This window comes from Clostridioides sp. GD02367, assembly GCF_045900275.1.
Taxonomy (GTDB): Bacteria; Bacillota; Clostridia; order Peptostreptococcales; family Peptostreptococcaceae; genus Clostridioides; species Clostridioides difficile_A.
The window spans coordinates 1-115,343 of record NZ_JBJODK010000010.1; the positions used below are offsets into that span (position 1 = coordinate 1).

100 protein-coding genes, 1 pseudogene, 4 riboswitches and 1 other annotated feature (1 of these 106 running past the window's edge) are annotated in these 115,343 nt (G+C 29.1%); of the genes and pseudogenes, 85 read left to right on the forward strand and 16 right to left on the reverse strand.

What is annotated here, in order from left to right; translation table 11 throughout:
• Positions 1-19: 19 nt before the first annotated feature.
• The gene (locus Q3223_RS13435) at positions 20-1,297 is read right to left on the reverse strand and encodes an HAD-IC family P-type ATPase (RefSeq protein ID WP_223153349.1); all 1,278 of its coding nucleotides are present in this window, start codon (positions 1,295-1,297) and stop codon (positions 20-22) included.
• A 345-nt stretch (positions 1,298-1,642) separates the two neighbouring features.
• Positions 1,643-1,801: riboswitch (M-box (ykoK) riboswitch) on the reverse strand.
• A gap of 529 nt (positions 1,802-2,330) precedes the next feature.
• On the opposite strand from Q3223_RS13435, the gene Q3223_RS13440 reads away from it, so the two are divergent.
• From Q3223_RS13440 to Q3223_RS13450, 3 genes are all read left to right on the forward strand, one after another.
• Complete coding sequence (locus Q3223_RS13440) at positions 2,331-5,201, forward strand: EAL domain-containing protein (RefSeq protein ID WP_219673694.1); 2,871 nt, start codon at positions 2,331-2,333, stop codon at positions 5,199-5,201.
• Positions 5,202-5,568: 367 nt separating this feature from the next.
• Entirely contained in the window at positions 5,569-6,015 is a 447-nt protein-coding gene (locus Q3223_RS13445) for an Lrp/AsnC family transcriptional regulator (protein ID WP_407812103.1), read from the forward strand.
• A gap of 72 nt (positions 6,016-6,087) precedes the next feature.
• Positions 6,088-6,672, forward strand: coding sequence for a DJ-1/PfpI family protein (locus Q3223_RS13450; protein ID WP_407812091.1), 585 nt, complete (start codon positions 6,088-6,090; stop codon positions 6,670-6,672).
• Positions 6,673-6,676: 4 nt separating this feature from the next.
• On the opposite strand, the gene Q3223_RS13455 is transcribed toward Q3223_RS13450, so the two are convergent.
• On the reverse strand, positions 6,677-7,000 hold the full coding sequence (locus Q3223_RS13455; RefSeq protein ID WP_054271770.1) for a helix-turn-helix domain-containing protein: 324 nt from the start codon (positions 6,998-7,000) through the stop codon (positions 6,677-6,679).
• Between the two features lie 152 nt (positions 7,001-7,152).
• Between Q3223_RS13455 and Q3223_RS13460 the strand changes: the two genes are divergently transcribed.
• The 3 genes from Q3223_RS13460 to clpP (Q3223_RS13470) all read left to right on the forward strand — a co-directional run bounded on the left by Q3223_RS13460 (position 7,153) and on the right by clpP (Q3223_RS13470) (position 8,995).
• Positions 7,153-7,671 (forward strand): nitroreductase family protein, encoded by a 519-nt coding sequence (locus Q3223_RS13460; RefSeq protein WP_407812093.1) that lies wholly within the window; start codon positions 7,153-7,155, stop codon positions 7,669-7,671.
• A gap of 254 nt (positions 7,672-7,925) precedes the next feature.
• Positions 7,926-8,414, forward strand: a complete 489-nt coding sequence (locus Q3223_RS13465; RefSeq protein WP_223153356.1) for an AraC family transcriptional regulator — start codon at positions 7,926-7,928, stop codon at positions 8,412-8,414.
• Positions 8,411-8,995 carry an ATP-dependent Clp endopeptidase proteolytic subunit ClpP gene (clpP, locus tag Q3223_RS13470; RefSeq protein ID WP_054271767.1) on the forward strand — a complete coding sequence of 195 codons (585 nt, stop codon included), beginning with the start codon at positions 8,411-8,413 and terminating at the stop codon, positions 8,993-8,995. The genes Q3223_RS13465 and clpP (Q3223_RS13470) overlap by 4 nt, the downstream gene beginning before the upstream one ends.
• 119 nt (positions 8,996-9,114) lie before the next feature.
• On the opposite strand, the gene Q3223_RS13475 is transcribed toward clpP (Q3223_RS13470), so the two are convergent.
• The gene (locus tag Q3223_RS13475; RefSeq protein ID WP_167640306.1) at positions 9,115-9,606 is read right to left on the reverse strand and encodes a DUF2284 domain-containing protein; all 492 of its coding nucleotides are present in this window, start codon (positions 9,604-9,606) and stop codon (positions 9,115-9,117) included.
• Between the two features lie 279 nt (positions 9,607-9,885).
• Here Q3223_RS13475 and Q3223_RS13480 point away from each other — a divergent pair, with 279 nt between their 5' ends.
• The 5 genes from Q3223_RS13480 to Q3223_RS13500 all read left to right on the forward strand — a co-directional run bounded on the left by Q3223_RS13480 (position 9,886) and on the right by Q3223_RS13500 (position 15,708).
• Positions 9,886-10,959: a glycosyltransferase family 2 protein gene (locus Q3223_RS13480; protein WP_074179263.1), complete on the forward strand. Its 1,074-nt coding sequence runs from the start codon at positions 9,886-9,888 to the stop codon at positions 10,957-10,959.
• Positions 10,960-11,500: 541 nt separating this feature from the next.
• The gene (locus tag Q3223_RS13485; protein ID WP_407812104.1) at positions 11,501-13,372 is read left to right on the forward strand and encodes an exosporium glycoprotein BclB-related protein; all 1,872 of its coding nucleotides are present in this window, start codon (positions 11,501-11,503) and stop codon (positions 13,370-13,372) included.
• Between the two features lie 147 nt (positions 13,373-13,519).
• Positions 13,520-14,281: an epoxyqueuosine reductase gene (locus Q3223_RS13490; RefSeq protein WP_074179264.1), complete on the forward strand. Its 762-nt coding sequence runs from the start codon at positions 13,520-13,522 to the stop codon at positions 14,279-14,281.
• Positions 14,282-14,558: 277 nt separating this feature from the next.
• Positions 14,559-14,834, forward strand: coding sequence for a CD3324 family protein (locus Q3223_RS13495; RefSeq protein WP_054277675.1), 276 nt, complete (start codon positions 14,559-14,561; stop codon positions 14,832-14,834).
• Between the two features lie 298 nt (positions 14,835-15,132).
• Positions 15,133-15,708 (forward strand): DUF1062 domain-containing protein, encoded by a 576-nt coding sequence (locus Q3223_RS13500; RefSeq protein WP_054271761.1) that lies wholly within the window; start codon positions 15,133-15,135, stop codon positions 15,706-15,708.
• Between the two features lie 227 nt (positions 15,709-15,935).
• On the opposite strand, the gene Q3223_RS13505 is transcribed toward Q3223_RS13500, so the two are convergent.
• Complete coding sequence (locus tag Q3223_RS13505) at positions 15,936-16,565, reverse strand: DUF3786 domain-containing protein (protein ID WP_054271760.1); 630 nt, start codon at positions 16,563-16,565, stop codon at positions 15,936-15,938.
• 312 nt (positions 16,566-16,877) lie between these two features.
• Between Q3223_RS13505 and Q3223_RS13510 the strand changes: the two genes are divergently transcribed.
• The 8 genes from Q3223_RS13510 (at position 16,878) to Q3223_RS13545 (ending at position 24,767) form a co-directional block, all read left to right on the forward strand.
• On the forward strand, positions 16,878-17,537 hold the full coding sequence (locus Q3223_RS13510; protein ID WP_407812094.1) for a response regulator transcription factor: 660 nt from the start codon (positions 16,878-16,880) through the stop codon (positions 17,535-17,537).
• A gap of 211 nt (positions 17,538-17,748) precedes the next feature.
• Complete coding sequence (locus Q3223_RS13515; protein WP_054277672.1) at positions 17,749-18,807, forward strand: lysylphosphatidylglycerol synthase transmembrane domain-containing protein; 1,059 nt, start codon at positions 17,749-17,751, stop codon at positions 18,805-18,807.
• A gap of 244 nt (positions 18,808-19,051) precedes the next feature.
• Positions 19,052-21,196, forward strand: a complete 2,145-nt coding sequence (gene fdhF / locus Q3223_RS13520; protein ID WP_079740432.1) for a formate dehydrogenase subunit alpha — start codon at positions 19,052-19,054, stop codon at positions 21,194-21,196.
• Positions 21,197-21,244: 48 nt separating this feature from the next.
• Complete coding sequence (gene fdhD / locus Q3223_RS13525; RefSeq protein WP_407812095.1) at positions 21,245-22,078, forward strand: formate dehydrogenase accessory sulfurtransferase FdhD; 834 nt, start codon at positions 21,245-21,247, stop codon at positions 22,076-22,078.
• Positions 22,047-22,259 carry a hypothetical protein gene (locus Q3223_RS13530; RefSeq protein WP_167640292.1) on the forward strand — a complete coding sequence of 71 codons (213 nt, stop codon included), beginning with the start codon at positions 22,047-22,049 and terminating at the stop codon, positions 22,257-22,259. Before fdhD ends, Q3223_RS13530 begins: the two co-directional genes overlap by 32 nt.
• Before the next feature lie 40 nt (positions 22,260-22,299).
• Positions 22,300-22,851 (forward strand): 4Fe-4S dicluster domain-containing protein, encoded by a 552-nt coding sequence (locus Q3223_RS13535; protein WP_054271753.1) that lies wholly within the window; start codon positions 22,300-22,302, stop codon positions 22,849-22,851.
• 24 nt (positions 22,852-22,875) lie between these two features.
• Positions 22,876-24,252 (forward strand): [FeFe] hydrogenase, group A, encoded by a 1,377-nt coding sequence (locus Q3223_RS13540; protein ID WP_223153360.1) that lies wholly within the window; start codon positions 22,876-22,878, stop codon positions 24,250-24,252.
• A complete protein-coding gene (locus tag Q3223_RS13545) occupies positions 24,252-24,767 on the forward strand; it encodes a 4Fe-4S dicluster domain-containing protein (RefSeq protein WP_054271751.1) in 516 nt (171 codons plus the stop codon). Before Q3223_RS13540 ends, Q3223_RS13545 begins: the two co-directional genes overlap by 1 nt.
• A 76-nt stretch (positions 24,768-24,843) precedes the next feature.
• Here Q3223_RS13545 and Q3223_RS13550 read toward each other — a convergent pair whose 3' ends face one another.
• The gene (locus tag Q3223_RS13550) at positions 24,844-26,124 is read right to left on the reverse strand and encodes a conjugated bile salt MFS transporter (RefSeq protein WP_407812096.1); all 1,281 of its coding nucleotides are present in this window, start codon (positions 26,122-26,124) and stop codon (positions 24,844-24,846) included.
• Between the two features lie 193 nt (positions 26,125-26,317).
• Between Q3223_RS13550 and Q3223_RS13555 the strand changes: the two genes are divergently transcribed.
• The 8 genes from Q3223_RS13555 (at position 26,318) to clpX (ending at position 35,643) form a co-directional block, all read left to right on the forward strand.
• The gene (locus Q3223_RS13555; protein ID WP_054271749.1) at positions 26,318-26,740 is read left to right on the forward strand and encodes a DUF3783 domain-containing protein; all 423 of its coding nucleotides are present in this window, start codon (positions 26,318-26,320) and stop codon (positions 26,738-26,740) included.
• Positions 26,741-26,840: 100 nt separating this feature from the next.
• A complete protein-coding gene (locus Q3223_RS13560) occupies positions 26,841-27,779 on the forward strand; it encodes a phosphoglycerate dehydrogenase (protein ID WP_054271748.1) in 939 nt (312 codons plus the stop codon).
• A gap of 380 nt (positions 27,780-28,159) precedes the next feature.
• Positions 28,160-30,184: an NAD-dependent DNA ligase LigA gene (gene ligA / locus Q3223_RS13565; protein ID WP_054271747.1), complete on the forward strand. Its 2,025-nt coding sequence runs from the start codon at positions 28,160-28,162 to the stop codon at positions 30,182-30,184.
• A gap of 156 nt (positions 30,185-30,340) precedes the next feature.
• The gene (gene rph / locus Q3223_RS13570) at positions 30,341-31,690 is read left to right on the forward strand and encodes a ribonuclease PH (RefSeq protein WP_054271746.1); all 1,350 of its coding nucleotides are present in this window, start codon (positions 30,341-30,343) and stop codon (positions 31,688-31,690) included.
• On the forward strand, positions 31,690-32,160 hold the full coding sequence (locus tag Q3223_RS13575; RefSeq protein ID WP_054271745.1) for a metallophosphoesterase: 471 nt from the start codon (positions 31,690-31,692) through the stop codon (positions 32,158-32,160). Before rph ends, Q3223_RS13575 begins: the two co-directional genes overlap by 1 nt.
• Positions 32,161-32,353: 193 nt before the next feature.
• Positions 32,354-33,640: a trigger factor gene (tig, locus tag Q3223_RS13580; protein WP_054277661.1), complete on the forward strand. Its 1,287-nt coding sequence runs from the start codon at positions 32,354-32,356 to the stop codon at positions 33,638-33,640.
• Positions 33,641-33,789: 149 nt separating this feature from the next.
• Positions 33,790-34,374 (forward strand): ATP-dependent Clp endopeptidase proteolytic subunit ClpP, encoded by a 585-nt coding sequence (gene clpP / locus Q3223_RS13585; RefSeq protein ID WP_021386274.1) that lies wholly within the window; start codon positions 33,790-33,792, stop codon positions 34,372-34,374.
• 18 nt (positions 34,375-34,392) lie between these two features.
• Positions 34,393-35,643 carry an ATP-dependent Clp protease ATP-binding subunit ClpX gene (clpX, locus tag Q3223_RS13590; RefSeq protein WP_054271743.1) on the forward strand — a complete coding sequence of 417 codons (1,251 nt, stop codon included), beginning with the start codon at positions 34,393-34,395 and terminating at the stop codon, positions 35,641-35,643.
• 70 nt (positions 35,644-35,713) lie between these two features.
• On the opposite strand, the gene Q3223_RS13595 is transcribed toward clpX, so the two are convergent.
• Positions 35,714-36,241, reverse strand: coding sequence for a chromate transporter (locus Q3223_RS13595; RefSeq protein ID WP_054271742.1), 528 nt, complete (start codon positions 36,239-36,241; stop codon positions 35,714-35,716).
• Positions 36,229-36,741 carry a chromate transporter gene (locus Q3223_RS13600; RefSeq protein WP_021386213.1) on the reverse strand — a complete coding sequence of 171 codons (513 nt, stop codon included), beginning with the start codon at positions 36,739-36,741 and terminating at the stop codon, positions 36,229-36,231. Before Q3223_RS13600 ends, Q3223_RS13595 begins: the two co-directional genes overlap by 13 nt.
• Before the next feature lie 171 nt (positions 36,742-36,912).
• Between Q3223_RS13600 and lon the strand changes: the two genes are divergently transcribed.
• Both lon and yihA read left to right on the forward strand, forming a co-directional pair.
• Entirely contained in the window at positions 36,913-39,276 is a 2,364-nt protein-coding gene (gene lon / locus Q3223_RS13605) for an endopeptidase La (RefSeq protein ID WP_054277659.1), read from the forward strand.
• On the forward strand, positions 39,266-39,877 hold the full coding sequence (yihA, locus tag Q3223_RS13610; protein WP_054271740.1) for a ribosome biogenesis GTP-binding protein YihA/YsxC: 612 nt from the start codon (positions 39,266-39,268) through the stop codon (positions 39,875-39,877). The genes lon and yihA overlap by 11 nt, the downstream gene beginning before the upstream one ends.
• A 195-nt stretch (positions 39,878-40,072) precedes the next feature.
• Here yihA and Q3223_RS13615 read toward each other — a convergent pair whose 3' ends face one another.
• Positions 40,073-41,443, reverse strand: a complete 1,371-nt coding sequence (locus Q3223_RS13615) for an MFS transporter (RefSeq protein WP_407812097.1) — start codon at positions 41,441-41,443, stop codon at positions 40,073-40,075.
• 180 nt (positions 41,444-41,623) lie between these two features.
• Positions 41,624-41,739, reverse strand: a riboswitch (FMN riboswitch).
• Positions 41,740-42,025: 286 nt separating this feature from the next.
• Between Q3223_RS13615 and Q3223_RS13620 the strand changes: the two genes are divergently transcribed.
• From Q3223_RS13620 to Q3223_RS13710, 19 genes are all read left to right on the forward strand, one after another.
• The gene (locus tag Q3223_RS13620; protein WP_054271738.1) at positions 42,026-43,105 is read left to right on the forward strand and encodes an ATP-binding protein; all 1,080 of its coding nucleotides are present in this window, start codon (positions 42,026-42,028) and stop codon (positions 43,103-43,105) included.
• A gap of 218 nt (positions 43,106-43,323) precedes the next feature.
• Complete coding sequence (locus Q3223_RS13625) at positions 43,324-44,004, forward strand: DUF881 domain-containing protein (protein ID WP_054277657.1); 681 nt, start codon at positions 43,324-43,326, stop codon at positions 44,002-44,004.
• 28 nt (positions 44,005-44,032) lie between these two features.
• The gene (locus Q3223_RS13630; RefSeq protein WP_222153447.1) at positions 44,033-45,376 is read left to right on the forward strand and encodes a GspE/PulE family protein; all 1,344 of its coding nucleotides are present in this window, start codon (positions 44,033-44,035) and stop codon (positions 45,374-45,376) included.
• Positions 45,377-45,527: 151 nt separating this feature from the next.
• Positions 45,528-46,613, forward strand: coding sequence for a type II secretion system F family protein (locus Q3223_RS13635; RefSeq protein ID WP_074179281.1), 1,086 nt, complete (start codon positions 45,528-45,530; stop codon positions 46,611-46,613).
• A gap of 51 nt (positions 46,614-46,664) precedes the next feature.
• On the forward strand, positions 46,665-47,015 hold the full coding sequence (locus Q3223_RS13640; RefSeq protein ID WP_054271734.1) for a type II secretion system protein: 351 nt from the start codon (positions 46,665-46,667) through the stop codon (positions 47,013-47,015).
• Between the two features lie 39 nt (positions 47,016-47,054).
• Positions 47,055-47,927: a pilus assembly protein PilM gene (locus Q3223_RS13645; RefSeq protein ID WP_074179282.1), complete on the forward strand. Its 873-nt coding sequence runs from the start codon at positions 47,055-47,057 to the stop codon at positions 47,925-47,927.
• Complete coding sequence (locus tag Q3223_RS13650) at positions 47,928-48,371, forward strand: hypothetical protein (protein WP_054277654.1); 444 nt, start codon at positions 47,928-47,930, stop codon at positions 48,369-48,371.
• Between the two features lie 14 nt (positions 48,372-48,385).
• Positions 48,386-48,970: a hypothetical protein gene (locus Q3223_RS13655; RefSeq protein ID WP_054277653.1), complete on the forward strand. Its 585-nt coding sequence runs from the start codon at positions 48,386-48,388 to the stop codon at positions 48,968-48,970.
• Between the two features lie 252 nt (positions 48,971-49,222).
• Positions 49,223-50,260: a YecA family protein gene (locus tag Q3223_RS13660; protein WP_176702495.1), complete on the forward strand. Its 1,038-nt coding sequence runs from the start codon at positions 49,223-49,225 to the stop codon at positions 50,258-50,260.
• A gap of 80 nt (positions 50,261-50,340) precedes the next feature.
• Entirely contained in the window at positions 50,341-50,706 is a 366-nt protein-coding gene (locus tag Q3223_RS13665) for a hypothetical protein (RefSeq protein WP_054271729.1), read from the forward strand.
• Between the two features lie 4 nt (positions 50,707-50,710).
• The gene (locus Q3223_RS13670; protein WP_054271728.1) at positions 50,711-51,028 is read left to right on the forward strand and encodes a hypothetical protein; all 318 of its coding nucleotides are present in this window, start codon (positions 50,711-50,713) and stop codon (positions 51,026-51,028) included.
• A gap of 47 nt (positions 51,029-51,075) precedes the next feature.
• Positions 51,076-52,680, forward strand: coding sequence for an NAD(P)/FAD-dependent oxidoreductase (locus tag Q3223_RS13675; protein ID WP_074179284.1), 1,605 nt, complete (start codon positions 51,076-51,078; stop codon positions 52,678-52,680).
• Positions 52,681-52,803: 123 nt separating this feature from the next.
• The gene (locus tag Q3223_RS13680) at positions 52,804-54,432 is read left to right on the forward strand and encodes a Na/Pi cotransporter family protein (RefSeq protein ID WP_054271726.1); all 1,629 of its coding nucleotides are present in this window, start codon (positions 52,804-52,806) and stop codon (positions 54,430-54,432) included.
• A gap of 350 nt (positions 54,433-54,782) precedes the next feature.
• Positions 54,783-56,132, forward strand: coding sequence for a glucose-6-phosphate isomerase (locus tag Q3223_RS13685; protein ID WP_054271725.1), 1,350 nt, complete (start codon positions 54,783-54,785; stop codon positions 56,130-56,132).
• Positions 56,133-56,285: 153 nt separating this feature from the next.
• Positions 56,286-57,365, forward strand: coding sequence for a S1C family serine protease (locus tag Q3223_RS13690; RefSeq protein WP_054271724.1), 1,080 nt, complete (start codon positions 56,286-56,288; stop codon positions 57,363-57,365).
• A 344-nt stretch (positions 57,366-57,709) separates the two neighbouring features.
• On the forward strand, positions 57,710-58,618 hold the full coding sequence (locus Q3223_RS13695) for a trans-4-hydroxy-L-proline dehydratase activase (protein ID WP_054277647.1): 909 nt from the start codon (positions 57,710-57,712) through the stop codon (positions 58,616-58,618).
• A gap of 4 nt (positions 58,619-58,622) precedes the next feature.
• Positions 58,623-60,992: a trans-4-hydroxy-L-proline dehydratase gene (gene hypD / locus Q3223_RS13700; protein ID WP_054271722.1), complete on the forward strand. Its 2,370-nt coding sequence runs from the start codon at positions 58,623-58,625 to the stop codon at positions 60,990-60,992.
• A 297-nt stretch (positions 60,993-61,289) separates the two neighbouring features.
• The gene (gene proC / locus Q3223_RS13705; protein ID WP_054271721.1) at positions 61,290-62,093 is read left to right on the forward strand and encodes a pyrroline-5-carboxylate reductase; all 804 of its coding nucleotides are present in this window, start codon (positions 61,290-61,292) and stop codon (positions 62,091-62,093) included.
• A 649-nt stretch (positions 62,094-62,742) separates the two neighbouring features.
• Positions 62,743-66,384 (forward strand): EAL domain-containing protein, encoded by a 3,642-nt coding sequence (locus Q3223_RS13710; protein WP_284182425.1) that lies wholly within the window; start codon positions 62,743-62,745, stop codon positions 66,382-66,384.
• 252 nt (positions 66,385-66,636) lie between these two features.
• On the opposite strand, the gene Q3223_RS13715 is transcribed toward Q3223_RS13710, so the two are convergent.
• Positions 66,637-67,218, reverse strand: coding sequence for a TetR/AcrR family transcriptional regulator (locus Q3223_RS13715; protein ID WP_054277645.1), 582 nt, complete (start codon positions 67,216-67,218; stop codon positions 66,637-66,639).
• Positions 67,219-67,398: 180 nt separating this feature from the next.
• On the opposite strand from Q3223_RS13715, the gene Q3223_RS13720 reads away from it, so the two are divergent.
• Positions 67,399-67,584: a hypothetical protein gene (locus Q3223_RS13720; RefSeq protein WP_074179289.1), complete on the forward strand. Its 186-nt coding sequence runs from the start codon at positions 67,399-67,401 to the stop codon at positions 67,582-67,584.
• 271 nt (positions 67,585-67,855) lie between these two features.
• Here Q3223_RS13720 and feoB read toward each other — a convergent pair whose 3' ends face one another.
• Together feoB and Q3223_RS13730 are read right to left on the reverse strand one after the other, a co-directional pair.
• Positions 67,856-69,799: a ferrous iron transport protein B gene (gene feoB, locus Q3223_RS13725; protein ID WP_284182424.1), complete on the reverse strand. Its 1,944-nt coding sequence runs from the start codon at positions 69,797-69,799 to the stop codon at positions 67,856-67,858.
• A gap of 17 nt (positions 69,800-69,816) precedes the next feature.
• Positions 69,817-70,035 (reverse strand): ferrous iron transport protein A, encoded by a 219-nt coding sequence (locus Q3223_RS13730; RefSeq protein WP_021386230.1) that lies wholly within the window; start codon positions 70,033-70,035, stop codon positions 69,817-69,819.
• Positions 70,036-70,241: 206 nt separating this feature from the next.
• Between Q3223_RS13730 and Q3223_RS13735 the strand changes: the two genes are divergently transcribed.
• From Q3223_RS13735 to rgaR, 17 genes are all read left to right on the forward strand, one after another.
• Positions 70,242-70,751: a Gx transporter family protein gene (locus tag Q3223_RS13735; RefSeq protein ID WP_054271718.1), complete on the forward strand. Its 510-nt coding sequence runs from the start codon at positions 70,242-70,244 to the stop codon at positions 70,749-70,751.
• 77 nt (positions 70,752-70,828) lie between these two features.
• Entirely contained in the window at positions 70,829-70,990 is a 162-nt protein-coding gene (locus Q3223_RS13740) for an aspartyl-phosphate phosphatase Spo0E family protein (RefSeq protein WP_161803447.1), read from the forward strand.
• Positions 70,991-71,139: 149 nt separating this feature from the next.
• On the forward strand, positions 71,140-71,805 hold the full coding sequence (locus tag Q3223_RS13745) for an MgtC/SapB family protein (RefSeq protein WP_054271717.1): 666 nt from the start codon (positions 71,140-71,142) through the stop codon (positions 71,803-71,805).
• Positions 71,806-71,870: 65 nt separating this feature from the next.
• Complete coding sequence (gene pepF / locus Q3223_RS13750) at positions 71,871-73,655, forward strand: oligoendopeptidase F (protein ID WP_284182423.1); 1,785 nt, start codon at positions 71,871-71,873, stop codon at positions 73,653-73,655.
• Between the two features lie 202 nt (positions 73,656-73,857).
• Positions 73,858-74,691, forward strand: coding sequence for a phosphate ABC transporter substrate-binding protein (locus Q3223_RS13755; protein WP_054271715.1), 834 nt, complete (start codon positions 73,858-73,860; stop codon positions 74,689-74,691).
• Positions 74,692-74,922: 231 nt separating this feature from the next.
• Positions 74,923-75,006: riboswitch (cyclic di-GMP riboswitch) on the forward strand.
• Between the two features lie 574 nt (positions 75,007-75,580).
• On the forward strand, positions 75,581-76,258 hold the full coding sequence (locus tag Q3223_RS13760) for a response regulator transcription factor (RefSeq protein WP_054271713.1): 678 nt from the start codon (positions 75,581-75,583) through the stop codon (positions 76,256-76,258).
• 71 nt (positions 76,259-76,329) lie between these two features.
• A complete protein-coding gene (locus tag Q3223_RS13765; protein WP_219673676.1) occupies positions 76,330-78,345 on the forward strand; it encodes a sensor histidine kinase in 2,016 nt (671 codons plus the stop codon).
• Between the two features lie 49 nt (positions 78,346-78,394).
• Positions 78,395-79,075 (forward strand): response regulator transcription factor, encoded by a 681-nt coding sequence (locus tag Q3223_RS13770; RefSeq protein ID WP_021386210.1) that lies wholly within the window; start codon positions 78,395-78,397, stop codon positions 79,073-79,075.
• Between the two features lie 340 nt (positions 79,076-79,415).
• On the forward strand, positions 79,416-80,333 hold the full coding sequence (gene pstC / locus Q3223_RS13775) for a phosphate ABC transporter permease subunit PstC (protein WP_054271711.1): 918 nt from the start codon (positions 79,416-79,418) through the stop codon (positions 80,331-80,333).
• A 1-nt stretch (position 80,334) separates the two neighbouring features.
• Complete coding sequence (pstA, locus tag Q3223_RS13780) at positions 80,335-81,159, forward strand: phosphate ABC transporter permease PstA (RefSeq protein WP_054271710.1); 825 nt, start codon at positions 80,335-80,337, stop codon at positions 81,157-81,159.
• Positions 81,160-81,177: 18 nt separating this feature from the next.
• Positions 81,178-81,942 (forward strand): phosphate ABC transporter ATP-binding protein PstB, encoded by a 765-nt coding sequence (gene pstB, locus Q3223_RS13785; RefSeq protein ID WP_054271709.1) that lies wholly within the window; start codon positions 81,178-81,180, stop codon positions 81,940-81,942.
• A gap of 27 nt (positions 81,943-81,969) precedes the next feature.
• A complete protein-coding gene (gene phoU / locus Q3223_RS13790) occupies positions 81,970-82,623 on the forward strand; it encodes a phosphate signaling complex protein PhoU (protein WP_054271708.1) in 654 nt (217 codons plus the stop codon).
• A gap of 158 nt (positions 82,624-82,781) precedes the next feature.
• Positions 82,782-83,654, forward strand: coding sequence for an aromatic acid exporter family protein (locus tag Q3223_RS13795; protein ID WP_054271707.1), 873 nt, complete (start codon positions 82,782-82,784; stop codon positions 83,652-83,654).
• Positions 83,655-83,737: 83 nt separating this feature from the next.
• The gene (locus Q3223_RS13800) at positions 83,738-85,174 is read left to right on the forward strand and encodes a [Fe-Fe] hydrogenase large subunit C-terminal domain-containing protein (protein ID WP_054271706.1); all 1,437 of its coding nucleotides are present in this window, start codon (positions 83,738-83,740) and stop codon (positions 85,172-85,174) included.
• Between the two features lie 47 nt (positions 85,175-85,221).
• The gene (locus Q3223_RS13805) at positions 85,222-86,049 is read left to right on the forward strand and encodes a polysaccharide deacetylase family protein (protein WP_074179343.1); all 828 of its coding nucleotides are present in this window, start codon (positions 85,222-85,224) and stop codon (positions 86,047-86,049) included.
• 310 nt (positions 86,050-86,359) lie between these two features.
• Positions 86,360-86,621 (forward strand) — a binding site (T-box leader).
• 76 nt (positions 86,622-86,697) lie between these two features.
• Positions 86,698-89,364 carry a valine--tRNA ligase gene (locus tag Q3223_RS13810; RefSeq protein ID WP_054277637.1) on the forward strand — a complete coding sequence of 889 codons (2,667 nt, stop codon included), beginning with the start codon at positions 86,698-86,700 and terminating at the stop codon, positions 89,362-89,364.
• A 424-nt stretch (positions 89,365-89,788) separates the two neighbouring features.
• Positions 89,789-90,499 (forward strand): two-component system response regulator RgaR, encoded by a 711-nt coding sequence (gene rgaR / locus Q3223_RS13815; RefSeq protein WP_054271703.1) that lies wholly within the window; start codon positions 89,789-89,791, stop codon positions 90,497-90,499.
• A gap of 259 nt (positions 90,500-90,758) precedes the next feature.
• Here rgaR and Q3223_RS13820 read toward each other — a convergent pair whose 3' ends face one another.
• Both Q3223_RS13820 and Q3223_RS13825 read right to left on the reverse strand, forming a co-directional pair.
• A complete protein-coding gene (locus Q3223_RS13820) occupies positions 90,759-91,082 on the reverse strand; it encodes an AzlD domain-containing protein (RefSeq protein WP_054271702.1) in 324 nt (107 codons plus the stop codon).
• The gene (locus Q3223_RS13825; protein ID WP_223153370.1) at positions 91,072-91,788 is read right to left on the reverse strand and encodes an AzlC family ABC transporter permease; all 717 of its coding nucleotides are present in this window, start codon (positions 91,786-91,788) and stop codon (positions 91,072-91,074) included. Before Q3223_RS13825 ends, Q3223_RS13820 begins: the two co-directional genes overlap by 11 nt.
• A 790-nt stretch (positions 91,789-92,578) precedes the next feature.
• On the opposite strand from Q3223_RS13825, the gene Q3223_RS13830 reads away from it, so the two are divergent.
• Together Q3223_RS13830 and Q3223_RS13835 are read left to right on the forward strand one after the other, a co-directional pair.
• Complete coding sequence (locus Q3223_RS13830) at positions 92,579-93,598, forward strand: S8 family serine peptidase (RefSeq protein WP_054271701.1); 1,020 nt, start codon at positions 92,579-92,581, stop codon at positions 93,596-93,598.
• A gap of 133 nt (positions 93,599-93,731) precedes the next feature.
• Positions 93,732-95,030 (forward strand): folylpolyglutamate synthase/dihydrofolate synthase family protein, encoded by a 1,299-nt coding sequence (locus Q3223_RS13835; RefSeq protein WP_284182422.1) that lies wholly within the window; start codon positions 93,732-93,734, stop codon positions 95,028-95,030.
• A gap of 130 nt (positions 95,031-95,160) precedes the next feature.
• Here the strand turns inward: Q3223_RS13835 and Q3223_RS13840 are convergent, their stop codons facing one another.
• Entirely contained in the window at positions 95,161-95,406 is a 246-nt protein-coding gene (locus tag Q3223_RS13840) for a TIGR03905 family TSCPD domain-containing protein (RefSeq protein WP_054271699.1), read from the reverse strand.
• A 147-nt stretch (positions 95,407-95,553) separates the two neighbouring features.
• On the opposite strand from Q3223_RS13840, the gene Q3223_RS13845 reads away from it, so the two are divergent.
• On the forward strand, positions 95,554-96,420 hold the full coding sequence (locus tag Q3223_RS13845) for a YncE family protein (RefSeq protein WP_054271698.1): 867 nt from the start codon (positions 95,554-95,556) through the stop codon (positions 96,418-96,420).
• A 3-nt stretch (positions 96,421-96,423) separates the two neighbouring features.
• On the opposite strand, the gene Q3223_RS13850 is transcribed toward Q3223_RS13845, so the two are convergent.
• Together Q3223_RS13850 and Q3223_RS13855 are read right to left on the reverse strand one after the other, a co-directional pair.
• Positions 96,424-96,960 (reverse strand): DUF4364 family protein, encoded by a 537-nt coding sequence (locus tag Q3223_RS13850; protein WP_009891708.1) that lies wholly within the window; start codon positions 96,958-96,960, stop codon positions 96,424-96,426.
• A gap of 190 nt (positions 96,961-97,150) precedes the next feature.
• Entirely contained in the window at positions 97,151-97,354 is a 204-nt protein-coding gene (locus Q3223_RS13855; protein ID WP_003422115.1) for an alpha/beta-type small acid-soluble spore protein, read from the reverse strand.
• 290 nt (positions 97,355-97,644) lie between these two features.
• Between Q3223_RS13855 and Q3223_RS13860 the strand changes: the two genes are divergently transcribed.
• The 16 genes and pseudogenes from Q3223_RS13860 to Q3223_RS13935 all read left to right on the forward strand — a co-directional run.
• A complete protein-coding gene (locus tag Q3223_RS13860) occupies positions 97,645-98,409 on the forward strand; it encodes a polysaccharide deacetylase family protein (RefSeq protein ID WP_167639838.1) in 765 nt (254 codons plus the stop codon).
• A gap of 389 nt (positions 98,410-98,798) precedes the next feature.
• The gene (gene prdC / locus Q3223_RS13865; protein ID WP_407812098.1) at positions 98,799-100,112 is read left to right on the forward strand and encodes a proline reductase-associated electron transfer protein PrdC; all 1,314 of its coding nucleotides are present in this window, start codon (positions 98,799-98,801) and stop codon (positions 100,110-100,112) included.
• Positions 100,113-100,508: 396 nt separating this feature from the next.
• Positions 100,509-100,594, forward strand: a riboswitch (cyclic di-GMP riboswitch).
• Positions 100,595-100,609: 15 nt separating this feature from the next.
• Positions 100,610-102,823, forward strand: a complete 2,214-nt coding sequence (locus Q3223_RS13870; RefSeq protein WP_407812099.1) for a Cys-Gln thioester bond-forming surface protein — start codon at positions 100,610-100,612, stop codon at positions 102,821-102,823.
• Positions 102,824-103,193: 370 nt separating this feature from the next.
• Positions 103,194-104,954, forward strand: coding sequence for a sigma-54 dependent transcriptional regulator PrdR (gene prdR, locus Q3223_RS13875; RefSeq protein WP_074179788.1), 1,761 nt, complete (start codon positions 103,194-103,196; stop codon positions 104,952-104,954).
• A gap of 438 nt (positions 104,955-105,392) precedes the next feature.
• Positions 105,393-105,815 (forward strand): annotated as a pseudogene (locus Q3223_RS13880) (D-proline reductase (dithiol) proprotein PrdA); the annotation flags it as partial.
• Positions 105,816-105,955: 140 nt separating this feature from the next.
• Positions 105,956-107,833 (forward strand): D-proline reductase (dithiol) proprotein PrdA, encoded by a 1,878-nt coding sequence (prdA, locus tag Q3223_RS13885; RefSeq protein WP_054277631.1) that lies wholly within the window; start codon positions 105,956-105,958, stop codon positions 107,831-107,833.
• Positions 107,834-107,895: 62 nt separating this feature from the next.
• Positions 107,896-108,180 carry a CBO2463/CBO2479 domain-containing protein gene (locus Q3223_RS13890; RefSeq protein WP_074179789.1) on the forward strand — a complete coding sequence of 95 codons (285 nt, stop codon included), beginning with the start codon at positions 107,896-107,898 and terminating at the stop codon, positions 108,178-108,180.
• A 37-nt stretch (positions 108,181-108,217) separates the two neighbouring features.
• Positions 108,218-108,943, forward strand: coding sequence for a D-proline reductase (dithiol) protein PrdB (gene prdB / locus Q3223_RS13895; RefSeq protein WP_079739805.1), 726 nt, complete (start codon positions 108,218-108,220; stop codon positions 108,941-108,943).
• Between the two features lie 79 nt (positions 108,944-109,022).
• On the forward strand, positions 109,023-109,781 hold the full coding sequence (gene prdD, locus Q3223_RS13900) for a proline reductase cluster protein PrdD (RefSeq protein ID WP_219673669.1): 759 nt from the start codon (positions 109,023-109,025) through the stop codon (positions 109,779-109,781).
• Between the two features lie 14 nt (positions 109,782-109,795).
• The gene (locus tag Q3223_RS13905) at positions 109,796-110,263 is read left to right on the forward strand and encodes a glycine/sarcosine/betaine reductase component B subunit (RefSeq protein ID WP_021386220.1); all 468 of its coding nucleotides are present in this window, start codon (positions 109,796-109,798) and stop codon (positions 110,261-110,263) included.
• Between the two features lie 298 nt (positions 110,264-110,561).
• Positions 110,562-111,569: a proline racemase gene (locus Q3223_RS13910; RefSeq protein WP_054271695.1), complete on the forward strand. Its 1,008-nt coding sequence runs from the start codon at positions 110,562-110,564 to the stop codon at positions 111,567-111,569.
• Positions 111,570-111,688: 119 nt separating this feature from the next.
• Positions 111,689-112,570, forward strand: a complete 882-nt coding sequence (locus tag Q3223_RS13915; protein ID WP_054271687.1) for a TSUP family transporter — start codon at positions 111,689-111,691, stop codon at positions 112,568-112,570.
• Between the two features lie 661 nt (positions 112,571-113,231).
• Positions 113,232-113,867 carry a single-stranded DNA-binding protein gene (locus Q3223_RS13920; RefSeq protein WP_054271686.1) on the forward strand — a complete coding sequence of 212 codons (636 nt, stop codon included), beginning with the start codon at positions 113,232-113,234 and terminating at the stop codon, positions 113,865-113,867.
• Positions 113,868-114,050: 183 nt separating this feature from the next.
• Positions 114,051-114,620, forward strand: a complete 570-nt coding sequence (locus Q3223_RS13925) for a class I SAM-dependent methyltransferase (RefSeq protein ID WP_021386272.1) — start codon at positions 114,051-114,053, stop codon at positions 114,618-114,620.
• Between the two features lie 77 nt (positions 114,621-114,697).
• The gene (locus Q3223_RS13930; RefSeq protein ID WP_021386277.1) at positions 114,698-114,835 is read left to right on the forward strand and encodes a hypothetical protein; all 138 of its coding nucleotides are present in this window, start codon (positions 114,698-114,700) and stop codon (positions 114,833-114,835) included.
• Positions 114,832-115,343 carry the beginning of a sigma 54-interacting transcriptional regulator gene (locus Q3223_RS13935; RefSeq protein ID WP_167639844.1) on the forward strand. The gene runs 1,264 nt beyond the window's last position, so the window shows 512 of its 1,776 coding nt (coding positions 1-512); the start codon lies at positions 114,832-114,834; its stop codon lies beyond the right edge, outside the window. Before Q3223_RS13930 ends, Q3223_RS13935 begins: the two co-directional genes overlap by 4 nt.

Genomic DNA, 115,343 nt, shown 5'->3' on the forward strand with positions numbered 1-115,343 from the left:
GAGTGTGCGTAGCTATTTTTTAATCAATTTTTGTATAATCTCTCCAAAGTTCTTGCATACCATTATCATTTGCATGGTTAATAATAGCTATATCCATAAGATTTTTAAGTCCTGTTTGATGATAACTATTTAAAAATGCATGTCGAAGAATTCGTTTATCTTCTTTTCCATGAATATCAAGAGAATACTCTAAAACTACTTTGTCTTTAGTCAAAGTCCCAGTTTTATCAGTGCAAAGTATGTCCATAGCACCAAAGTTTTGTATAGAGCCTAAATCTTTAACAATAACTTTCTTCTTTGACATAGCAACTGCTCCTTTAGCAAGGTTAGCAGATACTAACATTGGTAACATCTCTGGTGTAAGTCCAACAGCTATTGAAAGTGCAAACAAAAAAGCTTCCATCCAACTACCTTTTGTAAAGCCATTTACAAAGAGAACTATTGGAACCATAATAAACATAAATCTTATAAGTAGCCATGAAACTGAGTTAACACCCTTTTCAAAACCTGTTACAGTTTTTTTGCTTGTTATTTGTTGAGCCATAGAACCAAATATAGTACAATCACCTACTGAAATAACAATAGCTATGGCTGAGCCACTAATTATGTTACTACCCATAAATGCAATATTATCTAAATCAAGTATGTTATTGGTAGTTCCTTTGTAGACATCAGAAAATTTTTCTATTGGCTCACTTTCTCCCGTAAGAGAAGATTGACTAACAAATAAATCTTTGCATTGTAATATACGTACATCAGCTGGAATCATATCACCAGCAGCGATATGAATAATATCTCCTACAACAACTTCTCTTAGTGGTATTTCTATTAATCCTTTAGAATCACGCATAACTGATATAGTGGTATTTACCATATCACTTAGGGCTTGTGCCGCTTTGCCAGAACGAGATTCTTGAATAAATTGTAGCAATCCACTTATAGTTACCATTGTCAATACGATAATGACTGTAGTTGCGTTTTTATCAGTTGGATTTGCTAAAATAACATCTGTGATAAAAGAAATTATAGCTAAAATAAGAAGTACAATAGTGAATGGGTTTATAAAAGCTTTGACAAATTTTTTTATCATTGAGTTACTAGATTTTTGAGTGATTTCATTACTACCATACTTGTTTCTCATTATATTAACCATTTTTTCAGAGTAACCACTATAAGAATTTCTATATTCATTTAATAAAATAGAGTCGTTCATTATAGCTGAATCAAGTATATCTTCTTTTGAAGTTGAATTACATGTAGTTTGTGTAATAAACTTTTTATTTAATTTTTTTATCATGTCTGAGACCTCCTTAAATATTTATCTATTTTTAAAATAAGGAAGTAAAGACATAAGCCTGTGACGAAAAACATCACTAGTTTTAAATTTATTAAAAATAGGGAGAAGAAATAAGACGTACAAAATAGTACAATTCTTCAAATAAGTGACTACTTCGCTCAACAGAGCTTATGTTATTACTACTTCCTGCGTCCATTCTTCTCACCTCCAAAATTCAAAATATATAAATCTAAAATAAGCATTAAAAAATCCCTTATCAAAGCATAAACAATGACAAGGGAATTAAACCTATAATAAAAACAACCAAGGCATAGAAAACCTAAGTATATTTATAATACAGTAAAAATATTTAATCATCGTTCAAGCTTTAACTTCATAGGGCAATGAAATTGCATTAGATTATGCCTTGGAATCGACATAGACTGTTGACCTTCTCATAGTGTCTCCACTATTTTGCGGCAGCAACCCGTATCCCTATGGTAGCCTCACCTACCGAGATATTTAATTTATATGAGATTATAATACATAAAAAACTATTTGTCAATACATGAAAAACTACATACACAACCAATATATTATATTCTTTTGACAAAATTATTGTTCCAAATCTTGTATTTGTAGAATTACAAGTACCTTTAATATATGCCTTTTTTAAACAAAGTTATGTAAAAATTTATTTCTGATAAAATTGTATAATCTATGAATATAATTAAGGCTATTGGCTCCATAATTTTGATATAGTTTTACTATCTTTGTGAAATATTATAACCTGTAGAACTGGCTGAATACTATTGTTGAATTTTCAAGTATGTGCTAATATACATATATAATTGTTGGAAATAAAATAAATGTAAACTTTATATAGAAAGTATACATTTAAATTAATCATTAAGTATACTTGTTTATATATGATTATATAAACAAGTATACTTTGAATATAATATAATTAGTGAGAGAGTATAGATAGGTATTATTATGAAAATAATCACAAGCAATTTCAATAAAGACTTTTATAAAGGGGGGAATCAGGTTTGTGTCGATTAAAAGAATTGTTTTTATAATGTCTTTAATTAGCTGTATAGTATTTATGTGTCTCCCAATACAAGCAATTGCTACATCAGAAAAACGTGTTGTAAAAGTAGGTTTTTTTGAGTTTGAAGGGTATCATGAGTATAATGAAACTGGAAATAGAAGTGGGTATGGATATGAGTATCTTCATGAGATTGCAAAGCATACTGGCTGGACATATGAATATGTATCTGGTACATGGGAAGAATGTCAAGCCATGTTAGAAAATGGTCAGATTGATTTGCTTACATCTGCACAGTATACAAAAGAACGTGCAGAAAAATTTGACTTTTCAGAATTGCCTATGGGAAGTAGTTATGCACGCATTACAGTAAAACGTGGAAATTCAAAATATTTACCAAATGACTATAAAAATTTTAATGGAATAGTGATTGGGTTACTTGATAGTAATAGTAGAAATGAAGATTTAAAAAAATTTGCAAACGAAAAGAATTTTAATTATACATCTAAATATTTCAAGAACCAAGAAGAATTAGAAAGTGCATTGGAAAGTGGAAAAGTAGATGCTATATTAACTAGTAGTTTAAGAAAGGCTAAAAATGAAAGTGTAATTGCTCAATTTTCTCCTTCTTCATTTTATTGTATTGTAAAAAAAGGTAATACTCAACTATTACAAGAAGTTAATAACGCTCTAGAAAATATAGAAATGGATAATCCTGCATATAAGTTTAATTTGTATAGTAAGTATTATCAATCTAGTAATCAAAATGAGTTTATTCTTTCTAAAGAGGAACATAATTATCTAAAAAGAAATAATAGTATACGTGTAGTTAGTATGCCAGAATCATATCCACTATCGTATTTAGATAATGGAAAATTTAATGGTATAATATCAGATATGTTTAATTTAATTGTTAAAGACCTTGGTTTGAATATAGATTATATAGAAACCAACTCATATAAAGAGTCAATTAATATGTTAAAAGAGGGAAAAGCAGATGTAATATGCTTTTTTAATTCTGATTATGGATGGGCAGAACAGAATGGAATAAAGATTACATCTCCTTATATGGAATTGAATTACAGTACAATAGCTAAGAATTATAGGAATACTGAATTTAATGATATTGCTGTTGTAGACAATGATAAATTTAATGATGAGTATATCAAAAAACGTTATGAAAAAGCAAAGATTAAAAGTTATAAATCTGAAGATTTAGCTATAAATGCAGTAGAAAGAGGCGATGCAGATGTAGCATTTATAAATACATATTCTGCTGAAAATTATATACAAAAAGATTATAATAACTTAAAAGCAATTTTAGTTACTGATTATAAAACTAATATATCTTTAGGTGTTAACCAAGATACAAATCAAGTATTATATTCTATTTTGGATAAAAGAATAAATTCACTTAATAAGGAGGAGTGTTCTGAAATTATTGCAAAGCATACAATGTTTCAAAATTATGATACTAGTTTGTCTCAATTTGTACACCAGCATCCAGTTCAGACTGTTTTAGTTTCTTTTTGCTTTTTCTTAATTATAATAGCAGTGCTTTTTTATATAATTGCAATTAACAGAAGACACTCAGTACATATTTTTGATTTAGCATTTAAAGATACAATTAATGGAATTTGGAATTATAACGGATTTGAAAAAGAAACAACAAAAATTTTAGAGAAACATAAAGAAAAGTATTATGCATTGGTTGCTTTTGATATAAAGAAATTTGCTGTGATAAATGAGAATTATGGTAGAGACTCTGGTGATATAATTATAAAAGAAATAGTTTCAGTTTTAAAAAGAATTATAGGTGATACAGCCTTATTAGCTCATGTAAAAGCAGACCATTTCCTTTTTCTTTTACCATATGAGTTTAAAAAGGATTTGGAACTAGTTCTTAATAATATAAATGAAAATATATCATATTTTGAAGTGAAAGGTTTTAGTATTAAAATCAAACCTAACTTTGGAGTATACAATATTGAAACTGAGAATATTCCTGTAACTAAGGCGATAGATTATGCCGAAATTGCTAGAAGAAAATCAAAGGAAAGTAACTATTCTATAGTCTATTTTGATGAGTCACTTAGAGAAAATCTTAAAAAAGAAAAAGAGATTGTTGATAGGATAGATTATGCATTAGAAAATGAGGAGTTCCAAGTTTATTATCAACCTAAATTTGATATGAGAACAAATAAAATTATTGGAGCAGAAGCACTTGTTAGGTGGAATCATAAAGAACTTGGTTTTATGAATCCAGGAGAATTTATTCCTATACTTGAAAAGAGTGGTGGAATTATAGATGTTGATTTTTTTGTGTTGGATAAAGTATGTAGATTGACTCGTTTTTGGATGGATTCTGGAATTAAACCAATTTCAATTTCTGTAAATCAATCAAGAGCACATTTTCAAAGAAAAGATTATATAAATAGATTACAAAATATACTTGTTAAATATAATATACCTAGAAATATAATTGAACTTGAGATAACTGAAAGTTTGTTTGAAAATGATAGTATATCAAATGATATGATAAAAAAGATTAAAGAGCTTGGATTTTTTATTTCTGTTGATGACTTTGGTTCAGGTTACTCTTCTTTGAATCTTCTAAATCAGGTTTCTGTAGACATTTTAAAAATAGATAAATCTCTATTAGATAACTCTAAAGGAGAAGGGAAGATTATAAGTAAAGTAGTTGAAATGGCAAATGACTTAGGGTTAGAAGTGATTTGTGAAGGTGTTGAAAATATAGAACAGGCAGAGTTTTTAATGAGTATTAATTGTTATTATGCACAGGGGTATTTGTATGCTAAACCTATGCCAAAGGATATGTTTGTTCACAAGGTGGAGAAGTCTAAAGATATATAGAAATTGTATAAGTATTTAAGTTGTTATAGTAGTATATTAAAGATTATAATAAATAAAATATTTGTGTATGACATATATAAATGAATGAAAAAGTTAAATGTATAGTAAAGGCACTTCATAAATTATGAAGTGCTTTTTATTATTGTAAAAATAAGTAATATATTATGAATAACAAAAATAATAACATTAATTAAATCTTAGATAATCTTAGGTATAATATATGATTTACCTTGAAAAAACTTAAATTTTAAGGTGAAATAATATAATTATATTAAATTTTATTGAAATAATCAAAATTATTTACTTAATATAACTTATTAGTTAGAATTATACTAAATAATTAAGGAGGTGAGTAGCGATAGATAAGATAGATTTAAAAATAATTAATTCTCTAAAGAAGAATAGTAGAGCCTCAACTTCTGAAATAAGCAGACAAGTCAATTTATCAATACCAGCAGTATCAGAACGCATAAAGAAAATTGAGCAGTCAAATATAATTCAAAAGTATACTATCCAAATCAATCGAGAAAAAACAAAATATAAACTTTTAGCTTTTATATTTATCAATACTGATTTATCTGAAAGTATGGAAGATTTTAAGCAAGCTATATTGAAACATGAGACTGTATTGGAATGTCATCATATTTCAGGAGAGTATGATTATTTGATAAAAGTATTAGCAGAAGATACAAGTGACCTTGAAGAATTTATATCTGTTACATTAAAAAGAATCAAGGGAATTCAGAAAGCTAATACAACTATTGTTCTATCTACAATTAAAGAAGAAATTAATACATGTAAAAATATTTTTTAAATATATTAGTAGCTAAATATTAAGTATATTACTTATCTTTATTTTAACTAAATTTTAGGAGGAAAATATAATATGAAAATTTTAGTTTTTTTAGCAAAAGGTTTTGAAACTATGGAATTTAGCGTATTTATAGATGTTATGGGATGGGCTCGTAATGATTATGGTTGTGATATCGATGTAGTAACTTGTGGCTTTAAAAAGAAGGTTATAAGTACATTTAATATTCCAGTACTTGTTGATAAGACCATAGAAGAAGTATGTGTTGATAATTATGATGCTCTTGCTATTCCTGGAGGTTTTGAAGAGTTTGGATTTTATGAAGAGGCATATGATATGTCTTTTTTAAACTTAATAAGAGAGTTTGATTCAAAAGAAAAGATAATTGCGTCTATTTGTGTGGCGGCATTACCAGTTGGTAAAAGTGGAGTTTTAAAAAATCGTAAAGCTACTACATATAATTTGAAAAATGGTCAAAGGCAAAGACAGTTAAGCGAATTTGATGTAAATGTAATTAATGAACCAATTGTTGTAGATAAAAATATTATAACTTCATATTGTCCAGAAACTGCTCCACATGTAGCTTTTAAACTTTTGGAAATGTTGACATCCAGAGAACAAATGAAGACTGTTAAACTAGCTATGGGATTTAAACTATAATGAGCTATAGATGTTCTAAGTAATCAGAACCCCAATCACACATACAATCTAGAATTGGAATAATACTCTTTCCAAAATCCGATAGTGAATATTCTACTTTTGGAGGAACAACAGGATAAACAACTCTGATAATTAAACCATCTGCTTCTAATTCACGTAGCTGTTGAGTTAACATTTTAGGAGTTGCTTTAGGAATTAATTTTCTTAGTTCATTAAATCTCAATATAGTGTCTTTAAGATGCCAAAGTATAAGTGTCTTGTATTTACCACCAATCAATGCGAGTGTTGCTTCTATTGGACAACTGTATTCACTAGAACATTTTTTCATTTTTAAGCTCCTTTCATATATTTTAAAGTATCTTTTTAGGTACTATATTACAAAAAAGTGCATTATTGTAATATAAAACTATAGTGATAAAATTATAGCATAGGTTAAATGAATCATCAACTTGACCTAATAAAATGATGGGAGGTAATTAAATGAATTTTGTTGAACTTGCAAAAAAAAGATATTCTTGTCGTAATTATCAAAATAGAAAGGTCGAAAAAGAAAAACTTGAGAAAATTTTAGATATTGCGAGAATAGCTCCAACTGGTGGTAATCGTCAACCTCAAAGATTAATTGTTATTCAAGAAAAGGAAGGGCTAAATAAACTTTCGAAGGCTGCTAATATATATGATGCACCATTAGCTATTATCGTGTGTGGAGATAAGGAAAAAGTTTGGACAAGACCTTTTGATGGGAAACAACTTACAGATATTGATACAAGCATAGTCACTGACCACATGATGTTACAGGCAACTGAACTTGGATTAGGAAGTGTTTGGGTGTGCTATTTTAATCCAGATGTAATTAGAGAAGAGTTTAGCATGCCAGATAATTTAGAACCAGTAAATATATTATTGATAGGATATGAATCTAAGACACCAGAAAGCCTAGATAGACATGAAAAAACTCGTGTCCCTTTAAGTGAAATAGTTTCTTATGAAACTCTTTAATCAAAAATTAAGTTATTTACATATAAATGTCATAAAATAGTCACTATAAGTAAAGTTCTAAATAAGTAATATTTTCATGAAATTAACTTTAGTGGAGTATATTTAGTTTTAATAAAAGATATACTTCACGAATTTATTTGTTTAAAATATTTGATATTGTGCTATTGATATTTTGCAATTGTACACTAAGTTAAGATAGCAATTTATATTAAGAAAAAAGTTTTTGCATAGGTTATAATACTTAAAAGGAGATGATGGAGTTGAAAACAAATACAGATGTGATTATGGAAATCATTGATTATATAGAAGAAAATCTTACAGAAAATCTAAATTTAGATAAAATAGCTGATATTGCTAATTATTCAAAATATCATTTACACAGAATGTTTACAAATATTGTAGGATGTACTATTCATCAATACATACAAAGAAGGAGACTTACTGAAGCAGCTAGACAACTTATATTTACAGATAAATATATTATAGACATAGCTATTACAGTAGGATATTCTACACATCAATCATTTACACTGGCATTTAGAAACTTATACAAAGAGTCTCCACAAGTATATAGAAATAAAGATGAGTTTTATCCTATACAACAGAGATTTGTTTTAAATTTAAATCATCAAATCCAAAATGCAAAATGTATGTCTTATACAAGTATTAACTATAAACAAAGAAGAGATGAAATCAATTCTTATCTTAACTTTAACATTAATTGTGAGGTGAAAGTAGCATGAGTTTAGTACCACATGTAATTGAACAAACTGGTCAAGGGGAAAGGTCTTATGATATATATTCGAGATTATTAAAAGATAGAATTATATTTATAGGAGAAGAAATTAATGATGATATTGCAAGTCTAGTAGTAGCTCAATTACTGTTTTTAGAATCAGAGGACCCAGATTCAGATATAATTATATATATAAATAGTCCTGGAGGCTCTGTTACAGCAGGATTCGCTATATATGATACGATGCATTATGTAAAATGTGATGTATCAACTATTTGTATTGGTATGGCTGCAAGTATGAGTGCTTTTTTACTTGCAGGAGGGACAAATGGAAAAAGATGTGCTTTACCCAATGCAGAGATTATGATTCATCAGCCAATGGGTGGAGCTAAAGGTCAAGCAACCGATGTAAAAATAGCAGTAGATCATATGTTGAAAACAAAAGAAAAATTGGATGGAATTCTTTCTAAAAATACAGGAAAATCAATAGAAGATATTAGAATAGATACAGACAGAGATAATTTTATGACTGCACTAGAGGCTAAAGAATATGGGCTAATTGATTATATAATGAATAAAGAAGAGTAGAAAATTTATTTCAGAATCCAATCTACAATATATAGATAATGAAAAATAACCATGTTTAGATAAACTTGGTTATTTTTTATTTCAAAAAGAAAAGTTTTTTGGAATTACAATCATATTTTTTAATCAACCAATAATAGACCAAAATGGTTTTGAATTTCTCCTTTTTCTCTTAAGGTATTTATTTCTAGACCATTTGACCTTACTGTAGCAAATACATCAATGCCACAAGCTTCCATTGATGGAGCTGTTTTGTTAGGAAAATTACAAGTAGTAGGGTTACACTTAGCACACATTGTACAAGGTCCACTTCCAAAAGCAATTACTTTATAATATCCATCTAAAAACATTTCTCTTGCAAGTTTGACAGCTAAAGGAGTAACAATACTCATTTCATGACATCTAAATAGAATAGCCTTGTCATAACAATCTATTATTGCTTGTGTTTGCTGATAGGTTGGAACATTAGGTGGACAACAATGGCTGTGACCAAATGTGTTACAACCAAATTGACACTTGTAAATTGTCCATGCTGCTGTAAGAATAGTTTTAGGGTCTATTGAAATAGCGATATCAGCTCCATTAGATTTTAATACCTCAAAGTATTTTTTCATAATTTGCCTCCCATAAAAATTAGTTTGATTTTTTATTATAAATGAATAAATAAATTTAACGATTTCTTATATTTATGATAGCTCAAAAATATATATCAAACAAATCAAAGTATTAGAATTCTGAATTAAATAAAAATGAACTATAGATATGCTGGATAAATAAAGTTATATATTATTTTTTTGTCGTTAAAAGTTTATGAAATTTCAATAACAAATTGATGATAAATACCATATATTACTTATGTCTGTAATATATAGAAGACAAAGGAGTTGTACATTATGATTACAATAAGTTTGTGCATGATTGTTAAGAATGAAGAAGAAGTTATAGGAAGATGTTTAGAGTGTGTAAAAGATATCGTAGATGAAATTATAGTTGTAGATACTGGTTCTACAGATTCCACAAAAGAAATAGTCTCAAAATATACAGACAAAGTATTCGATTTTGAATGGATAGATGATTTCTCTGCTGCAAGAAATTTTTCATTTTCTAAAGCTTCTAAAGACTATATAATGTGGCTTGATGCAGATGACATAATTTTAGAAGATGATAGAAAAAATTTATTAAAAATTAAGGAAAACTTAGATACTTCTATTGATATTGTAATGGCAAAATACAATGTTTCTTTTGATGAAAATGGCAAACCAACTTTATCATATTATAGAGAACGATTATTTAAGAGAAGTTCTAATTACAGATGGGTTGACCCTATTCATGAAGTAATACCTCTTGTTGGAAAACTATTTTATTCTGACATTGCAATATCTCATAAAAAACTACACAGACAGGACCCTCTAAGAAATCTTAGAATATTTGAAAAAATGATTTCAGAAGGTAAAGTATTAGAGCCAAGACATCAATTTTATTACTCAAGAGAACTTTATTATAATGCGAGGTATGAGGAAGCAATAGCAGGTTTTACTAAGTTTTTAGACTCAACTAGAGGTTGGATTGAGGATTGTATCAGTGCTTGCAGAGATTTAGCCACATGTTATTACTTAATTAATGATGAAAAAAATGCCTTATATTCTTTATTTAGAAGTTTTGAATTTGATGAACCAAGAGCAGAAGTTTGCTGTGATGTAGGAAAGCATATGTTTGATAGACAAAAATATAAAGAGTCTGCTTTTTGGTATAAGGTAGCATTAACAAGAGATAAAGATGACATTAATGGAGGATTTAAATCAAATGATTGTTATGGATATATACCATATATACAATTGAGTGTTTGTTATGACAGATTAGGAGAAGTAGATAAAGCTATTTATTATCATGAAAAAGCAAAAGAAATCAAACCTAATGATAGCGCTATTTTGCATAATGAAACCTATTTTAGTAAACTTAAAAAATAATTGATAAGTCACAATAATACTAATTTTGACATATTATATAAAGAGCTTAAAAGCTCAAATATATTAGGAGGTGCTTTTAATAATGAGTAGAAATAAATATTTTGGCCCATTTGATGACAATGATTGCGACAATAATAGCTATGATGATTGCAATGGTGGTCATGATAATTTTAATAGCTGTGATTGTCACCATGGATGTCCACCATCATGTGTAGGGCCAACCGGTCCGATGGGTCCAAGGGGTAGAACTGGAGCAACAGGTCCAACAGGTCCGACAGGTCCAAGAGGCCCAGGAGTAGGAGCAACAGGCCCAACAGGCCCAACAGGTCCAACAGGAAATACAGGAGCAACAGGAAATACAGGAGCAACAGGATTAAGAGGTCCAACAGGAGCAACAGGGTCACCAGGTCCAACAGGAGCAACAGGAGCAACAGGATTTGGAGTAACAGGTCCAACAGGAGTAACAGGAGCAACAGGAAATACAGGAGCAGATGGAGCAACAGGCCCAACAGGTCCAACAGGAGTAACAGGAGCAAATGGAATAACAGGTCCAACAGGAGCAACAGGAGCGACAGGATTTGGAATAACAGGTCCAACAGGTCCAACAGGAGCAACAGGAGCAAATGGAGCAGCTGGAGGGACAGGTGCAGCTGGAGCAACAGGAGCAACAGGAACACCTGGAGCAACAGGTCCAACAGGTCCAACAGGTCCAACAGGAGCAAACGGATTAGCAGGTCCAACAGGTCCAACAGGAGCAACAGGAACACCTGGAGCAACAGGGATAACAGGTCCAACAGGAGCAACAGGAGATACAGGAGCAGATGGAGTAACAGGTCCAACAGGAGCAACAGGAGCAACAGGATTTGGAATAACAGGTCCAACAGGTCCAACAGGGGCAACAGGAATAGGAGTAACAGGAGCAACAGGTCTAATTGGTCCAACAGGGGCAACAGGAGCACCTGGAGTAACAGGTCCAACAGGAGCGACAGGAGCAACAGGAATAGGAATAACAGGTCCAACAGGAGCAACAGGGGCAACAGGAGCAGATGGAGTAACAGGCCCAACAGGAGCGACAGGGGCAACAGGAGCAGATGGAGCAACTGGAGTAACAGGAGCGACAGGAGCAACAGGAATAGGAATAACAGGTCCAACAGGTCCAACAGGCCCAACAGGAGTAGGAGTAACAGGAGCAACAGGTCTAATTGGTCCAACAGGGGCAACAGGAGATACAGGAGCAACAGGTCCAACAGGCCCAACAGGAGCAACAGGAGCAGCAGGCCTAATTGGTCCAACAGGAGCAACAGGGGCAACAGGAGCAGATGGAGCAACAGGTCCAACAGGCCCAACAGGAGCAACAGGAAATACAGGAGCAGATGGATTAGTAGGTCCAACAGGAGCAACAGGAGCAACAGGAATAGGGATAACAGGTCCAACAGGCCCAACAGGAGCAACAGGCGTAGGAATAACAGGAGCAACAGGGGCAACAGGAGCGACAGGTCCAACAGGAGCAGATGGATTAGTAGGTCCAACAGGAGCAACAGGAAATACAGGAGCAGATGGAGTAGCAGGCCCAACAGGAGCAACAGGAGCAACAGGAAACACAGGAGCAGATGGAGCAACAGGTCCAACAGGAGCAACAGGAAATACAGGAGCAGATGGATTAGTAGGTCCAACAGGAGCAACAGGGGCAACAGGAGCAAATGGAGCAACAGGAGCAACAGGTCCAACAGGAGCAACAGGAAATACAGGAGCAGATGGAGCAACAGGCCCAACAGGAGCAACAGGGGCAACAGGAGCAGATGGATTAGTAGGTCCAACAGGAGCAACAGGGGCAACAGGAGCGACTGGAGCAACAGGTCCAACGGGTCCAACAGGCCCAACAGGTCCAACAGGAGCTAGTGCAATAATACCTTTTGCATCAGGTATACCACTATCACTTACAACTATAGCTGGCGGATTAGTAGGTACACCAGGATTTGTTGGTTTTGGTAGTTCAGCTCCAGGTTTAAGTATAGTTGGTGGAGTAATAGACCTTACAAATGCAGCAGGAACATTGACTAACTTTGCATTCTCAATGCCAAGAGCTGGAACAATAACATCTATTTCAGCTTTCTTTAGTACAACAGCAGCACTTTCAATTGTTGGTTCAACAGTTACAATTACAGCAACACTTTACCAATCAACTGCACCAAATAACTCATTTACAGCTGTGCCAGGAGCAACAGTTACACTGGCTCCTCCTCTTACAGGTATATTATCAATTGGTTCAATTTCTAGTGGAATTACAACTGGATTAAATATAGCAGTAACAGCAGAAACACGATTCTTACTAGTATTTACTGCAACAGCTTCAGGACTTTCATTAGTTAATACTGTAGCAGGATATGCAAGTGCAGGAATTTCAATAAATTAGATTAGACAATTAAAAAAAGGCTTCTAGTATCTTATAGATATTAGAAGCTTTCTTAATATTAATTGATAAGCATAATGGAAAGTACTATTATATAATATAAAATAATAACATTAAACTTGAAAGATAAAATTGTCTAGGGGGGATATTATGAAAAATAAAATTGAAATATTAATGAATAACTTTGTAAAAGATTATTGTAAATCAAATAATATAACTACAAAATGGCAAGAACTTTTATTTGCTTATGCATCTGCTGAAGATGATATGTTTCAGAAATTAAAAAGTGTTGTAGGAACATCTCATGCAATGCCAAAAGACTTTCTGAAAGATGGTAAAACTATAATTACATATTTTATACCTTTTGATGAAAGTGTAAATGATAGTAACATTGGGGGATTTGAATGTTCAGAAATTTGGGCAAAAGCATATATAGAAACTAATAGATTAATTTCAGATTTGAATAATTTTTTATGTGAAGAGCTAGAAAAGATAGGATTTAGTTCATATGCTATTCCTGGGTCATATAATTTTGATAACAACAAATTAGTTAGTGATTGGTCACAAAGACATATCGCATTCATAGCAGGTCTGGGAACCTTTGGATTAAATAATATGCTTATTACAGAAAAAGGGTGTTGTGGAAGGATAGGAAGTATAATCACAAGTTTAGAGTTAGAACCAACTAAAAGACCAGAACAAGAATACTGTTTATATAAACAAAATAAAAGTTGCAAAAAGTGTGTAAGTAAATGTGTAAAAGGAGCCTTAAAAGAAGATGGGTTTGATAGAAATCAGTGTTATGAGATGTGCATGTTAAATGAAGCTAAGTATTCTTATATAGGTGGATGTGATATTTGTGGAAAATGTATAGTTGGAGTTCCTTGTTCAGTAATAAGTCCATCAAGATAAAGATTTAATATCGATTAAAGATTCTGATTATATGTGTAATGAGTCGTAAAGATAGAAAAAATATAAAATATAAATAAAGAATTTGTAATGATTGACAACCATTTATGCTATTGATAGACTTGTATGTATCGTTGTGACATGTAAGGAGGGGTGAGAATTTATGTTTGATTTAATCTTTATTTTTGCATAGCAAGGGCTATTGCAAATATAAAATTTAATATATAAATAGCCCTTTGCTATTCCTAATAAAAAATTAATATTTAATAGGAGAGCAAAAATGAGCTATAAAAAAGCAATACATATATTACCAGAGGAATTACTCAAATTGATACAAGAATATGTAGATGGAGAATATATATATATTCCTAGAAAATATAATAATAAAAAAGAATGGGGAAGTAATACATCTACTCGTGAGGAGTTATCAATTAGAAATATGCAAATTTACGAAGATTATCAAGTTGGATATGATTTGAAATATTTATCAGAAAAATATTATCTATCTTTGAAAAGCATTCAAAGAATTGTATTACAAGAGAAAAAGAAAAGATAGTTAAGAGTGAGTCAGTGTAATTTTATAATTATACTGACTCATTTTCTTTTGGTAAAAGTGTTTGAGGTATAGTTTCTTTTAGGAGGATGTTATAATTTAATTAATTTCAATAACTTATACAATTAGGTAACAAAGTTAGTTGTAAAGTACTTAATAAGAAGTAATAGTCTTTTGTATAAGCGAAATTAAAATTTATTAAAATTAGGAGGTCTTGTTTTGAGAAAAATACTTGATTATATTCCACCTTTTCATAACTTTCTATTAGATTAGTAATATTAATAGAAAGGAAATTTTGTTTATGCAAGAAATAATTTGGGAAGTAGAATATACTTCCCAGCTACCTGTAATTAGGTATTGTAAAAAATGTGGAAAAAAGACTGAATATATTTGTTCAGATTTATTTAGAGTTAATGCTCAACATAAATATTTAGATATATGGTTAATATATAAGTGTTCAAATTGTGATTCAACATGGAACTCAACTATATATTCTCGTGTTAATCCAAAAAGCTTGAATCCAGAAATACTAGAACAATTCCATACAAATGATAATAATCTTGTTAAGCAATATGCTATGAATGTAGAACTTTTACATAGAAATGGAGCAGAAGTTGGTATTCCAGAATATAAAATAGTAGGTCAAGAGATTAATATTAATGAATTTACACAAATTAGAGTTGTAAGTAAGTATCCGTCTCAACTAAAGGTATCAACATTATTACGTGAAAAACTAGGTCTATCCAGAAAGAAATTTGATGAAATGTTAGACTGTGGGATTATTAAAAGTATATCTGGAGTTGATTTAAAGAAAAGCAAATTAAATTATGAAATTATGTTAGAGATAGGTGAGGAGAAGCAGAAGTCTTCAAATTAGCTATAATAACTAACTTAATATATTTTCTATAACTAAATCAGTTTAAAAAATAGTGGCTATTAAAAATGAATAGCCACTATTTTTTATATAACTATTATCTCTCTAAATTTTTTAATATCTCATAGTAGTGTGCTATAGCCAATGTGTTTGAGTTGTCTTTTTTGACTCCATTTCATATTATATTCAGCATAAATCTATAAAAAATTTTATTATGATATTATTGATATTTATGTTTGCTTTATTTTATTCAGGATAGCATCTATAGCTGTATCAGGAACAACTGCCAAATCTTCTGCATTAAAATAATAGATTATATTAGAATCAAATAATATATTTGAATTTGGAGGAAACTCATCATCTCCAAACCAAAGTATAAATATCATAGAAGTATTACCTATATATGTAAACTTGTAGGCTAAATCACCCATGTCTACTTTCTCAGCTCCCATATTTTCCATAACCAACTTATATTTTTCTATTTGAGATGTAAAAACTTCTGAAAGCCTAGCTAGAGTTCTGTTTAAAAAGTTTGGATAGTAAACATTGCCACCAGGTATTTCTTTAAAAGTTACATATTTATTAGTTCTAGGAATACCCTTAGCATTAATTAAGTATCTAATTATCAAAATTTTAAGTTCGAAGTTTTTACAGATACTACCATTATCATTCCAAACTTCTCCACTTGGATAATCTATGATATATCGTTTACCAAAAAAATTTAGTGTGAATCTGTTCAAATCACTGTTGAAAGATATATTACTTAAATTGCTAATTGTATGAGGGTCTAATTCTTTAAATTTTTCTCGAGCATAGTTAAATGGAACATTATAATTACTTTTTGTTAACTTTTCATCCATAATTTTTTCCTCCAATTTAAATAATTAAAGATGTGTTTAGAAGAAGTTCTCTTATTATTGATTTTATTACATATTTAAAATATTACAATAATAAGTTATTAAATAAATTTTGCTATTTAAGTAAATACATATAAAATAAATACAAAGTACTTGAAATGTAAAGTTTTTGTATCTAAAATATTTTATTTGTAAAATATTAAGTAGTTATTGTAAGCTATAATATGGGAGTATAATAGTAGATGTAAATTTGCAAAGAGATTTATTAAAAGTACGGATTAAAATGTTATTAAACATATAAATGGAGGAGTTAGTATGTCTAAGATATTAGTAATAGATGATGAGCTAGATATGTTAAAGCTGATTGAAAATGTATTAAAAAGAGATGGTCATGAAGTGAAGGTAATTAGTGATGTAGAGAATGCTATGGATATAAATTTTAACTCTTTTAATCTAATAATATTAGATGTAATGATGCCCAAGATTGATGGTTTTGAAGTATGTAAAGCTATAAGGAATAAGGTTGATTGTCCAATACTGTTTTTGACAGCTAAAAATATGGAAAGTGATATTATGTATGGTCTTGGTATAGGAGCAGACGATTATATAACAAAACCATTTGGTGTAGGAGAGTTAAGGGCTAGAATAACTGCTCATCTAAGAAGAGAAAATAGAGAGAAAAAAAATTTATTAACTATATCAAATGTTCAATTTAACTTTTTAGGTAAAGAAGTCTCAGTTGAGGGCAAAAAAATTAATTTTACTAAGAGTGAGTATTTAATATGTGAATTTTTAGCTAAAAATAAGGGGCAAGTATTTTCAAAAGAAAGAATATATGAGTCAGTATATGGTTTTGATGGAGAAAGTGATATAAGTGCTATTACAGAACATATAAAAAATATACGAAGCAAATTAAAACAATGTGATGTTTATACTATAGAAACTGTATGGGGTATAGGATATAAATGGGTGTAATAAATAGAAGTGTAATTTAGTGAAAATATTATATATATCTACAAAATGTTTGTAAAATATTAATCTATATATTAAAATTTAATTTATAGATTAATATTTTTTGTGAATGACAAAATTGTAAGGTATTTTGTTATAAAATATTAATATTCGTAGTGTATACTAATAATAAGGTATTTGGTATTAAATCTTGAGAAAAGGATGGTTATCTCTAATGGATAAACTAAAGAATATTAGAAAGAGTTTACTACAGTATACATTTTTATTTTTACTAATAGGTATAACGATTTATCTAGTGTTTAAAACATTAGACATTAAAATGTTATCAAATGTTATAGTTATGGTAGATAAGAAATTTTTATTCATAGGTGCTTTGGCAATAATGTCTCATATAATGCTTGAAGGAGTAGTAATGAAGATAATTATAGAAAGTACTCACAAAGTTAATATTAGATTTATTGGTTTTAAGTTGGCCATTATGGGATTCTATTATAATTTAATAACTCCTTTTGCTTCAGGAAGTCAACCAGTGCAGATATATGTACTTAAAAAATGTAAAATGCCACTTAGTAAGGCAAGTGCAGTTATTACCAATAAGTCTATTATTTTTCAAATAGTAGTTACTTTTTATTGTACAATACTTGTGCTAATGAATTTTTCTATGTTAGAAAAACAGATGAAAATGATTATGCCTTTAGTTTTTTTAGGGATAGCTATTAACTCATTTGTCCTAATTATGATAATATTAGTTATTTTAAATCCTGAAAAAATAAAATATTTTATGAGAGTTTCCATCAAACATATATCAAAGATTAAATTTTTAAAATTTTTAGATAATAAGATTGACTCTATAGAAAGTTTTATAGATGATTATAGTAAAGCGATAAGTTTTTTTGCCAAGAATAAAAAAGTATTAATTTCAACTATAATAGTAACTTTTATTCAATTAAGTGCTTACTTTAGTGTTTCATTTTGGATATACAAAGCATTTAATTTACAAGGTTACAGTTACGTCTATATATTAACACTACAAGCATTTTTATATATGGCGATATCACCAATACCAACACCTGGGAATGTAGGAGCTAATGAATTGGCATTTTTCACTATATTCAAATCAGTATTCCCTCAATCTTTGATGGGATATGCAGTATTTTTATATGGTGGGTTTATGTACTACTTGATTCTTATTGGAAGTGGAATATTTACTGTAATCACTCACTACAGAATGAAAAATAGGATTGGAAGAAATGTAGTTTTAAGTGAAAATTAAATAGATTTAAATAAGCGTATATTAAAAAATATGTCATAAGAGCTAGAATATTTTAATTAGATAGTTGAAATATAAAGATTATTATGACATATTTTTTTTAAAAATATAAAAGGAATTGTGAGAAAATTGTTGAATTTAATAGATAGTATTGCAAAATATTTGTAATTTTGCATATTATAAAAACATTTCATTATCTTTAAGGTAAATTTTACTTATCAGGGGATAAATCTAAGGGGGGAAATGTATGGAGAAAAAAATTTTAACAGTTTGTCCATACTGTGGAGCTGGATGCCAACTATATCTAGTGGTAAAAGACAATAAGATATTAAGAGCTGAGCCAGCTAATGGTAGAACAAATCAAGAAAGTTTGTGCTTAAAAGGTCGTTATGGATGGGATTTTCTAAATGACCCTAAAATTTTAACACCTAGGCTAAAAAAACCAATGATAAGAAAACAAGGTGTATTAGAAGAGGTTGAATGGGATGAAGCTATAAGTTACACAGCTTCAAGATTAAATGAAATTAAAGAAAAATATGGCCCTGATTCTATTATGGGAACAGGTTCTGCAAGAGGACCTGGTAATGAAGCAAACTATATAATGCAAAAATTTATGAGAGCTGCAGTAGGAACTAATAATGTTGACCATTGCGCTCGTGTCTGACATGCACCATCTGTAGCCGGTCTGGCTTACTCATTAGGTAGTGGTGCAATGTCAAATTCTATACCAGAGATAGAAAATGCAGATGTCTTATTTATATTTGGATATAATGGAGCAGATTCACATCCAATAGTAGCAAATAGAATAGTAAAAGCTAAAAAAAATGGAGCTAAACTAATTGTTACTGACCCTAGACTAACTGAATCTGCAAGAATTGCGGATATACATCTACCTATAAAAGGTGGAACAAACATGGTTTTAGTAAATGCTTTTGGAAATGTCTTGATAGAAGAAGGTCTTTATAATAAAGATTTTGTTCAAAATCATACACAAGGTTTTGATGAATATAAAGAAATTGTTAAACCATATACAGCTAAATATGCTGAAAAGATTACAGGAATTCCAGAAGAGCTTATAAGAAAAGCTATGAGGGAATATGCAAAAGGTAAGAAAGCTATGATACTTTATGGAATGGGTGTCTGTCAATTTGGACAAGCTGTTGATGTAGTTAAAGGACTTGCATCAATTGCTTTACTTACAGGTAACTTTGGTAGAGAAAGCGTTGGAATAGGACCTGTACGTGGACAAAATAATGTTCAAGGGGCTTGCGATATGGGAGCTCTTCCTAATGTATATCCAGGGTATCAAAATGTAACTGATGATAAGATAAGAGAAAAGTTTGAAAACGCTTGGGGAGTAAAGTTATCTCCTAATAATGGTTATAGTTTAACTCAAGTTCCAAATTTAGTACTAAAAGAGAAAAAGCTTAAGGCTTATTATATATTTGGAGAAGACCCAGTACAAAGTGACCCAGATGCATCAGAAGTTAGAGAAGCTCTAGATGAGTTGGAGTTTGTAGTTGTTCAAGATATATTTATGAATAAGACAGCGCTTCATGCTGATGTTATACTTCCAGCTACTTCTTGGGGAGAACATGAAGGAGTATATACATGTGCAGATAGAGGATTCCAGTTGATGAGAAAGGCTATAGAGCCACAAGGAGATGTAAAACCAGATTGGCAAATTATAAGCGAAATTTCTACAGCAATGGGATACCCTATGAACTATAAAAACACTAAAGAAATATGGGATGAACTTAGACAATTATGTCCAAGCTTCTTAGGTGCCACTTATGAAAAAATAGAAGCTCAAGGGAGTGTTCAGTGGCCTTGTAAGAGTGAAAGTGTAGAAGATAAAGGAACTATGTATTTATATGAAGGTCAGAAGTTTTCTACTCCTAATGGAAAAGGTAATTTATTTGCTGCTGAGTGGAGACCTCCTATGGAAGTTGAAGATGATGAGTATCCATTTAGTTTATGTACTGTAAGAGAAGTTGGGCATTATTCAGTAAGAACTATGACTGGTAACTGTAGAACGCTTAGTTCATTAGAAGATGAACCAGGTCGTGTTCAAATAAATTGTAATGATGCAGAGAAACTAGGGATTGAAGATGATGAACTAGTTAGAATCAGTTCAAGAAGAGGAAGTGTAATAACAAGAGCAACAGTTACTGATAGAGTTAAGGAAGGTGCAACATATATGACTTATCAGTGGTGGGTTGGAGCTTGTAATGAACTTACAATAGCAAACTTGGACCCTATATCTAAAACACCAGAATATAAATATTGTGCTGTTAAACTGGAGAAACTTGAAGACCAAGAATTAGCAGAAAAATGTGTGAAAGAAGAGTATCAAAATCTTAAAGATAAAATGACTGCTACAAATATTTAGTAGTTAATTTTAATAAAGATTTATAAAAAGCGGAAAGGCTAATATTTTATGAATAATATATACTCAAAAACTAAATTACAAGAAAATAGCAAGGATGAAGTTTTTGAAAACATTTATAGTCTAGTGGATTATGAATATTTAAATTCTTTTAATGTAGAAATAAACAAAGTAAATGAATATGAACTATCAACAGACAATGAAGAAATAATTGCAGAATATCCGCTTAGTTTTATTTTGAATGATAAATATGTAAATACATTTTTATGTACGCCATATAATTTAGAAGAACTTGTAGTTGGTTTTTTGAAAACAAAGGGATATATAGAAAACAAAAGAAGTTTATTGAGCTTGGAGATAAATGAGAAGGAACGTTTTGCAAAAGTAAATATTCAAAATAAACAGGAAAGCGAAGATGAGCAAATTATATTTTTGAATTCACTAGACTATATAAAATGTACTCCTGTAGAGAGTGATATAAAAATAAATTATGATACAGTTTATAGCATAATGGATAGAAATTTAAATTCGTCATACTTATTTAAAAACACGGGTGGGGTGCACAGTGTGTCCATATTTAATTACGATGAAAATATAGTAACCTGTGAAGATGTGGCTAGACATAATGCAATGGACAAGGCAATTGGATTTTGTGTCTTAAATGAGATATCCTTGAAAGATAAAATTATAGCAGTAAGTGGAAGAATATCATTAGAGATGATATTGAAAGCGGCTATGACCCAAATTCCTATTGTAGTATCAAAATCAGCACCAACTAATTTATCAATAGAGCTTTCTAAAAAATTAAATATAACTCTTATTGGGTTTGTGAGAGGAAGACGAATGAATATTTATGCAAACCCACAGAGAGTTATCAAAAAGTGAGACTGAGTATATGTGTGCTAAAAAAGAAGAACAAAAATATTCAAAGTGTGAAATCTGTGGAGCATTAATTGATGACACTGATAAAGTATATGAAAACACATACAATTTGTGTAAAAAATGTAAGCGAAATATAAGTACTGAGAAAATCTTAAAATATATAAATATATATAATGAAAAATAACTAGGGATTTAGAAATATACAAATTGAAAGGTGGGATAATATGAAAAATAAAATAGGCTCTTTTGTAATAGCAGACCCAAACAAATGTACAGGTTGTAGAGCTTGTGAAGTAGCTTGTTTTACAATGCATAATCAACATAACAATGTAGGTTATACAGTTGGAACGGTTGATATACCTGTTATACCTAGACTTTATTTGGTAAAAGGTGATACTTTCTGTATGCCGATACAATGTAGACACTGTGAAGATGCTCCTTGTCTAAACTCATGTCCACAAAAAGCTATAATCAAAGAAAATAACATTATGTCTGTAAATGAAGAAAAATGTATAGGATGTAAAACTTGTCTGCTAGCATGTCCTTTTGGAGCTATAGATTTACTTCCACAATATGAAGATGGTAAAGAAGTAGAACAAGTAATTTTAGAAGAAAATAAAAAAATAGCTTATAAATGTGACTTATGTAAAGACAATGAAAAGATAGCTTGTGTAAGTGCATGTCCTCAGGAAGCTTTAAAACTTGTTACTCCAATAGATGACAAAAAGGCTAAGAATAGACAGGCTGCACTTAGCTTATTGTTAACAAATAAATAAAGGATACAGGGGTAGGTGACGTTTATGATAATAAATATAGATAAAGATTTATGTACTGGATGTAGAGAATGTTCCAAAGTCTGTCCAGTAAATGCTATTGAAGGTGAAGAGGGGAAACCACAAGAAATAAATTTAGATAGATGTGTTATGTGTGGTCAATGTGTTCAAACTTGTAAATCATATGCCTCAGTTATAGATGAAGGATTTGAATTTTTGCAAAGTAAAAAACAAGAAAGAGATATACCAGAATCTATAAATGAACCTATATTTGCAGCATATAATGTATGTGATGTAGATAAGGTTAAAAAGGCTTTAAATGACCCAAATGTATTTACTATGGTTCAATGTGCACCTGCAGTTAGAGTAGCTTTAGGTGAAGATTTTGGATATTATCTAGGATACCTAGGTGCTGGCAAAATGGCAGCAGCACTTAGAGCTTTAAATTTTGATAGAGTATATGATACTAACTTTGCAGCAGATTTGACTATTATGGAAGAAGGTAGCGAGTTGATTAAAAGGGTGACAGAAGGTGGAACTCTTCCAATGTTTACATCTTGTTGTCCAGCATGGGTAAAGTTTATGGAAAAAAATTATCCTAAATTAACTAATCATTTATCTTCTTGTAAATCACCTCAACAGATGGGTGGTGCAATATTTAAAACTTATGGTGCAGAAATAAATAATATAGATGCATCAAAAATATTTAGTGTTTCTATAATGCCATGTACATGTAAAAAATATGAATGTGATAGAGAAGAAATGGATTCTAGTGGATATAGAGATGTAGATGTAGTGTTAACTACAAGAGAATTAGCTTACCTAATAAAAGATATGGGAATTGATTTCAAAAACTTAAGAGAAGAAAAGTTTGATAGTCCTTTAGGTAGCTATAGTGGAGCTGGAACTATATTTGGTGTTACTGGTGGAGTTATGGAAGCGGCTATAAGAACTGGTTATGAGCTTATAACTGGAGAAAGTATTCCTAATGTAGAAGTAAAACAAGTAAGAGGAGAGAATGGTTTTAGAAAGTCAACTATTAAGATAGGAGATTTAGACCTAAGAGTTGGAGTAGTGAGTGGACTAAAAAATGTAATACCAGTACTTGAAGATTTAGAAAAAGGAAAATTAGATGTAGATTTCATTGAAGTTATGACTTGTCCTGTTGGATGTGTAAGTGGCGGAGGTCAACCAAAAATTTTATTAGAAGAATATAAAGAATTAGCCTATGAAAACAGAACAAAGGCAACATATGTGCATGATGAACATTTGGCAGTTAGAAAATCTCATGAGAACCCTGAGATTAAAAAATTGTATGATGAATATCTAGTAGAACCATTAGGAGAAAAATCTCATCATTTATTACACACTACATATTGTATAGGAAAGGAAGTGGCTAAGTAATGAACTATTTTGTTATAGCGGACCCTGATAAGTGTATAGGATGTAGAACTTGTATGATAGGATGTGTAGTTGCACATTCAGATGAGGATATTTTTTACAAAAACCCAGATGAGATAAATTTTAACCCAAAACTTTCTGTTATAAAGACAAAGGAAGTAAGTGCCCCAATACAATGTAGACATTGTGAAGATGCCCCTTGTGCAAAGGCATGTCCAAATGGTGGTATAGTTAGGATAGGGAACACAATAAAAATAAATGAAGAAAATTGTATAGGATGTAAGACTTGTATGTTAGCATGTCCTATAGGTGCAATAGATATAGTTACATTAAAAGACATAGACGAAGGAAAGCTTTGCTTTAGAGAAAGAATGACAGCAAATAAATGTGATTTTTGTATAGAATCTCCAGAAGGACCTGCATGTGTAAATGTCTGTCCAACTAAAGCATTTACTATAGTTAAGGATGAGGATATAGATAGCAAAGTTAAAAACAAAAGAAAGTTAGCTATATTGTAATATATAAAAAGATGGAGCTCTCCTTATTATTAAGAGTTCCATCTTTTTAATTATTGTTTATATATTAAAAAATCAATTATTGCATTAGTTTATCGAGCCTTTCTCTATTCATTTTTTTCATTCCTATAGAAGTTATAATAAGTAAAGTATAAGCAATTATAACTGATAAAATTATGATGTACCAAGAAAATCTATAACCAAAGTTATCAACTAGTAATCCAAATAATGTCGAACCTAATGCAAAGCCTACTGCAAAAATTAATTGTACGATTCCATATATACTACCAAACTCTTTTTGGCCAAAGAAAGTACCTGTTAAATAAGCGGGTCCAATCATATAAGCAAATACAGAAAGCCCTTTTAAGGTAGCAAACACAAATGCAAAAGTAGAAGATTTATCTACAAGTAGTAGTGATAAAGTAGCTACAAGGACTAATATAAAAGCTACAATAAGTGGCTTTACTTGACCAAATTTATCAAACAGCAATCCTCCAAATATATTACCAATGAGAGCGAATAAAGCAAAAATGGAGCCTACTGTTCCTACTAAAATTGGATTTAGATAATTTCTAAGGTAGGTTGGATATTGTACAGATAATGATGAAACATATATACCTACAAATATAAATCCAATTGCCATAATCCAAAAATATTTAATTTTTTTAGCTTCTTTCAACGTATAACCCCATACTGAAGAAGAAATTGCATCAGATGAGTTCTCTTTTTTTCCTTTAGACCTTACTATTTCACTGGCATCCTTAGGCATTCTAAGTATGAATAATATTATAGGTATACCAATTATCAATGCTGCAATCCCAAATATTAGATAAGAGCGACTATATCCTTGAGATGCTAATAAACGAACTACAAGTGGTTGTAGAAATATACTACCAATAGAACCACCAGCAAAAGCAAATCCTAGAGCCTTTCCTTTACTTTCTTCATCAAACCAAGCACTTATTAAAACAGGTATACCTATAGCAGATATAATTGTAGCACCAACTTGCACAATACATGATAAAGTATAAAATTGCCATAGCTTAGTACATATGGAAAAAGTAGCAAAAGCAATACTAGAAATTATACAGCCTAATAAATAGAGTGTCTTAAGATTGACTTTAGAAAACAATTTACCAATAAAAGGTGATACAATTGCTGAAGCAATCGTACCAATGGTGAATATTAGAGAAAAAGATGCCAAACTAAAGCCTTCCCCTTCAACAACATAACTTATAAACTGAGGTTGTATAGTAGCTACGAGATTAAATGGAATAGCTTGTATCAACATACAACCAAGTACTATAACCCAAGCGTTTGAAAAGTTTTTAATGCTAAATTTATTATTTAGTGTATTCATTGTATCTCTCCTTTAGATTAGGATTTGTAAATATTAATTTAATTATTCCAGTTTTACAGATTAGTTTTGGATAGTGTAGCTATTTAAATGTAATTTTGGGTATTAATATAAAAATTATCTATTAAAAATTGATTATTTTAAACGGATGGGGTAAATTAACATATATAGATAGATAAATGAAAGGATGGATGAAATGTCATTTGAAAAAATAAATAATAATAATCTAGATAAAATACACAATAGAAAGTGTATCCTGTTTGTAAATTTTAATAAAAAAGAATTATCACTAATTAAAAATGTTAGTAATTTTGCTGGAATAAGAGACCACATTATCTTAAGTGATAAAAATGGGGATGACATAATTAGAGATATTTTGGATGGAAATACATCAAATAAATGTGAAAATGGAATTAAGAGTAAGTCTGTGATATTTAATAACATTCCAAGTACACAAGTGAATGCATTTTTAGAAGGATTAAAAAAAGTGAGGATAAATAAGCCTTTTACAGCTATGGTGACTGAAACATCTATTGATTGGACATTAAATAATTTAATAGAAAATTTAGTTCAAGAACGTAATGCAATGGTCTTAGGAAAAACAATTGAGCATAAATAAATTTGAGACATCTTCTAGTGAGTTTAACTAATATACATTAAGTATCATATTGTACTGTAGGATATAAAAGTTTTAATGTGAGTAGATGGAGGAGATTAAGATGAAAGTTTTATTTACAATAAATTATGGAAAAGAGAAGTTCGAGAAAATAAGTGAATTAGGATATGATGTTATACACTACTCTGAAGATAGTATTGAAAATAATGAAGATGTAAATACTGCAGATGTACTAGTTACATATAACCCATTTAGCAGACTAGATATTTCTAAAATGAAAGATTTAAAGTATATACAGACAACTAGTGTAGGTATAGACCAACTTCCAAAAGAAGAAGTATTAAAGAGAGATATTAAAATAGCAAATAATAGAGGTGGATATAGTATACCTATTGGTGAAAGCATAGTTATGTATATTTTAGAAATCTATAAAAATAGTGCAAAGTTTTTTAAACAGCAACAAAACAAAGAATGGAAGATGGATTTTTCTGTATCAGAATTATATGGGCAAAGAGTTGGATTTCTCGGAACAGGTACTATATCATCAGAAGCAGCTAAAAGATTGAAGGCTTTTGGCTTAGAAATATGGGGAGTAAATACTGATGGAAGTAGTAAAAAATACTTTGATAAATGTTTTGCTACTGATGATATGAATGTTGTATTTGAAGAATGTGACATAGTTGTAGTAGCAATGCCTTCTACAAAAAGTACAGATGGAATAGTAAACAAAGACATGTTTAAACTTATGAAAGAGGGTTCTGTATTTATTAATGTTGGTAGAGGAAATACAGTTAATCAGAAAGATTTAGAAGAATGCGTAGAAAAATTCAGAGGAGTAGCATTAGATGTATTTGAAAGTGAACCTTTAAGCCAAGAGAATAAGTTATGGGAGTGCGAAAATGTCATAGTAACTCCTCATAATTCTTGGGTATCTGATAAGAATAAGGAAAGAACCTTTAATATGGTTTATAATAATTTGAAACACTATATAATGGAGAATAAACCTATAGATAATGTTGTAGATATATCAAGAGGTTATTAAACATAAAAAATTTAATGAAAATAAAAGGGGTTGTCTTAAAATTGATTTTTTCTAATCAAATTTTAAGTCTAACTCCTTTTTTAATTTAGTAAATCACAACTACTTTATGTTCTATGGCAACTCAACATAGAATACTTAGTATTTTGAGAATGAAACTTATGTAATTGAAAAACAAAGAGACACAATAATTATACTTTCTAACAATATCTACAGAATTGAGGAAGAGTTCCTACATTATGTGTAGATTTTTGGATAAGCACTTTTTTGTAATAAATTTAAAGTCAAAAAAGTGATATACTAAAAAATGTATAAATAGGAAATAATCAATTATAAGGAAATCTTAAAATAATTTAATTTAAAAAATATAAAGAGGTGTAAAAGTGAGCGTTAAAGATGAGATTAATAAACTTATAGAAAAAATAAACTACCATAATGAAAGGTATTATAATCAGGATAGCCCAGAAATATCAGACTATGAATATGATAAATTAATGAAAGAATTAATTTCTTTGGAAGAAGAAAATCCAGAACTAAAGAGAATTGATTCTCCAACAAATAGGGTAGGAGGTAAGCCATTAGATAAATTCAATCAAATTGTCCATAAAGCTCCTATGCTAAGTCTATCGAATGCTTTTTCAGAACAGGACTTAAAAGATTTTGACAAGAGGGTTCAAGAATATGTAGGAGACAATGTTGAATATGTTGTTGAGTTTAAAATAGATGGTCTTTCTGTAGGTCTTACTTATAATAATGGAGAGTTCGAAAAAGGTGCAACTAGAGGAGATGGGATTGTAGGAGAAGATATCTCTCACAATTTGATGACAGTAAAAAGTATACCTCTTAAAATAAATGACAAAAAAGAACTAATAGTTAGAGGAGAAGTATATATCTCGAAAGATAATTTTAGAAAAGTAAATGAACAACAAGAAGAACAAGAACAGCCGTTATTTGCTAATCCAAGAAACCTTGCAGCAGGCTCATTAAGACAATTAGACCCAAAATTAACTGCCAAAAGACCTTTAGATATATTTATATTTAATATGGAAAATATAGAAGAATATGATTTAAAAAGTCACAGTGAATCCCTAGAGTATTTAGAAGAATTAGGATTCTCAGTAAGCCAAAGTTATAAAGTTTGTAAAAATATCGATGAAGTTATTGAACATATTGAATACTGGACGGAGAATAGAGGTAATTTGGAATATGAGATAGATGGTATGGTAATAAAAGTAAACGATATAAAACAGAGGGAAGAAATGGGATATACAGCAAAAAGCCCTAGATGGGCAATTGCATATAAGTTTCCAGCAGAAAAGAAAAAAACTAAAATAATAGATATAATAGTAGAAGTTGGTAGAACAGGTACAATAACACCTTCAGCAATACTTGAACCAGTCAGACTTGCAGGTACTACTGTAAGTAGAGCTACACTTCATAATGAAGATTATATAAGAGAAAAAGATATAAAGATAAATGACACAGTATTAGTTCAAAAAGCAGGCGATATAATACCTCAAGTTTTAGAAGTTATAACAGAAGAACGTACTGGAGATGAAATAGATTTTAAGATGCCAGAAAAATGCCCTGTATGTTCAGAACCAACAGTAAGATTAGAAGGGGAGGCTGCTGTAAAGTGTATAAATATGTCTTGTCCAGCTCAAATAAGAAGGGGAATTATACACTTTGTATCAAGAGATGCAATGAATATAGATGGTCTAGGAGAATCTATAATTACGTTATTGTTAAATGAAAAAATAATCCAAGATGTATCTGATTTATACTATATAAAAAAGGAAGATGTAGTCGACCTAGAGAGAATGGGTGAAAAGTCTGCTGATAATTTAATAAACTCAATTGAAAAGTCAAAAGAAAATGATTTATGGAGACTTATAAATGGATTAGGTATCAAATTTATAGGAGTTAAAGCAGCTAAAATACTTGCATCTAACTTTAAGGACTTAGATGATGTAATTTCTTCAACAAGTGAGCAACTGGAAGAATTAGAGGAATTCGGAAGTATAATGGCAAACAGCGTTGTCGAGTTTTTTAAGGAAGACAAAAATATAAATGTTATAAACAAGTTGAAAAGTGTAGGAGTAAACACAAAATCATTGAATAATACAGGAGAAAATGTAGAAAAGATATTTGAAGGAATGAAAATAGTATTGACTGGTACACTTCCTACATTAAAAAGAAATGATGCAAAAGATATGATAGAAAAAAGAGGTGGAAAAGCTACATCTAGTGTAAGTAAATCGACAACATTTGTTTTGGCAGGGGAGGAAGCTGGTTCTAAACTTACTAAAGCAAATGATTTAGGAATTAAAGTTATAGATGAAGACAGCTTTTTAGAATTATTGAATTTATCATCGAAAGATGAAGTAAAAGCTATATTAGAGGGCTAAAAAGTCGTTTAATTTACTAGAAAACTACTATAATTAATGATAGAATAGTTCAGTAAGCTAATGAGATTATAAAAAAACAATATAATATTTGATTAAATTGAAAATTATAAAAAATAACTTTATAAAATATAAAAAATATAAGAAAGGATATTAAAAATGACCAGAAGTTATGATAGAAGTAATGACCAGATAAGACCTGTAAAGATAAGCAGAAATTATACAAAGTATGCAGAAGGCTCTGTTCTTATAGAAATGGGAGAGACAAAGGTTATATGTACTGCATCAGTAGAAGAGAAAGTACCTCCTTTTTTGAGAAATAGTGGTACTGGATGGATAAATGCTGAATATTCTATGTTGCCAAGAGCAACACAACAAAGAAAGATAAGGGATGCATCTAGGGGGAAAATCGACGGAAGAACACAAGAGATACAGAGATTGATAGGAAGAGCAATAAGGTCTGTTGTAGATTTGAATAAATTAGGTGAAAGAACTATTTGGGTAGATTGCGATGTTATACAAGCTGATGGAGGAACTAGAACAGCGTCTATAACAGGAGCATTTGTGGCAGTTGCAGAAGCAATATATAAATTGTATAAAGCAAAGACAATAAAAGAAATGCCAATAACAAATTTTGTATCTGCAATCAGTGTTGGAATAGTAAATGAAACACATATGTTGGATTTATGTTATGAAGAAGATTCTAAAGCACAGGTAGATATGAATATAATAATGACTGATAAGTGTGAGTTTGTAGAAGTACAGGGGACTGGAGAAGAGAAACCTTTTTCGAGAAAAGATTTAAATTTATTGTTAGAGTTAGGAGAAAAAGGGAATAAAGAATTAATAAGGTTTCAAAGAGAAGCTTTAGGTGAAATAGCAGATGAGATATTAGGTATGGAGTATGGTAATGAAGTAGTAATTGCTACTAATAATGCTCATAAGCTAGAAGAAATAGGTGAAATCTTAAAAGACTTTGAATATACAGTGTATTCCTTAAAAGATGTTGACCTAGCAGGTATAGAAATAGTTGAGGATGGAAAAACATTTGAGCATAATGCATTAATAAAAGCTAGAACAATAGCTAAAAAAACTAAACTTATAGCAATATCAGACGATTCAGGTTTAGAAGTAGATGCTTTAGGCAAAAAACCTGGTGTTTATTCAGCTAGATATGCAGGAGAACATGCGACAGATGAAGAAAATAGAGAAAAGCTATTAAAATCTATGCAAAATATACCAATTAGTAAAAGAAATGCAAGATTCGTCTCTGCGATAGCAGTAGTTTTCCCAGATGGAAAAGAGTTTGTAGTAAGAGGAATCTGTGAAGGAACAATAGGTTTTGAAGAAAAGGGTAAAAATGGCTTTGGATATGATAGCTTATTTATAGTAAAAGGATATAATAAAACCTTTGGTGAGATACCTAGTGTTATAAAAAATTCAATCAGCCACAGAGCAAATGCACTAAAACTTATGAAACAAGAGTTTATAAAAAGGGTAGTGAAGTAATGAAGATAGGTATAGTAAGTGACACACATATGATGATTAAAAATATGGAAAAAGCAATACCATATTTGAAAGAATGTGACCTAATAATTCATGCAGGAGACAATTTTACAGACTCAAGATATATTTACAGCATGACTAATGTGGGAATCATTGCAGTTAAAGGTAATTGTGACTTTGATGCTGTTGAGGAAGAAGTTGTCTTTGAAGTAGCAAATAAAACTATATTTTTATGCCATGGAGATAAGTATGGTGTAAAATACGGAACACAGATGTTAGAAAACAAGGCAAGTGAAGTTGAAGCTGATATAGTTATATTTGGTCATACCCATACTCCGTTTAGAGAAATTAAAGATAATGTGCTTTACATAAATCCTGGAAGTACTTCACTTCCAAGAGGAGTATCGTATAAAAGTTTTGTTATTATGGTCATAGAAGATGATGACATAAATATTGAAGAAATACGTATATAAGGGTGTATTTATCCAAAAAAACGGCAAAAAACACTCAAAAAATTAAATTTTATCAAATAAGTGCAACGATATTAATGGAACACTTGTAAATAAAAAAACTTATGTGATATAATTAAGTGGTTGAATTATAAATAGAATGAATTATGATACCATTATCGGGTATTACATAAATATCACTAGGAGGATTAGAAGGATGAAAGCAGAACTAATTAAAAAAGAGGGTAATAAAGTTACTTTAAAAATAACAGTAGATAACAATAAATTTGAAGCAGCAGTAAATAAGGCTTATAATAAAAGCAGAAATAAATACAATATACCTGGATTTAGAAAAGGTAAAGCTCCAAGAATTGTTATAGAGACTCAATACGGAAAAGGCATATTCTATAATGATGCTATAGAAATATTATTCCCAGAAGTTTATCCAGAAGCTATCAAGGAATTAGATATAGACCCAATAGACAATCCAGATTTAGATATAGAGGAAATAAGCAAAGATAATGGATTAGTTATGGTTCTTAATGTAGAAGTTAAACCAGAGTTTGAATTAGGAAACTACAAGGGTATAGAAATAGCTAAGGTTGAGAATACTGTAAGTGACGAAAATGTTGAAGCTAAACTACAAGAAATGGTTGAAAAAAATGCTAGATTAGTAAGTGTAGAAGATAAGGCTTTAGAAGATGGAGACACAGCTATAATAGACTTTGAAGGTTTTGAAAATGGTGTGGCTTTTGAAGGTGGTAAAGGTGAAAATTATAACTTAGTTATAGGTTCAAACACATTTATACCAGGATTTGAAGAACAATTAGTAGGTAAAAAAGCTGGTGAAGAAGTAGAAGTTAATGTTACTTTCCCAGAAGAATACCACTCACAAGATTTAGCTGGAAAACCAGTTGTATTTAATGTGAAAATAAATGATGTAAAAGTAAAAGAATTATCTGCATTAGATGATGAATTTGCTAAAGATACTAGCGAATTTGACACTTTAGATGAATTAAAAGCAGATGTAAGAGCTAAATTAGAAGAAGAAGCTAAAAATAGAGCAGATGCAGAAACTAGAAATTCAGTAGTAGAAAAAGTTGCTGAAAATACAGAAATAGAAATACCAGAAGTTATGGTACAACATCAAATAGATAATATGTTAAATGAACTTAACTACCAATTACAATATCAAGGATTTGGATTACAACAATTATTAGAGATGACTGGTAGAACTATGGAAGAATTAAGAGAAGAAAGAAAAGAAGATGCTAAAAAATTAGTTAAATCTTCTCTAGTATTAGAAGCAATAACTAAAGCTGAAGGAATTGAAGCAACAGAAGAAGAATTTAAAGCTGAGTTAGAAAAAATGGCTTCTGCTTACAATATGGAAATAGACAAAATAGAAGCTTCTTTAAGAGATGCTGATAAAGAAGATATAAAAGGACAAATAAAGATAAGAAAAACAATAGATTTATTAGTTGAGAATGCAACAATAGCTTAATAAAATAAACGCTAACTAATATAGTTGACGTTATAGAATGTTTAGTATATAATGATGTGCAAATATAATTTAGTTAAATGCGTATAATAATTTACAGTAGCTTAAAAAAAGCTACTGTAAATTATATAGAATAAAGGGGGTATGAAACCATGGCATTAGTACCTGTAGTTGTTGAACAAACAGGAAGAGGAGAAAGATCTTATGATATTTTTTCTAGACTATTAAAAGACAGAATAATCTTCTTAGGAGATCAAGTTAACGATGCCACAGCAGGGCTTATAGTAGCACAGCTATTATTTTTAGAAGCTGAAGACCCAGACAAAGATATACATTTATATATAAATTCTCCAGGAGGAAGTATAACTTCTGGAATGGCTATATATGATACTATGCAATACATCAAACCAGATGTAAGCACTATATGTATAGGTATGGCTGCTTCTATGGGAGCATTCTTGTTGGCAGCAGGAGCAAAAGGAAAAAGACTAGCACTACCAAATAGTGAAATAATGATACATCAACCATTAGGTGGAGCTCAAGGTCAAGCGACAGATATAGAAATTCATGCAAAAAGAATTTTAAAAATAAAAGAAACTCTAAATGAGATATTATCTGAAAGAACTGGTCAGCCATTAGAGAAAATAAAAATGGATACTGAACGTGATAACTTCATGAGTGCAATAGAAGCCAAAGAATATGGTTTAATAGATGAAGTATTTACAAAGAGACCGTAGATAGAGAGAGGTGTTAATATGTCTAAATATGAAGAAAAACGACAATTAAAGTGTTCATTCTGCGGTAAAAATCAAGATCAAGTAAGAAGATTAATTGCAGGTCCAAATGTATATATTTGTGACGAGTGTGTTGAACTTTGTGACGAAATTATTCAAGAAGAAATAGAAGATACTATAGATGAAGATACTACATCATTACCAAAGCCAAAGGAAATGATGGAGATTCTAAATGATTATGTAATAGGCCAAGAAAAAGCTAAAAAAGCTTTATCAGTTGCAGTTTATAATCATTACAAGAGAATATACAGTAAAAAATCTAGTAACAAGGATATAGAAATTCAAAAGAGTAATATACTTTTACTAGGACCTACTGGTTCTGGAAAGACATTACTTGCTCAAACTCTAGCAAGAACTCTTAATGTACCTTTTGCAATGGCTGATGCTACATCATTAACTGAAGCTGGATATGTTGGAGAAGACGTTGAAAACATACTTCTAAAACTTATTCAAGCTGCTGATTTTGATATAGAAAAAGCTGAAAGAGGTATAATATATATAGATGAGATAGACAAAATTGCAAGAAAATCTGAAAATCCATCTATAACTAGAGATGTAAGTGGTGAAGGTGTTCAACAAGCCCTTCTAAAAATATTAGAGGGTACTGTTGCAAATGTTCCACCACAAGGAGGAAGAAAACATCCTCATCAAGAATTCCTAAAGATAGATACTACTAATGTATTGTTTATACTAGGTGGAGCTTTTGATGGATTAGAAAAAATAATCCAAAAACGTGGTGGAGATAAAACACTAGGTTTTGGAGCTAAGATAGAAAGTAAGAAAGAATTAGATTTAGGAAAGCTATATGAAAAAGTACTTCCAGAGGATTTATTAAAATATGGTATAATACCTGAATTTATAGGAAGAATACCAGTTTTAGCTACTTTAGAATTACTGGATGAAGATGCATTGATGCAGATATTACAGGAACCTAAAAATGCTCTAGTAAAACAGTATAAAAAACTATTGGAGTTGGATGATGTTGAACTAGAATTTGAAGAAGGTGCTCTTCGTGCAATAGCTAAAAAAGCTATAGAAAGAAATACAGGAGCTAGAGGGCTTAGAAGTATAGTTGAAAGCGTAATGATGGAGACTATGTTTGAGGTACCATCTAGAGATAATATAAAGAAGGTTATAGTAACAGAGAAATCTGTGAACGAAGACTCAGTAAATCCTATCATAGTACTTAAGGATCAAGAGGAAAGTGCATAAGATGATGAAAAGGAGCTTTAAAGGCTCCTTTTTTTATGTTAATATGCTTAATATAAAACTAGATATTACATTATAAAAATGAGAGTAATATACCTAGAACACCAAAGACGAATACAATTGCAATAGAACCAATTTTTCCTTTATATAAAAGGTAAAAGGATACTATAAATGCAATTATTCCATATAAGTCCCAATTAACTTCTTTGGCAGATGAAAAAGCTGCCGATAATATGAATCCTAAAGTAATTGGTCTAAGAACCATCAATAAGTTTTCTACTTTTTTATTATTTTTGAACTTAGAAAATAACTTTGATATAATAGTTAGACCTACTAATGCAAAAATCGTTACACCAATAGTTGCAGACAGAGAACCAAAAAAACCTGCAGTCTTAAACCCTACAAATGTAGCACTATTTATTGCTACAGGGCCTGGTGTAGATTGTGATATAGCAAGTAAATCCAAGAATTCTTGATTAGTTATTAGGTGGTATTTAGATATAAATTCTTGTTGAATAAATGGCAGCATGGCATATCCACCGCCAAAACTAAAGGCTCCTATTTTAAGGAATATTAAAAAGAGTAGTGTTATTTCTGACATAGACTATATACACCTCCTCCAATTATTAAATAAATAGGGCTTATATTGAATACACCAACAGATAAAACTGCTATAATTAATAGTAGTATGTTAGTTCTAGACTTTGGCAGTTTCTTAAACATGCTCGTAAAAGAATACAATATAAGAGCTATTACGACAGGGGCAACTCCTTTAAAAAATCCATCTAAAATTTTAGATGATGAATTTTTAAAATATAGATATGATAAGACTAATACTATACAAAATGATGGTAAAGCAGAGCCTAAGGTACATATAAGAACTCCTGGTATACCATAAAGTTTATATCCTAATAATACAGATATATTAACTGCCAGTACTCCAGGGTAACTTTGAGCTATGGATAGAAAATCAATAAATTCTTCCTGCTCTAAAAGCTTTTGTTTGTTTACAAGTTCATCTTGTATAAGAGGAACCATAGCGTATCCACCACCAAACGTAAACGCACCGATTTTTAAAAAAGTTAAAAACAATTTCAACATAATAGAAACCTCCAAAAGATAAATAACATCTAAGTATACTAACATTAATATTATATCATAATAAAATAGTAATATAATATGCTAAGAATTTATCATTAATGTTGAAAATTAACTTGTTCGAATACATAATATTAAAATCAAAATAATTAGACTAGAAAAGGAGTAATGTTGATGGAACAAAATTATACTAAAATAGATCATGAATTACCGCTAATTCCTCTAAGAGGATTAGCAATATTTCCATATATGATATTAAATTTTGATATAGGAAGAGAGATATCTCTTAAAGCTTTAGACCAAGCTATGATGGAGGAAGAACTTATATTTTTAACATCTCAAAAAGAAGCTGAAGTTGATGAGCCAGGAGAAGACGATTTTTATCATGTAGGGACAATTTGTAAAGTTAAACAAATGATAAAATTACCAGGAGATACAGTTCGTGTTTTGGTTGAAGGTGTATCAAGAGGTAGGGTAAAACAAATAGAACAAGAAGAAGGGTATTTCAAAGCAGTAATAGAAGAAATAGTCTTTGATAGTGACAATTTAGATAGTGAGACAGAAGTTGAAATTGAAGCATTTGTAAGAAATGTATTTGATGCCTTTGAAGAATATATAAATATCGGAAACAGAGTATCACCAGAAATATTAATATCTTTGGCTGATATAGAAGATGTTGATAGATTTATAGATACAATAGCTGCCAATATATATCTAAAGTCAAGCCAAAAACAAGAAATATTAGAAGAATTTGATATTAAGAAAAGACTTGAGCTTATTTATTCTATATTATTAGAGGAGATAGATATACTAAAAATAGAGAAGAAGATAACTTTAAGAGTTAAAAAACAGATGAATAAAGTTCAAAAAGAATATTACCTTAGAGAACAATTAAAAGCAATACAAAAAGAATTAGGTGAAGAAGAAGATATAAATTCTGAAGCTGATGAATACAGAGAAAAGCTTAAAAAAATAAAAGCACCTAAGACAACTAAGGAAAAAATAGAAAAAGAAATAGATAAATTTTCAAAGATATCTTCAATGTCTCCAGATGTATCTGTAAGTAGAAACTACTTGGATACTATATTTTCATTGCCATGGAATAAGGAAACAAAAGATAAGCTGGATATAAATAAGGCAAATGCTATACTAGATGAAGACCATTATGGATTAGAGAAAGTAAAAGAAAGAATACTAGAATACTTAGCTATAAGAACACTTGCTAAATCACTTAAAGGTCCTATAATATGTCTAGTTGGTCCTCCAGGAACAGGAAAGACATCTATAGTAAAATCAATAGCTAGAGCGTTGAATAGAAAGTTTGTAAGAATATCTTTAGGTGGAGTTAGAGATGAAGCAGAAATAAGAGGTCATAGAAGAACTTATGTAGGTTCAATTCCAGGAAGAATAATCAATGGAGTAAAAGAAGCACAAACAAAAAATCCTGTATTTTTATTTGATGAGATAGATAAAATGGCAGCAGATTATAAAGGTGACCCAGCTTCAGCAATGCTAGAAGTATTAGACCCAGAGCAAAATAAGGATTTTGTAGACCACTACTTAGAAATACCTTTTGATTTATCAAAAATACTATTTGTTACAACAGCAAACAGTCTAGGTAATATACCAAGACCATTATTAGATAGAATGGAAATAATAGAAGTATCTGGATATATAGAAGAGGAAAAATTAAATATAGCAAAAAAATATTTACTTCCAAAACAAATTAAAGAGCATGCTTTAAAAGAAAACTTCATAAAAATGGATGATGAGACTTTAAGAAGTATAATAAATCATTATACAAGAGAAGCAGGTGTAAGAACACTAGAAAGAACTATTGGTAAAATTTGTAGAAAAGTTGCAAAAAAATATGTTGAAGACCCAACTCTTGAAGAAGTTATTGTAAATAAGTCTGACTTAGAGACATATCTTGGAAAAGACATGTTTAAGTATCAACTTGCAGAAGTTAATCCTCAAATAGGATTAGTAAATGGTCTTGCATGGACAGCAGTTGGTGGAGTTACACTTGAAGTAGAAGTAAATGTACTTAAAGGTAAAGGCGAAATTGTATTGACTGGGAAGCTAGGAGATGTTATGAAGGAATCTGCTAAGACAGGTATATCTTATATAAGATCAATAGTGGACAAGTTTGATATAGACCCAGATTTTTATAAGACAAATGATATTCATATACACATTCCAGAAGGTGCTGTTCCAAAAGATGGACCATCAGCTGGTATAACTATGGCTCTTGCAGTAATTTCAGCACTTACTAAAAGACCTGTCCCAGGCAATATAGCTATGACAGGAGAGATAACTTTAAGAGGTAGAGTATTAGCTGTAGGAGGAGTTAAAGAAAAATTATTAGCAGCTCATAGAGCTGGTATAACAAAAGTATTAATTCCTAAAGAATGTGAAGCTGATTTAGATGAGATACCAGAAAATGTAAAAGAAAAAATGGAGTTTGTACTTGTAGAACATATGGATGAAGTATTAGAACAAGCTTTGTTAAAGAGTGGTGAGAAGAATGAAAATTAGAAGTTCAGAGATAACTATGAGTGCTGTGAATAAATCACAGTATCCAGCAGAAGGTATTCCAGAGATAGCATTAGCTGGTAGGTCAAATGTTGGGAAATCATCAATAATAAATACATTGCTTAATAGAAGAAACTTTGCTAGAACTAGTCAAACACCAGGGAAAACTAGAACTATAAACTTTTATCTAATAAATAATGAATTTTATTTTGTGGACCTTCCAGGTTATGGATATGCAAAGATAGCTAAGTCTGAAAAAGAAAAATGGGGAGGCATAATGGAAAGATATCTAGAAAGTAGACAAGAATTATGTTCTATATTTCTACTTGTAGATATTAGACATGAGCCTACAGCAGATGATAAGCTTATGTATGAATGGATAAAACACTTCGGATATAACTGCGTGATTATTGCAACTAAGGCAGATAAAATATCTAGAGGACAATATCAAAAACATATAAGCATAATAAGAAAAAAATTACAAATGGAAAGTAGCGAAAAAGTAATCCCTGTTTCCTCATTAAAAAAGACTGGTGTTGAAGAATTATGGGAAGAAATTGTAAATCAATATAATCAACATGGATATGAGATAACGGTAGATTAGTTATAACTATATTAATATCAAAATAAAATATAGGATGCCTCAAAATAGTCCTAATGGATATTTTTTGGCATCCTTGTTGTTTATAAACAATAGATATTAGCAATTTATTGTTATAAATTAAAAAAACTGCAAGGTTTGATATAAATTGGTATATTTAAAAACTTAGTCACTGATGAAATCAGAAATAAATTTTATCTAAGAAATAGATTTCTCTGTTTTTCTCATAAAGAAAATAGTTAGTATAAGTCCTATAAAGCATACTGTTGCAGCAATCCAATAAGATTGATTACTAGCTATAACATAGGCTGCTGTATGGCTTTTGAAATTTTGATTATATGTAAGGCTTTGTGCAAAGAAGCTACTAAAAAATGCTGTTCCAAGAGCAAATGATAAATTACGAACCGTTGCAAGAAAGCTGCCTCCATATCCTTGTTTCTGAGGAGGAACATCTGCAAGAATGCTACTATTGTTTGGTGAACTAAAAGCACCTAGTCCGAGTCCGAAAATAACTAAACATACAATTAAAAGATATAATGGTGAATCTGCTTTTAAAAGTGCCATTCCAACGAGTGAAATAGTCATAAATGAAAAAGATGTTGTTAGAATATTCTTTGCACCATGTTTATCAGAAAGAGAACCTGCAATAGGTGCTATAAGTACCATAATAAGTGGATGGACAGTCATTACAGAACCAGCCATCATAGGAGATAGATTTTTTAATTGTTCTAAATAAAATGGAAGTAGGAAAGATACTGCCATTTGAGGGAAGTAACAAGCGATTCCAATAATATTGCCTACAGTGAAATTTCTATTTTTAAATAAAGGTAAATCAATAAAGCTCTGTTCAAATTTTACTTCTCTTAATGCTAATAATAAGAAGATGATAAGTGATGCTATACCTAGATACAATCTTGTGTTTCCTTTTCCATTCATCGCAAGTAATATAAGTGTAGTACAAGTTGCAAATAGCAGAAGACCTGGAATATCAAAGCTCTTGTTTTGTTCATCTAAAGCAGGTCTAGGAAGAAATTTAATTCCAAGAAAAACTGCTATGATACCAATAGGTATATTGATAATAAAAATAGAAGGCCATCCAAAATGTTCTAAAAGTATCCCTCCAATTACAGGACCACTCATATTTCCTATACCAACTACAGCGCCAGTGATTCCTATAGCCTTTCCTTTTTCATTTGCTGGAAATGCATTAGAAACTATACCAAGTCCAGTTGCCATTAAAATACTTGCCCCAACTGCTTGAAATATTCTTGAAGAAATTAATGTAGATAAGTTGTGTGATACACTACACAGAAAAGAACCTATTGTGAATACAAAAAATCCTAATGTGTATAGACGATTTGAACCTACCTTATCACCGAGCTTTCCAAAAAATAACATAGTTGCTGTAACGACAAGCATATAAGCTGTTACAACCCACTGAATCTGTGACATGTTAATTTTAAAGTCAGTAGCAATTGTAGGATTTGCAATATTTAGTATACTTCCATCAAGAGTAGACATAAATACACCAATACAGATTATAATTAATACTATCCATTTTTGTTTCATGATAACACTCCAATCTTTTATATAATAGATTTTATAAGTACAGAATAGTTATAAAATAAACAACAAAAAAAGCACCTACATCTTAGGTACCTCGAATGTGTTTAATTTCATGAATAAATACGGTAGTTGAAGGAGTTGTATAGATTACTCATGTAAAATTACATAAAGGTACTCATATACTATTTTCTTCTACCATCCAGATTTTACTGTCGGCTTTGGAATCTGACCAAATTATGCCATAAGGCTCGCGGGCTTTTACCGCCGATAGGGAATTTCACCCGTTTCTGAAGAAAAACAGATGTATTTTGTAATATTATTTTAACATAAAATCATAATGGAAACAATTGGATTTGAATAAGATACAACTATATTACTGTATAAAGAGTTAAATTAGACTTCCAGATAAAAGCATATAAAAGTTAAATCACATAGTATAGAATCTACTATAATTAGATAAAATTAATTTTTTATTGGTATTAAATGATAAGTTTTAGATTTATCAAAAGCATAAAGTTGTAACAAAACTCGTATAATATTAATATCTTAATTAAGAGATATTGTAAATTATGAGGAGGCGCTAATATGGAAGGAAAGGTAAAGAAGGCATTTCCAGGTGGAAACACATCACAAGGCTCATATTCTTTTTTTGAATATATAATTCCTGAAAATGTAAAAAGAGTTTTTTGTTTAAAAGGTGGTCCTGGAGTAGGAAAATCCTCACTTATGAAAAAAATTTATAAAGAATTTTTAAGTAGAGGATATGATATTGAATTATATAACTGTCCTTCTGACCCAAGTTCATTGGACGGTGTAGTTATAAAGGAATTAGGCGTGGTACTTATGGATGCAACTGCTCCACACACTATGGACCCAAAGTTACCAGGAGCTTTGGACGAGATAATTAATTTAGGCGATTACTGGAACACAGAAGAGTTAGAAAAAAATAGACAAGAAATATCGGGATATGATAAGGATATTAGTAATGCATTTAAAAGGGCGTTTAAATTTTTAAAAGCGTCAGAACCAATCTTTAGAGATATAGAGGAAAAATATTCTGATTGTATGGATTATGGTAAAGTGAATCTAGTTACAGAAGAATTTATTAAAAAATTGTTTGATGGAGTTGAAAGCACAGGAAATTTGAAAAGAGAGAAGCATTTATTTGGTTCAGCTATAACTCCTGTAGGATGTTTAGATTATACAGAAAACATATTAAAAGATGTAAATAAGGTTTATTATTTAGATGGTGAAATAGGCACTGGAAAAACTACATTATTAAACAAAGTGTATAAGAAAGCTATTGAAAAAGGTTTAAATGTAGAAGTTTATCATTATCCACTTATACCAGAAAAAGTTGAGACTGTACTATTGACTGACTTAGATATTGGTATAACTACAAGCGCAACTTTTAAAGAAGAGGAAACCATTAATTTAAATCAATTTTTAAATAGAGAAAAATTACTTAAATATGAAGAAGATATTAAATTTGATGAGAAAGTTTTGGATGATTTAATTTGTTGGGCTGTATTAAATCTTAAGAGAGCGAAGTCTAAACATGATATTATAGAAAGTTACTATATCCCTAATATGAGATTTGATGAAGTTGGAAAATTAAGAGATAAACTAGTTAATAGAATTTCAAAATATGAGAAAAATGTATAAGAATATATATCTTAAATCAGATGATAATTATAAAATATAACTTTTAGTAAATTGGTGTAGCTGTGAAGCTATGCCATTTTGCTTTTTTTGATGTATGATATTATATACTAAAGATGAATTTTAATATATAAGTTTGATATAATAAATATATATAAAGGCTCAAGGTTTAATTAAAGAAAATTATCATATAAAAATAAATTTGTAAGGAGCAATACAGTATGAAAAAACCATATGTGTTTATAATACTAGCGAGTACTATTTTAGGTATACTTGTTGGAACCATATTTAGAGATTATAGTAATGAAGAAACAGTTTATACAAGTAAAGATAAGTCAATAAGAAAAGAAATAAAATTGACAGGAAAGTCTATAAAGGAATTAAAAAAGGAAAAGGATAAATTAGATAAAGAAATTGATTCAATGAAAAGTAATCAAAAAAATTCTAAAGAAATCTCAGAAATAGAAGCTCTTAGAGAAAATCTATCATATTCAGATGTAAAGGGCAGTGGAATAATAGTAAGTATAGATGCTATAGATGAAAAAACAGGGAATATAGCAAATAGTATAGACTATAATAAAATACTTGTAAAAGTTGTAAATGAACTAAAAGTAAATGGAGCAAAATACATAGAAATAAATGGCCAAAGAATCAATCAGTATTCAGAAGTTGTACTTGCAGGAAGCCATATAAATATAAATGGAGTTCCTGTAGCACAACCTTATGAAATAAAATGCATTGGGGATAAGGATAAACTCTCTGATTATGTGGATAAAGGCAGTGAATATTTAGACAGTATACAAACGACTTATCCAATGAAAGTAAGTATAAAAACTGAAGAAAATATCTCTATGAAAAAAATGAATATACCTAATAAATTAAAGTATATAAAGGGTGATTAAGATTATATTAGAGGAAAGCAGTTTACCAATGTTAATACCAGAAAAGCTTGCAAAAAAATATAATGTATTTCCAGTAGAATTTCAAGATGATAATTTAGTAGTAGAAATAGAAGATGAAGATATATATGCCATACAGGATTTGAGATTGGCTACAGGTAAAGAAATTATATTGAAAAAAGAGAAAAAAGAACTTATAAGTGAGAAGATTGATAAATATTACAATAACTTTGAACTTGATGAAGATTATGCAAAAAAATTATTTGAAAATCTTTTAGAAAAAGCTATAAAAGAAAATGCAAGTGATATACATATAGAGCCATTTGAAAAGCATTTAATAGTGAGAATGAGGGTAGATGGAGAATTAAAAGAAGTATCAAAGTTTTTAATCGATATATATCCATCATTATCTACTGTAGTGAAATTAAAGGCCTCAATGGATATAACGGAAAAAAGACTTCCACAAGATGGTAGAGTAGATATAAAGTTGGGAGGTGACCTAATTGATATTAGAGTTTCATCAATACCAACTGTATATGGTGAAAAAATTGTTTTAAGAATACTTAATAGAGATACTTTCTTAAAAGATAAGCTAGAACTGGGCTTTTCAAAAGAAGCAATAAAGTCTATAAGTAATATAATAAGTAAAAGAGCAGGAATATTACTAGTGACAGGCCCTACAGGCAGCGGAAAGACTACAACAGTATATTCCTTATTAAATGATTTAAAAGGTATAAATAAAAATATAATGACTATAGAAAATCCAGTAGAGTATAAGATGGATGGAATAAGTCAGATACAAGTAAATTCAAAAATAGGATTAAGTTTTGAGGTGGGTCTTAGAGCAATATTAAGACAAGACCCAGATATAATAATGGTCGGAGAAATAAGAGATGCAGAAACAGCTAAAATAGCAGTAAGAGCAGCTATAACAGGTCATTTAGTTATAAGTACTTTGCACACTAATGATGCAGTGTCTTCTATAGCTAGATTATTAGAAATGCAAATACCACCATATCTTTTAAATGCGTCTCTTATAGGTGTTATCTCTCAAAAATTGGTTAGAAAAGTTTGTAATCATTGTAGTCATGAGATTATGATAAAAGACAATTTTAGTGGAGATGTAAATACTAAAGTAGCTGTAGGTTGTGAAAGATGTAATGACAAAGGGTATTTTGGAAGAACAGCAATTTATGAAATACTAGAAGTAAATGATGACATAAAAACATGTATAAGAAATATAGATGATTCTAGTAGTATTAAAGAAGTGGCACAAAAAAATGGAATGATAACATTTGAAGATAGTTGTAAAAGACTAATAAATGAAAAAATAACAACATTAGAAGAATGTTTAGTAGTAAATGAAATGATTTAATTGAATTATATAGTTAACTTCATTTAATTTACTTTAATTAAAATGTTTGAACATAACTTATATTTAAGTTAGACAAAATTAAATGTATTAAATTAAAAAATATTGTGTTTATTTAATTGCAACTAATATAATTTGGAAGGAATTATAGTACATGAGATTGTCTAAAAGTATATTTTATAATTTAGAGAAATTTTATTTAATATTAAATAGAATTAGTGATAAAGAAGTTAGAGTAATTTGCAAAGAGATAGGTATATTATTAGAATCTGGATGTGAAATTACAAAGATATTTGAAGTCATTGAGGGTCAGTCTAGTAAAAAAGTAAGAAATTTGCTTAATATAGTATCAAATCACATCCAAAAAGGTAACTCAATAGCAGATTCATTTCAGGTAACAGGTACATTTTCTAAATTCTTTATAAGCATGATAAGAGCAGGGGAAACTAGTGGAAGCCTAGATATAATAATGAATGATTTATCTAATTATTATGATAAAGAATACAAATTAAAAATGAAAATAATAAATATTTCAATCTATCCAATAATACTCATAGCATTATCTATCATGTCAATGATATTTATATTCATATTTGTAATACCTAATTTTCAGGTGGTTTTTGCAAGTAATGGAATTGAACCACCTTTGATAACAAGAGTTTTAATAGGAATATCCACAATAGTTACAAATAACATAGGTTATCTTATGCTTAGTTTTTTATTATTTTTAATAGCAACTGTTTATTTTTTTAGAACAAATGATAATGTAAAAAAATTGATTAATTCTCTGAAATTTAAAATGCCTTTTGTAAGAAAAATTAATCAGTTAGTAGTTACAACCAGATTTTCTAGAGCTTTATCTATTTTAATTAGTAGTGGAATACAAATAGTGGAAGCTATAGAAATGTCAGCAAGTGTTGTAGATAATGAATTTATTTGTGAAAGATTAAATATTTCCAATAACTATATAAAAAAGGGAAATAGTATAGGTAAGTCTTTGAATTTAGCAAATATCTTTCCTAAATTATTTATTTCAATGACAAATACAGGAGAAGAAAGTGGAAAACTAGATAAAAGCTTAGATGTAATAAATAAATTCTATGAAAGTGAATTAAATAATAAAATAGAGCAAATAATGAAATTTATAGAACCTATTTTAATTATATTTATGGGATTAATTATCGGAATTTTTATTTTATCTATGGTTATTCCCATGTTCGATGCAGTTACTAGTTTTTAAGAAAAAAATAAATTTTATCTAATAAAATTTTTAAAAGGAGAGAATATTTAATTGATAAATAAAAAACGAAAGGGATTTACACTTGTTGAAATGATTGTAGTAGTAACAATTTTAGGTGTTATATCTAGTATAGCATTAGTTAAGTACAGTAAGGTTCAAGAGAGTGCAAAACTAAATGCAGATTATACAAATGCTGCCAACATAGTAACAGCAGCGAGCATGGCTATTAATGATGATGAAAACATAACACAATCTTTAAGCGTAGAATCTCTAAAGGAAAAAGGGTATTTGAATACTGTTCCAGTTCCTCAAAGTACATCTGGCAAATTTGAACTTGTTATAAGTGATAGTGGTGCAGATATAAGTGTAAATGTAAACTCTAAACAATTTTATCCTAAGTAGTATTTTTATATATGCATTTTTATAGCTTAATTAAAGGAGATGGTTATAATTAAAAAAATTTTAAATTTAGAGATAAATGATGATTATATAAGGATTGTATTTTTAAGAAAAAATCACAAAAAAATTTTTATAGATAAATCAATTACAAAAGAAATAAATTTTAATATAAAAAACGATAGCAAAGATGTTATTAAGGTTAGATATATAGAAGATGTAGTTAGATTTGTAAAAGAGGAGATAGGTAAATTAAAAATATCATATAAAAATTTATACTTTAATATTCAAACTCAAGATATAGTAATTAGAAATATTGAAATTCTAGATACTAAGAAAAAAAGAGATATATTAAATATGATTGAATTTGAAATAACACAATACATTCCAATAAATATAAACGACTATTCAATAAAATATAAAGTTATAAATTCTAGTCATGATAAATTAAATATACAAGTAATTCTTTTTCCAAAGATTATTATTCAATTAATTAAGAGCATTTCAACAAATCTAAACTTGAACCCAAAAGCTATAAATATAAATTTTGATATATTACAAAAACTCATAAACCTAGACTTGATAGAGAATTTTTTAGAAGAAGGAGTTTTTATAGAGTGTAAAAAAAATCAGTTCATTATAAATATAACAAGAGGTAAAAAGATAGAAGAGACTTATTTACTATCAAAAGAAATAAAATCCTATGAATCAGTAAAGAAGCTATTAAGTAGTTTTAAGTGTGTTTATTACTATGGAATAGAAAATAATTTTATTGAAGAATACTTTGAAGATAAAGACAGGTATATAGAAATAAGTCCATTGAAATTAAAAGATAAAGTAAAGATAGAAAATAATTTTGATAGAAATTTAGAAAATAGTAGTATAAATTATATAAGTAATATAGGAATGATTGTTTAAATGAAATCTTGTAAAACTATAAACTTTCTCAATGGATTAAAAGAAATTAAACCTTATAATAAGGTATATAAAGCAGTAATAGTCTTAATTTTAACATGTGTTTTATTTAAATCGTTTATATATGTGAAATCTATAAACGAACTTAAAAGTTATATAAGTAAAAATAATTTAATAAATGAGCCAAAACAGACTATACCAGTTGCTGAAAAGACTAGAGAGAAATTTTCTAAAATAAGATTTAATGAAATAAAAAAAATATATGAAACTGTAGGAATAAATAATATTACTAAAATATCAATAGATAAAAATAAGCTAGAAATGGAAGGTGTATGTAATGATTTAGATGTTTTAAATAATCTAAGAAAAATAAAGTACATAAAAGGTTATTATATAGACAGTATTGTAAGAGATGGAGATAACTATAAGTTTAGAATAAAAAGTTAGATGGGTGATTATTTTTGAGGTTAAATAATAGAGAAAAAAATTTACTTAAAATATTGTTAATATTAATTATTGTATTAGCTACTAATATAATATTAAGTCCATTAGAACAAAACTTAACTAGTTTGAAGAAAGAAAAACAAAATCTAATAAATAAAATAAATAAGCAAGATAATTATCAAATAAAGGATAATAGTTATAAAGATGATAAATATATAGAAAATGTTGAATTAAATGGAAATGAAGAATTGAAAAGTAATTTTAATAATTCATTTTTAGATAAAAAAACAAATAAAGATATGGTGTTATTAGTAGAAAATAAATTGAAAGATGTAGTGAATATAGAATATATTAACCAAGAAAATAGTTTAGATAATAATAATAAAAAACAAGTTAATTTAGAAATAAAAGTTAATGGTGAACTTGAGAATGTATTGAAAATAGAAGGTTTAATGAAGAATTTAAATTTAAATGATAAATTTGAAAAAATAGAAATTAGCAAATTAAAAACGAGTAATTTAGATATTCAAAATATTTCTAATGAATATAAACAAGAAAAAGACAATATTGTTGAATGTAAAATGACAATTAGAGTCATATAACAAAAAAGAATAGACAAAGTAAAAAACTATTATCAATTAATAAAATTTTATAGAGGAATTAGTTTTACGATAATCCATTTCTACAAGAGGGATTGTTAGTGATTTTATCGAAATCCTAATTAAAGTTAATATATTATACCAAAATATAAGTGAATTTAAGAGAATATTTATTTATACTATAGATTGATTAATAAAAAAATGGTATAATAACAAATTGTACTTTAATTTAATAATAAGGGAGTGGAAGTCATATTGTTAGGGAGAAATGAGCTATGCCCTTGTGGAAGTGGCAAAAAATACAAGAAGTGTTGTTTAAATAAAGATATTGTTTCAGAAAGAGCATACAGAAGAACTGAACTTTCACAAAAACAATATACAGATTTATATTCAAAGTTATATGATTATTCAAGACAGGATAGATTCAAAGACGAATGTGAAAAAGCTAAAGAAATGTTTTATATAATGCCAAATGATAGTGTAAATGAAAAATTTGAAAGATTTTTTAATACTTATTTAATACAAGACCATATAATGGAAAATAAAAAGGTAATGACAGTTGGTTTTCTTGAAGAAAATGGTGCAAACCTAAGTCAATCAGAAGTATCGATATTAAAGAGTCTCTTTGAATCATATGTAAGTATTTATGAAGTAAAAGAAGTTTCTGTGGGAAGAATCGTCTTAAAAGATTGTCTAAGTGGGAATGAACTTTATACAGAAGATGTAAAACTTCTAAGAAGTTTTAAAAGCGGAAGTTGTATGATAGCTAGAATTGTTGATATTGAAGGAACTAACATACTGATAGATGTAACTATAAGTATATCAAATGAAGTAAAAGACATAATATTAAAAGATGTTATGAATTTATTTAATCAATATCAAGACTTATACAAGGATATGAAGACTTTCTTAATTTATCATACACATATACTATACAAGTATATACAACAGCTTTTAGACCCAAGTATAGCTGAATACTTAAAGAGAGAAAGAGATAAGAAAGGCACAAAAGTTAATTCAGAAAATGAATTAGCTGAAATAGAGTGCAAAGTTTTAGATACTCTTAAAGAAAATGTAGAAGAAGAAAATATAGATGCCTGTATAGAGTTTTGGAATGAGTATAAGAAAAAACATGAAAATATAAAAGGAGCTGAAAATGGTTGGGCAGCTGCTGTTGAATATTATGTTAAGAAAGAAGCAGGACAACCTATAACTCAAGTACAAATATCAAAAAAATATGATATAAGTTCTAGTACATTAGGAAAAAGATACAAAGATTTAAAAATATCTTAATTAATTATAAAAAGCTTTAAGTCATAGATAAAGAATATATAGTATAATATATGTATAATGTTGAGAAAGAGGTATTAATAATGAGTCTTAGTTTAGGAAATGCAATTGCTGTGTCAACGAACTTTATAAAATCTAATCCAGCAGTACCTGTGTACAATGGAGAAGAAATATATGCAGTTATTTATCATATAGAAATAGGATATAATAATGGTGTATCACCTGATACCAAACAATATATAATAATAGACTATAAAGAGTTTGATTTGTCTATGGATAAAAAAAATGAGCTAATAGAGATAGCAAAAGAATACTGTAAATCTAAAGATATTATAGAAAATGAGAATCTTGAAATAAATCTTTTAGATAATGAAGAAGCAGAAAACTTCTTAGAGAAGGTGTTTAATAACATGAAAGTTATAAGAGGTCTTATAACTAAAAGAGGATAAATAAATGGACTATGTAGGAATAGAAAATATAACACCTTATGAAAATGTATATGAATTTAGTGTGTATAAATATGATGATGAAATCACTTTAGGTAGTGAAGATTTATATGTGTGTGAATTAAGGGTTGTATTAATTAAAGTGAATTCTCTGTATGTTGAAAGATTGAATAAGTCAGTTGAAGCAATGGTTTTAGTAAAAAATTTGAAAAAAGATTTAGATAAAGCAATTGTTGTAAATAAAATAAAGAATTTTGTGTTAGACGAGATTTGGGTAGAAAATCTAGTAAAAGAGAATATAGAAGTTATATTTGTAGAAAGCTAGGAATAACCCTAGCTTTTTTATATTACAATCTAAGAGAGGAAAACAATATGTTAAGAGTATCTAATATAAAACTTGGAATCGATAAAGATATATCTTTATTAAAAGATATTGTACTTAAGAAGCTAAGAATAAAAGAAAAAAGCTTAGTTAAATATAGTATATATAAAGAATCTATAGATGCTAGAAAAAAAGGAAAAATGGAGTTTGTTTATTCTGTAGATGTAGAAGTCAAAGATGAAGATAAAATACTCAGTTCAAAAATAAAAGATGTAACGAAAATAAAGGAAATCAGATATGTAAATGTAACCATAGGTGATAAAAAATTAAAGAATAGCCCTTTAGTAATTGGCAGTGGACCAGCAGGTTTGTTTGCAGGTCTGATTTTGGCTCAAATGGGTTATGAACCAATCATACTTGAAAGAGGTCTTGATGTAGACAATAGAACTAAAGATATAAGTGATTTTTGGACAACTAGAAAGTTTAAAAATAATTCAAATGTTCAATTTGGTGAAGGCGGAGCAGGAACTTTTTCAGATGGCAAACTTACAACTAGAATAAAAGATATACGATGTAGAAAAGTACTAGAAGAGCTAGTTCAATTTGGGGCACCAGATGAAATATTGTACTCACATAAGCCACATGTAGGAACAGATATATTAAAAAATGTAGTTAAAAATATAAGAAATGAAATAATAAATCTAGGTGGTCAGGTTAGATTTAATTCAAAAGTGACAGATGTAGTCGTATCAAATGATTCTATACAATCTGTAATAATAAATGATACTGAAAAGATAGATACAGATACAGTTATATTAGCTGTTGGACATAGTGCAAGAGATACTTATGAAATGTTGTATTCGAGAGGTGTAAAAATAATTCAAAAGCCTTTTGCAATAGGAGCTAGGGTTGAGCACCCACAAGATTTAATAAATAAAGCACAATATAAGGAGTTTTACAATCATCCTAGACTAGGAGCAGCTGATTATAGACTTATAGAGCATGTTTCAAATGGAAGAACAGCATATACTTTTTGTATGTGTCCAGGTGGTAGTGTAATAGCATCTGCATCCAATGACTTTGAAATAGTTACGAATGGCATGAGTGAACATGCCAGGGATAAAGTAAATGCGAACAGTGCATTTTTAGTAAATATAACTCCAGAAGATTTTAAAAGTGATAATCCTCTAGCAGGTGTACATTTTCAACAAGAATATGAAAAATTAGCTTTTGAATTAGGTGGAAAAAATTACAATGCACCAGTTCAACTTGTTGGAGACTTTATCAATAATAAAACTTCTACAAATTTAGGTAGTGTTGAGCCATCATATAGACCTGGATATACACTTACAAACTTAAGTGAATGTCTACCTGACTTTGTAACAGAAACTATGAGAGAGGCATTCATATCTCTTGATAAAAAACTGAATGGATTTGCGATGTATGATGCTGTTTTAACTGGAGTAGAAACTAGGTCTTCATCTCCAATAAGAATAGTAAGGGATGAGGAGACTTTAGAGTCAATAAGTGTTAAGAATCTATATCCATGTGGAGAAGGTGCTGGATATGCAGGTGGGATAGTTACAGCGGCAGTTGATGGTATAAAATGTGCAGAAAAAATAATACAAAAATACAACAATAATACAAAAATTTAACATAAATTTAATGATTTTTTAATATTTAACATAAATTTAACATTACTACTCCTATAATTTGATAAAATACAATAGGTTATAAAATTTTTAGAAACATTAATCTCTTTACAAGGAGGAAATAATTTGAACATTATAATAAGTCTAATGGGTGGATTAGGTCTGTTCTTATATGGTATGAACCTTATGGGAGAAGGTCTACAAAAATCTGCTGGGACAAAGCTAAAAAAGATAATAAAATTACTTACTAGTAACCTATTTATGGGAGTTCTAGTAGGTACAGGAGTTACAGCAGTAATACAAAGTTCAAGTGCTACTACTGTAATGGTTGTTGGTTTCGTAAATGCAGGTATAATGACCTTAAAACAGGCAATAGGAGTTATAATGGGTGCCAATATAGGTACTACTGTTACAGCTCAATTGGTATCTTTTGATTTAACTGGTATGGCTCCAGTAGCATTAGGAATAGGTATCATACTTTATTTATTTGGAAATAAGCCTAGAATAAAAAATATAGCTGAAATACTTATAGGTTTTGGTATATTATTTACAGGTATGGATTTTATGAAAATGGCAGTTGAGCCACTAAGAGACTATCAAGGATTTACTGACTTACTAGTTACATTTGGTAGATATCCACTACTTGGATTATTATTGGGATTTGGGATTACAGCAATAATACAAAGTTCAAGTGCATCTATGGGGATGTTGGTTGCATTGGCAGCAGAAGGTCTAGTGCCATTATCAGCAGCTTTGCCAATTCTTTATGGTCAAAATATAGGGACATGTGTAACTTCACTGTTATCCAGTATTGGTGCCAATAAGAATGCACGAAGAGCAGCTATGATGCATTTAATCTTTAATGTTTTAGGAACAGTGATATTCTTATTACTATTGAATAAACCAGTGGTAAGCTTGGTTACAAGTTGGGACCCAAATAATGTTGCAAGAGAAATAGCCAATACACATACATTGTTTAATATAATATCTGTATTGATACTTTTGCCATTTACAAATCTTATTATAAAATTAGCTATAAAACTTGTTCCTGATAAAGAAGGAGATATAGATGAAGATGAAGCTAAGACTATTAAATATATAGATGATAGAATGATAGAAACTCCTTCTATAGCCCTTGCAAATACGATAAAAGAAGCACTTCGTATGGGTGAAAAGGCTAAGGAAAGTTTAAATGCATCTATGGAAGCTTTAGTAGAACATTCAACTGAAAAAATAGACAAGACATATAGACGAGAGAGATTAATCAATGATTTACAGAAAGCTATTTTGAATTACTTACTTAAACTTTCAAAAGCACCTTTAGATGATGATTCAAGAGAAGTTGTGGATACCTTGTTTAACACAGTTAATGATATAGAAAGAATTGGTGACCATGCTAAAAATATAGCTGAATTATCACAAGTTGCAATAGATTCAAATATTTCTTTCTCCGAAGAAGGACAATCTGAACTTGATGTTATGTACAACAAAGTTGTTTCAGCATATACTTATGCATTAGAATCAATGAGAACTGATAATGTAGATTTGGCTTGCAAGGTTATAAAAATTGAAGAGCAAGTTGATATAATGGAGAAATCTTGTAGAGCTAATCATATGTATAGATTGAATAATAATTTATGTAGTATAGAGAATGGAGTTATTTATTTAGATGTAATAAGTAATCTAGAGAGAATATCTGACCATGCTGTCAACATAGCACAACAAGTTATAGCTAAGAGATTAGGAAACGATTAAAAATAATATAAAAATTAAAATAGAAAATCAATAAAAAAAGAAACTCTAAATGATAAGTTTAGAGTTTCTTTTTGTTGAATTAGTTATTTATAATGTAGTTATCTTGAGTGTATAACTATTCACAATGAATATATTTTAGTATTTACTAAAAATTCAGACAAGTAATGATTTTTCATAATTTTATTTGATTAAAAATTTATAATTTATAGATAGTTATAGCATTTAGAAGAATCGATTTCCTGATAACAAATGGTGATATATGTACAATTTTGTGGCAAACTTTTAAAAAAAACACCTATATTTTGTGTTATAATCTCTTTAAAACGAATATGCTGAAAAGAGGGATTTAAATGGGAAAAATAAATTTTGATTATAGTAAAGCTACAGAGTTTTTTTGTCAAAACGAAATAGATGTTATGCAACCATATGTAGATGTTGCACATGACATGTTACATAATAAAACAGGTCTAGGAAATACTTTTTTAGGTTGGATAGACCTTCCTGAAAATTATGATAAGGAAGAGTTTGATAGAATAAAAAAATCAGCTGAAAAGATAAAATCTGACTCAGATGTTCTTTTGGTGATAGGTATAGGAGGCTCTTATTTAGGTTCAAGAGCTGCTATAGACATGGTAAGCCATTCTTTTAGAAATGGACTTAAAAAAGAGCAGAGAAAGGCTCCAGAAGTATATTTCGTAGGGCATAATATAAGCTCAACATACATTATGGATTTATTGGATGTAATTGAAGGTAAAGATATCTCTGTAAATGTAATATCTAAATCAGGAACTACTACAGAACCAGCTCTTGCTTTTAGAATATTTAAAGACTATTTAGAGAAAAAGTATGGTAAAGAAGAAGCGAGAAATAGAATTTATGCAACAACAGATTCAAGTAAAGGTGCACTTAGACAGTTAGCTACAGAAGAAGGATATGAGACTTTTGTAATACCAGATGATGTAGGTGGTCGTTTTTCTGTATTAACAGCAGTTGGATTACTTCCTATCGCTGCTGCAGGACTTGATATTGATGCTATGATGAAAGGTGCAAATGATGCTAGAGAAGCATTTCAAAATCCTGATTTAAAAAGTAATGATAGTTATAGATATGCTGTTGCTAGAACAATTTTACATAGAAAAGGAAAAGATGTAGAGCTATTGGTTAACTATGAGCCTCAATTACATTATGTAAGTGAGTGGTGGAAACAGCTTTATGGAGAAAGTGAAGGAAAAGAAAATAAAGGTTTATTCCCTGCTTCTGTAGATTTTTCAACAGATTTACATTCTATGGGTCAATATATCCAAGATGGAAAAAGACTTTTATTTGAGACAGTACTTAATGTTGAAAACTGTAAAAGAAATATAACTATAAATTCAGAAGAAGTAGATTTAGATGGTCTAAACTATCTAGCAGGTAAGACTGTAGATTTTGTCAATCATAAAGCTTTTGAAGGAACTCTATTAGCTCACACAGATGGAAAAGTACCTAATTTAGTAATAAATATACCTCAATTGGATGAATACAATTTTGGGTATTTAGTGTACTTCTTTGAAAAAGCTTGTGGAATAAGTGGATATTTATTGGGAGTTAATCCATTTGACCAACCAGGAGTAGAAGCTTACAAGAAAAATATGTTTGCTTTACTAGGAAAACCAGGTTATGAAAAAGAAAAAGAAGAATTAGAAAAAAGACTTAAATAATTTCAAATAGTTAAGGTTTAATTAAGATTAAAATAATATAATGAAATCATCGAAAAGGAGTTTACTCAAAATAGATGATTTCATTTTTTTATGAAAAATTGGGAAAAATATATTTTGATAATTTATATTATATTAGATAGGGAGTGGTATGAGATGTCAAGAAGAAAGAAAGGTATAAGTTTAGTAATATTAGTCGCTATAATAAGTTCAATACTTAGTAGTTTGCTAACAATAATTTTAGTTAAAGATAATTTAGGAAGTAAAAGTACAGGCAGCTCTACGCCAATAGTTGTAAATGATGATGGTAAGAGTCAAAATATTTATCAAGCAGTTGCAGAAAAAGCCACACCATCTGTTGTAGGTATTACGACAACTAGCGTTGATACTAATAATATGTTTGCAATTCCAACTGAAACACAAGGTGTAGGAACTGGAATCATAGTAGATTCAAATGGTTATATACTTACAAATTCTCATGTTATATCAGATGGTCAGGCTACAAGTGTAAATGTACTATTTAATGATGGTTCAACAACTTCAGGTAAAGTCGTATGGTTTGACCAGCAACTTGATTTAGCTATAGTTAAAGTCGATAAAACTGGATTAACACCAGCAGAATTTGCTGATAGTGATAAAGTAAAAGTTGGAGATATATCAATAGCAATAGGTAATCCACTTGGATTAGATTTCCAAAAAACAGTTACTCAAGGTATAATAAGTGGATTAGATAGAACTATACAAACAGAAAAAACTAATATGACTGGTTTATTACAAACTGATGCAAGTATAAATGCAGGAAATAGTGGAGGACCATTATTAAATCAAAAAGGTCAAGTAATTGGTATAAACACAGCGAAAGCTTCTCAAGCAGAAGGATTAGGATTTGCAATACCAATTAATACAGCTAAAAGCATAGTTGAAGAAGTAATAAAAACTGGAAAATATGAAAAAGTTACTTTAGGTATAAAAGGTACAGATGTATCAAACTATGAAGCAGCTACAGGTACAAAATTAAGTACTGATAAAGGAGTTTATGTTGCAGAAGTAATATCTGGTTCATCAGCAGAAAAAGCTGGAGTAAAAGTAGGAGATATTATAACTAAAGTAGGAGATGCAAATATAACAGGTATGAATGACCTAAATAAAAAACTATATACTTTCTCAAAAGGAGCTAGTACAAAAATTACAGTAAATAGAGGCGGAAAAGCAGTAACAATAAATGTGAATTTCTAAATATGACTATAAAGGTAGAGACTACATGATAAAGTGTAGTCTCTATTTTTATTTAATTTTTATAGCATATACATCTAAATTAACAAAAATAATATATTGTTTATGTGTTATAGCTATATTTACTTATAAAAATAAATTTAATAAATATTTAAATTTAATTTATAAAATCAATATAAATATCATAATAAAATAAAATTTTTTAATATCACTAAAAAAATATAGACAAAATAATAACAAATATAGTATTATGTAATTGTAGAAATGCTTTTCATAGATGTAGTATATGAAGATGAATTGCATAATAATGAAAAAATGGAATGGATATTATTTAGGGGTGAAAAATTATGAATCCATTAGTTATAAATTTACAAAAATGTAGTATACATGATGGACCAGGAATAAGAAGTACAGTTTTTTTTAAAGGATGTCCACTTGAATGTGTTTGGTGTCATAATCCAGAGAGTCAAACATATACAAAACAAGTTTTGTATAATGAAGAAAGATGTTCAAGATGTGAAGCATGTATAAACATATGTCCTCATAAAGCAATTTTCAAAGGTGAAACAAAAATATGTTTAGACCAAGATAAGTGTGAATTTTGTGAAACTTGCTTAGACTATTGTGTAAACAATGCAAGAGAGATTGTCGGTCAAGAGTATTCTGTAAAAAGCTTGGTTAAAGAGATAGAAAAAGATAGAATTTTCTATGAAGAATCAGGTGGAGGGGTAACTCTATCAGGTGGAGAAGTAATGGCTCAAGACATGGATTTTATTTGTGGAGTAATAAATATGTGCAAATCAAAGGGGATTCATGTAGCAATTGATACTTGTGGTTACGCAAAGTCAGAAAATTATGAAAGAGTCGCAAAATGTGCAGATTTATTTTTATATGATATTAAGCTTATTGATGAAGAAAAGCACATAAAATTTACAGGAAAATCAAATGACTTGATATTAAAAAATGTCAAACTTTTGAGTGAATTAGGAGCTAACATAAATATAAGGATACCACTAATTGTAGGGGTAAATGTAGATGATGAAAATTTAGAGGTTAAAAAAATGATAGAATTTTTAAAGCCTTTGAATATAAAAGCTGTAAGTCTTCTTCCATATCATAATATTGGAAAACACAAGTATGATAAAATTTATAAAAAGTATGAGGGAGAAGAGTTACAAAGACCAACTGAAGAAAAATTAGAAGAAATAAAAAGGCTGTTTGAAGCAAGTAATTTCAATACTAAGATTGGGGGGTAATAAAATGTCAAGAGGAACTTTTGAGAGAACTAAAAAATTAAGAGAAGAAAGTGTTAATGCAGAACCACACATATCTATTGAAAGAGCAGTACTTATGACAGAAGCTTATAAAAAATACGAGGGAAGTGTAGAGATTCCTGTACTTCGTGCTTTATCATTTAAGCATTATATTGAGAATAGAACTCTTAGCATAAATGATGGCGAATTAATAGTAGGTGAAAAAGGTGATTCTCCTAATGGAGCACCAACATACCCAGAAATTTGTTGTCATACATTAGAAGATTTAGATGTAATGCATAACAGAGATATAATAAATTTCAGTGTATCTGAAGAAGCTAGAAAAATACAACAAGAAGAAATAATACCTTTCTGGAAAAAGAGACAAACAAGAGAAAAAATAATAAATGCAATGACACCAGAATGGCTAGCAGCATATGAAGCAGGTATGTTTACAGAGTTTATGGAGCAAAGAGCTCCTGGGCACACAGTTTGTGGAGATACAATATATAAAAAAGGGTTTTTAGATTTAAAGAAAGATGTAGAAGCAAGACTAAAAGAATTAGATTTTCTTAATGATTTAGATGCATATAATAAAAAAGCTGATTTGGAAGCTATGGCAATAGCTTGTGATGCAATGGTGATATTAGGTAAGAGATATGCTGAGAAAGCAAGACAAATGGCAGAAGAAGAAACAGACGAAGCTAAGAAAAAAGATTTATTACTAATTGCTGAAACATGTGATGTTGTACCAGCTCATAAACCACAAACTTATCACCAAGCTATACAAATGTACTGGTTCGTTCATATAGGGGTTACTACTGAACTTAATATATGGGATGCTTTTACCCCAGGAAGACTTGACCAGCATTTAAATCCTTTCTATGAAAGAGATGTAGAAAGTGGGATACTAGATAGAGATAGAGCGCAGGAATTACTTGAATGTTTATGGGTTAAATTTAATAATCAACCAGCACCACCAAAAGTTGGTATAACATTAAAAGAAAGTAGCACATATACAGACTTCGCAAATATAAACACTGGTGGAATAAATCCAGATGGTCAAGATGGTGTTAATGAAGTTAGTTATATAATACTTGATGTTATGGATGAAATGAAGTTGATACAACCAAGTTCAAACGTTCAAATAAGTAAAAAAACTCCTCAGAAATTCTTAAAGAGAGCTTGTGAAATATCAAGAAAAGGATGGGGTCAACCAGCATTTTATAATACTGAGGCAATAGTGCAAGAACTTATGGAAGCTGGAAAGACTATAGAAGATGCAAGACTTGGTGGAACTAGTGGTTGTGTTGAAACTGGATGTTTTGGTAAAGAAGCATATGTTTTAACTGGATATATGAATATTCCAAAAATACTTGAATTAACATTAAATGATGGATATGACCCAATTAGCAAAAAGCAAATAGGTATAAAAACTGGAGACCCTAGAAGTTTTAAATCTTATGAGGAATTATTTGAGGCATTTAAAAAGCAATTACACTATATGATTGATATAAAAATAGAAGGAAATGCTGTAATAGAAAATATATGTGCAAAACACATGCCTTGCCCACTTATGTCTACAATAGTTGATGATTGTATAGAAAAAGGTAAAGACTATCAAAGAGGTGGAGCAAGATACAACACTAGATATATACAAGGTGTTGGTATAGGAACTATAACAGATAGTTTAACAGCAATAAAATACAACGTATTCGATAAGCAAAAATTTGATATGGATACATTACTTAAAGCACTTGATGCTAATTTTGAAGGATATGAAGCTATACTTAATTTAGTTTCAAATAAGACTCCTAAATATGGAAATGATGATGATTATGCTGATGAAATAATGCAAGATATATTCAACACATATTATAATGAGGTAACTGGTAGACCAACTGTTTGTGGTGGAGAATATAGAGTAGATATGTTACCAACAACTTGTCATGTATACTTTGGTGAAATTATGGGAGCAAGTCCAAATGGTAGACTTTGTGCAAAACCAGTTTCAGAGGGAATCTCACCTGAAAAAGGTGGAGATACTAATGGACCTACAGCAGTTATAAAATCTTGTGCTAAGATGGACCATATAAAAACTGGTGGAACATTATTAAATCAAAGATTTGCGCCATCAGTAGTTCAAGGGGAAAAAGGATTGGATAATATGGCTAATCTAGTAAGAGCATACTTTAATATGGATGGGCATCATATACAATTCAATGTATTTGATAAAAATGTATTATTAGAGGCTCAAAAAAATCCTCAAGATTACAAAGACTTAATAGTTAGAGTTGCAGGATATAGTGACCATTTCAATAATCTAAGTAGAACACTACAAGATGAGATAATAGGAAGAACTGAGCAAACATTCTAGGATTGTTTGTAAACAAAATTTATTACTATGTAAAAACACAACTGGTATAATAGAGTATATACTATAGATACCATTTAAAAAATTTCAGATTAATTATGAGCTAACTTTCTAAATTGGAAGTTAGCTCGTTAAGTTTAATGAAAAAATCGTTAAATTTATATTTAATAAGCTTTATACAGAGCAATAATTTATATTAATAATATTAAGTTTTATGTGTATAAGACAATTTTAAGCAGTTAAAATATAGTTAATTTAGCTACTTTAAAATAAAAACTAATAGAAAAAAGGAGATTTGATATGAAAACTTTAGGATTTATTGGTTCAGGAAATATGGGAAGTGCAATGATAGGTGGTATAGTAAAATCAGGTCTAGTAAAAGCAGAAGATATAACTGTATCAGACTTAAGCCAAATCGCTTTAGATAAAGTAAAAGCAGAATTTTCAGTAAACACTACGACTGATTCAAAGGTAGCTGTTTCAAATTCTGATGTAATATTAGTGGCACTTAAGCCTAATATATGTGAAAAAGCTTTAGCTCCACTTAAAGAATTAATAGATGCAGATAAAATAATAGTGTCAATAGCAGCAGGAAAAACTATAGAAGCATTGGAAAATATTATAGGTTCAGATAAAAAAATAGTAAGAGTAATGCCAAATACTCCAGCTCTTGTTGGGGAAGGTATGTCAGCTCTTTGTAAAAATAATAATGTGACTGATGAAGAATTAAATATGATTAAGGCTTTATTTGAATCATTTGGAGAGGCAGAGATAGTATCAGAATATTTAATGGATACTGTTACAGGTGTTAGTGGGTCTTCTCCTGCTTATGTGTTTATGTTTATAGAAGCTATGGCAGATGCAGCAGTATTAGCTGGTATGCCAAGACAACAAGCTTATAAATTTGCATCACAAGCAGTTATGGGGTCAGCTAAGATGGTTCTTGAAACTGGTAAACATCCAGGTGAATTAAAGGATATGGTTTGTTCTCCAGCAGGGACTACTATAGAAGCAGTTAGAGTATTAGAAGAAGAAGGGTTTAGAGCAGCAGTTATAAAATCTATTGTTGCCGCTACAGATAAATCTAAAGATATGAGTAAATAGTAAATTAAGAATAATATAAAAATAAATGTCTCAAAATAAATTCTTTAGTTTGTTTTGAGACATTTTCTATAGATATTAGTAAATATATTTTATAAAAAGAAGGACTTCTTATATTTTTTCCTTTTAAATTATGTAAATAGATGCTAATTTATTTAGATACAAATTTATCTATAGAGTTGATATTTTTGATTTTATTCTATAATATAATCTTTCTATAAATAACTAGTAAAATCTATTCTTTTATTGTATTTTGTTATATAATATTATAAATATGTATTCATAATATTGATAAAGTAATAGATGTGAATGAAAGATTAAAATAGATATTGAGAAGATGTATATTTATTCATATTTCTAGTAAAAAGTTAATGACATTTTAAAATAATTACAATAATAAATCACCTATTTCTAGATACTATGTAATGTTTTTTATAGATATATTTTAATCAAGTCTTATGTTGGAGTGTTTCTTTAATGGGACCTATTGACATTAAAAAATAATATTAAGACAAATTTAAAAAATTTGAGCTTGAATTTAAGGAACTTATTTTATTTTTCAAAAATGAAGTAAGCTTTTTTATTTTATTACAATGAGCACATATTGATTTATGTAAAAAGTAAATTTAAAAGATAAAAAGAGGTGATTTGTATGTGTAATGAAAATCATAAAAAAAACCACCAGCTTGCTTCAGAAGAATTTTATAAAGAAGTAGGAAAAAAATTAAAGAAAATTAAAACTACTAAACAGGCATTAACACTAATTACATTAGATTTTGATAATTTTAATTATATAAATGACTTCTTTGGGTATAAGGCTGGAGATTCAACACTAGAAAAGATAAGTGAACATTTTAATACACATCTTCAAGGAGATGATATTTTCTGTAAAGTTCATGCGGACCATTTTTTATTCTGTTTGCATACAGACAATCAAGTAATTGCATCACAAATGTTTTTACAACTTACAGACTTAAAGAAGGCATTGGAAAATATTCTTCCACCACATTATAATTTAGTTGCAAGTGCAGGAATTATTGTGGTTAGAGATGATGCCATAACACTTTCTGCATTACTTGATAAAGCAAACTATGCTCGTAAAAAATCTAAGGGAAATACCTTGAATACATTTAGCTTTTATGATGATAAAATGAGTCAGGAAGTTGAATGGAAAAAACAAATTACATTTATGATGGACTTTGCATTGAAAAATCATGAGTTTGAAATGTATTTACAACCAAAATTGTTAATTAAAACGGGTGAAGTTGTTGGAGCAGAGGCACTTGTACGTTGGAATAGTCCTGAATTAGGTATGATTTATCCAGATAAGTTTATTTCAATCATGGAGCAAAACGGATTTATTAGACAACTTGACTTTTTTATGTTGGAGGAGGCCTGCCATTTCCTAAAATGTAGCAAAGAAAAGGGAATACCACAGCTTCCTATCTCAGTTAATTTCTCTAAAGCACATTTACAAACAGATAAATTAGTTGAAAAAATTTTTCAAACTGTAAATCGAATAGGTGTATCTACTCATATGATTGAAATTGAGTTTACTGAAAATTTATTTTCAGACAATATTAATAAATTAATTGAAATTGTTTCTGAACTTAAAATGCTTGGCTTTAAAGTATCTCTAGATGATTTTGGAAGTGCTTATTCTTCTCTTAATTATTTAAAAGATATTCCAATTGATATTGTCAAGATTGATAAAGCATTTTTAAATGCATCCACTAATACAGATAAGGGAAAGATTATTATTGCTAAAGTTATAGAACTGATTAAATCTCTACATATCTTATCAGTTATGGAAGGCGTAGAAAATGATGAACAAGTAAAATTTCTTCAAAAGCTAAACTGTGATTTAGGGCAAGGATATTTTTATGCTAAGCCAATGCCTGCTAGTAACTATATCGATTTTGTTAATAGTGGCTCTGTTATTGAAGATATACAGAAACATATTAGTGGAAAGACCGAAGAAAAACAGGATAAATCTCATATTTATGTAATTCCACAAGAATTTCAAATGGATAACTGGGAACTTTATACACTCGGTAAAAATATTGACATGGGTCTAATGAAAGGTTATCTCGATGGAGAAGCAACAGTTCAGTATGTCAATGACCGTGCATTAGAATATCTTGGTTACACTAGACAAGAATTTAGAGAAGTATTTAATAACAGTATGGTTGCATTTACACATCCAGATGATGCGCATATTGTTCAGAAGAATGCAGAGGAACTTATATCTAGTGGAAAGCCATTGAAATTTCAAACTCGTGCTATTCGTAAAGATGGAAAGATTATTGTGTTACAAGGGCGTTCTTCATGTATTATTGATAATCAAGGAAGACCTGTTGGTTTATATGCATTTCAAGATGTTACAGATGAATTGGATAAAACTGTACAATTAAAGCAATCTCTAGAAAATAAAATAAAAGAATTGGAAGAATCTATAGCATCTGAACAAGAAACCAAAGAAGCACTTCTTATTAGTGAAGAGAAATATCGTATTATTATAGAACAAAGTGATGATATTATGTTTGAATGGGATTTTAAATCAGATACAATTATATTTTCTGGAAGGTATGAAACCTTATTTGGATATTCGCCTTTTACAAGGCATATTACTGCTAATAGGGAAGTACGTAATAAGATTCATCCAGATGATTTAGAAGTTTTTGAAGAATGGATTGTAAATACATATAAAAAACCAGGATATTCAGTATCTAGTTATCGAATTAAGGATATTAAGGGGAATTACTTATGGATGAATTGTCGTTCAACTGCTATTTCTGATAGTAAAGGAAATATAATTAGAGCTGTAGGTGTATTTTCTAATATTAATGCACAAAAACAACAATTAGATGACTTAATTATAAAATCACAGTTAGACCCATTAACGAAATTATTAAATAAAGCTGAATTTAAAAATAGAATTGACCAATTTCTAAAATCATCCAATAATAAATTAGGTGCTTTCTTTATTATAGATATTGATAATTTTAAAGGATTGAATGACACTCTTGGTCATCAGTTGGGTGATAATATATTAATAGATGTAGCAAATAAAATAAGTGGTGTTTTTCCTGAAACAGATATGATTGGAAGAATAGGTGGTGACGAGATTGCAGTATATTTTCCTTATACAGATAGTAATATAATTAGAAGTAAAGCAGAGCATTTATCTCAATCACTTAGATTATCTTATTATGGTGCTGTAAGTAAGTATGAAATTTCAGGAAGTGTCGGGATATCTTTCTATCCTGAACATGGTGATACTTTTAATATGCTTTATCGCTCTGCTGATATTGCTCTTTATAATTCCAAAAACAATGGAAAAGATAGATATACTTTATATGACAACAATATTACCAATTCTCTTTTGGATAATAGCAATCAAGTAGAATATACAACTAATTTTTTAAATACATATTTTCAAAATGATATAACTTTTCGTGTTTTTGAAATGCTTTACGAAACAAAAAATGTATCTAAAAGTATTCAAAATATATTAAATTTATTAGGTGAAAGATATAATATGGATAGAGTATACATTTTTGAAATTGATGAAAAAAAACAACAGACTAGTAATACATATGAATGGTGTGCTCCAGGGGTTTCATCTGAAATTGATTCTTTACAAAATATTCCTTTAGTAGAGATTACTTCATATATAAGTCAATACAGTAATGAAGGTATTTTTTGTTGTAAAGACATTGAAAATACAACACCTGAGATTCGCAATATTTGTGCTCCACAGGGGATAAAATCTCTTCTTCATTGTGCCATATATAATGAAGGAGTTATGACTGGTTTTATTGGTTTTGACGTATGTAGAGAGAATTATAGTTGGACAGGAGAGGAGATTGCTATTATCGGATACATTTCTCGGATTCTTTCCGTATTTTTAATTAAGAACACTACAACAACAAAATTACGAACTAGCTACAAGAATTATGAAGAAATGGTAGAAAACCTAAATGGACATGTTTATGTTATTGACCCTAATACCTATGAAGTACTTTATGTAAATCGTGCAATTCAAGAATTAGGGCTTAGTACTGGAGAATCTTGTTATAAAATGGCGTTTGGTTCAGAGGAACCTTGCAAAAATTGTCCTATAAATAACTTTAATGATGAAATTCATTATGCATCAGAAGAAATTTATTCTGAGGTATTAGATAGATGGGTAAATTCAGCAGCTTCAAAAATGAAATGGGAGGGTGAGAAAGACGCAGTTCTAGTTTGCTGTACTGATATTTCAAAATATAAACATAAGGCTACAATATAGACTACTAAAATTTAGTGATTCTGGTATTCTTAGTTAATGAAAAGAAAATATATTATGTTTAGCAATAAAATCAGAAAATTAGTGCTAGTTATTTTGTTTACTAGACAATCGACTACAAAAGGGAAATTAGATAAGATATTAGTTGATAGAAAATAACATGAACAAATTTATAAGCAATAGATTAAAATAGATTGACAATAATTAAAAATAAATCCCTATAATACTTTTAATAGTGATGTAGGGATTTTTAGATTATATTTTGTTTTTTAATCCATAGATTCCTTGAGAAATAAATGTACTGATAGTTTTTGCAGTTTTTTCTGGTGTTTTTGAATTGTTTATAACATATTCCATGGAAAGCATTTCTAGACAACTATCTACAATTCCTCCTACGATAAAAGCATCTAAAATATTTACGGTTTCTTTATCTTCTATTGTATGATTGCTTTCTTGAATCCCTTTTTTTAATATCTCTTTATACTTATAAAAAAAAGAAGCATTTTTACCATTACAAGATAAGTTTCTAATTGTATCAGCATGTTCTTGAAAAAATATAACTACCTTCAAAATCTGGGGATATGGGTTTTCAACAATATCATAGATATCATATTCTTTCATTGTACACAGGCATTTATTTAATAATTCTTCTTCTACTTGCTCCTGTACATCATAAATATCCTTAAAATGTGCATAGAATGTACCTCTACTTATATCAGCTAATTCTAAAATCTTGTTTACAGTAATTTTACTTACATCATTATGCATACTTAGTTTAATAAATGCTTGTTTTATTGATTCTCTTGATTTTCTTATATCTCTTCTTTCTTTTTTCATATTTTAACCATCTCCAATAGTCCTTAATAATTTTTTGCTATATGTATAAATTTATACAAATTTAATTTAATTTGTATATAATTATACAAAATATTTAGAATTTATACGTTGTGTATAATATTATATAATAGTATACTCTATTTAAAATAAAAATCAAGGATTTAGAAAGGTAGGACATATATGAATAGTGTAAAAAAAGAAATAGAGAATATTGTATCTTCTTCTAAAAGAATCGGAAATGCATATCGTGATACTGGTATTGAAGTTGGAAAAGCTTATGCAAAAGCAGGTAAAAAAACTGCAAGATTATTCAAAGAATTATATGATAGTAAAGAAACATTTGAGGTACAAACAAAAGAAAAGTAATTTATAGAAATATATTAGTTATTGAGTGAGAAAGTATTACTTTTTATTGTTATGAATGCAATGAAACTATATTACATAGATTCTATATCAAATTAGGTAACTAAATAAATATTTTGAATTTATGATAAAAACCTACAAAAAAGAAGCTATCACATAGCAATTTAAAATTGTTTGTGTGATGGCTTCTTTTATTGTTATAATAAGATTTTTGTAGAAACTATCTTTAAAGGATAGTCCCTTAAATTTATTTTTAAATTAAAATATTCATATATTAGTGTGTACTGCTTTTTTTATTATCTTTCTTATCTGAGCAAGAATTAGAACTTGGACATCCAGAACAACCAGAGCATCCACTACAGCCATCTCCATTCTTTGTAGACTTGAATTTATTAAATAAAATCACAAATGCAAGAACTATAATTATTCCACCTATCAAAGCTTCCATTATTGAATTACCCATAAATAATACTCCACCAATACTTTTAACTATAAATGCCATTACCCATGCTAATATAAACTGATATGCAAATGATGCAAACATCATTTTATTGCCGTATTCTTTTTTCATAGTTGCAAGTGCAGCTATACATGGAGTATATAAAGCAGTAAATATCAAGAAAGTATATGCAGTAACTCCATTAAATATTGTTGGCAATACAACAGTTAGATTACCATATAGTATGTTTAAAGAGTTTACCACGATTTCTTTTGCGCCAAGGCCACTTAAAATAGCAACTGAAGTTCTCCAATCATCAAAACCAAGAGGCTTGAATATAGGGGCTATAATATGACCTAAGGTAGCTAAAAAGCTTACATTTATATCTTCTGTATATCCAAAAACATTAAATGAAGAAAGTCCCCAAATTACAACTGACATTGCAAACATAACAGTAACAACTCTTATTAAGAAACCTTTTGATTTATTCCATGTATTTTTAATAAGTGCATCTATAGTAGGTATTCTATATTCTGGCAATTCTAATATAAATGGTTCAGACTCTGTTTTAAATGCTGTTTTATTTAAGAATAGTGCAATTACTATTGCCATAACTATACCAACTAAGTATAGTGATGTAGTTACTAAGGCAGCATTATGTGGGAAGAATATAGCTACAAATAGTGCATATATAGGCAGTTTTGCTCCACAAGTCATAAGTGGTGCAATAAGAGCTGTGACTCTTCTATCTTTTTCACTTTCCAATGTTCTAGTTGCCATTATAGCTGGAGAAGAACATCCCATACCCATAACAATAGGTATAAAAGCTTTACCAGATAGGCCAACTTTTCTCATAACTTTATCCATTAAAAATGCTGTTCTTGACATATATCCACTATCTTCAAACAATGATATACCAAAAAATAATGTGAATATTAAAGGGAAGAATGGTAAAGTCCCACCAACACCTCCAATTATACCATTAACTATAAGTGATTTAAACCAAGGGCTAGAGTTAGATAACATATCACTAGCAGGTGTAGAGATATAAGTTTCTATAAGACCAGCAAAGCCCTCTTGTAATGGTCCTCCAACCCAATCAAAGGTAAATTTAAATAAGAGGAACAATACACCAATAAATATTGGATAGGCTAATATAGGATTTAAAACTATATTGTCTATTTTATCACTGATAGATTTTTTTTCTGTATATGTAGTTTTTGTACATCTTGATAAAATGGATTCTAATTTTTTGTATGTTTCCGTTTCACTTCCAAAGTTTGTTTGATATATAAAAGATTTTTGAGTAGCTTCTTTAATTTCTTCTTCTATTTTTTCAACACCATTTTTCTTCTTTGCAATAATTGGAACAACAATTACTCCAAGTTCTTCACCTAATTTTTTAGCATCTATATTAATACCTTTAGATTCTGCTATATCTAACATATTAAGAAGTATGACTATAGGTTTGTTAAATTGCATAAGTTGAGTCGTTAAGTAGAGATTTCTCGATAAGTTAGATGCATCAACTACATTCACTATTACATCAACATCCTCATTTTCTAAATATGATTTAGAAACCTTTTCTTCATTTGAGAAAGTATCCATTGCATATATACCTGGTAAATCTACAACCTTTATTTCTTTCCCAATAAATCCTTCTTTTTTTTCTATAGTAACACCAGGCCAGTTACCTACATATTGATTTGAACCTGTAAGTAGGTTGAAAACAGTAGTTTTACCAACGTTTGGGTTTCCTAATAATGCTACATTAATCACAGGTAGCTCCTCCTCTATTATTGTAAAGAAATATTTTTAGCATCAGATTTTCTAATAGCAAGGTCAAAGCCTCTAAATCTGATTATAATTGGGTCTCCAAATGGAGCAACCTTTTTAACTTCTATTTCAGTACTATTTATACATCCAAGTGCAAGTAATCTTTTAGATAATTTAATATCTCCATCTATACTATTAATAAGTCCTTTTTCTCCTATTTTTAAATCGTAAACAGTCATTATTAGCACCTCCTAATGAAATTCATTATCATTAAAATTGTAACAAGTATGATACAAAAAGTCAAGAATTATAGAGGCAATTGAACACTGAGACCCCTAATATTTATTCTAAATAAATTGAAAAATATTTTAATCTAAATTAGGTGTTTTTATATCTTTTGTATTATAATGTAAGATGATAGATAAAATTTGGAGGAATTAACTTAATGAAAACTAGAAAAATGACATTTTTAGGTCTTATGATAGGGTATAGTTTAGCTTTATATGTATTAGAGACATATATACCAAATCCTCTTATAGTTATATTTCCAGGGGCAAAATTGGGTTTGAGCAATATTATAACTTTAATTTCATTAATGTTGTTAGGTGTCAAAGATACTGTTATAATTGTTACTATCAGGGTAATTTTGTCATCAATATTCGCAGGTCCTTTGTCCTATCTTCTATTTAGTATAGGAGGAGCTTATCTAAGTCTTTTATTTATGTATTTAGCAAGTAAAATAAAAGGTCTATCATTGATAGGGATAAGTATCATAGGTGCAATAGGACATAATATAGGTCAATTAATAGTTGCAAGTTTAATCATAGAAAATATACTTGCTATAGGATACTTACCATTTATGTTAATGGCATCATTAGTAACGGGTATGTTTGTAGGCTTAGTGTCTAGGTATACAGTACCCAAGCTGGAGCATTTTTATAGTAAGTTTTATTGACATAATATTGACAAAATATAATATTGTTTGATAAAATGTATATAAAAATATACAAATTTGTAATAGTGGTGATTATTATGGCGAACAGTGAATTAGAAGCGTTAAAAAATGAGATTGAAGCAGTTAGAGAAGAGATAAATACATACATAGAATATCCAGAAATATTTCAAGAAGAGTTAGTAGAATCAAGTAAGAAAATAGATATATTAATAAATAAATACATGTACTTAAGCAAATAGCCCACAGTTGTGGGTTTTTTTGTATCAAAAATTAACAGATAGCCATATTTTACATATATTAATAATAATATTAAGATATAAAATAGTATTTCTGGTGTGTAAATTATCTGTAGGACATAATTATGATTAAGTCAGGAGGGGTTTATATTATGGTTGATATAGGAAGTAAGGAAATAGCAATAAGATTATTTTTAGCCCTAATAATTGGAGGAATAATAGGTTTAGAGAGAGAAAAAATAAGGCAATTTGCAGGATTTAGGACACATATATTAATAGCAATAGGTTCTTGTATTGTTTCAATAACTTCAATTCAGTTGTTTTCTGATTATAATTTATATACAAATGCTGACCCAGCAAGAATGCCTGCTCAGGTATTATCTGGAATTGGTTTTTTAGGAGCAGGAGCAATTTTAAAAAATAAAGGTGGAGTAAAGGGGCTTACTACAGCTGCTGGGATGTGGGCAACTGCATGTATCGGAATAGCAGTAGGTTATGGTTATTATGAATTATCAATTTTAGGTGGGCTATTTGTAATGATAGCATTATTTGTACTTAGGATAATAAATACTTTTCTATTCAGTCAAGAAAAAAATGTTTTGATATTAAAATTAAGTAATTTGGATTCAATACCTTTTTTATATGATAAATTTGAAAAAAGTCAACTTATTGTAAGAAACATGGAAATAGAATGTCGTAATGAAGAATACTGGAAGGTTAATTTTTTTGTATCTTATGGCAAGAGAATACACTTACATGATGTTATGAAAGAAATAAATATGATAGAAGGAGTAATAAATGTAGATTATTTGGACTAAAATATATACAATATATTTTGTAAAGAGAATAAAATATAAATCAAATCAAAATAGAGGTGTATTATATGGAAACTGATAGAAGTAAAATAGAAGAAAAGTATAAGTGGAAGATAGATAAGATGTATTCTAGTAAAGAAGATATCGAAAAAGATATAAGCAAAGTAAAAAGTCTTATTCAAGAAGTAAAAGAATATAAAGGGAAAGTTTCTGAGAGTAAAGAGAATTTATATAAAGTATTAAATATTTCTGAAAATGCATCTAGAATTGTTCAAAATCTATATGTATATACTCATATGAAACAACATGAAGACACTAGAATTAATGACAATCAAGGTAGAGCTACTAAGACAGAGATGTTATCGACTGATTTGGGAGTAGCTACTTCTTATATAGTTCCAGAAATACTGGCTATAGAAGAGAATAAATTGAATGAATATTTAAAGGATGAGAAGTTATCTTTTTATACAAAGTATATCAAGGATATATTAAGAGATAAACCTCACACTTTGAGTGAGAAAGAAGAAGAAATACTTGCAGCTACATCAGAATTATCGACGGTTCCAGAAAATATATATGATATGTTAACATATGCAGATATGGAATTTCCTGAGATTGAAGATGAAAAAGGCAATAAAGTTAAGCTTTCTCATTCTAATTACTCTTTATTTATAAAAAGTAAAAATGGTAGAGTTAGAAAAGACGCTTTTGAAGGTGTATTTTCAACTTATGGAAAATATAAAAATACATTTGCATCAACACTTTATGGTGGTGTAAAGTCAGAAATATTTTATGCAAAAACTAGAAAATATAATTCGGCAATAGAAGCTTCTTTATTTTCAGATGATGTAAGTTTGGCTGTCTATAATAATCTTATATCAGCTATAGATGAAAGTCTCCCTACTTTGAATAAATATGTTGAACTTAAAAAGAAATTTTTAGGTCTAAATGAAATACACATGTATGATTTATATGTTCCTTTGACAGATAAGTTTGACATGGATATACCATATGATAAAGCACAAGATATCATATTAGAGGCACTTAAGCCTTTGGGAGAAGAGTACTTGAAAGTTATAAAAAGTGCATTTGAAGAAGGTTGGATTGATGTATATGATAATGAAGGTAAAAAAGGAGGAGCTTATTCTTGGGGAAGTTATGATTCGCATCCTTATATATTAATGAGTTATAAAAATGACCTTAATTCTCTATTTACTTTAATTCATGAGTTAGGGCATTCTGTTCATAGTCATTATTCAAGAACAAGTCAGCCATTTTTATATTCGGACTATAAAATATTCGTTGCAGAAGTTGCATCTACTTTAAATGAATTACTTCTTATAAATTATTTATTAGAAAATTCTAAGTCTAAAGATGAAACTATATATCTATTAAATTATTATTTAGAACAATTTAGGACTACAGTTCATAGACAAACTATGTTTGCTGAATTTGAGAAAATTGTACATGGAAGGGTAGAGAGTGGAGAGCCACTTACTGCTGATGAATTTACTGACATATACTATAAATTAAATGAAAAGTATTATGGAAAATCTGCAATAGTAGATAAACAAATAGGAATAGAGTGGGCTAGAATCCCTCATTTTTATTCAAACTTCTATGTATATAAGTATGCTACAGGATTTTCGGCTGCAAGTGCTTTAAGCCAACAGATACTTTCAGAAGGTAGTACTGCTGTAGATAGATATATAAACTTTTTAAAAAGTGGAGGGTCAGAGTATCCTTTAGAACAATTAAAATCTGCTGGTGTAGACATGACAAAAAAAGAGTCTATAGAGGAAGCCTTGAATGTATTTGATGGTTTAGTTAATAAACTAGAAAAAGAGTTATAGAATATAATAAATCAATCAAAGATAACTTAAAAAAATTAAACTAATTTAGAATATACCCTATGAAATTAAATTTTTACATGCATTTAACAATATTTACACTTACTTAACCTCGCTCTAATATTCACTTAACAAAAAATATGTATTATTAAAATATAGAAAATATGAAAACAAAAAAATTAAAATATAAGCGGGGGTAAGTGAAATGTTTAAAAAGAAAATAGGAGTTCTTTTAGCTAGTACAATGTTAGTTGGAGTTTTAGCAGTAGGATGTGGCTCTGGTTCAGGAGGTTCAGGAGACTCAAATAAGGTTTCCGTTTCAGGTTCAACTTCAATAGGTCCTCTTATGGAAACTATAGGAGAAAAGTTTCAAGAAAAAAATGAAGGTGTTAGTGTAGAAGTACAACAGATTGGTTCTTCTGGAGGTATAAAAAATGCTATGGAAGGAACATCTGAGATAGGGATGAGTTCAAGAGATTTAAAAGATGAAGAAAAAAGTGCTGGATTAAAGGAAACTAAGATAGCAATAGATGGAATAGCATTAATAACTAATACTGCTAACCCAGTAAAAAATCTAACAATGGATGATGTTAAAGGTATTTATACAGGAAAGATAACTAACTGGAAAGATGTAGGAGGAAATGATGCACCAATAGTAATTGTATCAAGAGAAGAAGGTTCAGGAACTAGAGATGGATTCCAAGAAATTGTAGGATTCAAGTCAGAAGAATTAACTAAAGATGCACAAATAAGTGATGGTTCAGGAAATATAAAAACTACAGTTGAAGGAAATGAAAATGCTATAGGATATATATCATTTGGATATGTTGATGAAAAAGTGAATAGTTTAAAAGTAAATGATGTTGAAGCAACTGATGCCAATGTAATAGCTAATAAATATCCAATATCAAGACCATTTATACTAGTTAATAAAGAAGATAACTTATCAGAAAAAGGCAAAGCTTTAATAGATTATATATTAAGTGATGAAGGACAAGCTCTTGTTTCAGAAAAAGGATTTATTAAAGTTAATCAATAAGATGAATATTTAATATAAAATAGATATAGTACCCTGCAAGATAAGCACCTAAAAATGTTGCTTATTTGCAGGGTATTGTCTATTATTGGTGGTATAAATATAAACATTTTAATTACATAATAGATATTTTAGTACATTATCTCTGAAGAATATTGGAATATTGACAAAATAATATTACAATGTTAGAATAAAAAGGAAATTTATTAAAATGTATTAAAATTTTTTAACAAAAATATTTTAGAAACTGAGAAGTATACCTTATTATTGGGCATCTAGAGGTATATGGAGTTAGTGGTGCAACCGGCTATGAATATAATCTTATATTGCATAGCCTTTTTTTGTTTTAAATTTAACAAAAATATTTAAAAATCTAAAAGCTATTGCATTAGTAGTTAGATTTAATTTGATACGTGGAAATTTGGCTTTTAAAGTAGCCATTTGTTGGAAAAGGGGAATTTTTAAAAAAGTATAATGCAATTATAATAAAAAAATAAAGTCTTTATAAATATTAAGACATGAAATATAAACATTTTGTAACAATACATTTACCAAAATAATCCAATTTATTTTATATTATAACTATATAAACCATATAAATCAATACTCAAACTGGCTTATTGACAAGTTTCTAGAGAAATAATAAATTTATAATATAAAATTGCTTTAAGCTCCATTTTCCAACAATCGGAGACTTTGATTAGTATTTAATAATGAATCTTAATATTTAATACAATATTCAAGAATTATTCAAAAATACTTAAGTTTTATAGTCTAGTTTGTAAAGATATTATAAAATAATAATACCAGTTATATAAAAAATAAAACATCATAATTTGTAATAATTAAAATCTGAGACTATGATTGAAATATTTTTGAATGGAGTGGTGTAATGTATAACTTACTAGTTGTAGATGATGATGTTGATATTTTAAATATAAATCAAATTTATTTTTCAAATATAGGTTTTAATGTATATACATCTAAGACAGCTAAAAGTGCTATGAAGATAGTAGAAAGTGTGGTTTTAGATTGTATAATTCTAGATATTTCATTGCCAGACTTAGATGGATATAAAGTATGCAATGCTATAAAAGAAAAGGTTAACATACCTATAATATTTTTATCTAATTATGAACATGAGGAAGAAAGAGTTCAGGGATTTTTAGCTGGAGGGGATGATTATATAACAAAGCCATATAGCTTAAAAGAACTTGAACTTAGAATATATGCGCGTATGAGGCAATATAAAAATATTACATCAGTTCCTAATGTGTTAAAGTTTTCATCTTTAGTAATAAATGTGAATTCAAGAAAAGTAACTTTTGACGAAAAAAGTATCGACTTAACCACCATGGAGTTTGAAATACTGCTGTTTCTAGCTGAAAATAAAGAACAAGTATTCTCAAAAATAGAAATATATAATCAAGTTTGGAAAATGCCTGATATTGGAGAACAACATACAGTACAGGTTCATATTGCACAGATGAGGAAAAAAATTAATTCTTTAAGCAGAGAACATCAATACATTCAAACCGTATGGGGAAAAGGATATAAGTTTGTACCGTAAGTGAGATGCTGTAATCAATAAATAGTTCTTGTTTTATTTAGTACTACTATGAAAGAGATGTGGTTGATGCAATGAAAAAGTATAACATACTAAAAGGAACTCTCATTGTATTGATAGTCTCTCTGTTGGCAATAACAGGATTAAATCTTCTGTATAAATATGATAACAAATATACATATAAGTCTATTAGAGCAAGTAATGGAATCTTAACTATAAATAATGATACTTTTACTAAAAATAAACTTGTTTTCCTAATAGATGACTGGGAGTTTTATAATCATAAAATATTTAAACCGAATGATTTTATAAAGCAACATATAGAACCAGAATACATTTTTATAGGTCAATATCCAGATTTTTCTATGAGAAAAGAGAATCAGTCACCATATGGCAATGCAACTTATCGTATGAAGATAAAAAATGAAGGTAAGGATAAGGTGTTGAGTCTAGAGATTCCTGAAATTTTTTGTGCAAGTGAAGTATGGATAAATGGAGAAATAGTTTCTAAACTGGGAGAGGTAGGAACAGAAAAATATAGACCAAAAATTAAAAATTCAGTAGTGAGTTTTGTAGCAAAGAAAGATACAGAAATTATAATCAATGTTTCTAATTTCTCACATTATTATAGTGGTATGTATTATCCACCTGCATTAGGAGAAACAAAAGATATAAGTAATATGATATTTTATAGATTACTTTTTTATAGTATAATTTGTTTCACAACTTTTGCAATAGCTGTATTTTCACTAGCTGTTTGGTTTTTATCAAAAAAAAGCAAACTCTACTTTTATTTTGGATGTATGTGTATTTTCTTTGCAATACATGTCTCATATCCTTTTGTACATTTACTGGGACTTCCCTTAGTAAACTTTACATATGCAGTTGAAGATGCATCATATTTTATAGCAGTCTTATGTATTATTTGTATAAATGGGAGTATATCAAAAATAGAAGAAAATAAAGGATATAGATTTTTAATTTTGCCATTAGGAATTACAATGTGTATCATATCTATTGTGATACCAGTTGTTCTTCTCCCATATGATATATATTTTGTTGACATGTATGGAAAATTAATAGATATATATAAATATATTGTATTTATTTATATCTTTGTGTCTTCACTAGTTTCAATCTACAAAAGGACATGCTCTAAACATATAAGTTCTTATATTTTAGTTTCAGTGAACATTGTGTTTGGTATTAGCATATTATTTGATGCAGTAACGAGTAATAGGTTTGAGCCTATATTTACTGGATGGCAAACAGAATACTGTGGATTTATAATTGTAATTTTATTTTCTATTATGATGATACATAGGAACAGGATGATAATAAAGGAAAATGAAAAACTCACAAAGAATCTTGAACATGAAGTTGAAGTAAGAACTAGTGAACTTACAACACTATTAAATGAACGTAAAAAGTTTTTGGCTGATGTAGCTCATGATTTAAAGGCACCTGTTTCAGCTATACAGGCATTTATAGATTTAATAAAGGTTGGTAATATTCATGTAGATGAAGAGACAAAATCTTATCTATATGCCATAAATCAAAAATCAAATGAGGTACAGAATAGAGTACGTAGTCTACAAGAATTTACATCACAAGATAAAGAAATTGGTCTTAGTGAGAAGATATGTCTAAATGATTTCATCAAAGAGATATATGAAAATAACTTACCAGACACACAAGCATGTGGTGTAAATTTTGAATTGAGTATATTAGATAAAAAAATATATGCAAAGATAAATAAAGAAAGATTGGCTAGAGCATTTGAAAATTTAATTTATAATGCTTTAAGCTTTACTTCATATGATGGGAAGATAAGTTTGTCAATGAATAAAGAAGATGGATTTGCAGTTATTAAGGTTTCTGATAATGGGAAAGGAATACCACCAGAAAATATACCAAAGATATTTGAACGATTCTTTACAGCAAGAGATACTGACATTTCAACAGGTCAAGGGTTAGGGTTATATATTGTAAAGTCCATTATAAAAGAACATAATGGAGAAGTTTTTGTAGATTCGCAGTTAGGAAAAGGAACTGTTTTTACAATAAAATTAAGTCTATGTTTTTCATAATAATGGGTTATTTAATATAAAAGAATAATGATATTTAGGAGTGATTATAATGCAAACTAAGATATTAATAATAGATGGAGACAAGAATAATTGCCAGGAATTGAAAAACTTTTTAGAAGGAAAAGGGATAACTATAGATTTAGCATATAGCTGTGAAGAAGCTATTGGAAAAATATTTAGCAATAGATATGATTTAATATTTTTAGAGATAATCCTAACTGATGGTGATGGATGGACTCTTTGTAAGAAAATAAGAAATGTAACTACTTGTCCAATTGTTTATATGACTTATATAAATGAAGACCAAAGCATTTTAAATGCCTTAAATTCTGGCGGAGATGATTACTTAATTAAACCTCTAAATCTGGAAATTTTATATGCAAAAGTAAAAGCAATTTTAAGAAGAGTAAATTCATATGTTAATAGCAATGAAAGTAATTCGAAATTAGAGGAATATAATAGAACTAGTGGAGTAATAAAATTAGAAGACAAAATAATAAAATTAACTCCAACAGAAAATAAATTATTAAATTATTTTATAGAGAATCCCGAAAAGACATTAACTACTAAAGAGATATATGAACATGTGTGGTTAAATGAATATTTAGAAGATAATTATAGTGTAGTAGTTGCAGTGAACGGATTGAGAAAGAAAATAGAAAAAGATTATAAAAATCCTCAAAAAATTATAACAATAAGAGGAGCAGGATACTATTTTAATAAGGAATAATATGAATGTATAGGTTATAAAGGACTAAATTTAATTAATAAATATCAGTAGCAGATATAAGTAATGAGTTACATGGAAAATGTATTATTACTTATATCTGCTATTTTAATATAATCAAATAACATCATAATGTAAACTAAATGTCAAAAATAGTTCTAAAAGTAAAATCGATGTTAAAAAAGTGAATATAATTTTACACTTGTTTAACTTAATCCTAATATAGATTTAACTTAAAAAAAGTAGAATAAAAGTATAGAAAATTTAATTGATACGAATTATAAAAATTTAAATTTTGAATACAGAATTAAAATCGATAAGTATATTTTAATGGGAGGATATTATGATAGTAAAATCTAGGTTAGTAGGTTTAGAAAAAAATGACAATAATGGCAACAAGACAAAATATATAGTTGAAAAAGTAGCAAAAAATATTTTTCTACTTAGTGCTTTGGTAGCAGTTGCAAGTTTACTTTTGATAATAGGATTTGTATTTTATAAAGGTCTAAGACCATTTATATTTGAGGGATACTCATTTATAGATTTTTTAACTGGTGCAGATTGGGTTCCTTCTGCTAATAAATTTGGAATATCATCTATGATAGTAGCTTCAATATTTGCAACACTTGGAGCACTTGTGATAGGAGTACCAGTAGGAATATTAACATCTATATTTATAGCAGAAGTAGCACCTAAGAGATTAGCAAAAATAATGTCACCAGCAGTTGAACTTCTAGCAGGTATACCTTCAGTATTATATGGTGTATTTGGTCTTGCGGTGATAGTTCCAATGATACAAAACATATTCAATCTTCCAAAAGGTCAAAGTTTATTAGCAATAGTAATAGTATTAGCAGTAATGATGTTACCAACAATAATATCTGTATCAGAAACAGCTATAAGAGCAGTACCAAAAGCATATAAAGAAGGTTCATTAGCACTTGGTGCATCAAAAATAGAAACAATATTTAAAGTTGTATTACCAGCTGCAAAATCTGGAGTATTAGCTGCAGTGGTATTAGGAGTAGGAAGAGCTTTAGGAGAAACAATGGCAGTAATACTTGTTGCAGGGAACTCACCAGTTATGCCAACTTCAATAACAGATAGTGTAAGACCACTTACAACTAATATAGCACTTGAAATGGGATATGCGTTTGGTACACATCAAGAAATGCTATTTGCAACTGGAGTAGTATTGTTCACATTTATATTAATCTTAAACTTAGTTTTAAATAAACTTTCAAATAAGGCGGTAAATTAGGATGAGAAAGTTCAGAGAAAATACATTAAAGTTATTAGTATACCTATCAGCACTATTTACAATAGTATCGTTAGTAGTCATAGTAGGATTTATATTTATAAAGGGAATTGGAAATATGAATTTTAATTTCTTATTTAGCAATTATTCAGCATCAGGTGATGGTGGTATACTTCCAATGATAATTACAACATTATACACAGTAGTAGTTTCTATAGTTGTAGCAACTCCTATAGGAATCTTAGCTGCTATATATTTGCAAGAGTATGCAAAAAAAGGAAAAGCAGTTACAGCAATAAGATTTGCAACTGAAAGTTTATCAGGAATACCATCTATAGTGTATGGATTATTTGGAGGAATTTTCTTTGTTGTTACATTAAAAATGGGATACTCAATAGTTGCAGGTTCTCTTACAGTAGCAATAATAATTTTACCAGTAATAATTCGTACAACAGAAGAAGCTTTAAAGACAGTTCCTCAAGCATATAGAGAATCATCATTAGCATTAGGGGCTACTAAATTTCAGACTTTATACAAGGTAGTACTTCCAAGTGCGATACCAGGAATCTTATCAGGAGTAATCTTGTCGGTTGGTCGTATAATTGGGGAATCAGCTGCAATCTTACTTACAGCAGGTACTGTAGCTAAGATGCCAGGTGGAATATTTGATAGTGCAAGAACACTAACTGTACACTCATACTTGCTAACTAAAGAGAGTGGAGATATAGCAACAGCAGCTAGTATAGGAATTGTTTTGATAGTAATTGTATTAGCACTAAACATGCTAGCAAGATTTGTCGCTAAGAAATTAAATAAGGCTAATTATTAAATTTAAGAGGTGTGAATAATGGAATTAATCGATAAGATAAAAATGAGTGTAAAAGATTTGGATTTATTTTATGGTGACAAGCAAGCATTAAATAAAATAAATATGGATATAAAAGAAAATAAAGTTACTGCTTTAATAGGACCATCTGGATGTGGAAAATCAACTTTTATAAGAACATTAAACAGAATGAATGACCTAATAGAAGATGTAACGATTAAAGGAAACATCTTTGTGGATGGAGAAGACATATATACTTCAGATGATGTAATAAATCTTCGTACTAAAGTAGGGATGGTATTTCAAAAACCAAATCCATTTCCTATGAGTATATATGATAATGTTGCATATGGTCCTCGTACACAGGGACTAAGAGATAAGAAACAATTAGATAAGATTGTAGAAGAGAGTTTGAAAGGGGCAGCTATTTGGGATGAGGTTAAAGATAGACTTAAATCATCTGCATTAGGACTGTCTGGTGGACAACAACAACGTATATGTATAGCAAGAGCAATTGCTATGAGACCAGAAGTTATTCTAATGGATGAACCTACATCTGCCTTAGACCCAATTTCAACATTAAAAGTTGAGGAACTTATAGAAGACTTAAAAAAAGACTACACAATAGTCATAGTTACTCATAATATGCAGCAAGCTGCTCGTATATCAGATGAAACAGCTTTTTTCTTAAATGGAGAGGTTATAGAATTTAGTGATACAAAAACTATGTTTACCACTCCTGTAGATAAAAGAACAGAAGACTATATAACAGGTAGATTTGGTTAAAATATATAACTATAAAGGAGTTAGACAATGGTCAATAATAGCTTAGATATAAGTATTGATACTTTAAAGGAACAAACAGTACTTATGATGGAAAAATGTGAAGAAGCAATAGAAAAGTCTGTGACTTGTATGATAGAGAAGGATTTAGAGGGTGCAAGAAAAGTAGTAGAAAATGATGAAGAGATAAATAAATTGAGAGAAGAGATAAGAGATAAAAGTATAGAACTAATAGTATTAAAGCAACCAATGGCAAGAGACTTAAGATTTATCTATTCATTAGGAAATATATCAATAGAGTTAGAAAGAATAGGAGATTATGCAGCCAACATAGCTAGAGAAATGTTGAAAATAGGTGGAGAAGCTTATATAAAAGAGCTGATAGATATTCCTAAGATGGCAAAAGAGTGTAAGGATATGATGTCTCAGACTAGAGAAGCTTTAATCTTATTTGATGCAAGTATAGCTTATGATGTAGGAACTAAAGATGATATTGTAGATGGTTTGTATGAACAAGTACAAATTGATTGTCTAAAAATAATGCATGAAAATACGAATACTATAGACCAAGGAGTAAAACTTTTACTTATAGGAAGATACCTTGAACGAATTGGAGACCACATAACAAATGTATGTGAAAAGATAATTTTTGCAATTGAAGGTAAAATGGTAGAGATAGGATAAAAAAACTGCTTTAAAGCAGTTTTTTTATTGTCTAAATTAAGAAGTAATTGATAAAAAAATATGATTAATGGGTAAATTTAAAAAATTGTGATATACTAGGAACATATTAAATATGAGGATGCGTATTTTATATAAGGTGCTTTTTAGGAGGTGGAACTTTGAAACTTCAAAAGATGGGTATGAGAACCATAAAGACAGGAATTAGTGTAACTTTATGTATGCTTCTTGGTGACTATTTAGTTGAGAATATGTTTTATTCTTTGGTAGCATGTATAATTTCTGTTCAAGATACAGTAAAAGGTTCTTTAAAAACAGGAATCAATAGAGTGGAAGGTACTATTTTAGGTGGTATAATAGGATTCATATTTGCCATCACTAAAGCTGGAGACCCATTTTTATGTGGTCTAGGAGTAATGTGCTCAATATATTTATGTAATCTGTTTAAAATAAAGTCAGTAGTAGTTGCTTGTGTAACCTTTCTGGCTATACATTTAGGTGTAGGTAATAATGACCCTGTATATTATTCTTTACATAGAGTATTAGATACATCTGTAGGTGTTTTATTTGGGGTACTTGTTAATTATTATGTTGCTAGACCAAATTATCTAAATAGTGTTATAGATGAATTTAAAAAGATAGAAGAACTTTCAATGTTACTTATTGAAGATAAAATACTCAGAAAAAATAATTTAGATGTAGAGAGATTTGAAGAAGAAGTAGAAAAATTAGAAGAAATATACTCAAAACTTATTGATGAGTTGGATTATAGTTTGAGTGAAACTAATATAGAAAAAATTGAGAATGCCTTAAGGATATGTAGAGAGATACATTTTCACATGCAGTCTATAGAGTTACTAGAAAATAAACTTTATTTGAAGGAGCATACATATAAATACCTTAAGAAAATATATAATGTAGATGAATTAGACTGGAATATAGATGAAGAAAAAAGTCCTGTATTCAACTATCATTTAATGAAAATAATGCTTGAAATAGAGATGTTAAAGAAATTAAATAAATTATATCAATAATAGTAAGTAAATAATAAATAAAAAATAGTATCTTTGTAAATATTAAACATATAGAAGTTTAATTTACGGAGGTACTATTTTTTATGGATACTAGAAATGATAATTCTAAAATATTAGAAATATATAAGATGAAGCTTTTTGGAGAACTTGTAAAGGCAGTTTGGAATGATGATACAGAGGATATTGAAAACTTACCTGAAAAAATATTAAATGAAAACTTAAATGAAAATTTAAAAACTAATTTTGGTGAAAAATTTGATAAAGATACTATGGTAAATTTAATTAGGGTGACTATGGGATTAGATGTAACAGGAGACACAGACAAAAATTTAAAAGATACACTACATGAAGCTGTAAATTTAGATGAAGTCAAAAGACCAATAATATCTATAATATCAGATGCTTGTAAATATTGTGATGAAAATAATAAGGAAGATAAGTCATGTAAAATAAGAAGCAAGCATATTAATTGTAATGAGGAAGATGTATGTAGTGCTTGTGGTGATTGTGTATCAAGATGTAAGTTGGGTGCAATATCAGATAAGATAGAATTTATACCAATGATAAAATTGTTAAAAGACATAAAGAGTCCCGTATATGCAATAGTAGCACCAGCTTTTGTAGGTCAGTTTGGAAAAGATGTAAGCCCTGGTAAATTAAGAACTGCATTAAAAAAGATAGGCTTTGAAGATATGATAGAAGTTGCTTTGGCGGCGGATATGCTTACTGCAAAAGAAGCATATGACTATTACGAACATATGAAAAAAGATGAAGAAGGATGCTTTATAACTAGTTGTTGCTGTCCTATTTGGGTCAGTTTGATACAGAATAGTTTTCCTCAAATATTGGAGAATGTATCGCCATCTGTTTCTCCTATGATTGCTTGTGGTAGAGCTGTAAAAATTTTGAATCCAGATGCTAAAGTTGTATTCATAGGTCCTTGCATGGCGAAAAAGAAAGAAGCAATGTTAGAAGATATAAAGGATGCAGTTGATTTTGTGCTTACATTTAAAGAGTTACAAGAAATATTTGATGCATTAGAGTTAAATCCAGCGATAATGGATGAAAGTAATAGAGTAGAGGCATCCCTTTCAGGTAGAGTTTATGCTAGAACAGGAGGTGTAAGTAAAGCGGTTAAATTATCAGTTAGAAGAATTGACAAAAACATAAAATTTGAAGAAAAAGCATTTGAAGGAACAAAAGAATGTATGGACGGTTTAAAGAAAGTTTTAAATAATGAGATAGAAGCTACATTTATAGAAGGAATGGGGTGTGTAGGAGGCTGTGTGGGAGGTCCTAAGCGTATTCTAAGTGTAGAAGAAGGAACTAAAAATGTCGATGAATATAGTGAAAGTACAAATATGGAAACTCCGTTTGACAATTTAAATGTATTACAATTTTTAACTTCTTTGGGAATCAAAAGAGTAGACTCTTTAGGAGAAAAGGAAGAAGAAAAAGTTAAAAAAATATTTAGTAGAGATATAAAAAGCAATAAGAAAGAGAATAAGTATAAAAAATAATTTTTTTACTCTTAAACTTATGCTTTTATAAAAGGGAGATATGGGGGATGAAAATTAAAGATAATAAGACTGCTTTTCATGTAATTATAAGGATATTTCTTATAGCTGTTTTAATTTTAACTGGAACATTATTAGAAGAAAAAATTAATAATGTTCCAGTCCAAAATATAAGCACAAAAGATGAAAATACACTAGAATTACTTTCTCAAAATAATACTTTAGGAGAAATTATGTATAAAGCATCTCAAGAGGAAACAAAAGGGCCAGGAGCTACTTCTGAAAAAGTAGCATACATAACAATAGATGATGGACCATCAAAATATACAAATGCACTTCTTGATATTTTAAAAGAAAATGATGTCAAAGCGACATTTTTCATGCTTAATCAAAATATGAAAAACCATAAGGAAGAAGTAAAAAGAGTATTAGAAGAAAAAAATTCAATAGGTTTTCATAGTGTAAGTCATGATATACATAAGCTATATAAAAGCCCAGACGTAACAGTTGGTGAGTTTAATACATGTAATGATACTTTACAAGATATAACTGGTCAGAGCTCAAAATTAATAAGATTGCCATATGGAAGTAAGCCATATATGCCAGAAGGTTCATATAGTAAACTTATGGCAAATGATTACTTAATTTGGGATTGGAATTTGGATACACAAGATTGGAAATCTTCTACAAGTCAAATAGTTAGTAATATATTGTATTATGGAAGAAAAAGAGATGAATTGGTAGTGTTAATTCATGAGAAAGAACAAAGTTTAAATGCTCTAAATAACATTATAAGAATTTTAAAAGAGAGAGGATATACAATATTACCGATTACAGAGAATATCACACCTAAAAATTTCTGGCAAGAAAACTTATAATAAATTTAAATATAGTAAAAAATAAAGTAAATTATTTATGAAATAAAACATATAATTTATAAAATAGAATATAAAAAATATAGAATAATAAAGGAAATATAAAGAAAATATAATTTAAAATTAAGAAAATACTGTTAAGATTTAAACAAAATAATAGTATAATTTACTGTCATGATAAAATAAGTTGGAAAGATGGTATAGAAAATAACAATTATCATAAAATATAAAAAGATAATTGAGAAAATTCAGAAAAAATAAAATAAAAATAATTGACAAAAAGAATAATATTTGTATATAATAATATGTAACATTAAAGACTGAGAAGAAGAGGAGTAAGTAAATACTACTAAAAGAGAGGAAAATTCATTGGCTGTAAGATTTTCTAAGTATAAGGTTTACTGAATGTAGCTTTGGAGTTTCTAAACTGAACTGTTAGTAAGTTTAGACGGTTAGAACCGTTAAATTCTTTGAGAGTCAAAGTTGATAAAATAACATTAAGTAATATTTAGTTATATATTAATGTGTTTTAAGCTTTGGAATTAAGGTGGTAACGCGAGCTTTTCGTCCTTTTTAAAGAGGATGAAGGGCTCTTTTTTATTTCTAGAGATATTTTAAAAATTTATTTATAAAAATATAGGAGGCAAGACAATGGAAAATACGAACTTATCAAAAACTTATAATCCAAAAGATTTTGAGGCTAGGTTATATAAAAAATGGATGGACGAGGGGTATTTTAAATCTAAACCAAACCCAGATAAAAAGCCATTTACAATAATGATGCCACCACCAAACATAACAGGACAATTGCATATGGGACACGCTCTTGACCATACACTTCAAGATATATTAATTAGATGGAAGCGTATGGATGGGTATGAAGCTTTTTGGCTTCCAGGAACAGACCATGCTTCTATAGCAACTGAAGTTAAAGTTGTTGAAAGAATAAAAAAAGAAGAAGGTAAAACAAAGTATGAAATAGGTAGAGATGAATTTCTAAAGAGAGCTTGGGAATGGAAAGATGAATTTGGAGGAAAGATATCTAATCAGCTTAAGCAATTAGGAGATTCTTGCGATTGGGATAAAGAGAGATTTACTATGGATGAAGGGTGTAATGAAGCAGTTATAGAATTCTTTGTAAAATTGTATGAAAAAGGTCATATATACAGAGGAAATAGAATAATAAACTGGTGCCCAGATTGTAAAACTACTTTATCAGATGCAGAAGTTGAACATGAAGAACATGACGGAAACTTTTATCATATAAAATATCCACTAAAAGATAGTGAGGATTTCTTAGAAATAGCTACAACTAGACCTGAGACAATGATAGGAGATACTGGTATAGCAGTAAATCCAGAAGACGATAGATACAAACACTTAATAGGAAAAACAGCAATACTTCCATTAGTAGGAAGAGAACTTCCAATAGTTGCAGATAGTTATGTTGACTTAGAGTTTGGAACTGGTGCAGTTAAGATGACTCCAGCACATGACCCTAATGATTTTGAAGTAGGATTAAGACATAATCTTGAACAGTTAAATACTATGAATGAAGATGGAACTATGAATGAAGTTTGTGGAAAATATGAAGGTATGGATAGATTTGAGTGTAGAAAAGCTATCGTATCAGACTTAAAAGAGCAAGGTTACCTAATTAACATAAAAGAGCATAATCATAATGTAGGAACTTGTTATAGATGCCATACAATAGTTGAGCCTAGATTATCAGAGCAATGGTTTGTTAAGATGGATGAACTTGCAAAACCAGCTATAGATATTCTTAAAAATGGAGAACTAGAATTTGTTCCAGAAAAATTTGATAAAACTTATTTACAATGGTTAGAAAATATAAGAGATTGGTGTATATCAAGACAATTATGGTGGGGTCATCAAATACCAGCTTATTATTGTCAAGAATGTGGAGAAATAGTAGTAGCAAAACAAATGCCTGATAAATGTCCTAAATGTGGAAGCACTCATTTTAAACAAGATGAAGATGCATTAGATACTTGGTTTAGTTCTGCACTATGGCCTTTCTCTACTCTAGGATGGCCAAATAAAACTGAAGCTTTAGACTACTATTACCCAACAAGTGTACTTGTTACAGGATATGATATAATATTCTTCTGGGTAGTTAGAATGGCTTTTGCAGGTATGTTCTGTATGAATGAGAAGCCATTTGACCATGTATTAGTTCATGGATTAGTAAGAGATTCTCAAGGTAGAAAGATGAGTAAATCTTTAGGAAATGGTATTGACCCATTAGAGATAATCGAGCAATATGGAGCTGATGCACTAAGATTTACATTAACAACTGGAAATTCCCCAGGAAATGATATGAGATTTTATATGGAAAGAGTAGAATTTGCTAGAAACTTTGCTAATAAATTGTGGAATGCATCAAGATTTGTATTTATGAATATTGATGAAGATATAATTAAAAACATAACTAGAGAAAGTGTTAAAGATAATTTAACTCTAGCAGATAAATGGATAATATCAAGAGCAAATAATATTGTAAAAGAAGCAACTAATAACATGGATAAGTTTGATTTAGGAATAGCACTTCAAAAGATATATGATTTCACTTGGTCAGAGTACTGTGACTGGTATATTGAAATGGTTAAACCTAGATTATATGGAGAAGATACAGATGCTAAGTCTGCAGCATTATACACATTGACTTATGTTCTTGAAAAGATATTAAAATTATTACATCCATATATGCCATTTATAACAGAGGAGATATACACTTACCTTCCTACTGTTGAAGGATGTATAATAGTATCTGAGTGGCCAAAATATAATGAAGAAGATAATATGGTTGAAGAAGAAGAAATGATGAATTTATTGATGGAAGGTATAAGAAGTATAAGAAATGTGAGAGCAGAAATGAATGTACCACCTTCTAAGAAAGCTAAGTTGATAATAGTACCAAGTGAAGAAAAGGTAGAAGCTATTGAACTTGGTAAAGATTATTTTATAACTTTAGCATCTGCTTCAAATGTTGAAATAGCAAAAGATAAATCTAATGTTCCAGAAGATGCAGTTGGAGTAGTTATTGATGGTGTTGAAATATTTATACCTCTTAATGAACTAGTTGACTTTGAAAAAGAAATTGAGAGATTATCTAAAGAAAAGAAAAAATTAGAGGGAGAAATAAAGAGAGTTAATGGAAAACTTGCAAACCAAGGATTCTTAGCAAAAGCTCCTGAAAGTTTAATTGAAGAAGAAAAAGCTAAAAAAGAAAAATTTGAAGAAATGATTAAATCTGTTGATGAAAGATTAACAAATTTAGAATCTAAAATAAAATAAATACTAGAGTTAATAAAAACATACAAAAAGTACGTAATCTGTACTTTTTGTATGTTTTTCTTTCTATATATACAAATATGATGTTATAATTCATTACAGATGTGTTATATTTTTATCTTATTTATGATGATATTAATCTTATATCTAAAAAATTTATGAGCAATAAAAATTTGCTATATTATGATATTTAATATAGGATGATAAAATACAGATTACGTTTGCCTTCATATATTTTTTGCACAATATATCTAGAAAAATAGATGAATTTATCATAATTTAAGTTTATGTATCAAAGATAATTACTAGAAGTAGTTTAATCGACAATTTAAGTTTGTAAAGAAATTTGAATATAAAAGTCAATGAGTACAGTTTGTAAATTGAAATAAAGTAAACTAAATGATATTTTAGATTTGGAGGTGATATTATGTTCAGGGTAGTTATATGTGATGACGAAAAAATACAAAGAAGCATACTTAAGGAATTTGCAGAAAAACTTTTGTCTGAAAGGTGTCTAAATTATCAAATACTGGAATTCTCTTGTGGAGAAGATTTAATATCTAAATACCCAGAAAAAATTGACATTATATTTTTAGATATCCAAATGAAAGATATCAATGGAATTGAGGTGGCTAAAAAGATAAGAAAGTTTGATGAAAAAGTAGAAATTATATTTACAACTGCTTTTTCAGAGTATGCCCCCCAGGGTTATGAAGTACGTGCTTATAGATATTTAGTAAAGCCTATAGAGTATAGTAACTTTGCAATGGGTGTAAATCTTTGTATTGATAACCTTCAAAGAAAGAAGGAGCGTTATATAGTTTTAAATAGTAAAAAAGGATTTAATAGAATACTTATAGATTCTATTTTATATGTTGAAACTGTAAAGAGAGATTTAGTTGTACATACATTAGGGAGAGATTATAAAGCCAATATGAGCATGAAACAAGCAGAAAAATTATTGTGTGAAAATGGATTTTTCAGATGTCATACAAGTTTTATTGTCAATTTGAGAAGAATAGAAGATCTTGGTGATAATATGATTACTATTAATGAGAAATTTATACCAATTAGTAAGTATAGACTCAAAGATTTAAAAGTAGCATTAACAAGCTTGTTATGTGATATAATGTATTAATTTTGAAAAAGGTAAATTAAAATATTTAAAAAATATTTAAAGTCATCACAGAGCTATTTATTCAAGACTGTCTTAATATAGAAAAAATTCTCTGTATTAAGACGGCCTTTATTATGATGTAAAATAGTAGCTTATAGATTCTAGGTATTGTTTCATTATGTGGAGTGTACAATTATAATAGATTAATTATTAGTATATTATAGATAATTTCTATATGTAGTATTTTAGTTTTTTACTATGCATTAACATATATTAAATTTTACAATATGACTCCAAAAAAGCATATAGATATTGCACCTACAGCTATTGAGATAGCAATAGACTTGAATTTATAAGCTACTAATAGTACTATTATACCTGATATAATTTTGGGATTAGTTAATGACATATATAGATTATCTCCATTAAAAAAAATATCTTTTGCTATGAGTGAACTAAGTATAGCAATAGGTATAAACTTCATGATGTCTTTAATAGAATCAGGCATATCATTTTTTGAAAGTATTATCATAGGTAAAATTCTTGGAATATAAGTAACAATTGCCATACCTAAAATAACTACAAGTATGTAATTAGTATTCATGGATTTCCTCCTTCTTGCGAGTTAACTTTTGTATATAAAAGCCAAATAAAGCAGATAAAATAGATGCTATTATGATGACTAAACTACTTTTAAAGAAAGTATATAAAATTATTGATAATAGGATAGAAAGCATTGAAACTAGTATGTATACTTTACTTTTAATTTGATTAACTACTAATGTTATGAACATTGCTATAAGTAGAAAGCTTGCTACAGAATCACTTATAGTGACAATTTCTCCAAGAAATGCTCCTAAGAAACAACTACCAGCCCATACTAGTATACAAAGATTGTTTAGGTATAATGCGTGTTTATCTGTCCAATTACTATAAGTATATTTTTCTAAGTTTATAGCAAATGTTTCATCTGTAACACCATGACAAAAATACATTAAAAACCTCATATTTTTATTTTTTATATGCATATGTAAGTTGGAGCTCATTAAAAAATTACGAAGATTCAATATAAATGTGGTTAGTACTATTGAAGTTATACTTCCATTTGAAGCTAGCATTGAAGCAGCCACAAACTGTGAACTACCTGCAAATACCATAAGTGACATCATTAGTATGTAAAAGGCAGATAAACCTGCTTTTTGAAGCATAATACCGCAAATAAGTCCTAATGGGATATATCCTAGAAATATTGGGATTGATGTCAGAAAACTTTCCTTTAAAATTTCTTTTCTTGATATTTCTTCTTTCAAATATAATCACCTCTTTAAAATAATGAATATTTATAAAATTCTATAAATATTTGTTTCATTTTATTATATCTATTTTAATTAGTTATATCAATGTTTGAGGCAATACAGTATATATTAAAATAAGCATTTATAATTTGTAGAATTTATAGTAATGAATTTATAAATAGTTTAGTTCTATTAAAAGATTCCCTTTTATGCAATTTATTTATTGAAATATGATATAATATATAAGGGTTTAGGTATCAATCCTTAGGATAATGACTATATAAATTTTATGAGTGTGCAGAGTGCAAGTTTTTATGTGCTGATTTAAATATATATTTATTCGCTATCTTGAGTGTTTTTTTACATATTGATTCATACATTGTAGAATGTATTACAAGACAATTACATTTAAATTAATGTTCTTATAGTATATAAATAATTATTCCCATAAATAAAATTGAGGTTTATGATATTTAAGTAAAAAAGTAGAATGTGTAATTGGTGGTTAATTATAAATATATATGAATAAAGTATACAAGGGGATTGTCTAATAAGAAGGATAATCTCCTTTTTACAAATAATTCTAAATTGTGATATAAATCTAAAAATTTTATCTTATTATTTAACAATTTAATGATAATAATTGATATAATGAATATAAATTGAATATATAGTATACTTAATTTATGTTTTTAGAAGTAAATATGGCATTTAAAAGAGAAATTGTGCAACTTAAATTAAAATTTAAGATGAACTATTAACATAGATATATTAAAAACTTTTAGTAATGGAGAATATATGTGATATGAATAATAAAGTTAAGGTTGCAGTATTAGATACAGGAATAGATAAAGAACATGATTACTTAAAGGATAACTTAGTTGGAGGAATTGCTTTTGAATGTATACATGATTATATTTTTATATCAGATAAATTTGATGATGAAGATGGTCATGGAACTGCTTGTGCATCAATAATAAAGAAGGAGTATGAAGATGTAGAGCTATTTGTTATAAAAGTTTTAGGTAAAGATAGCATCGCAAATATAAAAGTTCTTGAAGAAGCATTAAAATATCTTTTAGACACAAACATAAGATTGATTAACTTAAGTTTATCAGTCATAGGAGTAGAAAGTGTCAAGGGATTATTTGAAGTTTGTTATGAATTGTTTAGAAAAGGGAAAATAATAGTATGTTCATTATCTAATGAATTTGACTTAAGTTATCCAGCAATGTTTAATAATGTTATAGGAGTGAGAGGATTTACCTTAGATGTAGATGATTCTTTTTGGTACAATAAAAAATATGATGTTCAATGTGTTATGGATAGTAATTCGTATATAAGTTGTGATATAAATAATTCTTATAGATTACCACCAAAGTGTAATAGCTATGTAGCAGCAAAATTTACTGGTAAAATAGCTAAGATATTGTCTGAAAATCCAGATATAACGATATCTGATTTAAATGATAAACTTGAACTATTAGCAATTAAAAATAATTGGGATAGTTTTGATTTAGATGAATATAGTAGAATTCCAAACTTTAAACTAGATTTGTATGACAAAGAAAATGTTCTTCTTATGAAAGTCGCTGATGTTGTTAGAGATTGCTTAAATATTAAAGTTGATAATGAAAAATTATTTCAATGTAGTCTTTTTAATAAAGAGATAGGATTAGTTTATGATAATTGTTTTAGTTTGCTTCAAAAACTAGAACGGGTATTTAACATAAAATTTAATTATATGGATATATCAAAGTATGATTTAGTTTCGATATATACATTAACTGAGTTAGTAGAAATGTATAAAAACAAAAAATTATAAATAAGGAATTAGTAATTAGATTTAATGTATAAGGTATTAGATTATATGTATTCTTTGTCAGTAGATTAAAAGCAAAAAATATACTATAATTAGATAACATAAAAGAAAATGCCGATACAGGGGGAATTAGATAATGAAATATGAAGAAGCATTAGAGTACATATCACAAACCAATAAGTTTGGTATAAGATTAGGTCTAGAGAATATTGGAAAATTATTAGAATTATTGGGGAACCCACAAGAAACTTTAAATATAATACATGTAGCTGGAACTAATGGAAAAGGCTCAGTGTGTTCTTTTGTTTCTAATATACTAAGAGAGTGTGGATATAAAGTTGGTTTATATACATCTCCGTATTTAGAAACCTTTACTGAACGTATAAGAGTAAATGGAGAAAATATACCACAAGACGATGTTGCTAGGATAATTGAATTAATAAAAGAAAAAATAGATATTATGGTAGAACAAGGCTATGCATATCCAACAGAGTTCGAGGTAGTTACTGCAATGGCATTTTATTACTATTCAGAACAAAATGTGGATTTTGTTGCTTTAGAAGTTGGTTTAGGTGGAAGATATGATGCTACCAATATAATAACAAAATCACTTGTAAGTGTAATAGCATCTATAAGTTTAGACCATACAGGAATACTTGGAGACACAATAGAAAAAATAGCATATGAAAAGGCTGGGATAATAAAGGAAAATGGAGTAGTACTAGTATATGACCAAACTGATGAAGCTAAAAATGTCATAAAGTCAGTTTGTAATGAGAAAAAAGCACAATATATAGAAGTTAATTTTGATGATATAAATATAAAAAAATCAGATATAGACTCTCAAATATATGACTGTACTGTAATGAAAGAAATTTACAAAGACCTTGAAATAAAATTGATAGGTGAACATCAGATAAATAATTCTATATTGGCGATGAGTGTAATAAAATATTTAAAAGATATAAACAAATTAGAAAAGATAAGTGAAGAATCTATAAGAAAAGGACTTATAAATACTAAGTGGCCAGGAAGAATAGAAAAAATAAAAGAAAATCCAATTTTTATAATAGATGGTGCGCATAATGAAGATGGAGCAAAATCTTTAGCAAAAGCACTTAATAAGAATTTTAAAGATAGAAGTTTAACCCTATTAATAGGTATGCTAGAAGATAAAGACATTGATAGTGTTTTAAATATATTATTGCCACATTTTAATAAGGTAATAACAACAACTCCTAATAATCCAAGAGCCATAAATTCAGATATATTAAAAGAAAAAGTATTAAAATATGTAGATGATGTAACATCAAAGCATGAGATAGAAGATGCAGTAAATTACACATTGGAAACATCAAATAAAGATGATGTTATAATAAGTGCAGGTTCTTTATATATGATTGGGACAGTTAGAACTTTAGTAAATAAATTATAACTTTATAAAATAAAAATATAAATACATGAATATAAATAAAAATATAAAAAAAGCTATCTAACTTAGTAGATAGCTCTTTTTTATATAAAGTAAGTTTTTAATAATTTTTCTGATATTTATATAGTGGTGATTATATAGATTGACGGATAGCTTTAGATAGCTGGTCAGGGCAAGAAGTACCTTTTCCACCACAATCAATACCATTTAATTTATCAGCAACTTCAAGAGCATTTTGACCAATTATTAAGCTTCTAAGTCCTGATAAATTACCATTACATCCTCCTATGAACTCAGCATCAACAATCACATTATTTTCATCAACTTCAAAAACCATTTCTCTACAACAAACACCACTTGGGTTAAATGTTACTTTCATTAAAAAGACCTCCATTAAATATATTTCATTTTTTTAACATTAATAATAATACCAAATATATGCGTAATAATGCAACTATAAAGCATAATACAAGCTAATGAAATAATATATTATTGTAGTATATGTATTGTGGAGAGGAGGGGTTATGTGAAAATCTATATTTCTAACTATCTATCAAAGAGTATTAGTATAGTTGATTATTCTACACTTGAGCTAGAAAAGGAAATAGTATTAGAAGATAATATATATCCACATCATTTTTGCATAGAAAAAGAAAAAAATTTAATATACATACCTAGTTCAAGTAATGGGATACTCTATGTCTTAGATTTAAGCAATGATAAAATAATTGATACTGTTTCCATAGGAGGAAGTCTTAGTCAAGTTGTACTTAGTGATAATGAATTATTTGTAGCAAATGAAGATTCTAATAGTATATACGTATTGGATAAAAACACATTAAATCCAATAGGAATTATTGGTGTTGATAACATGCCACATGGATTTGATTTTGACAGAGAAAGTAAAAAGTTATATGTACCATGTATAAATTCAATAGTATGTATAGATACAATAAATAAAAATATACAAAAGAAAATTAATATGGACTTTAGAGCATGGCATATAGAACTTGATAAACAAAAGAAAGAAATGTATATATCAACACTTGATGGAAAGCTTATAATAGTTGATGAAGTAAGTATGGATATAAAAAAGGTATTATATGAATTCTTATTACCAGTAGAAATAAGATTTAATTATAGTGGGAAAAAAGTTTATGTTGCTGATTTGGGTTATAATAATGTGAGAATTTTAGATTATACAACAAGTAGATACATTGGGAATATTGAGATAAATGGAATTCCACAGGGATTAGAAATATCTAAAGATGAAAGGTTATTATTTGTGTCAGATACACAAGAAAACTCAGTGAAAGTTTACGAAACTGCAAATAACAAATTAATAAAAGAAATCAAGGTAGGAAAAGAGCCTACAACTATAATTTGTTTGTAGGCTTTAATGTATGTCTCTTATAAGTAAGTCGATAACTTCGGCATACATATAAGATGCATTATTTTTCCAGTTGTTGCAAATAAGCTTTGCCTGTTTCTCTGAGGAAACATTTAGATTTAAATCTATTAAGTTAGACTGATTTTCTATGACTCTAAGGTTGACAATAAATTCATTATCACTTTGTTTTACAAAACTAGACTTTACTTGAGTATCTGCTAGTAAATTTTCTTTATTAGAATCTATATACTTGTCTATTTTTTCTGTAACACTAGTAGGTATTCGATTAAAGAAGTATTCTAGACTTTCTACGCCTCTTTGAGTAAGAGCATAATATTCTCTGTCAGAGTCTTTATATGTAGTCAAAAACTTAGATTCCATAAGCTGAGATAAAAGCTGTTGTAATGAAAAATAATTCATCATCTCAGTCTCTAATACTACTTGAGTTATTTGAGAATTAGTTAAATCCATTTTAATTTTTTCTAATATATATAAAATTAAAAGTTTATGATACGCTAATTCTTCAGACGAGTTTTCAAACATAAATATCATCCTCCGTCAAACTATTTCTATATATAATATATTAAACTAATTCATACAAAATTAAAAGAACAATTTATATAGTATTATTAATCTTTAACAAATCATATAAAATTAATTTTATAAATAAATACAGAGAAACAGGGCTGCTAATTAGCAGCCCTGTTGATACCCAGGTGTCAAAATTTACTATCTATTTTCCAGCCATTTGTCTTTCAGCCATTTCAACTAATTTCTTAGTCATGTATCCACCAACATATCCATTTTCTCTAGCTGTTAAGTTTCCTTTGTCTATGTTTTCATAGTTAGATAAACCTATTTCGTTAGCTATTTCTAATTTCATTTGGTTTAAAGCAGCTTTTGCTTCTGGCACTACTGTTCTGTTTGAATTTGACATAGTAAATTTCCTCCTCAAATAATTAGTTTATGATGTCTAACAACACTTTTATTTATGTGATGTTAATACTAATTTCTCCAAAATAAAAATAATATATACAGAAAAATAAAGGTAAAAATGTAAAAAATATTAAAAAATTAAATAAATGGGTATTTTAGAGCGTTTAACTAGAACGATATAGATTTTGTTTTTTTACTTATTGTCTTATAAATTAAATATTACAGTACTTTTTTGAGCTAAAAAAAAATAAATTTTAAATATAGAAGAAATTATTTAAAAGGGGGAATAGTATGAAAAGAGAAGTCAAAAGAACTAAAGCTTTGATATATAGTGTTTTATTTTTTTCATTATTATTAGTATTAATATTTGCTCTTGTTTATGGAATAAAGTATATGTGTTCTAAGTCTGATAACTCAAAAATGCCTATATATAAAGTTGATACAAATGAGAAAAAGGTAGCTTTAAGTTTTGATGTTGCTTGGGGAACTAATAATATGGATGAAATTTTAAAGATTTTAGATAAACATAATGTAAAAGCTACTTTTTTTCTAGTTGGTAGCTGGGTAGATGATAATCAAGATATTGTGAAGGCTATAGATGAAAAGGGACATGAAATTGGCAATCATTCAAATACCCATGCGAATTTGAAAGAAATATCAAAAGAAGACATAAAAAAAGAAATAGAAACTACATCAGGAAAGATATTTAATATAACAGGGAAAAAAACAAATTTGTTTAGACCACCTTTTGGAGATGTAAACAACAAAGCTATGGACATTTGCAGTGATTTAGGTTATAAAGTAATTAAGTGGGATGTGGATTCTATAGACTGGAAAGAGCTTGGTCCAAACCATGTAATTGAAAAAGTAATAAAAGAATCTCAACCTGGCTCAATAGTTTTATTTCATGCTAATATAAATGATGTAGATAACTATTTGGACACTATAATAAGTAAGCTTAAAAAAGATGGATACAGTTTAGTAAAAATATCAGACTTATTATATAAAGATAATTACATAATTGATTCTAATGGAGTGCAGAAACTTAAGAATTAACAAGTAGTAAATGTATATTTTAAGTAAAGTTGTGGTAAATTATATAGTATATGTTAGAAAAGTGTCGATAAAAAGACGGTGTCTATTTTTTGACACTTTTTATGCATGTATGCGATATCAATAATTATAGATTAAATTGGTTGAAAAAGTGTCTAATAATTGACTTTTATAAAATGAGTTTAAATATTTGAAAGAAGTTATGGATGCTGTAAGACAGTATTTTCAAAGGGTATAAGTTTGTTTAAAAGTTGGCATAGAAATTGCTTTGTTAATAAGCGATATGTTCTATAGAAATAAACAATATGTTAAGACATTGTAATAGAAAAACAACATTAACATTATTTGAACAGCTTATAAAAAAAATTAATATACTTAAGGGGGCGTACTAGTTGAACAAACTATATTCTATTTTATTAAAACAACACGTTGGTGGTCCAGATAAACCAGTAGTAAGTGTTGGAGATGTAGTAAAAAAAGGAACTCTAATCGCAGAACCAGCTGGATTAGGAGCAAATATTTATGCCAGTGTTAGTGGAAAAATAAGTGAAATAAATGACCAAGCTATAGTAATCGAAGCTGATGAAGTACAAGATGATACTTTTGAACCATTAAAAGGAGAAGGTATACTTGACTTAATTAAAGAAGCTGGAGTTGTAGGTATGGGTGGAGCAGGATTCCCTACTCATATAAAATTAAACATAGATTTAAAAGGTGGAACAATATTAGCAAATGCTGCTGAATGTGAACCTTTATTAGCTCATAACATAAAAGAAATAGAAGAAAGACCAGAGATAGTTTACCAAGGTATAAAATATGCTATGGAAGTTACTAATGCTGGAAAAGGTATGCTAGCAATAAAAAGCAAGCATCCAGAAGCAATAGCAGCATTTAAAAAAGTAATAAAGCCAGGAGATAATATAGAAGTTGCAGAACTAGTTGACATGTACCCAATGGGAGAAGAGAGAGCGATAGTAAGAGACGTTCTAGGTAAATTACTTGAGCCAACTCAATTACCTTCAGAAGCTAATGCAGTAGTAATAAATGTAGAAACATTAACTAGAATAGTAGAAGCTGTTGAGCAAAAAAGACCAGTTATATCTAAAAATGTAACTGTAGTTGGTCAATTAAACAGTGGAAAAGAATCTATAGTATTTGAAGATGTGCCAATTGGGACTACTGTTGGAGAATTAATTGAAAGAGCTGGTGGAATAAAAGGTGAATACGGTGAGATAATCTTAGGAGGACCTTTCACTGGTAAAGCTACTACTTTAGATACTCCAATAACTAAAACTAGTGGTGGTATAATAGTTACTATGCCATTTGTTAATGAAAAGAGAAAAATGGGTCTTTTAGTCTGTGCATGTGGACCTAATGAAGAAAGAATGAGAGACATAGCAGCTAAAATGGGAGTTACTGATATAGTATCAGTTCAAAAATGTAAACAAGCTCAAGAAATTAAAGGTGTATTAAAATGTGAAAATCCAGGACACTGTCCAGGACAAGCTCAAAAATGTATAGAATTTAAGAAAGCTGGAGCAGAAGTTATATTAATAGGAAACTGTACTGACTGTAGTAACACAGTAATGGGTTCTGCACCAAAATTAAAATTAGGTGTATATCATATTACTGACCATGTAATGAGAACAGTTAATCACCCATTAATAAGAAGAATAAAAGGTGACGTAAGATTAAAAATAAAATAATATAATATAAAAATATATAATAAAACATCCTTGGAAAAAATTGGAAAATTGTTTTCAGGGATGTTTTTTTGTTGTTATATGTCGATAACATTAACGAATAATATAAATAATATGGAAAAAATAGACAAAATATAATATCTAATATATAATAATGGCAATAGCTATTAAAATTATATTAGACAAAAACAAACTCAGATATGTGGTCATATTGACATATAAAAATTGAATTGAGTCAATTATCCAATAGAGTAAATAGTTTTGTATTATCTCAAGATACTCTACAGTATCTTTTTTAATGTAAGAATAAGTTTTTGTCTCTTACTAATAATTTTAGAATGTTCGTAAAGAGTGCACTTAAAAAATAAAAAATATTACAAAAATAAAAATTACTAAAAACCTATTTATAGAAACTGTGAAGTATATCTTAAATTTGGGCACTTAAAAGATATATGGAGTTAGTAGTGCAACCTGCTATAAATATAAATAGGAGGAAAATCTTGAAAATAAAAATTAAAAAATCAAGTATAATTAGTTTAGTAATTGCTTTTAGTATGGCATTTACTGCATTTGCACCAATAATATCTTATGCTGACGAAGTAAGTGGAAAAGATACAATACTTGGTGGAGAGAAGCCATCAGGAGTAGAAACACCAGATGGAGAGAAACCATCAGGAGGGGAAACACCAGATGGAGAGAAACCATCAGGAGGAGAAACACCAGACGGAGAGAAGCCATCAGGAGGAGAAACACCAGACGGAGAGAAGCCATCAGGAGGAGAAACACCAGACGGAGAGAAACCATCAGGAGGAGAAACACCAGACGGAGAGAAGCCATCAGGAGGAGAAACACCAGATGGAGAGAAGCCATCAGGAGGAGAAACACCAGACGGAGAGAAGCCATCAGGAGTAGAAACACCAGATGGAGAGAAGCCATCAGGTGAAGAGATACCAGATGGGGAGAAGCCATCAGGTGAAGAGATACCAGATGGGGAGAAACCATCAGGTGAAGAGATACCAGATGGGGAGAAGCCATTAGGTGAAATTATACCATCAGAAGAAGAGGAAGAATTAGAAGTAGAAGAAATGAGTTTGAAGCAGAATATTGAAGATATTCTTAATCTTACTGTATCTCAAATAAATAAGATTGTATATAATTTCTGGGAAGATGAAAATGATGTAAAAACAGATGAACAGTCAGAAATTAGTGAGGTACTTACTTCAAAAGATGCAAATATTGGATTATGGCATAATAAAAATTCAAAAGTAAAAAATACATGTTTGTTAAAAGAAACAGATGGTTCAAATAGACCTTATTTTGATGTGAGATTTGATGATATTACAAAAACTTTAACTTTTGATTATATAATAGAAGGTCTTATAGGTGCAGGCTATAAAGATGGGAAATATATAATAGAAGGTGAAGACGGAGAACAAACTGCATTTTGTTATAATAATCATCTAAAATCTCCAACTAGTCATAATAAGAGTCCATACTTACCAGCAGAAGATTTTAATGGTCAAGAAAATCAAAACGAAGATGCAATTAAATCTATACTATATGCGGGTTCTGAGTTTGATGGATTTGGATATAAGCAACAATTTAATTTAGGTGGAGAAGAATATGAAGGTATAACTCATTCTACTACTCAAGATGCTATTTGGATTATGCTTGGGCAAATGAATGAGCAGGAAAGACTTAAACAATATCAAGCTAATATAAAGCTTTATGATATGTTTATAGAGAGTGCAAAGACTGAAGAGGAAAAAGCTGAGTATCTAAAAGGTAAGGAAGCAGCAATAAATTCAAAAGCTTACTTAGAGGCATTATTAAATGCAGGGCGTGAAGAATTAAAGCCAAATGATACAGGAAAACCTAGTCTGAGTAATGGTTTGACTGATATTAAATTTGATAAGAATCAAGATGGTACTTATGAAACAGAAGCTATAGCTTTAGTAGGTTATAGTGGTGTAGTTAAATTAAAGTTACCAGATGGAGTAACTGCTTATGATGAAAATGGAAATGTAATAGGTACAGGTGAAGTAGAAATCTCAACACAAGAAAAGTTTAAACTTAAGAGTGTTAATAAGCCAGATGTAAAAGCTAATATATCTGCTTTATCTTATGATTATATTTTCCCAAAAGCTATTCAGTATTTTAAGACAGTTTTCGATTTTGGTGATAAAGACCATTCATCTTTATTGCCTACTAGTAAGCAAAATTTATTAAGTTATACAATAGAACAAAAAAATGGCGAGGAAGTTGATTTCAATATAGGTGTACCAACAGATGGAGACCCTGATGTGAATCCACCAGTGCCACCAGATAATGGTAATGATAACTCAAATGGTCATAAACCTAAGCCATCACCACCATCAGATGATACAGTGATAAATCCACCAGTACCACCGTCAGATGATACAGTGATAAATCCACCAATACCACCATCAGATGATACAGTAATAAATCCACCAGTACCACCATCAGATGATACAGTGATAAATCCACCAGTGCCACCATCAGGTGATGTAGTGGAAAATCCATCAGTGCCATCAAAAAATGATACAATAGTAAATCCACCAGTACCACCAACAAATGACATAGTTGTAAAATCACCAAAAACAGGTGATGAAACTCAAATAATGCCATACATACTTATTGGTATTGTAGCAATTTGTGGGTTAGCGTATCAAACAAAAAGAGCAAAAAATTAATATGGAGTACTGTTTGTTATTAAGTTTTAGAATATATTGTCTCAAATTGATTTAAAATCATTTTGAGGCATTTTTTTGTGTAAGTATAACCTTTGTGAGAACAGATGTTAATTGTTTTGTGAATAGAAAAATACTTTGAAGGTGAAAATAGTATTGAAAAAATAATATACTAAAGGTATAATTCATTTGATTTCATTTGTATAGATTTAAGTATTCATTTTAGTAATTACATGAATTTGTATTAGAAATTTGTATATTAAACAGTTAAGAAATTTTAATATTAATTATTTAATAAACTGTTATTATGATATGCTAGAATAAATATATATAAATAAGTTTTGATGATGTACTACTATAAAGGGGGGACTTTATGTTTTCGATACCAGAAGTAAAAAAAGTAGAAGAGGTAATGGATACAAAATTTACAACTATAGACGAAGACACAAGAATTGAAGATGCAATAAAAGAAATGATAAAAAGCAACACAAAAACTCTAATGGTAATAGATTCATCTGGTGAATTAAAAGGGATTATATCTATGACAGATATACATAATCTTTATGACATGCATAAGAAGTATGACGGTCAACCAGTAAAACTTATAATGAAAAAGGATGTAATATATGTCAGCGAAGGTCTAACCTTAGATGAGTGCAGAGATATAATGATATTGAAAAATATAGGAATTCTCCCTGTTCTTAGAGACAATAAAATTATTGGAGTCTTAAAACAAGAGCATATTAGAGACTATTTATATATGCATTTAGAAGACTATGGATTGACTTTGAAATATATTATAGGACAAATTAAAGAAGGAATTTGTGCTATAAATAACGAAGGTGTAGTTATATTGTGGAATAAGTTTATGGAGGAAAGGTATGATATAAAATCTGAAGACATAGTCGGTCGACCGATGAACGAATTTTTGGAAAATACTATTTCAGAAAAAGTATTAAATAGTAAAATCGGTATGAGTGACTTATATTTTACAGATAAAAAAGAAAATATGTATGCACTAGTCCATGCAAATCCTATATTTTATAAGGAAGAATTTATTGGTGTTGTATGTACAGAAGTTGATGTTACAGAAGCCAAGATACTTGCTCTTGAACTTGAAAAGGTAAATGATACATTGAAATATTTAAAGAATGAAGTTAAAAACTTATCCAAAGGTAGCTTTGATAAAATTTTAGGTAAGAGTTATAAGTTGGAAAAATCGAAAGCGATTGCAAAACAAGTAGCTAGAACCAATAGTAGCATATTTATCTGGGGTGAAAGTGGTACAGGTAAAGAAGTATTTGCCAGAGCTATCCATGATTATAGTGAGAGAAAAGGTCAATTTATACCTGTTAACTGTAGTGCCATACCAAATGAGTTGTTTGAAAGTGAGTTTTTTGGATATGAATCAGGTGCATTTACTGGAGCAAGCAAAAAAGGTCGAATAGGTATATTTGAACTTGCAAAGGATGGGACTGTATTTTTAGATGAAATTGCTGATTTACCTCTTAGTATGCAGGCTAAGTTGCTTAGAGTACTACAAGAAAAGGAAATAAGAAGAGTTGGTGGAGATACAACAATAAAAATAAATCCTAGAATAATATCAGCTACTAACAAAGATTTAGGTAAAATGGTGAAATCAGAAAAATTTAGAGAAGATTTATACTATAGATTAAATGTTGTGGAGATAAAGATTCCACCACTTAGAGAGAGAAAAGAGGACATAGGATTGTTGGTTCATAGCTTTTTAGAAGAAATATGTAAACAAAACAACAAACCTGTTCTTACAATTAGTAAAGATGTAATAGATATATTTCAAAACTATAGATGGAAAGGAAATATTAGAGAATTAAAAAATACAATTGAAAATATGGTTGTTTTGTCTCAAAACTCTAGGATAGAGATGGAGGATGTACCAAGCTACATGATGGATTCTACTAATAAAAGTACTGAAGAAGAGGAATATCCTTTAGATTTGACGAAAGCTACTCAAAAGATTGAAGTAAAAAATATAACAAAGGCTTTAAAAATGTCTAATGGAAATAAAGCTAAAGCAGCTAAGATATTAAATATACCAAGAACTACATTGTATTATAAGATAGACCAATACAAAATAGATGTGTCTAAAATATGACACATGACTAAATTTTGACAAAATAATAAATATCAGTATTAAGTGTAGTGAAATCAATGGTTATAACAATGCTATGTATGTGGGTGTGTTAAAAAAAATAAAAAAGTGTTGATAAATTGACACTTTTTTTTGTTTGAGAAAATGTTTACATACATAAAAAATAAACTGTTTTAAATAAATATTTATATGATATTTGGCTAAAAATAGCGATAAGAGAAGAATCTATTATAGAAAAAATCTTTTTGTTAATAAGTTGGCATAGGAATTGCTTATATATAAAGTGACTTCAAATGAGAAAAAAACAATGATTTTGATGACTTATGTAGTTTAAAAATCTTAACACTTAGAGCTGTTAGTAGGGAACAGTAAAAATGTTGATTATTAAAAGTGTTAAGGTATCAATATAAATTAAAAATCAAAAGAAGGAGGCATTTTTATATGTCAATAACTTTAGAAACAGCTCAAGCTCATGCAAATGACCCAGCAGTATGCTGCTGCAGATTTGAAGAAGGAACAATAATAGCACCAGAAAATTTAGAAGATCCAGCAATATTTGGAGATTTAGAAGATTCAGGATTACTAGTTATACCAGAAAATCATTTAACAGTAGGTCAAGTATTAGGAGCTAAGTTAACAAAAACTTTAGATGCTTTATCTCCAATGACTACAGATAATGTGGAAGGGTATAAAACAACAGAAACAGATGTTGAGGAATCTACTGAAGAAAAAGTAGAAGCTCCAGTAGCACCTGTAGCTACTTTGACACAAGCTACAACAGGTCAAGTAATAAAAATACACATACAAGAAGGTAAAGATATCAACTTAGAGATACCTTTAGCAATTGCTACTCAAATGGGAGTAGTACCACAAAAATAATAGTTAAAATACAACTATTTAAGAAGGTTTTAATTTACTTGATTCCTCAGTTAAGGGGCTACCTGTTGAGGAATCGAGATTTAAAATAATAAATAAGAAAATAATGTAAGGAGGTATTTTATACTATGTCAATAACTTTAGAAACAGCTCAAGCCCATGCAAATGACCCAGCAGTATGTTGTTGTAGATTTGAAGCGGGAACAATAATAGCACCAGAAAACTTAGAAGATCCAGCAATATTTGCAGACTTAGAGGATTCTGGATTATTAACAATACCAGAAAATGGATTAACTATAGGTCAAGTACTAGGAGCTAAGTTAAAAGAAACTTTAGATGCGTTATCTCCAATGACTACAGAAAATGTAGAAGGATACAAAGCAGGAGAGGCTAAAGAAGTAGTAGCAGAAGAAGCAGTAGTAGAAGAAGCTCCAGCAGCTTTAGAAGCAGTAGTGCCAGTAAGCACAGGAGTTTTAGGTGAAACAGTTAAAATACACATAGGTGAAGGTAAAAATATAAGCTTAGAAATACCTTTATCAGTAGCTGGTCAAGCAGGAGTTGCTGCTCCAGTAGCAAACGTTGCAGCTCCAGTAGCAGGTGCAGCAGAAGTAGCTCCAAAAGTTGCAGAAAAGAAACTTTTAAGAAGCTTAACTAAAAAACACTTTAAAATAGATAAAGTTGAATTTGCTGATGAGACTAAAATAGAAGGAACTACTTTATACATCAGAAATGCTGAAGAAATATGTAAAGAAGCTAATGATACTCAAGAGTTAGTTGTAGATATGAAATTAGAAATAATAACTCCTGATAAATATGAAACTTACAGTGAAGCTGTATTAGATATACAACCAATCGCTACTAAAGAAGAAGGCGAATTAGGTACAGGTATAACTAGAGTTATAGATGGAGCTGTAATGGTATTAACTGGTACAGATGAAAATGGAGTTCAAATAGGTGAATTCGGTTCTTCAGAAGGTGAGTTAAATACTACTATGATGTGGGGTAGACCAGGTGCTGCTGACAAAGGTGAAATATTCATCAAAGGTCAAGTAACAATAAAAGCAGGAACTAACATGGAAAGACCAGGACCTCTAGCTGCTCACCGTGCATTTGACTATGTAACTCAAGAAATAAGAGAAGCATTAAAAACAGTTGACAACTCTTTAGTAGTTGACGAAGAAGTAATAGAGCAATACAGAAGAGAAGGTAAAAAGAAAGTTGTTGTTATAAAAGAAATAATGGGACAAGGTGCAATGCATGACAACCTAATATTACCAGTTGAGCCAGTTGGTACATTAGGAGCTCAACCAAACGTTGACTTAGGAAACATGCCAGTTGTATTATCTCCACTTGAAGTATTAGATGGTGGTATCCATGCATTAACTTGTATAGGACCTGCATCAAAAGAAATGTCAAGACATTACTGGAGAGAGCCATTAGTAATAAGAGCTATGGAAGATGAAGAAATAGATTTAGTAGGTGTTGTATTTGTTGGTTCTCCACAAGTAAACGCTGAGAAATTCTATGTATCTAAGAGATTAGGTATGTTAGTTGAAGCTATGGAAGTTGATGGAGCTGTAGTAACTACTGAAGGTTTCGGAAACAACCATATAGACTTCGCATCTCACATAGAGCAAATAGGTATGAGAGGTATACCAGTAGTTGGTGTAAGTTTCTCAGCTGTTCAAGGTGCTCTAGTTGTTGGTAATAAATACATGACTCACATGGTAGATAATAACAAGTCTAAGCAAGGTATAGAGAATGAAATATTATCTAACAATACATTAGCTCCAGAAGATGCTGTTAGAATAATGGCTATGCTTAAAAATGCTATAGCTGGTGTAGAAGTTAAAGCTCCTGAAAGAAAATGGAATCCAAATGTTAAATTAAATAACATAGAGGCTATAGAAAAAGTTACAGGAGAAAAAATAGCATTAGAAGATAATGAGCAATCTTTACCAATGAGTAAGAAAAGAAGAGAAATATACGAAAAAGACGAAAACTAAGATTTAGATAATAGTATAAATTTAGATCCAAGTTTAAAACAGTGTAGAGAGGTAGAATTATAATGGATAGATTAAAATATATCTCATCAGAGACTTTTTATGAGGGTATTATAGTTGACATCAAAGGTGGTGGAGTGACTATAGACCTGAAAGGTAGACTTGGACAATTTAAAATACCTAATAGAATGCTTATAACTGACTACGAACTTAAGATAGGTCAAGAAGTTGGATTCATGCTAAGCTATCCTGAGGTATTAAGTCCAGAGCCTAATCAAGAGTATGTAGAAAATATTAGGAGAGAAAAAGAAAAACAAGAAGAAATGCAATCAAAGCAAGAAGAAAAATAATAAATAATCGTTTGAAAATAGAAGGGAGAGGAAATATATGAGCCTTACAACAGTACAAGGACTTCAATCTGAAATATTCGTTCCAATAACACCTCCTCCAGTTTGGACTCCTGTAACTAAAGAATTAAAAGATATGACTATAGCTTTAGCTACAGCAGCTGGTGTTCACTTAAAATCTGACAAGAGATTTAATCTAGCAGGAGATACTACATTTAGAGCTGTACCTAATACAGCTACAGTTGATGAAATGATGGTATCACATGGTGGATATGATAATGGAGATGTAAACAAAGATATAAACTGTATGTTTCCTATAGATAGATTACATGAATTAGCTGCAGAAGGATTTATAAAAGCAGTAGCTCCTATGCACTATGCATTCATGGGTGGTGGAGGAAACCAACATGTCTTCACTGAAGAAACTGGTCCTGCTATCGCTGCTAAACTTAAAGAAGAGGGAGTAGACGGTGTAGTCATGACAGCTGGCTGAGGTACTTGCCATAGAACTGCCGTGATCGTGCAGAGAGCAATAGAGGAAGCTGGAATACCTACAATAATAATCGCAGCTCTTCCTCCAGTAGTTAGACAAAACGGAACTCCTAGAGCAGTTGCTCCATTAGTTCCAATGGGTGCTAATGCTGGTGAACCACATAACATAGAAATGCAAACACATATATTAAGAGATACATTAGAGCAATTAGTTGCAATACCATCTGCTGGTAAGATAGTTCCATTACCATACGAATATAAAGCTCACGTTTAAAATGTAATTTATATTTGAAAATATAAAACCCTTCTCCCACACAGTTAGGAGAGGGGTTTTAAGAACAAAGGTGGATATTATGGAAGAAAAAATAATGAGAAGACTTGTTATAAAACCGTTTCATATGAATGAAGTTAATTTCGGTTCAAAAACTTCTATAAAGAAAGATGTACTTACAATCAACTTATCAAGTATAGATGAAATAAAAGAAAAAGAAGATTTAATAACAGACATAAAAGTAGATATAATAAAGCCTGGAGATTATGACAGAGAAATTAACACTATTATGGACATTATACCAATATCAACCAAAGTTTTAGGCAGATTGGGAGAGGGAATTACACATACTTTAACTGGTGTATATGTAATGTTAACTGGCGCAGATGAAGATGGAAATCAAATGCATGAATTTGGCTCTTCAGAAGGAATTTTGAAAGAACAAATGGTGTTTGGTAGATATGGAACTCCATCAGTTGAAGATTATATAATTCATGTAGATGTAACTCTAAAGGGAGGTTTACCTTTCGAAAGAGCACTTCCACTTGCAGCATTTAGAGCATGTGATGATTTTATACAAGAAATGAGAACGTCTTTGAAAATGGAAGACGGAAGAAATGCTACTCAAGTTCGTGAATATTTTGACAAAATTCGACCAAATGCAAAAAAGGTTGTCATAGTAAAACAAATAGCAGGTCAAGGTGCTATGTATGACAATCAGTTATTCTCAAAGGAGCCTAGTGGTTTTGAAGGAGGAACATCAATTATAGATATGGGAAATGTACCTATGATTATATCTCCTAATGAATACAGAGATGGTGCCCTTAGAGCTATGACTTAAGAGAGGTGGATATTATGGGAATAGGACCTTCAACAAAAGAAACATCTCTTCATCACTTTAGAGACCCACTTTTAGACATAGTTGAAAGTGATAAAGATGTAGACTTACTTGGAGTAATAGTAGTAGGAACTCCAGATGGAAACGAAAATAAGACTTTTGTGGGACAAAGAACAGCCGCTTGGCTGGAAGCCATGAGAGCAGATGGAGCTATAGTTTCATCAGATGGATGGGGAAACTCACATGTTGACTATGCCAACACATTTGAGGAAATAGGAAAAAGAGATATACCTGTAGTTGGAGTTACATTTAATGGTACTCAAGCTAAATTTGTTGTAAGCAATCAATATATGAATACTATAGTTGATATGAACAAATCAAAAGAAGGTATAGAGACAGAAGTTGTTGGAGAAAACAACACAAATGAAATAGATGCTAAAAAAGCTCTAGCATTTTTAAAACTTAAGATGAGAAAACATGGATAACAAATCCATTACTAGATTTGATAGATATTGATTCTAACATGCACTTGTTATGAATAATTTTAATTAAGGTATTGGATATATTTACAGTAGGTCTTACTATTATGGGAGCAGATGAGGACTAGTATTTACGAAGCCATACATATAAAGCTACCATAATTTATTATAAGAAGACAACATGCTACATAGAAACAGAAGTAGTTGGATACAATCACATGGATGAAGTTGATGTTAAGAAGCATTGGCTTTTCTAAAATTAAAAATGCGTAAAACGCAAAATAAACCTAAGGGGGAATTTGATATGAAATTTAGCAGAAGTATACAAGCTATAGACTCTCATACAGCAGGTGAAGCAACTAGAATAGTTGTAGGTGGAATACCTAATATAAAAGGAAATTCTATGCCTGAGAAAAAAGAATATTTAGAAAAAAATCTAGATTATTTAAGAACTGCTATAATGTTAGAGCCAAGAGGACATAATGATATGTTTGGTTCTGTAATGACTCAACCTTGTTGCCCAGATGCTGACTTTGGAATAATCTTCATGGACGGTGGCGGATACCTTAACATGTGTGGCCATGGTACAATAGGAGCTATGACAGCAGCTATAGAAACAGGTGTAGTTCCAGCAGTAGAGCCTATAACTCATGTAGTTATGGAAGCTCCAGCAGGAATAATAAGAGGAGACGTTACAGTTGTAGATGGAAAAGCTAAAGAAGTATCATTCTTAAACGTGCCAGCTTTCTTATATAAAGAAGGTGTTGAAGTTGAATTACCAGGTGTTGGAACAGTTAAATTTGACATATCATTTGGTGGAAGCTTCTTTGCTATAATACATGCAAGTCAATTAGGTTTAAAAATAGAACCTCAAAATGCTGGTAAATTAACTGAGTTAGCTATGAAACTTAGAGACATAATAAACGAGCAAATAGAAATACAACATCCAACTTTAGCTCACATAAAAACTGTAGACTTAGTTGAAATATATGATGAGCCAACTCATCCAGAAGCTACTTACAAAAATGTAGTTATATTTGGTCAAGGGCAAGTTGACAGATCTCCATGTGGAACTGGAACAAGTGCTAAATTAGCTACTTTACATGCTAAAGGTGAATTAAAAGTAGGAGAAAAATTCGTATATGAAAGTATATTAGGAACTTTATTCAAAGGTGAAATAGTTGAAGAAACTAAAGTTGCAGATTTCAATGCTGTAGTACCTAAAATATCTGGTTCTGCTTATATAACTGGATTCAATCATTTTGTAATAGATGAAGAAGATCCACTTAAACATGGATTTATTCTTAAGTAAGCAATAAATAAATTGGGAAATTAAAATAGAATAGTAGCCTTTTATCGGCTACTATTCTATAGCTTTTAGGCTATAAGATTCAGAATATATTAAAAAATAAAAAAATAGGAGGATGGATTATGGTAGCGATCTTAAAGGCATTATACGTAGTATTCGCAGCAATCTTTGCAGTTGTGTTTGGTAAAGACGTAGCTAAAGCAAACAAAGAGGGGAAACTAGAAGAACAAAGTACTCCAAAAGTTGCTGTAACAGGATTTATAACAGATTTCTTTGATACATTAGGAATAGGGTCATTTGCTCCAACAATAGCAATGTCAAAAGCTTTAAAATTAAATATACCAGATAAAAAAATGCCTGGTACATTAAACGTAGCACATACTATTCCAGTTGTTACAGAAGCATTCATATTTACATCAATCATACCAGTTGATGGTGTTACTCTAGTATCTATGGTTGTGGCAGCAGCTGTTGGTTCATACATAGGTGCAGGAATAATAGCTAAAATGGACGAAAGAAAAATACAACTTGTTATGGGTGTAACTCTAGCATTAACAGCAATATTAATGTTATTAGGTCATCCTTGGGTTAACGTATTACCAGGTGGGGGAAATGAATTAGGTCTTACTGGTGTTAAATTAGTAATAGGTGTATTAGGTAACTTTATACTAGGTGCTTTAATGACAGCTGGTATAGGTCTATATGCTCCTGGTATGGCGATGGTTTACTTCTTAGGAATGTCTGCAAAAGTTGCGTTCCCAATAGTTATGGGTTCTTGTGCATTATTAATGCCAGTTGCAAGTATGAAATTCATAAAAGAAGATGCATATACTAAAAAAGCATCAGTTATAATAGCTATCTGTGGTTTAATAGGGGTTTTCGTAGCTGCATATATAGTAAAAACTCTACCAATGGATATATTAAAAGCATTAGTAATAGTTGTTATAGCTTACACTTCTGCTACAATGATAATGGCTGCAAATAAAAATAAAAAGACTGCTTAGTATTTATTAAATATTACAGCTAATAATAAAACTATAAACTGCTTTAAAATATTAATTTAATATTTTAGGGCAGTTTTTTATTTATTAAATTAATATAATTATATAAAGCAATTAATATGCCAATTGTGTAATATATATAATAATTTATTAAATTAGAGATGAAAATTGTTGTATTTATAAAAATTAAAGCATAATTTGAAGTTAAATATTTACATTTTATGCTCAATAAACTATGCAAGTGCTCATATATTAATACAGATAAATAAAAATATTATCATATTAAGTCTAAAATAACTTGTAACTGATAAAAAATAAGTTATATATGACTCTAGAGTTATCTGAATTATTTGGATAAATTTAAGTTACTGGATTTACTTGTATACAAGTATTTAGAATGAGTTATATATGACTTAAAAAAATATATAAAGAGTTTTAAAATTAATATAAGAGTGAAATAGAGGAATTAAACAGTGTGGTGATATATAAATCCAATAACAATTTTATAAATTTAAAAAGGAAAAGATTAAATGAAATTTATAACTAAATAAAAATTTTTAAACAGCAATCAAAGATTTGTAATAAAATACATCCCTCACAAATATATTTATTATATAAGCTGATACCAGAAATATAAGAATTAACAATTGTGGAGGGATAAAATATGATAGCTGTTAAAGATGAGAATAACGTAGTAAACTTAAGAGGGGAGTTAGACAATAAGCTAGAATTTAGTCATGAGATATTTGGGGAAAAATTTTATAATATGAAAATAAAAATAAACAGACTAAGTGATTCTTTTGATATACTTCCAATGACTGTATCAGAAAGACTTCTTCAAGATGTTGACCTCGATAAACAAAATTTAGTCAATGTTGTAGGTCAATTAAGATCATATAATAAAACATTAAATAATAAAAATAGATTAGTGCTTACAGTGTTTGCTAGAGAAATAAAAAGTATAGATGAGGAAAATAAAGACCCTAATAGCATATTTCTAGATGGATATGTATGTAAGGAGCCTGTATATAGGAAGACGCCTCTAGGAAGGGAAATAACCGATTTATTGGTGGCTATAAATAGACCTTATAACAAATCTGACTATATACCATCAATAGTTTGGGGTAGAAATGCTAAATTTGCAAAGAATCTAAAGGTTGGTGATAGAATACAGCTTTGGGGCAGGGTTCAAAGTAGAGAATATGAGAAAAAAATAGATGAAAATAATGTGATTAAAAAAATGGCTTATGAAGTATCAATATCGAAAATAAAAAAACTGGATGAGAATAACAACGAATAGATTCAAAAAGTATACTGTTTTTTATGAACAAAATACCAATAATTCTGCTATAATAACATATTAAAACCCATAAAGATTGTTTAAAAAAATACTAATGAAATATCTCTTGAATAGTTGCTCGCCATTTATTATAATGTAATCTGTACATAATTTATAATTGAGGAAATGAAGAGGTGAAGCATTGTGAAAAGCATATTGTATCAGATAAATAGACAGCCAGTTAAAGCTAAATATACATCTGATGAATTAGAATGTTTTTTGGATACAATTGAGTATAATGTAGGTGATAAAATATTGCTTGTTGGTCATATAGGAAACCTAGGCAAGAGATTGAGAGGTCTTGGTACATCTGTAACTATACTGGAGAATAGTAACTATGAAGATGTCTGTTATTCTTTAGTATATAATGAAAATTGCAATGTAGTTAAAGGTAAGTTAGAGTTTTTACCATTTGATGATAATCATTTCAACAAGATAATAATAGTAGACCAATTTAATGTTATTACAGATTGTGAAAAAGCTTCATCTGAAATACAAAGAGTTTTAAAGGGCAATGGAGAGGTTATATTAGAGGATTTAAATTTAAAAAATTTAAAAGTTAAGTTAAACTATCTTAAACATAAGTTTTGTGGTTCTGTTGCAAAGATTCACTATCCACATGAAGTATTCAATATATTTTCAAGATTAAACTTTGATGGTATGATTAAAGAGTCAAATAAATTAAAATATATTTATGTGGGAAAAAGAAGATAAATGAGTTAAAATATAAATATGGATATAATATAAAAGACTAGGTTAAGCCTAGTCTTTTGTTATAAGGAGATGTTTAGATGGAAATAAATTATGAATTGATAATAATTGTTATGCTCTTTGTAGTCCTAATGTCAATCCAATTTACTTTAAATAAGATATACTTGATTCTTAAAGAAATAAGACAAATACTTATGTTAAGAAAAAATAAGGAATGATGATTATGATAGGTTTAGAATATATAAAATCTGATATTCAAAATATAGCTGAGGCTATAGTATCAGTACTCAATATAGATGTAACTATAGTAAATAAAGAACTATTTAGGATTGCAGGAACAGGAATCTATGTAGATAAAATAGGTGAGAAAGTAGATAAATATACAGCTTTTAAAAAATCACTTACAGAACAGATTACAATACTAATCGATGACCCAAAGAGTAGTGATATATGTAAGGAATGCTATAAGAATGATGCCTGTGTAGAGTTTGCAGAGGTATGCTGCCCTATTATATGTGATGGTGATTCTCATGGCGTTATAGGTCTTATAGCCTTTACAAAAGAGCAGGCACAGATTATAGAAAATAATAAAAGTGGTCTTATAAACTTTCTAGGTAAGATGGCAGATTTAATATCGAGCAAATTAAAAGCTCAAATTAAAACGTATGAACTGGAATTAGAAAAGAAAAAATTAGAGACTTTATTAAACAACATGGACAAGGCTGT

Bases quoted from the DNA above. Each gene is read 5' to 3' on its own strand.
- Q3223_RS13435 (WP_223153349.1), bottom strand. From the start codon at position 1,297: ATGATAAAAAAATTAAATAAAAAGTTTATTACACAAACTACATGTAAT.
- Q3223_RS13450 (WP_407812091.1), top strand. From the start codon at position 6,088: ATGAAAATTTTAGTTTTTTTAGCAAAAGGTTTTGAAACTATGGAATTT.
- Q3223_RS13455 (WP_054271770.1), bottom strand. From the start codon at position 7,000: ATGAAAAAATGTTCTAGTGAATACAGTTGTCCAATAGAAGCAACACTC.
- Q3223_RS13460 (WP_407812093.1), top strand. From the start codon at position 7,153: ATGAATTTTGTTGAACTTGCAAAAAAAAGATATTCTTGTCGTAATTAT.
- Q3223_RS13465 (WP_223153356.1), top strand. From the start codon at position 7,926: ATGGAGTTGAAAACAAATACAGATGTGATTATGGAAATCATTGATTAT.
- clpP (WP_054271767.1), top strand. From the start codon at position 8,411: ATGAGTTTAGTACCACATGTAATTGAACAAACTGGTCAAGGGGAAAGG.
- Q3223_RS13475 (WP_167640306.1), bottom strand. From the start codon at position 9,606: ATGAAAAAATACTTTGAGGTATTAAAATCTAATGGAGCTGATATCGCT.
- Q3223_RS13480 (WP_074179263.1), top strand. From the start codon at position 9,886: ATGATTACAATAAGTTTGTGCATGATTGTTAAGAATGAAGAAGAAGTT.
- Q3223_RS13490 (WP_074179264.1), top strand. From the start codon at position 13,520: ATGAAAAATAAAATTGAAATATTAATGAATAACTTTGTAAAAGATTAT.
- Q3223_RS13495 (WP_054277675.1), top strand. From the start codon at position 14,559: ATGAGCTATAAAAAAGCAATACATATATTACCAGAGGAATTACTCAAA.
- Q3223_RS13500 (WP_054271761.1), top strand. From the start codon at position 15,133: ATGCAAGAAATAATTTGGGAAGTAGAATATACTTCCCAGCTACCTGTA.
- Q3223_RS13505 (WP_054271760.1), bottom strand. From the start codon at position 16,565: ATGGATGAAAAGTTAACAAAAAGTAATTATAATGTTCCATTTAACTAT.
- Q3223_RS13510 (WP_407812094.1), top strand. From the start codon at position 16,878: ATGTCTAAGATATTAGTAATAGATGATGAGCTAGATATGTTAAAGCTG.
- Q3223_RS13515 (WP_054277672.1), top strand. From the start codon at position 17,749: ATGGATAAACTAAAGAATATTAGAAAGAGTTTACTACAGTATACATTT.
- fdhD (WP_407812095.1), top strand. From the start codon at position 21,245: ATGAATAATATATACTCAAAAACTAAATTACAAGAAAATAGCAAGGAT.
- Q3223_RS13530 (WP_167640292.1), top strand. From the start codon at position 22,047: ATGCAAACCCACAGAGAGTTATCAAAAAGTGAGACTGAGTATATGTGT.
- Q3223_RS13535 (WP_054271753.1), top strand. From the start codon at position 22,300: ATGAAAAATAAAATAGGCTCTTTTGTAATAGCAGACCCAAACAAATGT.
- Q3223_RS13540 (WP_223153360.1), top strand. From the start codon at position 22,876: ATGATAATAAATATAGATAAAGATTTATGTACTGGATGTAGAGAATGT.
- Q3223_RS13545 (WP_054271751.1), top strand. From the start codon at position 24,252: ATGAACTATTTTGTTATAGCGGACCCTGATAAGTGTATAGGATGTAGA.
- Q3223_RS13550 (WP_407812096.1), bottom strand. From the start codon at position 26,124: ATGAATACACTAAATAATAAATTTAGCATTAAAAACTTTTCAAACGCT.
- Q3223_RS13555 (WP_054271749.1), top strand. From the start codon at position 26,318: ATGTCATTTGAAAAAATAAATAATAATAATCTAGATAAAATACACAAT.
- Q3223_RS13560 (WP_054271748.1), top strand. From the start codon at position 26,841: ATGAAAGTTTTATTTACAATAAATTATGGAAAAGAGAAGTTCGAGAAA.
- rph (WP_054271746.1), top strand. From the start codon at position 30,341: ATGACCAGAAGTTATGATAGAAGTAATGACCAGATAAGACCTGTAAAG.
- Q3223_RS13575 (WP_054271745.1), top strand. From the start codon at position 31,690: ATGAAGATAGGTATAGTAAGTGACACACATATGATGATTAAAAATATG.
- tig (WP_054277661.1), top strand. From the start codon at position 32,354: ATGAAAGCAGAACTAATTAAAAAAGAGGGTAATAAAGTTACTTTAAAA.
- clpP (WP_021386274.1), top strand. From the start codon at position 33,790: ATGGCATTAGTACCTGTAGTTGTTGAACAAACAGGAAGAGGAGAAAGA.
- clpX (WP_054271743.1), top strand. From the start codon at position 34,393: ATGTCTAAATATGAAGAAAAACGACAATTAAAGTGTTCATTCTGCGGT.
- Q3223_RS13595 (WP_054271742.1), bottom strand. From the start codon at position 36,241: ATGTCAGAAATAACACTACTCTTTTTAATATTCCTTAAAATAGGAGCC.
- Q3223_RS13600 (WP_021386213.1), bottom strand. From the start codon at position 36,741: ATGTTGAAATTGTTTTTAACTTTTTTAAAAATCGGTGCGTTTACGTTT.
- lon (WP_054277659.1), top strand. From the start codon at position 36,913: ATGGAACAAAATTATACTAAAATAGATCATGAATTACCGCTAATTCCT.
- yihA (WP_054271740.1), top strand. From the start codon at position 39,266: ATGAAAATTAGAAGTTCAGAGATAACTATGAGTGCTGTGAATAAATCA.
- Q3223_RS13615 (WP_407812097.1), bottom strand. From the start codon at position 41,443: ATGAAACAAAAATGGATAGTATTAATTATAATCTGTATTGGTGTATTT.
- Q3223_RS13620 (WP_054271738.1), top strand. From the start codon at position 42,026: ATGGAAGGAAAGGTAAAGAAGGCATTTCCAGGTGGAAACACATCACAA.
- Q3223_RS13625 (WP_054277657.1), top strand. From the start codon at position 43,324: ATGAAAAAACCATATGTGTTTATAATACTAGCGAGTACTATTTTAGGT.
- Q3223_RS13630 (WP_222153447.1), top strand. From the start codon at position 44,033: ATGTTAATACCAGAAAAGCTTGCAAAAAAATATAATGTATTTCCAGTA.
- Q3223_RS13635 (WP_074179281.1), top strand. From the start codon at position 45,528: ATGAGATTGTCTAAAAGTATATTTTATAATTTAGAGAAATTTTATTTA.
- Q3223_RS13645 (WP_074179282.1), top strand. From the start codon at position 47,055: ATGGTTATAATTAAAAAAATTTTAAATTTAGAGATAAATGATGATTAT.
- Q3223_RS13650 (WP_054277654.1), top strand. From the start codon at position 47,928: ATGAAATCTTGTAAAACTATAAACTTTCTCAATGGATTAAAAGAAATT.
- Q3223_RS13665 (WP_054271729.1), top strand. From the start codon at position 50,341: ATGAGTCTTAGTTTAGGAAATGCAATTGCTGTGTCAACGAACTTTATA.
- Q3223_RS13670 (WP_054271728.1), top strand. From the start codon at position 50,711: ATGGACTATGTAGGAATAGAAAATATAACACCTTATGAAAATGTATAT.
- Q3223_RS13675 (WP_074179284.1), top strand. From the start codon at position 51,076: ATGTTAAGAGTATCTAATATAAAACTTGGAATCGATAAAGATATATCT.
- Q3223_RS13685 (WP_054271725.1), top strand. From the start codon at position 54,783: ATGGGAAAAATAAATTTTGATTATAGTAAAGCTACAGAGTTTTTTTGT.
- Q3223_RS13690 (WP_054271724.1), top strand. From the start codon at position 56,286: ATGTCAAGAAGAAAGAAAGGTATAAGTTTAGTAATATTAGTCGCTATA.
- Q3223_RS13695 (WP_054277647.1), top strand. From the start codon at position 57,710: ATGAATCCATTAGTTATAAATTTACAAAAATGTAGTATACATGATGGA.
- hypD (WP_054271722.1), top strand. From the start codon at position 58,623: ATGTCAAGAGGAACTTTTGAGAGAACTAAAAAATTAAGAGAAGAAAGT.
- proC (WP_054271721.1), top strand. From the start codon at position 61,290: ATGAAAACTTTAGGATTTATTGGTTCAGGAAATATGGGAAGTGCAATG.
- Q3223_RS13710 (WP_284182425.1), top strand. From the start codon at position 62,743: ATGTGTAATGAAAATCATAAAAAAAACCACCAGCTTGCTTCAGAAGAA.
- Q3223_RS13715 (WP_054277645.1), bottom strand. From the start codon at position 67,218: ATGAAAAAAGAAAGAAGAGATATAAGAAAATCAAGAGAATCAATAAAA.
- Q3223_RS13720 (WP_074179289.1), top strand. From the start codon at position 67,399: ATGAATAGTGTAAAAAAAGAAATAGAGAATATTGTATCTTCTTCTAAA.
- Q3223_RS13730 (WP_021386230.1), bottom strand. From the start codon at position 70,035: ATGACTGTTTACGATTTAAAAATAGGAGAAAAAGGACTTATTAATAGT.
- Q3223_RS13735 (WP_054271718.1), top strand. From the start codon at position 70,242: ATGAAAACTAGAAAAATGACATTTTTAGGTCTTATGATAGGGTATAGT.
- Q3223_RS13740 (WP_161803447.1), top strand. From the start codon at position 70,829: ATGGCGAACAGTGAATTAGAAGCGTTAAAAAATGAGATTGAAGCAGTT.
- Q3223_RS13745 (WP_054271717.1), top strand. From the start codon at position 71,140: ATGGTTGATATAGGAAGTAAGGAAATAGCAATAAGATTATTTTTAGCC.
- pepF (WP_284182423.1), top strand. From the start codon at position 71,871: ATGGAAACTGATAGAAGTAAAATAGAAGAAAAGTATAAGTGGAAGATA.
- Q3223_RS13755 (WP_054271715.1), top strand. From the start codon at position 73,858: ATGTTTAAAAAGAAAATAGGAGTTCTTTTAGCTAGTACAATGTTAGTT.
- Q3223_RS13760 (WP_054271713.1), top strand. From the start codon at position 75,581: ATGTATAACTTACTAGTTGTAGATGATGATGTTGATATTTTAAATATA.
- Q3223_RS13765 (WP_219673676.1), top strand. From the start codon at position 76,330: ATGAAAAAGTATAACATACTAAAAGGAACTCTCATTGTATTGATAGTC.
- Q3223_RS13770 (WP_021386210.1), top strand. From the start codon at position 78,395: ATGCAAACTAAGATATTAATAATAGATGGAGACAAGAATAATTGCCAG.
- pstC (WP_054271711.1), top strand. From the start codon at position 79,416: ATGATAGTAAAATCTAGGTTAGTAGGTTTAGAAAAAAATGACAATAAT.
- pstA (WP_054271710.1), top strand. From the start codon at position 80,335: ATGAGAAAGTTCAGAGAAAATACATTAAAGTTATTAGTATACCTATCA.
- pstB (WP_054271709.1), top strand. From the start codon at position 81,178: ATGGAATTAATCGATAAGATAAAAATGAGTGTAAAAGATTTGGATTTA.
- phoU (WP_054271708.1), top strand. From the start codon at position 81,970: ATGGTCAATAATAGCTTAGATATAAGTATTGATACTTTAAAGGAACAA.
- Q3223_RS13800 (WP_054271706.1), top strand. From the start codon at position 83,738: ATGGATACTAGAAATGATAATTCTAAAATATTAGAAATATATAAGATG.
- Q3223_RS13805 (WP_074179343.1), top strand. From the start codon at position 85,222: ATGAAAATTAAAGATAATAAGACTGCTTTTCATGTAATTATAAGGATA.
- Q3223_RS13810 (WP_054277637.1), top strand. From the start codon at position 86,698: ATGGAAAATACGAACTTATCAAAAACTTATAATCCAAAAGATTTTGAG.
- rgaR (WP_054271703.1), top strand. From the start codon at position 89,789: ATGTTCAGGGTAGTTATATGTGATGACGAAAAAATACAAAGAAGCATA.
- Q3223_RS13820 (WP_054271702.1), bottom strand. From the start codon at position 91,082: ATGAATACTAATTACATACTTGTAGTTATTTTAGGTATGGCAATTGTT.
- Q3223_RS13830 (WP_054271701.1), top strand. From the start codon at position 92,579: ATGAATAATAAAGTTAAGGTTGCAGTATTAGATACAGGAATAGATAAA.
- Q3223_RS13835 (WP_284182422.1), top strand. From the start codon at position 93,732: ATGAAATATGAAGAAGCATTAGAGTACATATCACAAACCAATAAGTTT.
- Q3223_RS13840 (WP_054271699.1), bottom strand. From the start codon at position 95,406: ATGAAAGTAACATTTAACCCAAGTGGTGTTTGTTGTAGAGAAATGGTT.
- Q3223_RS13850 (WP_009891708.1), bottom strand. From the start codon at position 96,960: ATGTTTGAAAACTCGTCTGAAGAATTAGCGTATCATAAACTTTTAATT.
- Q3223_RS13855 (WP_003422115.1), bottom strand. From the start codon at position 97,354: ATGTCAAATTCAAACAGAACAGTAGTGCCAGAAGCAAAAGCTGCTTTA.
- Q3223_RS13860 (WP_167639838.1), top strand. From the start codon at position 97,645: ATGAAAAGAGAAGTCAAAAGAACTAAAGCTTTGATATATAGTGTTTTA.
- prdR (WP_074179788.1), top strand. From the start codon at position 103,194: ATGTTTTCGATACCAGAAGTAAAAAAAGTAGAAGAGGTAATGGATACA.
- prdA (WP_054277631.1), top strand. From the start codon at position 105,956: ATGTCAATAACTTTAGAAACAGCTCAAGCCCATGCAAATGACCCAGCA.
- Q3223_RS13890 (WP_074179789.1), top strand. From the start codon at position 107,896: ATGGATAGATTAAAATATATCTCATCAGAGACTTTTTATGAGGGTATT.
- prdD (WP_219673669.1), top strand. From the start codon at position 109,023: ATGGAAGAAAAAATAATGAGAAGACTTGTTATAAAACCGTTTCATATG.
- Q3223_RS13905 (WP_021386220.1), top strand. From the start codon at position 109,796: ATGGGAATAGGACCTTCAACAAAAGAAACATCTCTTCATCACTTTAGA.
- Q3223_RS13910 (WP_054271695.1), top strand. From the start codon at position 110,562: ATGAAATTTAGCAGAAGTATACAAGCTATAGACTCTCATACAGCAGGT.
- Q3223_RS13915 (WP_054271687.1), top strand. From the start codon at position 111,689: ATGGTAGCGATCTTAAAGGCATTATACGTAGTATTCGCAGCAATCTTT.
- Q3223_RS13920 (WP_054271686.1), top strand. From the start codon at position 113,232: ATGATAGCTGTTAAAGATGAGAATAACGTAGTAAACTTAAGAGGGGAG.
- Q3223_RS13930 (WP_021386277.1), top strand. From the start codon at position 114,698: ATGGAAATAAATTATGAATTGATAATAATTGTTATGCTCTTTGTAGTC.